The following is a 109337-nucleotide window of genomic DNA, read 5'->3' as shown; positions in this document are numbered from 1 at the left end:
AGGGGCGGCCAGGCACCGCGATCCATCCAAATCGGCCCGTACCAGCCAAGCAACAGGCCCAGACATAATGTGTAGATCAACGCCGGGCCGCTGAAGCCAGAGCTGCGCCGTTGCGCGCGTCCATATCTCTGTCTCGCCATGCCGCGACGATAGGCGGCTATTGGCAAAGGGGGCGTTAAAGCCGGTCCAACCTCTCGCCAATCCGGTGAGGATCGAGTTTGACGCGGATCAATGACGCGCGGTTCCAATGCGTCATGCTGGCCATTCCATCATCCGAAACGGAGCCAGTCGATGAACGCCGCCGCGCCGCCCAGCCCCTATGTCCGCATCGGCGGCGAACCGGTCGTCGCGGCGATCGTCAACCGCTTCTATGACCTGATCGAACAGGACAGCCTCTACGCTGACCTGCGCGCGGTTCACGCCGCCGATCTGGGGCCGGTGCGTTTGGGCCTGACACGTTTCCTGTCGGGCTGGCTGGGCGGGCCGCGCGACTGGTTCGCGCGCGGTCAGTGCGTCATGTCGCTGCACCGCGCTTTCCCCATCACGCCCGCGCTTGCCGACGACTGGGCTTTGGCGATGACATGCGCGATTGCAGGTCAACAGGATATGGACCCAGCGATCGGCGACGCAATGGCGCAGGCGCTGGGTCACATGGCGCGCGGCATGATCAATTTCGCGCTCGACGGGAGCAGTGAGGCGGCCTGATCGACCCGATCAGTCCTCGCTGCTTTCCGCCCCGTCCTCATCATCCATTGCCGGTTCGCCGGCATAGGCGTCCATGTCGATCTGGCCGGATCGGTTCATGGCGTTCATCTTGTCGACAAGGTCCGGTACGTCGTCGGGGATGATCTGGGCCGGATTGCCATGTCCGCCATGTTCGCTCTCTTCGCTGAGGTCAGTCGTCCGCGTCCGCGCGGACTCCGTTACATCCTGCGCCTGCGTGCCCGCCTCATTCTGTTCGCTATTCTCATCAATGTCATTATCGGGGATCGGATCGGCCATGGACGCTCTCCTGTAGCTGGTTCAATCCCGTCCCAACGGTCCGCACGGCACGCCGTTCCGCGTCGCCCTCGCTGAATCCACTGGACAGCATCAGGCCAAGGGGGCAAGGGCGGGCGCGATCCTTTCGCACTGCAGCAGGAATCCATCATGTCCCGCCAGCTTATTTCGTCCGGCTCGCCCTTTGAGGCGCAGGTCGGCTATTCCCGTGCCGTCGTCCAGGGTGACTGGTGCTTCGTCGCCGGCACCACCGGCACCGATCCGGAAACCAAGACCATGCCCGACAGCGTGGCCGAACAGGCCGCCAACGCGCTCAAGGTCATCGGCGCGGCGCTGGAGGAGGCGGGCTTTGCCTTTTCAGACGTGGTGCGCGTCACTTATTACATCACCGACCCTGCCTATTGGGACGAACTGGGGCAGGCGACCGCTCCTATATTCGGCACCATCCGCCCCGCCGCCAGTTGCGTCGTCGCCGGACTAATCAAGCCGAACATGAAAATCGAAATCGAAGTCACCGCATTCAAAGGGTAAGCCGCCATGATCACGATGTACGGCATCAAAAATTGCGACACGATCAAGAAGGCCCGCAATTTTCTCGACAATGAGCGCGTCTCCTACAGCTTCCACGACTATAAGGTGTCGGGCGTGGACAAGGCCAAGCTGGAGGAATGGGTGATGGAACATGGCTGGGAAACCATCCTCAACCGTTCCGGCACCACCTTCAAGGCGCTGGATGCCGGGGACAAGGCGCATATCGATGCGGACAAGGCCATCCTGCTGATGATGACCAACCCGTCGATGATCAAGCGCCCGATCCTGGACACGGGCAAGCAAACCATCGTCGGTTTCAAGGCGACGACCTATGAGAACGCCCTGGCAGGTGCCATAGCATGACCGGGCGGCGCCTGATCCGCGCCTGCCTGACGCTCCTGTTGCTCCTGTTGCCGGTGGAGATGGCCATGGCCGAACCCTTGTTGATCGCCCATCGCGGGGCCAGCGGCGAGCGGCCGGAACATACGCTCGCCGCTTATGAGCGGGCGATTGACGAGGGCGCAGACTTTATCGAGCCGGATCTGGTCCTGACCAAGGACGGCATATTGGTCGCCCGCCACGAAAATGAGATCAGCGGCACGACCGATATTGCCGATCACCCCGAATTTGCCGATCGCAAGACGACCAAGACCATTGATGGCGCAGCGGTCACCGGCTGGTTCACCGAAGATTTTACCCTGGCCGAACTGCGTACCCTGCGTGCGCGCGAACGGCTGCCCATGCTGCGCCCAGCCAACACCCGCTTCAACGATCTCTATCTCATCCCGACATTTGAGGAGATATTGAAGCTCGTCCGCGCCAAGGAGGCGGAAGCGGGTCGCCGCATCGGCCTCTATCCCGAAACCAAGCATCCCAGCTATTTCGCCGGGATCGGACTGCCGCATCAGGCGCCGATGCTCGCGCTGCTGGAACAATATGGCTATCTGACGGAGGCCGACCCGGTCTTTATCCAGTCGTTCGAGGTCGGCAATCTTCAGGCCTTGCGCGCCGCCACCCGGCTGCGGCTGATCCAGTTGATCGATAGCACCGCTGGCCCGGCCGACCGGCCGGACCTGAGCTATGACGGCATGATGAGCGTCGAGGGGCTGCGCGCGATCGCCGACTATGCGGACGGCATCGGTCCTTCCACCAATCGCGTACTGGCTGACAGCGGCGCCACCGCGCTGGTGGGGCAGGCGCATGATGCCGGCCTACAGGTCCATATCTGGACCTTGCGGATGGAAAATATGTTCCTGCCCGCCCAGTATCAGCGGACCGACGACCCGGAAGGACGGGGCGATTTTGCGGGCTATGTTCGCGCCGTGGCGGCGACCGGGGTGGACGCGGTCTTTACCGATTTCCCCGCCCAGGCACGCGCCGCGCTGGAGAAAGCCGCGCCCTGACTTGTCAAACGCATCGGCTGAGCGAATAACGGAAATATGCTGTCCCAAAAGACCCGTTATGCCATCCGCGCGCTCCAGCATCTGGCCGACCGCTATCGTCAGGGACCGGTGCCGCTGAACGAGATTGCCACGCGCCAGAATATTCCGGGCAAATTCCTAACGGTGATCCTGTCGGAATTGTCGCGCGAAGGGCTGGTGGCGACGCAGCGGGGCAGGGACGGGGGCTATTGGCTTGCGCTCGCGCCGGTCGACATCAGCTATGGCGACATTGTCCGCCTGACCCGTGGGTCGCTCGCGCTCACCCCCTGCGCCAGCCGCTTTGCCCATGAAAGCTGCACCAACTGCCTGCCCGAATCGGAATGTCGCCTGCACCGGGTGATGCTTCGCGTGCGGGATGAAACCGCGCGGGTGCTGGACGGGATCAGCCTGGCCGAGCCGTTCGCGGCGCTGGGTGAGGCATAGGCCTTGCGCCGACCGCGTCGCTTCGCCACATCGGGCCTATGACGACATCCCCGCAAGCTACGTCCCAGCAGGACCGCCCGCTCAGGGCGACGCTGATCCCGGTCACCCCGCTCCAGCAGAACTGCACGCTTTTCTGGTGCACCGCCACCATGCGCGGCGCGTTCGTCGATCCAGGCGGCGACCTGCCGGTGTTGAAGCAGGCAGCGGCGCAGCATGGCGTGACGATTGAAAAGCTGCTCGTGACCCATGGGCATATCGATCATTGCGGGCAGGCGGGCGTGCTGGCCCGCGACCTTGGCGTGCCTATTGAGGGACCGCATGAGGATGACCGCTTCTGGATCGACAAGCTGGCGCAGGATGGCGCGCGCTGGGGCGTGCCGGGCGAAAGTTTCGAGCCGGACCGCTGGCTGGTCGATGGCGATCAGGTGACCGTGGGCGATCTGACCCTCGACGTCCTCCATTGCCCCGGCCATACGCCCGGCCATGTCGTGTTCCACCACGCCCCCAGCAAGCTCGCCATCGTCGGCGATGTGCTGTTTCAGGGGTCGATCGGTCGCACCGATTTCCCGCGCGGCAACCATCAGCAATTGATCGACGCGATCACCGGCAAGCTTTGGCCGTTGGGCGGGGATACAGCCTTCGTCCCCGGCCATGGCCAGATGAGCAATTTTGCCCATGAGCGCCGCACGAATCCCTTCGTCGCCGATTCGGTGCTGGGCTGATCCTCGCCGATATGGGGATGTGACGGGCGCCCGCAGTCAGGCGCCCCATCCTTTATACATGGGCTGACAGCGCGGGCGGCGCCGGCATCTCCCGCGTGGCGGTGTAGGCGATCGTCAGCGCCGTGATCGCCAGGCCGGCCGTCACCAGCCATGTCAGCAGCGCACCGCCAGCCCGCCAGGGGGTGGGGGCTTCGGCATCCATGCCAAACGCATGGGCCACGCGCGCCACGATATAGACCAGCGCACCGATCCACAGCCATAGTGACGCGCCAACCGCCAGTTCGACCACCAGGAACAGGATCAGCACGATCGGGGTATATTCGACAAAATTGGCGTGCGCCCGCATCCGCCTGGCCAGCAGCGTATTGCCCGCATCGCCATGCAATATTTTGCCCGAAATGCGAATCCGCGCGCATCGCGTCGCTATCCACAGATTGAGCAGCGCGCAGGCCGCGGCGAAGGTCAGCGTGATCGGCAGGAGCATCGATTTTCCCTTCATTTCTATGCCCTGCACCCTAGCCGCTGCGGCTTGGCAGGCAAGGAAGGACTTGCGCCCCGATCAAAAAGCGCTATAGGCGCAGGGCTTCGCGATCACCCAGGGCCGCATGGGTCTGCGGCGCCTGTGGCGTCAGCTTTCATGTTGGATCTGGCCGTTCGCACAACCTGATAGATTTACGGAACAAGGTGCCGATATGGCTGTCCCCAAAAGGAAAACGTCCCCCTCCAAGCGCGGTATGCGCCGTAGCCATGATTCGCTGCGCGTCGAAGCGTTCCAGGAATGCTCCAACTGCGGTGAACTCAAGCGCCCCCACAATATGTGCGGCGCCTGTGGCCATTATAACGGCCGCGAAATCGTCGCCGTCGGGGCGTAACGACTTTTCGATCTCCGCAAAGGGGTGATCTAGGGTGTCCAGCCAGCCGCGAATCGCCATAGACGCGATGGGCGGGGATGAAGGCGTGCGCGTGATGATGGCGGGTGTGGCGCTCGCCCGTCACCGCCATGACGGGCTGCGCTTCACCCTGTTCGGTGACGAAACCCGCATCAAGGCGGCGCTCGACAACCATCCCAATTTGCGCGCGGCGTCCGACGTCGTCCATGCCGATACCGTCGTCGATGGCGCTGACAAGCCGAGCGTTGCGATTCGCAAGAAGAGCAGCTCGATGAGTATGGCCATAGCGGCCGTGAAGTCGGGTGATGCCGGTGCAGCCGTGTCGGCGGGCAATACCGGTGCGCTGATGGCCATGGCCAAGCTGGCGCTGCGCACCATGCCCGGCATTGATCGGCCCGCACTGTCGGCCCTGTTGCCCACGCGTGGCGACAATGACGTCGTCATGCTCGATCTGGGCGCGAACACCGAATGCGACGCCCGCAATCTCGTCCAGTTCGCGGTGATGGGGGCAGCCTATGCCCGCATCGCATTCGATCTGGAGCGGCCGCGCGTGCGCCTGCTCAACATTGGTACCGAAGAGCTTAAGGGTACGGACGAAATCCGCGACGCTGCGGCCATCCTGCGCGCTGCGGACGTCCTGCCGATGAGCTTTGACGGCTTTACCGAAGGCGACAAGATCAGCCGGGGCGATACCGACGTCATCGTGTGCGACGGTTTTTCCGGCAATGTCGCGCTCAAGACGATCGAAGGCACGGCCCGCTTCGTCACCGACGTGCTGCGCAACGCCTTCACCAGTTCGATCCGTTCGAAGATCGGCTTCCTGATCTCGAAACCCGCGATGCACCTGCTCAAGCATCATCTTGATCCCAACAATCATAATGGCGCGGTATTTCTGGGCCTCAATGGCGTGGTCGTCAAAAGCCACGGCAGCGCGGACGCCAAGGGCATCGCCAATGCGGTTCATGTTGCCGCCCGCCTGCTGGAAGAAGACATCACCCGCCGCATCGCGGCCGACATGGCCGCCGTTCAGGCGCTTATTGCCTCGTCGAAGCTGGAGCAGCCCGTCAAGTGATCCGTCGTGCGATTCTCCTGGGGACCGGATCGGCGCTGCCGGCGCGTGCGGTCAGCAACGCGGAACTGGCACAGACCGTCGATACCAGCGACGAATGGATTGTCGAGCGCACCGGCATCCGCAATCGCTATATCGCGGGCGAGGGTGAAACCACCGCCTCGCTGGCGGCCGATGCGGCGCAGGCCGCTCTCGATGCCGCGGGCGTTGCGGCGCAGGACATCGACCTCATCATTCTGGCGACCGCGACCCCGGACCAGACCTTCCCCGCCGCCGCCACCAGGGTGCAGGCCGCGCTGGGCATCGATGATTGCGTCGCCTTTGACGTCGCGGCCGTCTGCTCCGGCTTCCTCTACGCCATGACCGTTGCCGACAGCATGATCTGCTCCGGCGCGGCCCGGCGCGCTCTGGTGATCGGTGCGGAAACCTTCAGCCGTATTCTCGACTGGGAAGATCGCACCACCTGCGTCCTCTTTGGCGATGGCGCTGGCGCAGTCGTGCTGGGCGCGGAGGAAAGCGCGGATGGCGCGCGCGGCATATTGGCCAGCAAGCTGCACGCCGATGGCCGCCACAACGGCCTTCTCTATGTCGATGGCGGACCGTCCACGACGCAGACCGTGGGCAAGCTGCGGATGAAGGGGCAGGAAGTGTTCCGCCACGCCGTGGTCAATCTCGCCTCGGTGCTGAACGAAGTCATGGCGACGGCGGGCCTGTCCAACAGCGATATCGACTGGCTGGTGCCGCATCAGGCCAATGCCCGCATCCTGGACGCTACCGCGCGCAAGCTCAAACTCTCGCCCGACCGGGTTGTCGTGACCGTCGATCGCCACGCCAATACCTCGGCTGCGTCGGTGCCGCTGGCGCTCGATTGCGCGGTGCGCGACGGCCGGATCAAGCCGGGCGACCTTATCGTGCTCGAAGCGATGGGCGGCGGCTTCACCTGGGGTGCCTGCGTCCTGCGGGTCTGATCCCGCAAAATCACGCAACCTTGCCAAAGCCCTGCGAATCCCGCACATTCCCGCAAAGGCCATCCGACTATGGTGGCCCAAGGGGTGGAAATGGGGAATCCGATGATCGGCACAGGCACATTAACGCGCGCAGACCTTGCTGAAAGCGTCAACCGCCACGTCGGCCTGTCGCGGGCCGAAGCGGCAGCGCTGATCGAATCGATCCTGGGCCATATGTCCGACGCGCTGGAGCGCGGCGAAAATGTGAAGATTTCGAGCTTTGGCACTTTCGTCCTGCGCGACAAGACCCAGCGCATGGGCCGCAATCCCAAGACCGGGGTGGAAGTGCCGATCGAACCGCGCCGCGTCCTGACCTTCCGCGCCAGCCAGACGATGCGGGATCGCGTCGCAGGCGACTGACGGGCGCTAGTGGATTGATCCTGACATTTGAACACGCCTTATCCCATAAGGTAGCAAATGTCAGAATCGGACCACTAGGATGGCTGGGTGCGGAGTTTCGCGACGATGGCCCGCGCCGCGCGGGTTACATCGTCCCACGTCTGCGCAAAGCCCGCTTCGTCGCCATAATAGGGATCGGTCACGCCGCTCCCCTCCCGTCCCGGCACCATATCCATCAACAGCGCCAGCGTCGCGCTTCCATCGGATGGCCGGATACGCCGCAGATTTTTGAGATTATCGCCATCCAGCGCGAAAATATGCGCGAAGCTGCGGAAATCGGTGGCGCGCACCTGACGCCCACGATAGCCCGATATGTCGATGCCGTGGCGCTGCGCCTGCCGCACCGCGCGCGGGTCCGGGGGACAATCGACATGCCAGTCGCCCGTTCCCGCCGAATCAACGATGATGTCCAGCCCGGCCCGTTCCGCCTCCGCCCGCAACGCAGCCTCTGCCAGGGGCGACCGGCAGATATTGCCCAGGCACACGAAAAGGACGGATGACATGGTTGGGGCCGTCATCCCTCCGCCACCGCCGTCGACAGGCCCAGTCCCGGTACGCCGATGGAGCGCTTGCCCGAAAAATCGGTGCGCGCGACGATGACGCCCAATTTCTCCATATAGTCGATCAACCGGCGCACCCGCCCCGGTGAACTGGTGCCATAGGCCCGCGCCAGCGCCGCATCGTCCGGGCAGGGCTGGCCCTGCATCGCGGCGCGCGCGATCAGCAGGAAGGGGGCCAGCATATCCTCCGGCAATGGGTCCGCCGCGCGCATCGCCGGTTCCCAGCGGACGTCGGCTGCGTCCATCATCCCCGCCTGCGCCATGGCAAAACGCTTGCGGAAGGCTGGCAGGTCCAGCGGCGGGGTACGCAGCCCCTTCATCCGGCAGCGGACGCCAAAATCCTGATACAGCGTCGCTATGCTGGGCGCTGCATCGCCCAGATCGGCGACGATTTCCTCCAGCACCGTCATCACCACCGGCTCATTCTGGCCGAAATCCAGTTCAGGCGCGGCGGGCCGCGCCTGTGGCGAATCGGCCAGCGCGCGGATGATGTCCTCGGCGGCGCGGGGCGGGGGATCGGCACGGGGCGGCGCGACCGGCACGGCGTCCGCCGCTTCGGGGGCGAACAGCAATTCCTGAAAATCCTCGCCGCTGGTGACGGGGGGCGCCATCAGCTTGTGCGTGCCGCCCCGAGTGCTGGTCTTGACCGCGCCGATCTTTACCGCGACCGGACGGCGGCAGATCGCCGGACCCAGCGCCAGGAACCGTCCGCGCTCCAGATCGCGGATCTGCTCCGCTTGCCGCCGCTCCATCCCCAGCAGGTCGGCGGCGCGCGCCATGTCGATGTCCAGAAAGGTGCGCCCCATCAGAAAGTTGGAGGCTTCCGCCGCGACATTCTTGGCCAGTTTCGCCAGCCGCTGGGTTGCGATAACCCCTGCCAACCCGCGCTTGCGCCCCCGGCACATCAAATTGGTCATCGCCGCCAGCGATACCCGGCGCGCCTCGTCCGATACGTCGCCAGCGGCGGCGGGCGCAAACATCTGCGCCTCGTCGACCACAACCAATGCGGGATACCAATGGTCGCGCGGCGCATCGAACAGGGCGTTGAGGAAGGATGCGGCGCATTTCATCTGCGCGTCGATCTCCAGCGCTTCCAGGCTCAGCACCACCGACGCGCGATGTTCGCGTATCCGGGTCGCCATCTTGACGATCTCGCGCTCATTATAATCGCCCGCGTCAATCACGACATGGCCGTAGCGGTCGGCCAGCGTGACGAAATCCCCCTCCGGGTCGATCACCACCTGCTGCACCAGCGGCGCGCTTTCTTCCAGCAGGCGGCGCAGAAGATGCGATTTGCCCGACCCCGAATTGCCCTGGACGAGCAGCCGGGTGGCAAGCAATTCCTCCACGTCGACCAGCACGTCCTTGCCGTGGCTGTCGGTTCCTATGCTGATGCTGGCGGTCACGCTCATCCTTTGGCCCAGCGGACCGGGTTGGCGCAAGAACTTGCTCACCAATTTTCAACCTGTGCCCATTAACCGGGGAGGATGGTTAAGAATCCCCTCCTCGTTCGTGTCCGCGACATGATGCGCAAACGTGCATTGCTGGCGGGTAGCAACAATCTGGGGGATACGATGGTGCCGCTTGGCGGCGTCATAATGCTGGCCTTGATCGGCACGGCCATTCTCCTTGGCCTGCTCAGTGCCCAGATCGAACGCAATGCCGACGCCTATCTGCATCGCGTCGTCAATGGCGCGTTGCTGCGTGAGCGGGCCGCGGTGGGGGATGCTGTCATGGCGTCGGCGCGCTGGGACGATGCGGTGGGCCATGTCTATGGCGATTTCGACAGGCAATGGGCCGAAAGCAATCTGGCGACGGAAGTGGCCGATTCCTACGTACTTGACGTCCGTGGACGGACGATCTGGTCGGCGGCGGGCAGCGAATTGCCCCGGCGCGCGCGCCGCCTGCCGCTGGACCAGGCGCTGGACCTGCCGGTACTGCATGAACTGATGACGGCGCTGCCGCAGAGTCACCGCGCCGCGCTGGACGAGCGCAAGGCCGTTGTCCGCTTCGTGCGGTTGCAGGGTCAGGCGGCGATCCTGGGCGTCCGCGCGATCACGCCGTGGAAAGACGTCGCTCACTTGCCGTCCGGGGATGTGCGTTATCTGGTGCTGACCAAACCGATCGACGCCAAATTGCTGGCCGACATGAGCCGCACCAATCAATTGCCGCTGCGCTGGAATGTCGGCACCACCGGCGACACCGAAAACGGTATTCGGGTCAAGGATGTCACTGGGCGGGTGCTGGGGCAGGTGGAATGGCGCCGATCATCGTCGGGGGCGAAGGCGTTGCGCCAGATCATGCCCGCCGTCGCCATCATCGTCCTGACATTCCTGGCCATGTCTGGCTGGCTGGCATGGCGTCTGATGGCGGCGCATCGGGCCTTGCGCAAGCAGGTCCAGCTGTCGCGCGATGCGGAAAGTGAAGCGCGCTCCGCCGCCGAACAGGCCAGCAAGGCGCTGGTGCAGGCTGAAGCGGCCCGGCAGGCGTTGGCCGCCAGCGCCGATCAGGTCGCGGCGGAGGAACGGCGACATCAGGAAGAATTGCGGCGCAACGGTCGCGTGATAGCCGAAGCGCTGGAACGGTCCATGGCCCTGCTGGTGACGCAGCTGTTCGAAACGGCTGCCGCGCTGGAACATAGCGCCGACGATACGATGCGCACGATCGACGAGCAGCAGCGGCACGTCGATACCGTGACGGCGCGCGCGCGCGATACCGCCGGATCGGCCCAGGCGATCGCCGCGACCATTGACGATCTGACGGCATCGATCGGGGCTTTCACCGGCACTGCCTATGACATCCGCGAATCGGCGGCGAGCGCCAGCGGACAGTCGGCCGCCGCCCACCACGCCAATGATAATCTGCGTCGCCATGTCGGCAGTGTCAACGAAGCGACGAAGCTGATCGCGGAGATTACCGGCCAGACCAACCTGCTGGCGCTCAACGCCACGATCGAGGCGGCCCGCGCCGGAGAGGCGGGGCGCGGCTTTGTGGTCGTCGCCAACGAAGTCAAGGCGCTGGCGGCCCAGACGGCCCAGACCACGCGGGAGATTCAGGCGCGCGCGGATGGGATCGAACAGGCGGCGGAACAGACCTTCGCGCTTGTCGGCTCGGTCGATACGGTCCTCGCCAGTCTGGTCGAAACGATCGGTGCGGCGGCCTCATCCGCCCAGCAACAGCTTGCTTCGGTTGAGGATATTCAGCGCGTTTCCCGTTCGGTCGCGCTGGATGCGGGCGCCACCAATCAGGCGGTCGACGCGATTTCCCATGCCCTGCGGCATTCGGCGCAGGCCGCCGCTGCCACCCGTGCCCAGGGCGCGGCCGTACGACAGGGGGTGGAACAGGTGCAGGCAGAATTCGGCCGGCTGATCGAGGCGCTGAAGGCGGCTTGAATCGCGCAGCGCAAACGATGGGAAATGCTTGACCCTTTTACTGTTGCAATGCAGCATCGTTTCCATGGCGACTCTCTCCTCATCACCGTCCGCTCCTGCGATCACGCAGAACCCCGACATCCGCTATCTGGGGCGCCTGCTGGGCGATGTGATTCGCGCCTATGGCGGGGATAGCCTCTATCGCCAGACCGAATATATCCGCTCCGCCTCGGTCGATCGGGCGCGCGGCATACAGGGCGCGGACCTTGTCGATACCGGGCTGGACGCGCTCAGCCTCGACGACACGCTCAACTTCACCCGCGGCTTCATGCTGTTTTCGATGCTCGCCAATCTGGCCGAGGACCGGCAGGGGGTCGCGGCGGACCCAGGGGCCGATGTGGCGTCGGCGATCGCCCGGCTCGATTCGCACGGAATTGATCGTGACGCGGTTCTGGGGCTGCTGGCGCATTCGCTGATCGTCCCCGTTCTCACCGCCCACCCGACCGAGGTGCGGCGCAAGAGCATGATCGATCACAAGAATCGCATTGCCGATCTGATGCTGCTCAAGGATGCGGGTCGCCAGGAAACGGCTCACGGCGAAAATCTGGATGAGGCGATTTTTCGCCAGATCGCCCTGCTGTGGCAAACCCGTCCGCTGCGCCGTGAAAAACTGTTCGTCGCGGACGAGATCGACAATGTGCTCACCTATTTCCGCGACATATTCCTGCCTGTCCTGCCCGCCCTTTATACGCGGTGGGAGCGGGTGCTGGGCGCGCGCCCGCAAAGCTTCCTGCGGGTCGGCAGCTGGATCGGCGGCGACCGCGACGGCAATCCCTTCGTGCAGGCGCCCCAACTGGAATTCGCGCTCAAGCGGGGGGCGCAGGCGGCGCTCGCTTATTATCTCGATGCGCTGCATGCGCTAGGCGCGGAACTCTCGCTGTCTACCGAACTCGCCCATGTGCCGCAGGCGGTGCTGGATATTGCCGACGCCAGCGGAGACGAGTCGCCCAGTCGGCAGGACGAACCCTATCGCCGCGCCATTTCGGGCATCTACGCCCGGCTCGTCGCCACCTATGTGGCGTTGACCGGGGATCAGCCTCCGCGTCCCTCCAGCCTGAAAGGGCAGGCCTATGCCAGCCCCGCCGATTTCCGCCGCGATCTCGTCACCGTGGCCCAAGGGCTGGCGAGCGAGGGCAATGGCGCGCTGGCGACCGGGGGCGCGCTTGGCCGTCTGATCCGTGCGGTCGAAACCTTCGGCTTCCATCTTGCCACGCTCGACATGCGTCAGAATAGCGACGTGCATCAGCGCGTCGTTGCGGAACTGCTGAAGGTAGCGGGGGTCGAGCCGGACTATGCCGCGCTCGACGAATATGCCCGTATCGCGCTGCTGCGCCGGGAACTGGCCAATAACCGCCCGCTGGGGTCGCGCTTTTCCGACTATTCGGAGGAAACCGCGTCGGAACTGGCGATCGTCCATGCCGCCGCCGAAGCGCACCGCATCTATGGCCCCGCCTGCATCACCCATTATATCATTTCCAAGGCGGAAAGCGTGTCGGACCTGCTGGAGGTCAACATCCTGCTCAAGGAAGCCGGCCTGTGGCGCGCCGGCGTAGAAGGTTCGCCGCCCCAGGCGTCGATCATGTCGATTCCGCTGTTTGAAACCATCGCCGATCTGGAAGCTGCGCCGCAGATCATGTCGGCCTATTTCGGCCTGCCCGAAATAGCTGGCGTCGTGAAGCAGCGCGGCCATCAGGAAGTGATGATCGGCTATTCGGACAGCAACAAGGATGGTGGCTACATCACATCGACCTGGAGCCTGTTCAAGGCAAGCAAGGCGCTGGAGCCGGTCTTTGCCGAAGCCAGCGCGGCAATGCAGCTGTTCCATGGGCGTGGCGGCGCGGTCGGGCGCGGCGGTGGTTCCGCCTTCGCCGCGATCCAGGCTCAGCCGCGCGGCACCGTGCAGGGGCGCATCCGCATCACCGAACAGGGGGAGATGATCGCCGCCAAATTCGGATCGCGCGACGTCGCCATGACCAATTTGGAGGCGATGACGAGCGCGACCCTGCTCGCCAGTCTGGAACCCGAAGGCATTTCGGACAAGGACGCAGCGCGTTTTGCAGGCGCCATGGACGAACTGTCGCAAAACGCCTTCAATGCCTATCGCGATCTGGTCTACGGGACGGACGGCTTCAAGGAATTCTTCCGGCAGCTAACCCCGATTCAGGAGATTGCGGGCCTCAAGATCGGCTCCCGCCCCGCCAGCCGCACCAAAAGCGACCGGATCGAGGATTTGCGCGCCATCCCCTGGGTGTTCAGTTGGGCGCAGGCGCGCGTCATGCTGCCGGGCTGGTATGGCGTTGGCCATGCGATCGCAGCCTTCGAGGACAAGGCGCTGCTCGCCGACATGGCGCAAAGCTGGTCTTTCCTGAAGTCGGCCATGGGCAATCTGGAAATGGTGCTGGCCAAATCGGATCTGGGCATTGCGGCGCGCTATCTGCCGCTGGTCGAGGATCAGGCGATGGCCGAACGGCTGTTTGGCCGTATCCGTGAAGGCTGGGCATTGACCCATGACGGGCTGATGGCCGCAACCGGGCAGAGCCGTCTGCTGGAAAAGAATCCGACGCTGGAAACGTCCATCCGGCTCCGACTGCCTTATATCGAACCGCTCAACCTGCTTCAGGTCGAACTGTTGAAGCGCCACCGCGCGGGCGAGGATGATCCGCGGATCAAGGAAGGTATCGAATTGTCGATCAACGCCGTCGCGACGGCCCTGCGCAACAGCGGATGAAATGGAAATCCGGAACGGCGGCAGTCCAATGCGCCGTTCCGGACCCAGTCCCTGATCAGGGCGAAGCCTGAGCGGGGATCGGCTGGTGGGGCGGGCCGTTACAGACCGCCCGATCCTTTAGAATTTCGCGACGACACCCGCCATCGGACGGATCGACCGGAAATTGCCCAGCGTGTCTGCCTGCACCCGGAAACGGATGTTGCTGCTGGCGGCCGAACCGCCCATATCAGCCGCCGACAGCTCGACGCCCGCGCCATAGGTGGTGCCATGGAAATCCGGGCTATCGGGGCCAAGCGCGTCGAAATTGACCCACTTGTAACCGACCTTGCCGAAAATCAGGCTGTCCTTGCCCGCCTTCACGCCGACCCGGCCAGCTGCGCCATATTCCCAGTCGATGTCGCCCGAAACGCCCTTGGACGCGGACCCTTCGACGCCGACGACCAGCGGGCCAGCGACATTATAGTTCACGCCAGCGACGCCTTCGACCATCCGGCCCTTATAGCCGACCGGAGGAATGCCTTCCTTGCCGGTTTCGCTATCGAAATTATGCACACCGCCCATCACGCCGACATAGGGCTCGATGCGGCTGGGGGAACCAGCCTGATCCTGCGCCATGGCGGCGGGAACGAAGGACGCGGCAGCAACTGCCGTCAAAAGCAGTGTCTTCATGGGTATGACCCTTTTCTGTTGTGGATTGGTGCGACGGTGTGGACCCGCCGGGTCGCATGAATGAGCGCTACAAGCGGCTCAGGCGACGCGGGATAAATGGCCGGCCTTGCCCGAAGGTTTCCTGAACGGATTATAAATATCGCGCAAAAGACGATTATGTGGCGGAAAAAACACGCTTTCTGTCACCCCGATGAACGAAATGCCACTTATCTGAACCTGCGATAAGCACTCGGCTGCCCTGCCAAATCCATTCACAACCAATTCAACCGCCGGGCGTTACGTCATCATCAGATGGGAAAGAGGAGAAAGACGATGACGGGCTTCCGACATCGGATTCTGGCCGTGATCGGACTGGCAGGCGCGCTGGCACTGGGCGGCTGCGCCTATGACGATGGCTATGGTTATGGCGGCGTGAGTGTCGGCACCGGCTATTATGGCGGTGGCGGCTATTATGGCGATGGCTATTATGGCCCGACTGGCTATTATCAGCCCGGCTTCTACAATGGATGGTATGACAATTTCTATTATCCCGGCACCGGCTATTATGTTTACGACCGCAATGGCCGCCGCCAGCGCTGGAACGACCGCCAGCGCCGCTATTGGGAAGGCCGCCGTGCCGAGCGGCGCGATGACCGGCGCGACGACCGACGTTATGGTCAGTGGCGCGGGCGGGATCGTGACGGGCGCGATGGCCGCTGGCAGGGCCGCGATGGCCAGCCGGGCACGCCGGGCACGCCGGGCACTGGTAACTGGACCAATCGTCCCCGCCCTTCGCAGGGCACGGACAGTCCGCGCGGTCGCGGCAACTGGCGCGGCAATGATGCCGTGCGCCCGACCCCGCAGCCGGGTCTGCGCCAGCCGCAGGGCCGCCCGCAAATGAACCAGCCTCGTCCGCAACGTAATTGGGGTACCCGTCCGGCACCGTCAGAACGCGCCGTTCGCTCGCGCGCGCCCGGCGCCTCGCGGCAGGAACGTCCTGACTGATGCGGGGTTCGGTAAAGGCTATCATGCTGCTCCCCCTCCTGTTCGTCGCGGCCTGTGACGGGCGGGAGGAGAGTGCGATCGACAATCTCGCCAATGGCGCCAATGCGACCCAGGTGGAAAATAATGTCCGCGCTGAGGCGATGGCGGTCATGGAACCGCTCAACCCGCCAGCGCCGGGCACGCCGGGCGGCTTGCCCGACGACCGTACGCCGCTGGAAGAAGGGGCGATCGACCCCGGCAGCGGCCAGGGGGCGGCGCAGGTGGTGCAGGGCTATTTCGCGCTGCTGGAGGAAAAACGGTTCGAGGACGCACAGGATTTGTGGAATCCGACCGGTGCGATCGGCCAGCAGGACGACGCGCATTTCGTCGCGCGCTTCCGTGGCTTTAGCGAAATCCACGCCAATATCGGCGCGCCGACCGAGCCGGAGGGTGCGGCAGGATCGCTCTACGTCAGCGTGCCGGTGCAGATTTACGGCAGGCTCGCGGCCAATGGCAAACCCTGGTACGCGCTGCGGCAGGCCATATTGCGCCGGGTGAATGACGTCCCCGGATCGACCGCTGAACAGCGCCGCTGGCATATCGAAAGTTTCGGGCCTTATACCCCGCCAACTGTCGACGCAGCCGATAATTCGGCGCAGGCGACACAGTCCGTTTCCCCAACCGACGGGATGGCGGCGAAGCGCTGATTCATGATGCTCGCGCGGGCCGCTCGTTCCTCGACGGAGCGAAGCCTGTGATCGCATCCATAAAAAAAGCCCGCCTCCAATGTCTGGAGGCGGGCTTTTCATTCAGCAAAGTCAGGCGACGCTTGCCTTGACGATCTTGCCGGGCGTGCGCGGCGGCTCGCCCTTGGGCAGCGCGTCGACATGCTCCATGCCCGACGTCACTTCGCCCCAGACGGTATATTGGCCGTCCAGGAAGGTCGCATCGTCGAAGCAGATGAAGAACTGGCTGTTGGCGCTGTTCGGGTTGGACGAACGCGCCATCGAGCAGACGCCGCGCAGATGCTTTTCGCGGCTGAATTCGGCCTTCAGGTCCGGCTTGTCGGGATGACCGCCCATGCCGGTGCCGGTCGGGTCGCCGCCCTGCGCCATGAAGCCGGGGATGACGCGGTGAAACACGACGCCGTCGTAAAAGCCTTCCTTGGCGTTTTCCACGATGCGCGCGACATGGCCGGGCGCCAGGTCGGGCCGCAGCTTGATGACGACGTCGCCGCCACTGTCGAGGCTAAGGGTCAGGGTATCGTCGGCCATGAAAAATCCTCTCTTTGGGGGATGGGGTAGTGCTGGCACCCATATAGAGGCTGTAAGTCACGATGGAAGCCCGTGTTTTGGGCTTCTGGCCCGTCTGCGCCATTGCAATTATATTGTGCATGGGCGAAAGGATCGGAATGCAACAGGAACCGGACAGTAGGGGGCGCCATGAGCGAGCGCGGCGACATAGCCCAGCCCCTGTTGGACGGGGATGATGCAGAGGAAGCGATCGCCGCTGCGGCTGAATCGCGCCATGATGAGGATGACCGGCTAAAGCCCGAATTCGTCTCCGCCGTGCTGGATGCGGTGGAGGAAGGCGAGGCCGAACGTGCGCGCGACCTCGTTTCGCCGCTCCATCCCGCCGACATTGCCGACCTTCTCGAACTCACCCCGGCCGACCGGCGCGGCGAGCTGGCCACGGCGCTGGGCGACCTGGTCGGCGCGGAAGTCCTGTCCGAACTCAATGACTATGTCCGCGACGATCTGATCGGTGATCTGGCGCCCGAACAGGTCGCCGAATTCGCCTCCGAACTCGATACCGACGACGCCGTCGCCATGATCGAGGATATGGAGGAGGCCGACCAGCAGGCCGTCCTTGAGGCGCTCGACCCGGAAGATCGCGCTGCGATCGAAAGCGCTTTGTCCTACCCGGAGGAGTCCGCCGGCCGGCTGATGCAGCGCGATCTGGTCGCGGTGCCCGAACATATGACCGTGGGTCAGGTGATCGACTATCTGCGCGACAATGGCGACCTGACGACCGATTTCTGGGAAATCTATGTCGTCGACGCCATGCACCGGCCGATCGGCTATTGCCAGCTCAGCTGGATTCTCACCTGCCCGCGCAGCGTCGCCATGGCCGACCTGATGAAGCGCGAACAGACGCTGATCCCGGTCGACATGGATCAGGAGGAAGTCGCGTTGCGCTTCCAGAAATATGCGCTCATCTCCGCCGCCGTGGTCGACGGCAGCGGGCGGCTGGTCGGCATGATCACCGTCGATGACGTCGTCCACATCATTTCCGAAGAAGCGGGCGAGGATATTCTGCGCCTGTCGGGCGCGGGCGAGGGCGACATCAACGAACCGATATTGATGACCGTGCGCGCGCGCCTGATCTGGCTGGTCGTCAACCTTGGCACCGCCATGCTCGCCGCTTCGGTCGTCGGCCTGTTTGAAGGGACGATCGCGCGCTTCGCGATGCTGGCGGCGCTGATGGGCATCGTATCGGGCATGGGCGGCAATGCGGGGACGCAGACGCTGGCCGTGGTCGTGCGCGCGCTTGCCACCAATCAGCTGACCAGTTCCAACACGGTGCGGATGATCGGCCGGGAATTCCGCATTGCCGCGACCAATGGCGCGGCGCTGGGGACGCTGATCGGCATCGGCTCCTACATCATCTACGGGCGGATCGACCTGTCGCTGGTGTTCGGCGCGGCGATCCTGACCAATAATCTGGTCGCGGGGCTGGCAGGCGTGCTGGTGCCGATCACGCTGGAACGCAATAATGTCGATCCCGCCGTGTCGTCCGCCGTGTTCGTGACGATGATGACCGATTCGCTGGGCTTTTTGAGCTTCCTGGGGCTGGCGACCTTGTTCCTGCGTTGAACCGCGACGCGCGCGTCCCCAGATCGCCGCCATGCCGCTGCACATCACCAAGATCGCCTTCCAGAGCGAAAGCCCCGCCAGCCTGAAAGCCTGGCTGGAAAGCCACGCCGATGAAGCGCGGCTGACCACCCGCTATCTGCCCAAGCGGGTCGAGGAAATGGCAGGCGGTTCGCTCTACTGGATTCACGGCCACCGCATCGTCGGCCGCAGCCCGATCCTTGGCTTCGCCGAAACCGGCCAGGGCCGCCACTGGATCCGCATCGCGCCGACGCTGATCCCGGTCCATCCCATGCCAAAGCGCGCCCATCAGGGCTGGCGCTATCTGGCGCAGGAGGATGCTCCGCGCGACCTGGGCGAAGGGGAAGAAGATGCAACTGCAGCGATGCCCGCCGCACTGCTGGGGGAACTGGCAAAACTGGGGCTGGTGTAGAGGCGCGTGCCCTTCTCCCCGCCGGGAGAAGGATATGAAGCCTTACCGCACGCAGTGCGGTTAGGCGCAGTTGGAAGAGGGGGGCGTTCGCTAACGACAAAAAGTCGGTCGCTTATTCAAGAATGCGTAATGCTCAGAAGCAGACGTCGATTTCCCAAAAAGTGCGGTTTCGTCACTTTCCAACTGACCTGATCTGCCATCCCTGCGGGTAGAAGCGGGCATTTGGGGCAGCCTTGGAGGTCATACTGGTTGGCCTTGGCTTCGATAGATACACGGTCACCGTTTGGCCTTTTTTCAGATATGGTCCGGGAGGTGAGCACATGCCCCGGCCGTCATAAACATGATAATTTAGCGGATAAGTTGGATAGGGAAACTGCCCGGAGACTACCTGTTGGACACGCAGAGTTGCTAGGGCAAATCCGGACGTGGCCACGTCGTTCGTGACCTTACCGATCAACACAACGTCGTAGTTGGCGCGGGCGGGATCGAATGGGGGTGAAGCCACCGTGCAGGCGTAACTCGGGGGTGAAAATACGAGCGTAAACCCAGTAATCGCTGATAATTTAATGTGCTTCATAACCAGTCCACTGTGTTGCCCGAACGATGTTAGATAGCAAATGGAGACTATTCGGTAACCGACTACACAAAATGCTGACCGGCCTCACAAAACGTCCGTTTCTGCGCCGGCGGGCTGGGAAGCAAACATTCCGGAACCCACCCACCCTCACCCCAACCCCCGCACCCGCTCTCCCACGACGCGCAGTTCCTCGACAAACCGCGCCCGCTCCTCCGCCGCTTTCGCCGCATCCGGTAGCCGCAGCAAATAGCTCGGATGCACCGTGATCCAGCCTTCCGCGCCGTCCGCCAGCGGGATCGCCGTGCCGCGTAGCTTGCCGATCGTCACCGCCTTGCCCAGCAGGGCGCGCGCCGCGGTTGCGCCCAGCGCCACGATCACGCGCGGGCGCACCAGCGCCAGTTCCTGTTCCAGCCACCACCGGCACGCCTGCACCTCGCCCGCCTGCGGGGTCTGGTGGATGCGGCGTTTGCCACGCGGCTCGAACTTGAAATGCTTGACCGCATTGGTGACATAGGCCCGCGCCCGATCCACCCCGGCCTCCGCCAGCGCGGCGTCGAACAATTGCCCCGCCGGGCCGACAAAGGGCCGCCCGGCCAGATCCTCCCGATCGCCCGGTTGCTCGCCAATGAAGAACAGGGGCGCATCGACCGGCCCTTCGCCAAACACCGTCTGGGTCGCGGGGCCATGGAGCGGGCAGCGGGTGCAGCCGCGCGCTTCCTCGCGCAGCGCGGTCCAGGCCGCCATGGCGTTGCCGGGCCGTTTTTCAGGTAAAGGGGCTGTTCCGATCATCGTCGCCTCGCGTGCCTGCGCGCCCGCCACCAGCGCCGGGATGAGCGCCGCTTCGGGCAGATTGCGCCAATATTTTTTCGGCATTTCGGACAGCATCGCCCCGACCTTCAACCGTGCCGGATTGAAGATGGCGGCATAATAGCCCTTCCATATATCCTCTACCGGGTCGTCCCCCGGCGCATCGCCGCGCGTTGCGCCCGGTCCCTCGGACAGCGTCTCGCCATCCCAGTGGATGCTCAATTCCGGCGTTAGGATCGACCAGCGCATCGTCGCGAAGCGCCGCACGAAGAAGCCCGCATTGGCGCGTACGATATGCTGTTCCGGCTCGAACCAGGCGACAAAGCGTGTGCCATCCGCATCCTCCAGCGCCCGGAAGCGGACGAAGGCGCGCATCTTGTGGATGTCGCGCCGCACCGCCTTGGCCAGTCCCTCGATCCGGCGCAGCAGCGGATCGGCCTTGTCCTCCATCGTGCCAGGCCGGTCGCGCAACTGCATCAGCAGCGCGTAAAGCAGGGCGAAGCGTTGGGGATCACGATGCAGGATCGCGCTCTGGGCCAGATCGACGAAGGCGCGTGGCACGCCGAAGGCGCCTTCAGCCGCAACGGGCGGCGGCGCATCGCTGGCGAACAGGTCGCCATCATCCCCGCCGACCTGCCAGACGATGTCGGCCGGATCGACCCCGGCCAGCGCAAAGCCGCGCGCCTTTGCCCGCCATCCGTCAAAATCATCCGGGGCGGCCAGCGACGCGCGGTACATGGGCGTTTTAGCTGTCGGCCTCTGCGCGCGCCAGTTCGGCGGGCTTGCGCTTGGCAAAGGTGGCGGCCAGCGATTTTTCCTCGTCAGCCGTCAAATCCTTGGCGGCGTTCGGGAACATCTCTTCTTCCTCCTCCTCGATATGGTGGAGGTAGCGTTCCTTCATCTTGGCGAATTTCTTGCGCCATGCTTCGCCATCGAACTTCAGGTCGTCCAGCTCTTCCAGATAATCGTCGATTTCCTTATGCTCGGACACGCTGTGCTGCGCATCCTCGCGCAGGTCCGGGCGTGCCAGCATGGTCGCATAGAGCGTCTCTTCCTCTGCAGCCGCATGGGCGCTGACCTCTACCTTGAACTGATCGAACAGTTTTTTCAGCCGGTCGGAATCGTCTTTCGCGTCCGCCATCTTGGCGAAAAGCTGACGATGCGCGTCATGATCCTGTTTCAGGCGGTCGAAAATCGTGCGGTCGGCCATCACCTATCCTCCTCTTGGGTTCGGGAGGAGAACGGCGAAACCGGCAATAAGGTCCGCGTCAGCCGAACAGGAAGCGGAAGATGATCGCCACCGGTATCCACAGCATCGCGCCGACCAGACTGGCGGCCCAAAGCTGGAGCAGGTCGCGGCGGAACCGCAGCGCCAGCCCGTTGCGCGAAAGGTCGCTGCTCTCCAGCATCTGCCAGCGCCTTTCCAGACCGCGCGCTGCAACGGCAAAGCCCGCGATCGCGACGATGATGCCCAGGTGCAGCACCAGCGATCCGCCCATCTTGGCAACGATGAAAATCTGCAACAGGCAGAAGGTGACCAGCGCCGCAGCGAGATGCGTGCTGATCCGCTTTGCGTAACCGACCTTCCGGCTGGCGATGGCATGACCGTCGAACATTGTCGCCAAGACCCTGACCCCCTTGGATGACTGAGTGTCAAGAGTTTCATGATCCATTCCTGCGATCAACCGGAAAATGCGTCATTTTCATGAAAAAAGATCAAGTTGTGCGGGGGCAGGGGTCATCTGGCTGCGCAGGTCCGCTTGATCGGAAAGCTGCACGGGGCGCCAATCGCTGGCAATCAGAAACGGGCGCAGCTTCTTGATCGATGTCGTCAGTCGCGCGACATCGTCCAGTCGTAACCGGCGGTGACGCCGACTGGCGAGGATGCGGTTGACCGCCTTCACCCCCAGTCCGGGTATGCGCAGCAGCATTTCGCGCGGGGCGCGGTTGACGTCGACGGGGAAAATGTCGCGATGGCGCAGCGCCCAGGCCAGCTTGGGGTCGATGTCGAGCGGCAGGCAGCCCGTCACCGGATCGGTCGCGCTCGCCACCTCCTCCGCGCCATAGCCGTAAAAGCGCATCATCCAGTCCGACTGGTAGAGCCGATGTTCGCGCAACAGCGGCGGTCGCCTGAGCGGCAGCACGGCGCTGGGCGATGGGATTGGCGAAAAGGCGCTGTAATAGACCCGGCGCAACCTGTGTCGGTCATACAGGCTGCTGGCGCGCGTGATGATCGCGCTGTCGCTGGCATCGTCCGCCCCCACGATCATCTGGGTCGATTGCCCGGCGGGGGCAAAGCGCGGCGCATGACGATATTTGCGCCGCGCCTCGCCCATATCCTCCATCGCATGGCGCATGCCCGCCATCGCGCCTTCGATCCGCACGCCATCCTTTTCCGGCGCCAGCCGCTCCAGCCCCGCCTGTGTCGGCAATTCGACATTGATCGACAATCGGTCGGCAAACAGCCCGGCCTGATGCGCCAATTCGGGGTCTGCATCGGGTATGGTCTTGAGGTGAATATAGCCGCGGAAATCATGCTCTTCGCGCAGGCAGCGCGCTACCGCGACCATCTGCTCCATCGTATAGTCGGAAGAGGCGATGATCCCCGAAGACAGGAACAACCCCTCGATATAGTTGCGCCGGTAGAAGCTGAGCGTCAGGTCGACCACCTCCTGCACGGTGAAGCGCGCCCGCCTGACGTCGCTCGACCGTCGGTTGATGCAATAGTGGCAATCGAAAATGCAGCTGTTGGTCAGCAATATCTTGAGCAGGGAGATACAGCGGCCATCGGGCGCATAGGCATGGCATATCCCCATACCCTCGGTCGATCCGATTCCCTTGCCCCCGCGCGAATCCCGCTTCGCCGTGCCCGATGATGCGCAGGACGCATCATATTTGGCCGCGTCGGCCAGGATTTCGAGCTTTTGACGAGTGGAAAGGGCGACCATATCGTTCCTGATATGTTCTAAATTGCCCCCTGTCCACAATCTCGATCAACTGGTGGGCGGATCAGACTTCGCCGTCGAGCACCTGCCGTACCTTGACCGCCAGCTGGTCCAGCGTGAACGGTTTGGCCAGGAAGGAAACGCCGGGGTCCAGCATCCCGTTATGGACGATGGCGTTGCGGGTATAGCCGGTGGTGTAGAGCACTTTCAGCCCCGGCCGTGCCTCGCGCGCTCGGTCGGCCAAGATGCGGCCGTTAATGCCCGGCATGACGATGTCGGTAAACAGCATGTCGATGTGCGGCTGGATCGTGAGCATCGCCAACGCCTGTTCGCCGTCCGACGCCTGCACCACGGTATAGCCCAGTTCGCGCAGCGAATCGACCGACATATGCCGCACCCGCTCTTCATCCTCGACCAGCAGGATGATTTCCTCGCCCTGTGCGCGGGGCAGGCTGTCGGACAGGGGGGCGACATAGCTGCCGGTCGCATCCGGCCCATAATGGCGCGGCAGGTAGATTTTGATGATCGTCCCCTGGCCGGGCTCCGAATAGATTTTCACATGACCGCGCGACTGTTTGACGAAGCCGAACACCTGGCTCAGCCCCAGCCCGGTGCCCTTGCCCACGCCCTTGGTCGTAAAGAAAGGGTCGAACGCGCGCGCAACCACGTCCGGCGGCATGCCGGTGCCGCTGTCGGTGACCGATACCATCACATATTGGCCCGGCGTCACCTCGTCATGGGTCGCGGCATAGGCATCGTCCAGATGCGCGTTGCCGGTCTCGATCGTCAGCTTGCCGCCGCCCGGCATCGCGTCGCGGGCATTGACGCACAGGTTGATGATAGCGTTTTCCAGCTGGTTGGCGTCGATGCTCGCGCGCCACAGGCCGCCTGCCAGCACGGATTCCACGCGCACATCCTCACCGATCGTCCGGCGCAGCAGTTCGGACATGCCACCGACCAGCTTGTTGACGTCGGTCGGTTGCGGGTCGAGCGGTTGCTGGCGCGAGAAAGCGAGCAGCCGCGCGGTCAACTGCGCGGCGCGCTGCGCCCCTTCGGTCGCATTGTCGATGCCCTTGATGACGCGGGGGTCGCCATCGTCACCCAGCCGCCGCCGTGCCATGTCGAGCGAACCGATGACGATCGCCAGCATATTGTTGAAATCATGGGCGATGCCGCCCGTCAGCTGGCCGATCGATTCCATCTTTTGCATCTGGCGCAACTGCGCTTCGGCGGCCTCGCGCTCCTGCGCCTCGGTGATCAGCCGTTCGTTGGCCTGTTCCAGTTCCCGCCCATGCGCGACCGCTTCGCCCATGCGCCGCTGCGCGGTGCGCAGCGCCATCAGGCCCAGCAGAATGGCCAGCGCAGCGCTGACCGCAAGGCCGCCGGACACCAAAATGCTCAGCCGGTCATTGTTCGCCGTGCGATCGCGCAACAACGCTTCCTCGCGCGCCTTCATCGTGGCGATCCGTGCCCGGATGCCCGCCATCAATATCTGGCCGCGCGTAAAAATGCTGGGGTCGATGGGAAGCCCCGCCCGCTTGCGGGCTATCGCTCGTTCCAGATAGGCGCTGCGCCGCGCGATCAGATCATCCAGCCCGTCGACCGCTTGCGCCTGCACGGGATTGTCTCTCACATCCTGGCTGAGCGTCGCCAAATCCCTGCGCCACTGGCGATCGAATCCATTATAGCTGTCCAGAAATTCGGGCCGTCCGGTCAGCAAATAGCCGCGCTGGCTGCTTTCAGCCGCCTGGACCTGCACCATCATCGCCGACAGCCGGCTTTCCACCCGCAACGTATGTGCGACCCAATTGGCGCTCGCCTGCTGGCTGCGATACAGCCAGAATGTACCCGTTACCGCCATCATGACGACCAGCATTGCAAGCAATAACAGGATGATCGACCGTTCGGGGCGGATGGCAGGCATGGCGCCTTTCATGGTTAAATGCAGCGCGCAGGGCAAGCCCCAATGCAAAGCGTGCAATCCCCAAAGCCTTGCCATCGCGCCAGCATCGCGCCATCACCCGCGCCATGCAATGGCAATTCTGGATCGATCGCGGCGGTACTTTCACCGATGTGGTGGCGCGCGGCCCCGATGGGCGGCTGCACACCGCCAAACTGCTGTCCAGCGACCCGGAACGCTATGTCGACGCGGCGGTAGAGGCGGTGCGCCGACTGACGGGGGCAGGGGAAGGGCCGATCCCGCCCTGTCGCTTGCGGATCGGCACCACCATCGCCACCAACGCCCTGCTGGAGCGCAAGGGCGAGCCGACCCTGCTCGCCATCACGCGCGGTTTTCGCGACGCGCTGCGCATCGGCTATCAGGACCGGCCAGACCTGTTCGCGCGCCACATCATCCTGCCCGACCCGCTTCATGCGCAGGTGGCGGAGATGGACGAACGGGTCATGGCAGATGGCACGGTCCTGACCGCGCTGGACCGGGACGCCGCCCGCGCGGCGTTGCAATCGGCCTATGACGGCGGCCTGCGCGCGATCGCCATCGTGCTGATGCATGGCTATCGCTATCCCGCGCACGAACAGGCGATCGCAGCGATCGCCGCCGAAATCGGCTTTACCCAGATTTCGACCAGCCATGACGTCGCGCCGCTCATCAAGCTGATCGGGCGCGGCGACACCACATTGGCCGACGCCTATCTTTCGCCCGTGCTGCGCGCCTATGTCGACGGGCTGCGCAACGCGCTGGGCGATCGGGCCGACATGCTGTTCATGCAATCGAGCGGCGGCCTGATCGACGGCATGCTGTTCCGGGGCAAGGACGCGATCCTCTCCGGCCCGGCGGGCGGCATCGTCGGCCTGGCCCGGACCGCGGAACAGGCCGGTTTTCGCGCGGTGATCGGCTTCGACATGGGCGGCACCTCGACCGACGTGTCCCATTATGCCGGTGCCTATGAGCGCGACAATGAGGCACAGGTGGCCGGTGTGCGACTGCGCGCGCCGATGATGCGTATCCACACCATCGCGGCGGGCGGCGGATCGATCTGCAGCTTCGTCGATGGCCGCTTCCGCGTCGGGCCGGAATCGGCGGGCGCGGTGCCGGGACCGGCCTGCTACCGGCGCGGCGGACCGCTCACCGTCACCGACTGCAACCTGCTGCTCGGCAAGATCCAGCCCGATCATTTTCCCAGCCTGTTCGGCCCGAATGGCGACCAGCCGCTCGATGCCGATGCGGCGCAGGCGCGCATCGCCGCCATCTGCGCGCAGGTGCAGGCGGAAACCGGCCAAACCCTGAGCGTGCGCGACGCCGCTCAGGGCTTCATTGCCGTCGCCGTCGCCAGCATGGCCAATGCGATCAAGCGCATCTCGGTCGCGCGGGGCCATGACGTGACGCGCTACACGCTTGCCAGCTTTGGCGGGGCAGGGGGGCAACATGCCTGTCTGGTCGCCGATGCGCTCGGCATGGACCGGGTGATGATCCATCCGCTGGGCGGGGTGCTGTCGGCCTATGGCATGGGCCTGGCCGATCGTCGCGCGGTGCGCGAACGCACGCTGGCGCTGCCGCTGGACGCGCAGACCATGGCGGACCTCGATGATGCACTGACGGCCCTGGCCGCCGACGCCCGCGCCGACCTGCCCCAGGCCGACCGGATCGAAACGCTGCTGCGACTGCGCTATGACGGCACCGACAGCCTGTTCGACGTGCCCCTGGCGGACATCGACACCATGCGCGCGGATTTCCTGACCCAGCATAAAGCCCGCTTCGGTTTCGCCGGGCAGGGGCGCATCCTCATCGACATGGCCCGTGTAGAGGCGATTGCCGGGGCGAGCGAAGCGATGACCGACATCGCCGCCATCGCCGCGCAACCAGCACCGCCGCTCGCCCATGTCGATTACGCTGGCGAAGCCGCGCCGGTCCACGACCGGGCGGGCCTGGCCCTTGCCAGCATCATCGACGGACCGGCGCTCATCATCGACCCTGTGTCCACGACCGCCGTCGAACCGGGCTGGCGCGCGCGGCTGGACGCCATCGGCAATCTCATCCTCACCCGCCATGCCCCGCGCCCAGCACCGCAGAGCGGGGACGCCAGCGCGGTCGATCCCGTCCGGCTTGAAGTCATGGGCGGCCTCTTCATGGCTATTGCGGAGGAAATGGGCGCGGCGCTTCAGAACAGCGCCTCTTCGGTCAATATCCGCGAACGGCTCGATTTCTCCTGCGCCCTGTTCGACGCGGCGGGCAATCTCGTCGCCAACGCCCCGCATATGCCCGTCCATCTGGGCAGCATGGGCGACAGTATCCGTACGATCATGGCGCGGCGCGGCATCGGCCGGGACGGGACGCCGATCGACGGGCGCGGGATGCAGCCGGGCGACGTCTATGTTCTCAACGCCCCCTATGATGGCGGCACCCATCTGCCCGATGTCACCGTGGTCATGCCCGTATTCGTCGGCGGCGACGCCCCGGCCTATTATGTCGCGGCGCGCGGCCATCATGCCGACATTGGCGGCATCACCCCCGGATCGATGCCGCCCGGCAGCGTGTCGGTCGAGGAAGAAGGCGTCATCCTCGACAATGTGCTACTGGTCGATCGCGGCACATTTTGCGAAGCCGACATGCGCGCGCTGCTGGCGTCGGGGCCATGGCCTGCGCGCAATATCGACCAGAATATCGCCGATCTCACGGCCCAGATCGCTGCCTGCGCACGCGGCAGTCAGGAATTGTTACGGATAAGTAACGATTATGGCGCGGCCACTGTCGCCGCCTATATGGGCCATGTGCAGGATCAGGCCGAATCCGCGGTCCGCCGCCTTATCGGTCGCCTGTCCGACGGCCATTTCACCTATGCGATGGACAATGGTGCGATTGTTCAGGTCACTGTTCAGCTTGATCAGGGCACCGGATCGGCCACGGTCGATTTCACCGGATCGTCAGCCCAGCTTCCCGGCAATTTCAACGCCCCTGCTTCGGTCGTCCGCGCCGCCGTCCTCTACGTCGTTCGCACCCTGATCGACGAAGCGGTGCCGATGAATGACGGCTGCTTGAAGCCCATCACCATCATCGTCCCTGAAGGCTCGATGCTCCGCCCCCGCCATCCCGCCGCCGTGGTCGCGGGCAATGTCGAAACCAGCCAGGTCGTCACCGACGCGCTGTTTGGCGCCCTGGGTGTCATGGCGGGCGCACAGGGGACGATGAACAACCTCACTTTCGGCAATGCCCGGCACCAATATTATGAAACCATCGCCGGGGGTTCGGGCGCTGGCCCCGACTTCGATGGCGCGCCGGTGGTCCAGACCCATATGACCAACAGCCGCCTTACCGATCCCGAAATCCTCGAAACCCGCTTCCCGGTCTTGCTGGAAGAATTTTCGATCCGGCCCGGCTCCGGCGGGCAGGGCGTGCATCGCGGCGGCGACGGTGCGCTGCGCCGCATCCGCTTTCTGGAGGATATGACCGCAGGCATCCTGTCCAACCGCCGCACCGTCCCGCCCTTCGGCCTTGCGGGCGGCGCGCCTGGCAGTCCCGGCCGCAATGCGATCGAACGGGCGGACGGGGGCATCGAACCGCTCGGCCCCACCGCCACCACGGCCATGCGGGCAGGCGACATATTCGTCATCCAAACCCCCGGCGGCGGCGGCTTCGGCGCTTCCGATCCCGCTTGACAACAGCCCCGCGCGGGGCTGTTGTCACAGGCAGGGGGAGGGGTGAATGACGCCGGACGCAGCAACGCAGATCAGATGGGGCGTCGGGGCCGCGATCCTCGCCGTGGCGCTGGTCGCGATCCTCGCGCTGATCCCCGATCCCTTCTTCCGCCAGCGGGTGATCGCCACGACGCTCGACGATGTGGAGGGCGTTTCCCCCGGCGTGCAGGTCTATTTTCGCGGCGCGCCGATCGGGCAGGTCCGCTCGGTCGAACTGGACGGCCCCAGCCGCACCTTCGCGGTCCATATGGGCGTGGCGAAGGACTGGCGGCCATCCCCCTGCGCCTTTGCCACCGTCGCCGCCGCCAATCCGCTGACGGCCCCGCGCATCGAACTGGTCGCGCTGGAAACCGCGACTGCCCAATGCGCGACTGCCCGCCGTGCCTATGGCTGTGATCCTGTCGCCGGGCCACAGCGCGCAGACGCCATTGCCGGATGCCGCCGCCCTGCCGACCTGTTCGAAACCGCATCGGTCGCGATCGGCGAAGCCGCTGCCGTCGCCCGCACCGCCAACGCCATGGCGCAGCGGCTGTCCACGATGTTGCAGGGCGACGGATCGGGCAGCGCGGTCGATATGGCAAAGGTCGCCCGCAACGCGACGGAAACGCTGGCCGCGCTCAACTCGCTCAGCACCCAACTCGACCGCAGCTTCAGGCCGGGGCAGGGTGACATCGCGCTCACCCTCTCCCATGTCCGCAAGGCGACCGGGCGCGCATCCGAAATCGACGTCGCTGCGCTCAACGGCATATTGCGCGAAACCCAGGCGATGGTGGCGCAGAACCAGACCAGCATCGCCGGGTTGCTGGCCGAAGGGAAGGGCAGCGCCAGCGAAGCACGGATGATCCTCGAAGGGGCATCCGCCTCGCTGATCGCCACCAGCGCCAATCTGGAACGCACCAGTGCCAGCCTTGGAAATCTCAGCGAGCGGCTGGCGGGCGATCCGACCTTTGCGATCCGGGGCCAGCGCTACGCCGATCCGCCACCGCCGGGAGGAAAGAAATGATCCGCCTCGCCTCGATCCTCCTGCTTCTCACGCTCCCGGCCTGCGCTGCGCTGAAAGGCGGGGACGCCCCCGTCACCATGCGGGTCTCCCCGCGCTTTGCCGTCGGCCCGCTCCAGCCCGCGCCCACGCTCGCCGTCGCCCCGGTGCAGGCGCGGGGATTGAGCGGCGGAGCACGCTATGCCTATGTCGATGCCGCCACGCCCGGCGAAATCCGCCAGGCCGCGACCCTGTTCTGGGAAGAACCGCCCGCCACCACGCTTGCCCGCGCGCTGGTCGCCGGGCTGCGCACCCGCTTTGCCGCCGTCACCGGGCCGGACCTGTCGCTGGCTGCCGACCGCCGAATCGTCGCCACGCTCGACCGGTTCGAGGAAGTGACCGGCGCGGGCGCAGCGCAAGCCGTTATCGCCTTCGACGTGACGCAAGTGGCGCTGGGGAAGGCGGTCTGGACCGGCCGCTATTGCGCGACCCAGCCGATCACCTCGGCGGCAGGCACGGCGCGCGCCGCCGCGTTTCAGGGCGCAATCGAGCAGGCGGTCGCGGCCTTTGTCGAGGACGCCGTGTCGGGCAGGGTTACTACTGCTTCCTGTTGAACAACATTATGTGTTCCCGCGCAGGCGGGAACCCAGTCCCACCCTTTGAACTGGGTTCCCGCCTGCGCGGGAACACATAGTGCTTGGCTCATACCAACCGCCCCGCCTCCAGCCGATAGACCCGCTCGCACAATCGTTCCGCCAGCGCCGCATCCTGTGTCAGCAGCAGCAGCGCGCGACCATGCGGCACAGTCCGCCGCCGCACCTGTTCCTCCAGCGCCGCGCCGCGCGCATAGGCGCCCTCGAACGGCTCGTCCAAAATCAACAGGTCCGGATCGCGCATGAAGGCCCGCGCCAGTTCCGCCCGTCGCCGTTCGCCGATGGACAGCATGTCGGCGCGGATGCCCGCCGCCTGCTCCAGCCCATATTCCAGCAGCAGCCGGTCGATCCGCCGCCTTGCTCGCGCGTCGAGTCCGCCCATGCGCCCCAGCGCCAGCCGCATATTCTCCTCGACGGTCAGGTCGCCCAGCAACGACCCGCCCTGCATCGCCAACCCGCATCGGGCGCGCAGCAAGCGGCGCTGGTCGGTATCCGCCTCGTCCAGCGCGATCCCCATCAGCCGCACCATGCCGCTGCCCGGTTCCGCCAGCCCGACCGCCAGCCGCAACAGCCAGCCCTTGCCCGCGCCGCTCTCCCCCACGATGGCGACCCGCTCACCTGCGCCGATGTGCAGGTCGATCCGGTCCAGCACCCGCGCGCCGCCCAGCACCAGACTGACGCCCTCAAATGCCAGCATCTCGCTCATGCCAGGGCTGTCCACAGGACCGCTGCGGCAAAAATTCCCAGCAACCCGGCGGTAAAGGCCGTGGTCGCGCGACGGCCAATGTCGGCGGGGGACCGCACGCGCCTTGCCCCCACCGCGCCGCCCACGCCAAAGGCGATCAGCGCATAGACCAGCACCTTGGCCATGCCGGTCAGCATCGCGGCCGCCGCCTCATGGGAAAAGGCGAAGCCCGCCCACTGCGCCCAGCCGATATTGGCTATCAACCGCAGCGGCAGCGCACAGCCGACCAGCGCCGCCAGACCGGCAAGCATCATATGGATCGGCACCGACAACAGCACCGCAACCAGCGCTGGACCCAGGGCATGGCCGACAGGATCGCGCCCCAGCGCCTCCAGCGCGTCAATCTCCCGGTTGAGCGACATTGCCCCCAGCCGCGATGACAGCGCCACCGACACGCTGCCCGACGCGAACAGCCCGACCAGCAGCGGCACGATGTCGCGCAGCAGCGTTTCGGCCAGCGCCGACTGGACCGGAATCTGCGCATTATACAATGCCAGCAGCCGCGCCGCGCCGATCCCGGCGATCATCCCCGCCAGCGCGGCGAGCGGCAGCAGGGTGCGCAAGGGGCGCCACACATGCAGCGGCAAGCTATCGGCCAGTTGTCGCTGCGCCAGCCGGTCGCCCGCCACCAGCCGCCGCGCCATGCCGCGCGCCGCGCGCCCGATCAGCCACAGTCCTGCGCCCACCGCGGCGACGATCTTGCGGCTGCCCCTCAACGTGCCCATGGTGCCCGAACGATCGTGCCGTCGCCGCCCAGTTGCACGGCGCGATCATCCTCGATCGGGCCGGGCGTCAGGACCAGTTGCGCATCGGGCATCTCCCCCGGATCGGTCGTGGCGTATAGGCTGTCCGCCGTGCGCACCAGCGCTACCGCCATCCGCGCATCCGCACCGTCCAGCCTGTCGATGATCGCCTGAACATGGGCGTTCAGCAGCAACTGGACCAAATGTCCCCGCTGATGCAGCGCGCCCATCATCGCGCGCGCCCAGCCATCGGCCAGATCGCCCGCGAACAATGGCACCCGGTCGGGATATTGCGCGTACAGCGTCGCCAGCAGCGCGCCCGGATCGGGGCAGGCGCCGTCGCCGCCGGGTAGGATGGCCACGCGCAGCACCCGCAAGGCCCGCCGCCCCGACGCGCCCAGCAACCGCGCCATGATCCGCACCTGCTCCCGGTCCAGATCCTTGATCGCCTCGCTCAACTCGTCATAGGGAATGATGTCGGGGTGCAGCCGCTTGGCATCGTCGCGCACCGCCCCGAATGTCCAGCCCTGCACCAGCTTGGCCGCCATCCAGCGATCATGTTCGGCGCGTGACAATTCCTCCAGCTCGTCGGGCGTCAGCACCAGTGACGGCCCGCTCCCTTCCACCAGCCGCGCGCCGATGTCGCGCAGCTTCAGGCTATAACAGTCAGCGACCAGCCGGTTATCGTCGCGAAAGGATTCGGGCAGATCGTCCCACTCCTGCATCGACGCGCGCACGCCGATCCGCTCGCCTTCGGCAAAGCGTCCCTCCAGATAGAAGTCATGGATCGACCGCGCCAGCACGTCATGCCGGTCCTGCAACAGCATGTCGGGATCGGCCAGATTGGCCAGTGCCCCGAACGGCAATATTCCTGCGCCCAGCCGCGCGTCATACCCGCTATCCATGCGCACATGGATCGGCGGCGCGACCAGCGCAGCGGTCCGATAGCGTGCATCGACCGCCAGCGCGATCGCCAGCGTCCGATCGTCGCCGCCCGCATCGATCAGGATCGCGACGGGTTCCCCATGTGCCGCGACATGCTGGTCGATCAGCGCGCCAATTCCCGTCGGGTCGGCGCGTGCCTCGACAAAGCGCAGCGGCGACAGTGTGTCTGCGCCCGGATTGCGCGCGCGGAAACCCGCTTCGGCCTTCGCCGCATCGGCCAGATGAATGACAAAGCCCGGCTTTCCGCCATCGCGATAATGGCCGCCCGCCAGCGTACGAAGCACATAGCGTTCGATCAGCGGCGTGAAGCCGATGACCAGCACCCCGCGCCCCGCCTGTCCCGCGCGGGCAAAAGCGTCGATCGGGCGGGCCAGCGCCAGCTGTCGCGCGGCGATGTCCGGCAGCGCCGCCATCCGTACCCGCGCAGTCTTGCGGTCGCCCTGCTCGAATCGCTGCTCGACGCTGCGTCGCAGGTCCAGATCATCGACGCGCAGGATGACGTCCAGCGGATCACCGGCGGCGCGTACCCGCGCCGCCTCAGCCATCAGGACGGCGGCCAGCGCGATGTTGGTCCGCGCCTCGCGGCTCAGCAGCATCGCCGCCCGCGCCTTGTCCAGCGCCAGCGCCTGCACGCTTTCGTCCGTCGCCGCCTGCTCGACCTCCGCTGCCCCGGCTTCGATCGCGTCGGGGACCCAGCCGGCGCGTCGATCGCGTGGCCACAGCAGCACCCGCCGCCCTTCGTCCAGCGCGCCGAGCGCCGCCCGCGCGGCCAGTTCGCTATCGGCGTCGCCGGAAATCACCAGATGGTCGCCGCGCGCCCGGACAAGCGCCAGCCGCCAGGGATTGCGCACCTGCGTCCACGCCAGCCCGGCCATGGACCATACAGTCAGCAGCGGCAGCGCCCAGCGCGCGATATGCAGCGCGACGGGCAGGTCGCGGTCCTCCAGCGCCTGCGGGAAATGGCCGACGGCCAACCCTAGCGACCGAAGTGCATCCTGCGGCAGGGTAGAGGCGATGCCCGCCTGTTCACAGGCCTGGGAAAAACCCCATATGCCCAGCAGAAAGGCGATCCCCAGCGCCCCGAACCGCACGATCGGCGCGACGGGCGGTCGCCATGCTCCCTTGCGCCAGTGCATCGCCAGGATCAGTTGCTGGTATGCAGGCGGACGAAGGCGGCGGACACGCCGTCGCCGGACTGGCCGACCAGCTTGGCGCGCAACCGCGTCAAAAATTGCCGTTCGGTGCCATTGATCACTTCATCATCGCCAAACAGCGGCTTGTCGGACGCCAGCGCGACGATCATCTCCGGGCCGAACGGCGGGGCGACCGCATAGCGCTGCGCGGTTTTGGACAGGCCGATCATCACCTGCCGCACCCCCTTGCCATCGGGTTCGGGATGGCCGCGATGCAGTTCCACCGCGCTGCCGTCGGCCTGGAGGTAGATGATGCTGATATAGGGCCGCGCCGCCGTGGTGGTGGCGCTGACGCCGAAAATCTCATTCTCCTTCATCGTCACCGGATCGCCGTCCCGCGGCATGCCCGCCTCGGTCAGCGCCGCGATCCGCGTTCCCGTGCGGGCCAGCGGCGCCGCCAGAGTCAGCGCCGCCTCGCATTGCGGCCATGGCAGATGGCGCACCTCGAACTTCGCATTCGGGTCCGCCTTCAACGCCGCCTCGCGCAGCGCCGCAATGGCGTTCAGGTCGCCGGAAAAGCCCGACACCGCGCCGCCTTTCACGCTGACGCCGCCGCATGGCATGGCGGCGGCCTGTTCGCGCAGGATCTGCGCCGCGCTCTTGGGCGCTGGCGTAGGCGCACCAGGCGCGACCGGCACGACCGGCGCTTCGAGCGAATAGGCTTCGCCCGTCAGCAGCCGGAAGGTCTCATAGTCGATCCAGGCATAGCCCTTGTCACCCCAGATCGGGCCCCAGCTGTTCATAATGCGCAGCGCCTGCCGCTCCTCGTCATAGCCCACGATCGCCATGGCGTGATAACTGGCATGTTCGGGCTTTTCCGCGCGGCTGTAGATGCCATCGCCGCGATGGGCCTTGAAATCGGCAGAAACCGGCATGGCGAATATCACCGGCGCGCCGCGCGCCAGCGCACCCTTCACATCGTCCAGGATGATCGGCGTGCGCCAGTCGTCCTTGACCTCACGATCAACCGCGCGCCAGTCGAGCAGGCGGTAATTGCCCGCCTTGGCCTTCAGCGCTTCGGGCGCGGGGATCGCGCATTTGGTCATGTCGTCGGGAAAGTCGGCCAGGCTGACCGTCCCCTCATTCTTGAGCAATGTCAGTGCCTGGACGATGCTGATCGTCCCCGCGCACGGCGATCCGACCGGACGCAGCCTGTTATAAACATAGGCCGGGCTCATCTGATCGGCAGGGGTGGCCGGCTGCACCGCCTTGTCGCGGAAATTCAGGAAGGTGCGCGCGGCATAGGTGGTGGCCCATGCGACGCAATTGGGCTGCGGTCCCTGCGATCCGGGCGGAGGATAGGCATTGGACAGGTCCACCCGCTTGGGCAGATAGGCGCGGAACCGCCCCTGTTTGGGCAGCTTGGCATAATCTTCGGGAGAAACAGGTTCAGCGCCGGTCATGAACTGGCTGTCATTGCCCTGCTGCGCGGACGATCCCGCGGCACAGAGCGCCAGCAATGCCGGACCGCCCCATGTGACGAAACGACGTGTCATCACCCGTTCCTCCCGAAATTCTGGTTCTAGAAGCGATAGCCGATGGTCAGCGTCACCGCGTCATAATCGAAATCATGCGAAAAGCTGCTGGTGCCATGGGTGTAGATCAGGCCGATGCGCAGTTGCTCCGCCTTGCTCTTCTGCTCGGCTTCGCGGGTACGCACGCCGATGCTCAGCGCCGCCTCGTGCACATTTTCATAGGATTGCGGATCGTCGGTCAGCTTCGTCCAGGTATAGCTGGCGCGCAGCGATCCCTGTCGCCCGCCGAACATCCGTCCCTTGAACGGCAATTGATAGGCGAGCCCGTTGCGGAAGGTGAAGACATTTTCCTTCAGATAGAAGGCGGGATCGCGCCCCAGCCCCCAATCGGTGGTGGTCGACCAGCCGATCATATTGCCGATGGTCAGGTCGCCGCGCCCGACCTGTGTGATCTTGTATCGGCTGCTGGCCGACAGGGTAATGAGGTCGCTGCTGGTCGATCCGAAAAAGGCGCCCGCGTCGGTCACGCCATAGGCGACACGCGGGGTGATCAGCCAGTTGGGCTGGACCGGTATCTCGATCCCGGTGGACAGCGTCCCCATCGTCGCGGTCGCGCCATTGTTGACGTGCAGGACGTTCAGCACCGGGTCGATCAGCACGCGGGCGCGGCTGCCCTCGAATGGCCGCAGCGCCTTTTGATAGCGCAGCTCATAGCGCTGGCCTTCATTACCATAGGCGCCCCAATAGGTGATCGCCGCGCCGATCGTGTCGGCATCCCCCTCCATGTCGAAACCCGGCGTGTCCGGATCGTCATCATAGTCCAGGTCATTCAGGTTCAGCGCCGTCGATACCGCGCTATGTTGCAGACTGTTGGGACTGCCCACCGTCGCCAGATAGGGCGCGGCCTGCGCCATCCCCGGCACAATCGCGATCAGCGCTGCCGTCGCCAGATATATTCTCATTCTCTTACCCCCTTTGCGGCACCGGTTTCCCCGTCCGGTGCCAAACCCACATGAAAAATTGTCAGGACGCGGCGAATATCTCGTCCGGGTCCAGATCCCGCACGACCCGCAGCCCTGCATCCTGCCGCCGCTTGGTCGGCGGCACGGTGAAACGGTTGGCCGATCGCAGCGCGTCGGGCGCGCTTTCGAACGATCCGCCCCGGATCACCCGCATCCGGCACGACTGGTCGGTGCATCCCGATGTCCATTCCCACACATTGCCCTGCATCTGATTGAGGCCCAGGGCGTTGGCGGGATAGGCGTTCACGCTTTCGGGATAACCGCGATAGGGCGCGGTGTCCGATCCGCGATAGCGGGCGGTATGGTCATAATTGGCCTGGCTCGGCGCAATATCGTCGCCCCAGGGGAAAGCGGTCGGCGCGCCGCCCCGGCTGGCATATTCCCATTCCGCCTCTGTCGGCAGGCGATAGGTGCGGCCTGACTTGACGGTCAGCCAGGCCAGGAACGCCTGCGCATCCTCATAACTGATGTCGGTCGCGGGGATCAGCGGGTTGGGATTTTCCTTCGCCCAATTGCCCAGCTTCGCGCAGGCATTGTCGCGCACGCACCCATTCCATTCCGCGATCGTCACTTCATAGACGCCGATCGCAAAGGGCCGTTCGATCCGGACATCGGCCTGCACCGGCTCGTCGCTGCCGCGCCCCGGTTCCGACGCTGGCGACCCGAACGGCGTGGTGCCGGCGGGGATGGCGCGCATCCATGGGCAGTTGGCGCAATCATAGAAGCGGTCATTCGCGGCCCGGTCGCAGGAAATGAAGCAGGGCGGCGCGCCTTGCAGGCCATAGTCGAAGGTCGGCTTCTGGAAATTCTTGCCCGACGACAGCGCGACCCGATCGGACACGCGCTTCAAGGCGTCGGCGATATTCTGCTGCGGGCGGCGGATTTCCTCGGCCAGCACCTTGGAAAAGATACCGTCGTCGAACGCGAACTGGTCCGCGCTGGTGGAAAAGGCGACCAGATAACCCTGATCGGGCCGGATCGCGGCGGCGGGCGCGCGCACCATGCGGCGCAGGCCCTTGCTCCCGGCCAGTTCACCCACGGCGCTCGTTTCGACCCCGGTCTGGTCGGCGATCATCTGCGCCAGTGACGGCGGCGGCGCGGCCAGCACGTTCCGGCACATGTCCAGTACGATCAGCATCGTTTTCGCGCCGGACCCCAGCAGATTGCGGGTCAGCGCCGCGCGGGTCAGCGTCGCCGTTTCCGCCGTCACGTCGCGCCCGGCATCCACCGGCAGCAGCATGACGTCGCCATAGCTGCCCAGCGCCGCGCCATGGCCGGAAAAATAGAGCATGCCGAACGCCTTGGGTCCGGCAGCGGTCAGTTTCGCGCGGAAATCGGCAATCGCGGCCAGCATCGCTTCGCGCGACAGGTCACGCCGCACCTGCACCGGCCCTTCGCCATTCGCATCGACAAAGCCGGTCGCGCTGAGCGCGGTGGCGATCTTGTCGCCATCGGCATAGGTGGACGCCAGCTTGTCGAAGGACTGATACGCGCCATTGACGATCACGAGCGCCAGCCGGGGTTCGTCCGCCGCTTGCGCCGCGCCGCTGCCAGTCAGCAACGCGACGAACAGGCTCAGCGCTGCCATGGCGCGGAACAGGAGCGCGGGAAACAAAACGGGGCGTGGGGTCATTTGGATGCCTTGCGCGGCGCGAATTCTACTTGAGTGACGATCTGGTCTACCGAATCGACATGCAGCACCGCGTCATAGGCGCGCGCAGCCTTATAGGGTTCAGCCGGGCCGCCGCCGAACAGCTTGGCAAGGAAGCCACCCAGGCCCCGACCCTTTTGGCAATAGGGGCTGACGGTGACCATGCCACCGCTTTTTTCGACCTCGTTCAGCCAGGCGCCCAGCGGCGCGGGCGCTTCATTGGCGACCGGATAGGGCGATTCGATATCGACCACCACCGTCTTGCCCCGCCGCAGCGCGCCTTTGAGCGCGCGGTCGAACCGGGCCGGGTTGGCAAAACGAAGGGTGGGTTTGGCAAAGGGACGGTCGCACGATTTCAGCACGGCAGGAACCGGAGCCGGCGCGCGCGCCGGGACTGGTCCCGCGCCGGCCGGGGCGGTCGGGCGCTGCTTTGCCGGCGCGATGGCATTGGCCGCGGGAGGGGTGACCGGCTGCGACGCATTGGCAGGCGCAGCCTGTTGCCCATTCGTAACGATATTCGCGGGGGACGTTTCGGGTTGCAGGATGCGCACGCCGCGCCCGGCAGCGCCATCGGTCGCGTTGCCCGCCCCGCCTTGCGCCGGTGTCGCGGGCGGGTTGGCCTGCGCCAGTGCGGCGGAGGAAGATCCTAACAAAAACCCCGCCGCAGCAATGGTTAAGAAGCTTCTGACTATTATCATCGTCCCACCCCGTGTCATGATATAGTTATTGCTCCCCAAACCATTATGAGATTATGGGGTAATAACTGAACAGGCAACAAAAAATCGCGGGAGATCCCAAGTGGGGAAGGGGCTTCTTGGACTCTGGGCAACAGTATTAACCGCTTTTGTCACAATAATGGCATCTCCTTCGCTCGCTAAAGCCGAAACCCGCGCCCTATTGGTGGGCGCATGGCAGTTCCACTCGTCCCAGATCATGGATCTTGCTGGTCCCGAAAATGATCTTGCAGCGATGGAAACAGTGATTCGCGGTCAGGGCGCCAGCGATGTCACAATATTGCGCAATGAAGGTGTCAGTCGGACCACGGTTGAAACCGCGCTCCATGCTTTGGGGCTACGTTCCAAGCCGGGCGACTGGATATTCCTTTACTATACCGGCCATGGCGCGTTGGCCGAAGCCAGCGTGAAGGGGACGCGAGACGGCGATACCGACCAGTTCCTGCCGCTGCCCGGTTTCGATCCTGACAGCAAGGACGCTGAACGCTTCATCGTCGACAAGGATTTCTACACCTGGCTGGCCCTCTACGTGCCGCGCGGCGTGCAGGTGCTGATGATGGCGGACACCTGCCATTCGGGCACGCTGCACCGATCTGTCGATCCGCGCGCGATGGGCATGACCCCGCGCCTGACGCTGGGTGGCCGCAATGTCGAACTGGGCTCTCGCCCCGCGCCGCGTTTCGCCAGCACCTTGGCTTCGGTCGAGGGCGCGGCGCTCACCGCCACGCGGGAAGATCTGCCAAACCTTTTCTATATCGGCGCTGCCCGCGACGATCAGATCGCATGGGAAAATGCCCTGCCGGTCGAAGGCGCGCCGACACGCGGTTTCCTTACATGGTCGTTCGAACAGGGGCTGACCACGCCAGGAGCCGATGGCAGGGGCATGGCGGCGGATCAGGATGGCGATGGCAAGCTGACCATCGGTGAACTGGGCACCTATCTCAATGTCCAGGTCCGCATGTTGAGTGGCCAGCGGCAGGAAAGCAGCATCATCATCCCGCCGGGCCGCGAAGGGCAGGGGCTGTTCGCCACCGTGCCGCCGCCACCCGCGCCCCCCGTCGCGCCGCCGCTGCCCGGCCTCTACGTCGCTGATGTGAAGGCGCGGGCCAGCGTCGCCGGCCCTGACCATCCCTGGCGTGTCCTGAGTGATGGCAAAGGCGCGGATTTCGTCTGGGACAATGTCCGCCACGTCATGCTCCGCCGCACGGGCGACATGGTCGCGCAAAATGTCAAAACCCTGCCGCAGCTGCGCGGGGTCATCGACAAATGGGCCGCGATCGAAACGATGCGACCGCTCCTGTCCGAACAGCGCGCCCGGCTAGTCGTCGGCCCGCTCGACAATGGTGCGCGCTATCCGTCCGGCGCGCCGGTCACGCTGGCGCTACAGGCGGACGGCCAGCGTGTCGCCGCGCCACAATATGCCACTGTGTTCAACATAGCGTCGGACGGCACGATCCAGCGCCTTTTCCCGGTCGCGCCGTCGGACGGCGACGGTCGCCTCGCCCCCGGCCAGTCGCTGCCGGTCCTCGAAAGCCAGGTCATCGCTCCCTATGGCGCGGACCATGTCGTTGCCCTGGTGACGCCTCAGCCGCCGGAAGCCTTCCGCGTCCTGCTGCGCACGGTCGAAAATCAGCGCGCCGCCAACTGGCTGGTCGCGCCGATCCGCGAATTGCTGGCCAAGTCGCCGGGGCACGCGAGCCTGTCGATCGGCGAGCTTTATACCGGCAACTGACGCGATGCCTGTCGCGCCCGTCCGGTCAATTGCTCAAAATCACCGTCCGGCTCTTGGCCGCGCTCTTGTTGCCGATGTCGATGCGATATTCTCCCGACGCGCGGGGCGTCACCGCGCAGACCGGCGCATAATCGGCATTGTCGTCCAGGCACAATTGCTTGCCCGACGCATCGAGCAGGCGGATATACATGCTGGTGCCGATGTCGCCGATCGCGCCGATGCGCAGCGGCTCGCCACCCTTGGCGGTCACGGTGAAGCGATAGGCGTTGCGCGGATTGACGTCCTGTACCCGCCGCACCAGCCCCTTGCCGAACGCCGACGCCATCACCCCGCGCCCAGACGCGGACTGGGACAGGCGAATCTGCAACAGCAATGCCTGATCGTCACGGGCCAGCGCCTTGGCCTCGGCAAACAGCGCGTCGGGGGAAAAGGCCGCCTCGTCCCCTGCCGCTGCTTCGCCTTCGCTCATGGGCACCTGCTTCAGCATCCGTGCGGCTGTCAGCATCGCATAGGGATCACCCTCGCGCCGGGCGAAGTCGGCCACTTGCCGCGCGGCAATCGCCTGTTCGAACGGATCGGCGGGCTTGACTGCGGCGGGCTGGGCGGCGGGCGCGGCCTGCTGCGCCATCGCGCCACCTTGTGCCAGCATCATCGCAGCGCTTGCGACTAGGATTTTACGCTTCATGTCCAACCCTTTCAGCAAGATAATCTCCATTCCCGTGGATACTGCCACGGCCGTTGGAAAGCCAGTGCTGAGCGGCGGCGCGGACTTGGCCAAACAATTGACCGCGCTGGTGGGCGGGGCGGGGGCGGGGCGCTATGCCGCCTTCATCAGTTACAGCCATGCCGACATGAAGGTTGCCCGCTGGCTCCACCGCGCGATCGAAAATTATCGCGTGCCAAAGGCGCTGGTCGGCACGGGGGGCGATCGTGGCCCTATCCCCGCCCGTTTGCGCCCGATTTTCCGCGATGAGGATGAACTGGCGGGTGCAGCCGAACTCGGCCCCAAATTGCTGGGCGCGCTTGCCCGATCCGATGCGCTGATCGTCATCTGCTCGCCCACTGCCGCCCGGTCGGTCTGGGTCGACAAGGAAATTCGCAGCTTCAAGACGATCAATCCGGACGCGCCGGTGTTCGCGCTGATTGCGGCGGGCAAGCCTGGAGATCCCGACACGGACTGTTTCCCCGCGCCCCTGCTGTTCGCGCTGGATGCCCAGGGCGAACTGGATCGCACCCAACCGCTCGAACCGCTTGCGCCCGACCTTCAGAAAAACGACCGCAATATCGTCAAGCTCAAGCTGATCGCCGGGCTGCTTGGTACGCCCTATGCCAGCCTCTACCGCCGCGACCAGCGCCGCAGCCGCCGCATCGCCGTGGCGCTTGGCTCCTTCGCCTTCCTGCTGATCCTGCTGCTGAGCGGCCTGTCGATCGCCGCCTTCACCTATGCCCGCATGGCGGTGCAGCAGCGCAACGAGGCGCAGGCCGCGCGCAAGCTGGCGGAGGAAAATGCTGACAAGGCCGAACGCCGCGCCTGGCTGGCCCAGGTCGCGGCGCAAGAGGTGCGACGGCTGGCGGATGAGGGGAACAACTGCCCGCCGCCGTGAGCATCCTCCCCTTGTAGGGGAGGTGGCATCGCGTAGCGATGACGGAGGGGTGTTGCCCTATCGTGAGGGCGGCACCCCTCCGTCTGGCCTGTGGCCAGCCACCTCGCTCGCCGGGGGAGGACAACAAGTCTCCCTAATCCCGCCAGCTCCGGTCCACCCGGTCGATCAGCCGCACCATCGCCTGGAAATCCGGGACGCCCGGCCCCACCGGCAGTTGCACCCCGGCCAGATCGCGCTGATGCACCGCGATCACCTCCGCGCTCAGTTCCACCGGCGTTCCCGCCGCGCCAGCCGCCACCTGAATCTCGCATGCGCGCTGGAGCAGCCAATGTTTGAGGAACGCCTCTGGCAGGCTCTGCGCCATCACCAACGTGCCATGGTTGCGCAGCATCATCACCCGCTTGTCGCCCAGATTGGCGATCAACCGCTCGCCCTCCTCGCTGCGGATCGTGACGCCCTCAAAATCATGATAGGCGATTTGCCCGGCAAAGGCGGCGGCATAGAATCTGATCGGGCGCAGTCCCTCGGCGGTGGCGCTCACCGCCATGCCCGCCGTGGTGTGGGTGTGGATGATGCAATGGGCGTCGGGCAGATGGCGGTGGAACACGCTATGCTGGACAAATCCGGCGCGGTTGACCGGATAGGGGCTGCCATCCAGCACCGCGCCGTCAATGTCGATCTTGACCAGATTGGACGCGGTCACTTCATGATAGCCCAGGCCGAACGGGTTGATCAGGAAGGCGCTTTCCTCTCCGGGCACCCGCACGGTGATGTGGTTATAGATGAGCTCGGACCAGCCCATATGGTCGAATATGCGGTAGCAGGCGGCCAGCTGCTGGCGCGCCTCCCATTCGGCGGCGGACATATCGGGGCGTTTTGCGGCGCTGGCCATGGGCGATCCTCTCTTATATCATGGCCAGGACTATCCGCTTTCCGCGCCCGTTAGTCCATAGTGCGGGCTTTAGGGTTGAATTGCTGCGACTCTGCTGGTAGGGCGCGCCCCACACGGCGTAGGGCGACCTGCGACGACTCACAGGCTTTGCTATTGCGACGGGCTGTCGGGACGGATTGAAAAATCCCGGCAAAAGGCTCGTTTTCGATTGGAGATTGACGGACTTATGCAGATCATCGTTCGCGACAATAATGTCGACCAGGCCCTCCGCGCGCTCAAGAAGAAGCTGCAGCGTGAAGGCGTGTATCGCGAAATGAAGCTGCGTCGTCACTACGAAAAGCCGTCGGAAAAGCGCGCCCGTGAAAAGGCCGCCGCCGTGCGCCGCGCCCGCAAGATGGATCGCAAGCGCGCCGAGCGCGACGGCGCGAAGTAAGCGCCGCCGGGGCGGCCCGTGCCGTCCCGCTTTCCTGCTGCCTGCCTGCCCCTGAATTGCGAGAAGCGTCGCCATGTCCACAACGGCCGTTCCCCTTCGTCCTATCGCCAGGGGGTCTTTGACGCGCCTCTGGATTGGTGTCGCCGCGCTTGCGCTGGCGGCTGGCGGTCTGGCCTGGGCCGGGCAGCAGGGCGTCAAAGCCTCGCCCGCTACCTTCATGGCGCAGAATGCCGATGCTGAAGGCGTGATCACCACTCCGTCGGGTCTGCAATATAAGGTGCTGGCAGAAGGCACTGGTCCCAGCCCTACCACCGCCGACGTGGCGCTGGTAGGCTATAAGGGCACGCTGCTCGACGGCACAGTGTTCGACGAAAATCCGCAGGCGCCGATGCCGATCGACGGCGTCGTCCCCGGCTTCTCTGAAGGCCTGCAAAAGATGAAGAAGGGCGGCAAATACCGCCTCTGGATCCCGCCGCAGCTTGGCTATGGCGATCAGGCCGCAGGTCCGATTCCCGCCGGTTCGATCCTGGTCTTCGACGTCGAACTGCACGACTTCAAGTCGCGCGCCGAAATCATGCAGATGCAGCAGATGATGCAGCAACAGCAAGGCGCAGCAGGCGCCCAGCCGCCGCGCTGATCACACGCAAAGCCGAATGAGACAAAAGGGGCCGCCAAAACGGCCCCTTTTTTGTGCGCCGGGTAGATGACGCCAGCGCGAAGCAAGGCTCCCTTCCCCCTTGGGGATCGACGCTGGTGGCGCGCGGCGCCGTGAGGGTGTCACGCCCTCGTCCTTAAAGGAAGAGGGGTTAGACGGAGGGTCCAAAAGCGATCAAAAGTTGCCTCTGGAATATGCTGTGCCGCGACTTGGAATCGGCCATTTCCTTGATCGTCACCCCAGCCTTCGCTGGGGTGACGGTGAAAGGCATGTCTCCTTTACGGTGCTTGCACCTGTAAACCAGACAATCTGCTCCCCGCTCGCTCTCGCTACCCAACCATCCTCAATGCTTCCCCGGCTTCCCCGAAGTCCCAGGCGCCGTCGGGTTCAGCAGCGTCGCGCCGCCGGGCAGGCCGGTGCCGCCCATGTCCAGGCTCTGCGCTGCCTTTTTCGCCACGCGGGTCGGGTCGTCGCGTTCCTTGATCGCGGCCCTGGTTTCCGCGTCCATATCCGCATCGTCCGCATTGTTGCCGCCACGGGTCCAGCCCAGGATGATCGACATGCGCCGGTTGCGCGGGTCATAGGCGTCGTTCTTGATAAAGGGTTCGCGGTCGGCGACGCCTTCGATCCGGGCGAAGCGATTGTTGGGGATGCCGCTGTCGGCCAGCGCCTTGCGCGTCGATTCGGCGCGGGTCGATGACAGCAGCCAATTGTTCATGGTCCGGCCCGACGCATAGGGCAGGCCATCGGTATGGCCGCGCACGATCAGCGGGTTCGGCATGGTTTGCAGCACGGTCGCGACTTCGCTGATCAGCGCGCGGGCCTGCGGCACAAGCCGGTCGGTGCCCATCGCGAACATCGCGAAATCCGCTTCGTCGATCAGGTCGATGCGCAACCCTTCGCGGGTTTCGGTAAAGCGCACATTCTTGCGCAGCTTCGCCATGCCCTTCTGCCGCGCCATGCGCGCTTCCAGATCCTTCTTGATCGATTCGAACTTCTGCCGGTCGGCGGCGCGCATCGCCTTGCCGCCCTGATCCTTGGTGCCGGTCGCGTCACGCGGGATGGTGATGGACAGGTTGCCCTGGCCGCCGGTGGTCGGGTAATTTTCCTTGCCTGTGATGCTGTCGCCCCCCATCAGCCCGGTGGAGCCCGCCGAGGCCATTTTCAGCTCGACAAGGGTCGGGGTGAAATAGTCGGCTAGCGCCTTGCGCTGCTTTTCGGTGGTTGCGCCCAGCAGCCACATCAGCAGGAAGAACGCCATCATCGCGGTCACGAAATCGGCATAGGCGACTTTCCACGCACCGCCATGATGGCCGCCATGGCCATCGACGATGATCTTCTTGACGATGATCGGCCGGGGTTCCGGCTCGTTCGCGCCGCGCTTTTTTTCCGCCATGGCTTATTTGCCCCGCATGCCGTCAAACACTTCGGCAAAGCCGGGCTGGTTGGCATGGGTCAGCCCGGACCGGGCCGCCTCGATCACCAGCGGCTGCGGATGGCCGTGCAGCGAAGCGATGATGATCTGCTTGACGACATGGTAGATCGCCCCGTCCGCCTCAATCACCGAGCGGCAGCGGTTGGCGAAGGGATTGACCATGCCATAGGCGAGCAGAATGCCAAGGAAGGTGCCGACCAGCGCCGATCCGATCATCGCGCCCAGAATGGCGGGCGGCTGGTCGATCGATCCCATGGTCTTGACCACGCCCAACACCGCCGCGACGATGCCGAGCGCGGGCAGCGCGTCGGCCAGCCCTTGAAGATTGTCGGCGGGTTTGATCGCTTCATGATGGTGGGTCTTGAGGCTGTTATCCATCACCTCCTCCACCGCATGCGGATCGAGCGTGCCGGACGAGATGACGACCAGACGCAGCGTATCGCTGATCAGGTGGATCAGCGCCTTGTCCTTCATCAGCTTGGGATATTCGGTGAAGATGGTGGAGGTCGAAGGGTCTTCGATATGCGGCTCCAGCGCCACCGGTCCTTCGACCCGCAGCGTTTTCATGAGCTTGCTCACCAGAAAGATGCAGTCCAGAAAATCCTGCTTCTTGTACTTGGCGCCCTTGAACACCTTGCCCAGGCCACCGCCCAGCGCCTTGAGGTCCGATCCGCTGTTGCCGATGATGAGCGCGCCGACTGCCGCGCCGCCGATGATCAGCATTTCGTGCGGCAGCGCGTGAAGCACCGGGCCAAGATCGCCGCCGGTGAAGGCGAAGCCGCCAAACACCATGACAAGCAGGACGACCAGTCCGATGGCTGCGAACATGCGAAATTCCCCGATATAAACGATCCGGCGGCGTTTCGCCCCCGGCGGCGTCCCATGCGACGCCCTGTCATCTGGTTAATACGGACTGGTTAGCGTCCGGTTTAGGACGACGACTTAATTTCGTCGGATCAGCTGATCAGGTCGAACAATGTCCGCTGGTTGATCCGGGCGAAGGCCGATTGCGCGGCTTCCAGCTGCATCAGTTGCGCCTTCACATTGGAAATGACTTCGGTCAGGTCCGTCGATTCCAGCGCGGAGCGCCGTTCGGTCAGATCAAGGTCGATGTCGGTCAGCCGGTCGCCGACCACATCCAGCCGGTTGCTGCGCACGCCCTGCCGCGCCAGTTCCACCGTGATATGGTTTTGCCCGATCTTCATCGCGTCCAGGCTCGCCGCAACCGCATCGTCGTCCCCGCTTTGCAGGGCGGCGATGCTCTGGCCCAGCATGTCGTCGATCGACATCGGCGTGCCGTTGACGTCGATCCCTTCGGAAACTTCCTGTCTCGTCGCAACCACGGCCAGGTTGAGGCCGCGACTGACCGGCACCAGCACGCTCTGCTGATCGTCGAAAACCGATACGCCCTGATAGTCCGTCTGGTTCAGCAGTTCGCTGATGGTCGCGCGGATGGTCGACATTTCCTCGTAGATCGCGACGCGGCTGGTATCGTTGACCGATCCGTTGCGGGATGACGACACCAGTTCCTGCGCGCGGGTCAGCAGATTGTTGACCTCGTCCAGATTGGCTTCGGCATTGGCGGCGCGGGTCTTGCCATAGCTGATATTGGTCTGCCACGCGGACTGCTGCGCCTGCGCCCGGCCCACGTCGGACAGTTGCACCCATGCGAGCGCGTCGTCCGACGGCTTGTTCAGCGTGACGCCGGTGGAAATGGCGGTCTGTCCGTCGACGATATTCTGCGACAATTGCTGCTGCCGGCGGATTTCGGCGAGCATGATCTTGTTGGTGATACCTACCATGGCTCAGCCCTTTCGCGGCTCAGAGAATCTGAAGGATGGAATCGATGGTTTCCTTGGCGACCTGCAAGATCTTGGCGCTGGCCGAATAGGCCTGCTGGATGCGCAGAAGGTCGGCCGCTTCCATGTCCAGATCGACGCCGCTCACCGCTTCGCGCGCTGCGACCGCCTGGTCGCTGCGGCTTTGCGCAGTGGTGTTTTCCGACTTTGTCGCCGCCAGCAGATTGCCATGGGTGGCGATCAGCGCGGTCCAGGCCTGTTCGACGCTGCCATTGCCACGCAGGGTGGACGTGACGGTCAGCAGGTTGCCGTTCAGCGTGCCGTTCGATGATCGGGTGGCCAGTTCCGCCGGATCGGTGATCAACGCCGCGACACTGGCCGCGCTGCCGCCATAGGATAATAGCGCCGCGCCGGCATTGCCGGCATCGGTGACGCCCTGCGCGTGCCAGGCGTTCATGTCGGTGACGAATTGCCCGGCAATCGTGTCGAGGCTTGCGCGGCGGTCGGTGACGGTACTGGCCGCAGAAAACAGGCCGCCCAGCGCGCCATTGGCTGGCGTGGCGAGCGCCGTGCCGTCGGCCAGCGTCAGGGCCAGCGTGCCGTCGGCATTGCTGTTCGCCACCAGGCTGGCGGCGACATTGCCCTGTACCAGCGTTTGCCCGCCATAGCTGATCTGCGCGCTGTCATGCGCGCCAAAGCTGATCGTGACGTTCAGATTTTCGGTCAGGTCCTGCAAGGCGGCGTCGCGGCTGTCGAGCAACTGCGAATAGGCAGAGGTGCCCGGCTGCGCGCGCAACAGGCTATTGTTGATGTCGGCCAGCGCTTCGAGCGAACGGTTGACCGTGCTGACCGACGCCTGCGCTTCGGTCGCAATGCCCTCCGACACGGCTTCCAGGTCCGCGGCGGTCTGGTTGAAGGCCTGCGCGACGCGGGAAATGCTGTCCAATGTGGTGACGCGCAGCGATGTGTCGGACGGGCTGGCGGCCAGCTTTTCCATATTCTGGAACATGCCGGTCATCAGCGCGCCGATGCCGGTGCCCGTGTCGTTGAGCGCATTTTCAGCGTCGCTCAGCCAGCGCAGCCGTGCGGTCGAACTGCCCAGCCCCATGCCAGTCAGCCGCACCGTGGCGTCCAGATAGGGGTCGGTGCCGCGATTGATGCTCGTCACCTGCGTGCCGCCGAAATTCGCCTTGGACACATACATGGCCATGGTGGATGTGGACGCGCCGGATTCGGCCGTCGTTACGGACCGGCGGGCATAGCCATCGGTGCTGGCATTGGCGATATTCTCGCCAATCGCCGCCATCGCGGTGCGATAGGCGCGGGTGCCCGAAGCGCCGATGATGAACAGGTCGCTCATGGCGTTGTCGTCCCGGCGGGTGCGTCAGGCGCAGGCTTGGCGCCGAACTGCTTGATCAGCAATTGCGCGATGCCCAGGCTGTTGCCGCTCGCCATCGCGTCGGCGGTGCGCGAATCGGCCATCGACTGAAACTGCTCGGTCGCGCTGGAATCGGAAATGCCTTCGGCCAGGCTGGCGGATCGCATCGCGCCGATCATCTGGCGGAGGAAAATCGCTTCGAACTGCTGCGCGGTCTTTTCCAGACTGGCCTTGTTCGCGGGCGTTGCGCCCGACGGGGCGGTCGCGGAGGATGTCGCGCTGATCTGCATCACAATACCACCAGTTCCGCTTTCATTGCGCCCGCCTGCTTGAGCGCTTCCAGGATCGCGACCATGTCGGCAGGAGATGCCCCGATGGCGTTGACCGCCTTGACTATATCGGCCAGCGACGCCCCGCCTTTAAAATTAACCATAGGTTTTTTCTGTTCGTCGATGCTGATGTTGCTCGACTCTTCCTGCGCTGTCTGGCCCCGGCTGAACGGCGCGGGCTGGACGATGCGCGGGCTTTCATTGACGCTGACGGTCAATTTGCCGTGCGCGACGGCGGCGGGATGAATACGCACCGCGCCATTGATGACGACCGTGCCGGTACGCGCGTTGACGATGACCTTGGCTGGTGCATCGGCGGGCGCAATCTCGATATTTTCGATCATGCCCATCATCAGGATGCGGTCCTCCGCCCCCGGAATGGCGTCGATCGTCACGGATACAGCGTCCATGGCGCGGGCGCGGCGATCGCCAAAGGCGCGGTTGATGCCGTCGGCTACGCGCAGCGCCGTGGTGAGGTCCGCTTCCGCAAGGTTGAAGGTCAGCGTGGGCGCGGTATCGAACCCGGTCGCCACCGCGCGCTCTACCGTCGCGCCGCCGGGGATGCGCCCGGCCGAGGGGATATTGACCGACACCTGGCTGCCATCTGCGCCGGACACGCCCAGACCGCCCACGGCCAGATTGCCTTGCGCCATGGCGTAGATTTCATTGTCCGCACCGCGAAGCGGCGTCAGGATCAGCGTGCCGCCGCGCAGCGACTTGGCCTTGCCCAGCGCCGACACGGTGATGTCCAGCCGCTGGCCGGGCTTCGAAAAAGCGGGCAGGTCTGCGGTGACCAGCACGGCCGCCGCATTTTTGAGCGCGGGATTGATCCCCTGCGGCAGCGTCAGGCCAAAGCGCGACACGACGCCCTTCATGCCCTCGGTCGCATATTGCAGGCTGTCGTCGCCCGTGCCTGCCAGCCCGACGACGATGCCATAGCCGGTCAGCTGGTTGGGGCGAACGCCCTGGAACGTGCCCAGATCCTTCACCCGTTCCGCCTGCGCGGGCACGGCGAAGGAGGCTAGCAGCAGGATCAGCGCGAGGAGAATGCGGTTATGCCATCCTCCCCTGGAAGGGGAGGGGGACCGCGCCCGTAGGGCGTGGTGGAGGGGTGTCCCGCCAACGATAGGGCGACACCCCTCCGTCTGGCCGTTGGCCAGCCACCTCCCCTTGAAGGGGAGGATGAAGGTCGGGCGCGAGGCTAGGATCACGAAACGCTCCATCAAAACGGGCTGATCTTTGAAAAGAAACTCTGCAGCCAGCCTTGCTTGCTGGCACGGGCGATCTCGCCCTTGCCGGTGTAGATGATCTTGGCATCGGCCACGCGGGTCGATGCGATGCGGTTGTCCGGGCCGATATCGGCCTGGCGGACGAGACCGCTGATCTGGATGAACTCGTCGCCGCGATTGAGCGTCAGCGCCTTTTCACCCCGCACCAGCATGGTGCCATTGGGATATGTCGCCGCGATCGTCACGGTAATCTCACCCGACAGCGCGTTGGACTGGGTCGCCCCGCCCTTGCCGTTAAAGCCGTTCTGGCCGCCCATGGCGACGTCGCTGGCCGAAAACAGCTTGGACAGCAGGCCGGTCGATGGCGGCGTCAGGCCCAGATTGCCGTCGCGGCTGGTGTCGGCGCTGTTGCTCTTGGTCGCCTGCGTCCGCTCGACCAGCACGATGGTGATGATGTCGCCCACCGCCGTGGCGCGCGCGCCGCTGGTCAGGGGGGTATAGCCCATGGATGCCTGAAAGATCGAACCATTGGATGGCGGCGCGACCGGCTGCGCCACCACGGTCGGCGCATAGAGCGCGCGCTCGGTATCGCGCTTCTTGCCCGCATAAGCGGGGGCGGCGGCGAGAGCGACCAGTGATGTGGCGGTGAAGGCGATGAGGAGGGTGCGCATCAGTCCGATCACATATTCTGGTTGACGTACTGGAGCATCTCGTCCGTCGCCTTGATCATCTTGCTGTTGACCTCATAGGCGCGCTGGGTCTCGATCATGTCGACCAGTTCCTCGACGACATTGACGTTCGACGTTTCGAGGCTGCCCGATCGGATCGATCCGCGTCCTTCAAGGCCCGCGACGCCGACCTGCGGCGTACCGCTGGCGGCGCTTTCGACCAGCAGGTTGCCGCCGATCGCGGAAAGCCCCGCTGCATTCATGAAAGTCGCCAGTTCGATCTGGCCAAGCTGGGTCGGCGTCGCTTCACCCTGGAGCGTCGCGGACACGGTGCCGTCATTGCCGACCGTTACTGACGTCGCGCCTTCCGGCACGGTGATTTGCGGGATCAGCGGCAGGCCGTCGCTGGTGACGACCGTGCCTTCGGCGGTGACGCTGAAATTGCCTGCGCGGGTATAGGCGATGGAGCCGTCCGGGCGCTGGACCTGAAAGAAGCCGGAGCCTTCGATCGCCATGTCGAGCGCATTGCCGGTTTCGGTCAGCGTGCCCTGGGTGTTGATCTTGCTCGTCCCCTGCAACGACACGCCGGAGCCAAGGTTGAGGCCGGTTGCGAACTTGTTTTCGCTGTCCGAATTGGCGCCGGCCGCAATCATCTGCTGATAGGCGAGCGTTTCGAAATCGGCGCGGTCGCGCTTGAATCCGGTGGTGTTGACGTTCGCCAGGTTGTTGGCGATCACGCGCATCTTGGTGTTTTGCGCATCGAGGCCGGTGCGGGCGACATGAAGGGCGGCGTTGCTCATCGTCTCATCTCCGTAAAGCGTCGCAGTGAAGGGACGCCTGATGCCTCAATAAAAGCAAGGTTCGTGCCAGATTAACTATCAAGCCGCATCAGCGATGCGCCGCCATCGTCCAGCTGCTTGGCGGTGTCGATCAGCTTGACCTGCGTTTCAAAGGCGCGACTCGCCTCGATCATCTGGACCAGCGCGCTGGTTGGATTGACGTTCGATCCTTCGATCGATCCGCTGGTGACGGTGGCCAGCGGGTCTTGCGGCAATGCGCCGCCATTGACTTCGCGGAACAGGCCATCCGTGCCCTTGGCGATGCCGGAACCCGTCGCATTGACGAGCTTGAGCGCATCGATCCGCTGCGGATTGGCCGCGTCGCCACCCTGCGGCACGCCCCAGATACTGCCATCCTGCGCGATCGACACGCTGTCGAGCTGGGGCAGGGTGATGGGGCCGCCTTCACCCAGTACGGGCATGCCGTCGCCGGTGGTCAGCAGGCCGCTGTCACTGATCTTCAGGTCGCCGCGCCGCGTATAGGCTTCGCTGCCGTCGGCGCCCTGAACGGCGAGCAATGCATCACCGTTCAGGGCCACGTCGAGCGCATTGCCCGTCTGGGTGACCGCGCCTTGCGCCATGTCGGCGGCGATCACCTGTTCGGATGCCTGTGCGCGGGTGTCGAACGTATCGCCCTTGATCCAGCGGGTCTCGGCATTGGCGATTTCGGCGCGAAAGCCCACCGTATTGGCGTTCGCGAGATTGTTCGCGATCGACGCCTGCCGGGCCATTGCGCCGCGCATCGCGGTAAGTGCCGTATTGACGAGCCGGTCCATGGAAAATTCCTACGTTCGCTGGAAAGTCGCACCGGTCCCCACCCTGTAGGCAGAGACCGGCGCGGTTCGCTTATCAGGTGCGGATGTTGACGATGGTGGTGGTCAGCGTGTTCGCCGCCTCGATCGCCTTGCTGTTCGCCTGAAAGTTGCGCTGCGCCGCGATCAGCGACACCAGTTCGTCGGTGATGTCGACGTTGGACCGCTCCAGCGACCCGGTGTTGACCGCGCCGAACATGCCTTCATTGGCCAGACCCAGGATCGGGCTGCCACTGGCGACGGTGGACGACCAGTGTGCATCGCCCTGCTGGCGCAGGCCTTCCAGGCTGTTGAAGGACGCCATGGCGACCTGACCCAGATAGACGGTGCTGCCATCGGCATAGATGGCCGATACCAGCCCGTCCTTGGCCACGCCCACGCTGGTCAGCTGCGCGCCGTCGGGCAGACCCTGATAGGTGGTCGGCACCTGCAGATCGACCAGATCGGCAGGCGTGCTGGCAGCCGTGGGGGTCGTGGTCGGAACGCCCGTGTCGGGATCGACGGGGAAAACCTGCATGCGTGCGCCGGTGGTGTCGAGCGCGTAGCGATCGTCATCGACCGAGAAAGCGCCGTTGCGGGTGTAGCTGATCGTGCCGTCTTCAGCCTTGACCGTGAAGAAGCCTTCGCCGGTGATGGCCATGTCCAGCGTCTTGTCGGTGGTTTCGATCGTGCCTTGGGTGAATTGCTGGCTGATGCCCTGCACGCGCACACCCTGGCCAGCGACCTGATGCGTGGTCTGCATCGGCGCGGCGGCGAAAATGTCGCCGAACTGCGCCTTGCTCTTCTTGAACGCGGTCGAATTGACGTTGGCGACGTTGTTGGAAATGGCCGAAAGATCGGCCTGCGCGCCCTTGAGGCCGGACAGGGAAACATAGAAGGTCATGGCGTAACTCCCTAGGTGAACAGAAAATGGGGGTGAAAATAAGCGTGAAAAACGAGTGGATTAGCTCAGGCTGATGGCGTCCGACGGGCTGTAGGTGCCGAGCGCGGTGATGAGTTTGGATGCGGAGCCGTCCGCCGGAGACTGGACGGCGGCGATCGTCGCCCAGGTCGCGACCTTGCTGGGGGTCGCGCCCCTGACCTTGACCTGAAGCGCGGCGTTGCTGACGGTTGCGCCGGTGTCGTCCTTGCCATCCCAATAGAAGCTGACATCGCCCGCGGGCCGTGCGCCCAGATCGATCGACTTGACGACATTGCCATTGCCATCGACCAGATCGACCGATGCGCCATCGACTGCGGCGGGCAGGGTGATCTGGCCAGCATAGAGGCCATTTGCGTCCGGCGCGGCGATATTGCTCTGCACCAGCATGGATTTGCCGATCCAGCTCGCCGCATCGCCCAGGCGCGTGCCCGACAGCTGTTCCTTGATCGACGCCAGATTGGCGTTCATTTCGGCAATGCCGCTCGAATTGGTGATGGTCGCCATCTGCGACACCATTTCGGCGTTGTTGACCGGCTCGAACGGGTCCTGTGTCTGCATCTGCGCGGTGAGCAGGCGCAGGAAATCCCCCTGACCCATTTCGGATTTGCCGGTGCCGACCTTGGCAGTCGGATTATAGACCGAAAGCCCGGCGCTGTCGGTGACGGTGGATGTCGTCATTTGCCGATCCTTATGGTTTCGAGCATCAGGGACTTGGCGGTGTTGAGCACCTGCACATTGTTCTGGTACATGCGCGCCGTCTCGATCATGTCGATCATCTCGGCATTGCTATCGACCGCCGCTTCCCACACATCGCCATTGGCATCGGCCAGCGGGTGATTGGGATCGTGCCGCTTGGTCGGCTGCGCGTCGGTTGTGACCACCTTGTCGACCTTGACCGTCGACACGCCTGGGCTGTCGGTGACTGACTGGAACACCGGCTTGATCGCGCGATAGGCTTCGGCGGCGCTGCCGGTGACATTGCCCGCGTTCGCCATGTTGGAAGCCGTCGCGTTCAGACGCACCAGCTGCGCGCTCATGGCGCGACCGGCAATGTCAAAAACATTCATGGGGCCAGAGCCGCTCATGCTCATTCTCCCTTCAGTGCGCGGTTGATGGTGTTGATGCGGCCCTCAAGGAAGGAGAGGGTCGTGCGATATTTGACGGCATTTTCCGCAAACAGCGTCTGTTCGGTGCTCAGTTCCACCGTGTTGCCGTCCAGGCTGGGTTGCAGCGGGACGCGATAGCCCATGGCGTCGTCGACGGCCTTGGACACGTCAGCCGCGCCGCCGCTTGCTTGCGTCGTCGCCTGCTTCAGCGCGGCGTCGAAATCGATGTCGCGCGCCTTGTAGCCGGGGGTGGAGGCATTGGCGATGTTGGACGCGAGCAGGGACAGACGCTGCGAACGAAGCGCCAGCGCCTTTCCATGGATCCCGAACAGACTTTCTTCCACCGACATGCCTTTTGCCCTTTGCCAGGCCTAAAAGTTGGTCGACCGCTGCCGTTCTTATGCCTGATGGCGTTCGATACGGGCGATCCAGCCTGATATTCGCAAGAGCCGTGCCAATTTGCGCAGGTGACGCAGGGGTAGGGCGAAAATCCCCGGAATACGGGGCTTTGGCGGATAGGGGCGGCAAGGGCGGCAAGAAATTGCCGGTCGGCGGCACTGCCTTGCCGCTGTCCGGTGACGGCCAAAATGGGGACGAATTTGCATGATCGCGATGATGGGCCATCTGTTCGACCCGCTGACATTATTGGCCATGGTCGCGGGCATAATATTGGTCGCGCTGTTCCAGAACGGGGTCGCGGCGCTTGGCCGGGCGATCGCGGCGCTCGTGCCGCTGGTCACTGCCGATCCGACGCGGGATCGTGATGCGGCGCGCGCCGCCATGCTCAAAATCGATCAGGTGGCGCAGCTGCGCGGCCTGTCCTGCACTGACCGGGTCAAGACCGCCAATCCCTTCCTGACCGAAGCCGCCCGCAGGCTCGCCAACAGCGACCGCGCCGACCTGTTCGAATTATGGGCGGCGCAGGCGCTGGCCGACCGGGCGCAGCGCCATGCCGGTGCGCGCAATGTATGGTTGTCGATCGCTGATGCCGCGCCCGCGCTGGGCATGGCCGGGACGATCATCGGCCTTATTGGCATGTTCGCGGCGATGGATGATCCCGCCGCGCTCGGCCCCGCCATGGCGCTGGCGCTGCTCACCACCTTTTATGGCGTCGTCATCGCCAATATGATCGCAGCGCCCATTGCCGCCCGCCTGGCCGACCTGTCCGAACGCGAACTGGCGTGGCAGCAGGAGGTCGTCGCCCGGATGCTGGGCATCGCGCGGCGCGAAAATGCACCGCTGCGCCGGGCGTCGATCCGCGAAGTCGCATGAGCGCGCCCACCACCGTCGCCGCGCGGCGCAACCGCTGGGCGGTCAGTTTCGCCGATCTTTTGCTTCTGCTGCTGGCCTTCTTCGTCCTGTTGCAGGCCAGCGGATCGCGCCGCGACGCCATGCTGGGGCAGGTCGCGCAGCAATTTGGCGGCCGCGTCATGCGGCCGGGCGTGGAGATTCGCGCGGTCGAACTGTTCGTGCCAGGCGAAGCCATGCTCACCGATCAGGGCCGCGCCCGCCTCTCCGTCATTGCCCGCCAATATGCCGGGCAAGCCAGTGGCGTGGAAATTCGCAGCCATGGCAGCGACCGCGCGCGCCAGCGTTTCGACGACTGGGATCTTGCGGCCGCCCGTCTCGGCGCAGTCGCCCGCGCGCTCAAGCTGGACGGCATACCGCAGGATCGGTTGCGGATTCGCGGCCTCGATCAGGCCGATGGCAGGGGCGGGCAGGGGCAGGTGATCCGCATCGCGCCGGGCGCCAAGACCGAATAACAGCCCAAACTGGCACGGATATTGCTGAATTCCCCGGAAAGACCCTCCGTCTTTTCAGGAGACAGAATGTGTTTCGAGCCAAGCCAATCCTTCTTGCCGCCATTGCCCTTGTGGCCGCGCAACCCGCGCTGGCGCAGCAGAAGTTCGAGAATCTGGACCGGATCGACAGTCTGGTCGCGATGACCGTAGGCGCCAATCTGGGTGAACCGGGCGGCCCCGTCGCGCCGGTCGACCGCCGCCTGAAGCTTGCCGCTTGCCCCACCACCCCCGCGGTCGATGGCCCCATGTTCGGCGCTGCGATCGTCAAATGCGATGCGCTGGGCTGGCGCATTCGCGTGCCGCTGGTCGCGGGAGCATCCGCCGCCACGTCGGGCGCTGTGCCGCGCACCGCTGCCGCCAACCGTTTCACCCCCGCTGCCCGCCCGGCCCCGGCGGAAAATGTCGTCAAGCGCGGCGATCCGGTGCAGTTGATGGCCGGCAACGCTGCCTTCAGCGTCTCTCGCGTGATGATCGCGGATGAAGATGGCGCGGTCGGCGAAACCATCCGGGTGCGCGAGGACAAGAAGTCCGCACCGATTTTTGCGCAAGTTGTGGAAATGGGACTTGTGCGTATTCCTGGATTTAAGGATTTCTGAACCTGTCCGTTATAGGTGTAAGGGACGAGTGAAGGATTAGACCCATGATTAAGTCCGTCGGCCAAAGCATCAGCGCCGCCATAGAGGCGAACCGCCTGCGTGAAGGGGGCAAGACGCGCGCGTCGTCGGCCACCGGCTCGACCACCGCTTCGTCGTCGGCATCGTCGGCCAGCCCAGCTTCGCGCATGGCGGCGGAAGGCGCGCCGATCGACATGGATCGTGTCGCCGCCATCAAGGCCGCGATCGCGTCGGGCAACTACCCCGTCAACCCATCGGCCATTGCCGAGCGCATGGTCGCGCTCGACCTGCCGGTCGCTGGTTAAGGAACCGGGCAGATGTCGCTTGGCCTTGCTGCGCTGGACGATCTGTTCGAAGCGTTCGAGGATCTGCGCGACGTGCTGGATGGCAATGATGCCGCGGCGATCGAGATCGCCAGCAACCGGGTAAGCCACAGCGCCGCCGCCATCCGCGCCATCGGGGCATGGCGTTCCGAACCCCAGACCGTTGCGCGGCTTAGCGCGATGCTCCCTTTGATCGACAGCGCGCGGATACGGGTCAATCTGCTCGCCGATCATGCGAATCAGCGGCTGGCGATGCTCGCCGCCCATGGCGCGCGCAACGCCCCGCTGACCTACAGCCGCTAAAAAGGGCGACCAAACGCCAAGAGGAAATAACGGCGCCCATCGGCGCCGTTTTTCGTTTTTGGCGGATGTTCGCGCCATCAAAATCCTCCCCTGCAAGCGGAGGGGGACCGGCGCAGCCGGTGGAGGGGTGTCGCCGTATCGATGCCGCGCACCTGCTCCGTCTGCGTAACCACAATCGCAGAAAAGCAAATAGTTGCGCCAGCATTAACCAAATCTTGGCATAAGCCTTGCTCTAATGCTCCCCAGAACCAAGTGGGGAACATGTGCCGATGTCGGCTTTTGCAGACATTACAGCGACGGGGACATCGACAGGCAATCGCGTCACGAACGCGATCGCCATGGCGAGCCGCCGTACGGGCGTGGATTTCGCCTATCTGCTGGGTCAGGCCAAAATCGAATCCAGCATGAACCCCACCGCGCGCGCGACGACATCGTCCGCGACCGGCCTTTACCAGTTCATCGACCAGAGCTGGCTGGCGGTCATCGACCAGCATGGCAGCCAATATGGCCTCGGCTGGGCGGCCGATGCGATCAGCCAGGGCAGCAATGGCCGCTATTATGTGTCGGACCCGGAATTGCGCCAGCAGATACTCGACCTGCGCAAGCATCCCGAAACCGCGTCGGTGATGGCGGCGGAACATGCCGCCGACAACAAGGCCTTTCTGGAAAAGCGCCTTGGCCGCGAGGCCGAGCCGGTCGATCTCTATCTTGCCCATTTCCTGGGGGTAGGCGGCGCGAGCAAATTCCTGTCGGTCCATGACCGCGCGCCCGATGCCACGGCAGCCTCGCTCTTCCCGTCGGCGGCGCGCGCCAACCGTTCGATCTTCTACGATCGCGCCGGCCATCCTCGCAGCTTCGCCGACATTCGCGATCGCTTCGCCTCCAAATTGCAGAAGGGCGCCGATAGCCTGGGCGGCCCTGTCCAATATGCCGACGCTTCGCTGCCCGACGGCGCAAAGACGGTGCAGCCCGCCGACTATGTGCGGATCGAAACCCAGCGCCTTGAACAGCAAATCGATGTCGGCATCCGGCCCCAGCCGCAAACCGCACGTCTCGCCTATCTCATGCTTGCCACCCTCGGAAGGTAACGGCTCCTCATGTCTCCCAACCAAATCAAAGCGAAGATCTGGATGAGCGCCGCCAAGGGGGCGGTGCTGCCCTTCGCGACGCTGATGGTCGTGCTGTTCATGATGGTGCCGGTCCCGGCGATCATGCTCGACATCGGGTTCATCACCAACATCATGATCTCGCTCGCCGTGCTGATGGTGGCGCTCAATGCCGCCAAGCCGCTCGATTTTTCTGCCTTCCCGACCGTGCTGCTGTTCGCGACGCTGCTGCGCCTCGCGCTCAACGTCGCATCCACCCGCGTCGTGCTGGTGCAGGGGCATGAAGGGTCCGATTCGGCGGGACAGGTGATCGAGGCGTTCGGCCATTTCCTGATCGGCGGCGATTATGTCGTCGGCATCTTCGTGTTCGCCATCCTGATGATCATCAACTTGGTGGTCATCACCAAGGGCGCGGGCCGCGTGTCGGAAGTCAGCGCCCGCTTCACCCTGGACGCCTTGCCCGGCAAGCAGATGGCGATCGACGCCGATCTGAACGCGGGCCTCATGACCCCCGAAGAAGCCAAGCTGCGCCGCGCGGAAGTCGCGACCGAAGCGGATTTCTACGGCTCGATGGACGGTGCCAGCAAATTCGTGAAGGGCGACGCGGTCGCGGGCATCCTGATCCTGGTGATCAACATTATCGGCGGCATCATATTGGGTGTCGTCAGCCACGGCCTGACTATGGGGCAGGCGGCGGAAACCTATATTCTCCTGGCCATCGGCGATGCGCTGGTCGCGCAGATCCCGGCCTTGCTGCTGTCGATCGCGGCGGCCTCCATCGTCACCCGCGTCAAGAGCGAGGACGACCTGTCCGGCCAGATCGCCAACCAGTTCGGCTCCGGCCGCGCCTGGGTGCCGGTCGCGGCGATCCTGACATTCCTAGGCATGCTGCCCGGCATGCCGCACATGATCATTCTGCCGGCTGCCGCCGTTTCCTGGCTGATCGCCTGGAACCTGCGCAAGGCCAGCCAGAAAAAGGCAGCCGAACCCGAACCTGCGCCGCCGCCCGCCAACCCAGCGCTGATCGAATGGGGCGATGTGTCGGACGGCGCGCTGCTCGGCCTGGAAATCGGCTATGGGCTCATCAGCCTGGTCGACGAACGCAAGGGCGCGCCACTGATGGCGCGGATCACCGGCATTCGTCGCCAATTGTCCAAGGAACTGGGCTTTGTCGTGCCGATGGTTCGGGTGAAGGACAATCTGGCGCTCGAACCCAATCAATATCGCATCACCATCGCCGGTGTCGTCGTGGGCGAGGACGAAATCTGGCCGGACGACCTGCTGGCCCTGGACAGTGGCGCGCTGGAAGGCACGGTCGCAGGGCGCGCGGCGAAAGACCCGACCTTCGGCCTCGACGCGGTCTGGATTCCGCAGGCCAAGCGCAGCGAGGCGGTCGTCGCGGGCTATACGGTGGTCGATCCGCCGACGGTCGTGGCAACGCATCTCAACCAGCTGATCGCCATGAACGCGGCGGAAATGTTCGGCCTCGATGAAGCGCGCAAGCTGCTCGACAATCTGAAGGATGTGGCGCCCCAGCTGGTCGATGGCCTGACGCCCGCGACGCTCAGCCTCACGCAGATCAGCGCGCTCTGCCGCGCCCTCCTGTCCGAAGGCATTGCGCTCAAGGATTTCCGCCGCATCTGCGAAGCGATGGTCGACGCCGCCCGCCCGGACATGAGCCACGAGCAACTGGTCGAAGCGGTCCGCCAACGCATCGGCGCGCTGATCATCCAGGGGCTTGTTCCGGTCAAGATGCCGCTGCCGGTCATCACGCTCGACGGCGATCTCGAAGCCTTGCTGGCGCAGGCCATGCGCGTGGCGGGCGATGCGCGCCACCCGATCGAACCCGCGCTCGCCAACCGTATCGTCGAAGCCGTGGTGCAGGCCGCGCGGCCCCTGCTGGGGCAGGCACGCAATTTCGCCATCGTCACCTCGCCGGTCGCGCGCCGGGCGATGGCGCGGCTGTTCAAGCCGCATCTGCCCGAAACGCCCGTGCTGTCCTTTCTGGAAATACCGGACGGCAAGGGTGTGGAGGTGGCCGCCGTCGTCGGTGGCGAACAACGTCCAACGCCGCGCCACGATCCCGCGCCCCGTCATGATCCCATGATGCAGCGCGAACGGGTCGCTTGAGGAGAGGCTGACCGATGTACATGAACAAGATCACGTCCGGCGCCCACACTTATGGCAGACCGGGGGACAACAGCCCGGAACGGCTCGCGCGTCAATATATGCCGCTGGTCCGCAAGATCGCCTGGCACGTCCATGGCCGCGTTTCCACCGCGATAGAGGTGGAGGATCTGCTCCAGATCGGCATGGTCGCGCTGGTCGAGGCCGCCAATGGTTTTGAGGATCGCGGGCTGGGTTTTGCCGCCTATGCGCAACTGCGCGTGCGTGGCGCGATGATCGACCATCTGCGGCGGCAGGCGACGATTTGCCGGTCAGCCATGGCCAGGCGCAAGGATCTGGCCAAGGTGCGCAACCGGCTTGAACAGAAGCTGGGGCGCCTCCCGACCGAAGCGGAAATGTCCGCTGACATGGGGCTGGAACCGGCCGCCTATCGCGAAATCGCCGACAGCGTGGAAATGGTCCAGCACACAAGCATGGACGAAGTCTATTCCGACCAGTCGATGTGGTTCGCCGATGTGGAGGATCGCGCCGATGACATATTGGAACGCGAATCGCTCAAGGCTGCGATCGCCCGCGGCATCGGCGAATTGCCGGAGCGCGAGGCGCTGGTGCTGCAACTCTATTTTGTCGAGGAACTCAATCTGGAGGAGATCGGCCACACGCTCGACATTGGCGCGGCGCGGGTCTGCCAGATCAAGAAAGCCGCGCTCGACCGCCTGCGCGAGAAACTGCGCGACTGGCATTGAGCACAAACAACCTCCGTTCGCCCTGAGCGAAGTCGAAGGGTTGTCCTTCTTGCGAAGAAGAACAAGGCTTCGACAAGCTCAGCCTGAACGGTTTTGGCCGTAGCCCGCCTCACTCATCATTCGCGGCAAACGGCCCCATCCGCCGCTCGTCGCCATTTGGCCAGCGAAAGCGCAGCGGGCGATAGCTTTGCGTGCGCCACCATGGATCGGCGACCACGAACAGGCCGCCTTGCTCCGCCCGACGCCCCAGATCCTTGCGTGCGGTCAGCGCCGCCAGCACGGGGGCCAGCAACAATCCCGCCACCACCGGGCTGATCCAGCCCAGCCCACCGGCCTGCACGGCCATGGCGGTCAGCCCGATCCCCAGCAGAATATGCCATTTGAACAACCAGATCGCATCGAGCGCGCCCATGCCGTCACGGTCGCGGGTCTGCCCGTTCCAGCTGCTCTTGCGCCCCATCAATATGCCAAAAAGATTGATCGTTTGCGTGAGCATGGCCACCGGCGCCATCAGGATGGACAGCACAATATCGGCCATCACTCCGCGCGTCATCCGTGCCGCGCCGCCAAAGCCGATCCGCCGCGCCGGGTCGATCATCGCCCAGATCATCGCCAGCAGCTTGGGTCCAAACAGCAATGTCGCCGTCACCGCCAGCAGCCCGCCAGACGGCAACACTGCGCTCGGCGGCCACACACCCGCCAGCGCGCCGCCCAGCACCACCAGCATCAGCGCCAGCCATAGCGGCGACGTGCAATAGGCCGACGCGCCGACCAGCAACTGGAACCGGCTGACCGGATGCAGCCCGGCAATCTTCATGAATAGGGGCACATGCTGGATATTGCCCTGGCACCAGCGCCGGTCGCGCGTGAACAGGTCGGGCATGGCGGGCGGGAATTCTTCGAAACTGTCGTCCGCGTTCACCATATGCACGTCCCAGCCGCGCCGCCGCAGCAGCGCCGCCTCGATCATGTCGTGGCTCATGATATGCCCGCCAAAGGGCGCGCGGCCCGGCAGTTCCGGCAGGCCGCAGCTCTGCGCGAACGCCTTGACCCGCACGATGGCGTTATGGCCCCAGAACATGCCTTCGGACCCGGCCCACCAGATCATGCCCGCCGCCGAAATCGGCCCGAACAGCCGACTGGCAAATTGCTGCCAGCGCGCAAACAGCGTCGCGGCGCCCACGACGGTGGGGACGGTCTGGATCAGCCCGACCTGCGGATGCCGTTCCATGTCGGCGGCCAGCCGCGCCATCGTCTGACCGCTCATCACGCTGTCCGCGTCCAGCACGACCATATAGTCATAGCCGCCGCCAAAACGCTCGACCCACTCGGCGATATTGCCCGGCTTCCGCCCGATATTCAGCGCCCGGCGGCGATAATGGACGGGGCGGGAAAAGGATTCGCGCAATTCCAGATAGGCGCGACGCTCGACCTCGCCATTTTCGGGGTTGGAATCGGACAGGATGAAAAATTCGAACCGTTCACCCCCCATCACCTGCGCCAGCGATCGCTCCATGATCGACAGGCGACCCAGCACGCCCAGAAAATCCTCGTTACAGACCGGCAGCAGGATCGCGGTCTTTCCCGCCAGCGTGGTGGCGGATGTCAGTGCGTGCGGCGTCACGGCGCGCCCCTTGCCCACGGTCAGCAGCAGGAAGCCGATTGACGCAGTGGCAAAACCGAAAGCGATCCAGGCGAATAGCGGGATGAACAGCGCCAGATAGACGCCCTCCCAGGCCGAAATCCCGTCCAGCCCGATCGACCGGCGCATTTCATGCGCGGCCATGGCGGCGGGCAGCAATGCCAGCAGAACGACCAGCAGGCGGCGCGCCCACAGATCGATATTGAACCGCCGCCGCGCGATCATCGGCGGACGACCGGCAAAATCCTGCACCGGCATGGCGATCGGCGTTTCCGCCGGCACCTGCTCAAATGCCCTTGGCATGGGCTTTTCTCCGGTGACGGCATCCGCCGTCAGCACGCCTCCCGTCACTTGCGTTCCAGACCTGATTAACTTTGACCCAGAGGACAGAACCGCTCGTTACGCTGGCGGTTCCCTTCATCCTGTGATTGGATAATGCACATATTCGCTCAAAACGCGACCTGCACTCCGCAATTGCAGCCGAACTTCGGACTGGACGCCCGCATTGGCCGCCAGATCGATGACCGCGCGGTACAGGCCCGGCTGCCCCAGCACGGGATACCCCGCCGCCTTGATCAGCCTGCCTCCGGTCACGTCCGTCCACACATCCGGCCGCACGCCATCCGGCGCATCGGCAAAATCGACCACCAGTCGCTGCGCGTCGGGCTGGTCGCCACGCCCGCGCCAGACATTGGCGACCCTTGCCAGCGCGGTTCCGGCCGGATTTTGCGCCGCCGACCAGTCCAGCCGGTAGGCGAGGTCAATCCGCCGCCCTGGCACCGGCGCAGCATCGGGCGTCCAATAGGCCGCGACATTGTCGGTATATTCGCTGTCCGTCGGAAAGCTGTAGAGCCGCACCTGCCCCGCGCCCAGCGGCCGGGCAGGGGTCGCCCAAAGCGAGGGGCGACGGTCGTAAAAGACGCCATCATCCTGATAATGGGCAAAATCGCGGTCCCGCTGGAGCAGGCCAAAGCCCTTCGGATCGCGCTCGGCAAAGGCGCTGATCTGCGGCATGGCGGGATTGACGAGCGGCCGGGCATGGACGCTGCCATCGCCACTGGCGATCGACAGCATGTCGCTGTCATGGATTTCCGGTCGCCAGTCGGTCCCCTGCCGGCGGTTGGCCTGATCATACCAGAACATGCTGGTCATCGGCATCAGCCCCAGTTCGGGGATCGCGCGACGGGGGAACAGCGCGGCGGTCACATCCTGCCGCACGCCGTCCTTGCCCAGGCTGCTGACGAACCGGAACGCGCCGGTGATCGACGCGCCATCCAGCAGCGCGTGGATGGTAACGCTGCTGTCGCCCGTCCGCTCCAGCCAGAAATGGGTGAAGCGCGGAAATTCCTCCTTCCCCTGCAGGCTGGTATTGATTGCGATCGCGCGGGCGGACAGGCCGAACTGCTTTTGCGGGCTGGGCGCGCGGAAATAGCTGGCCCCCAGAAAGGACAGCCAGTCGCCGTCGCGCGCGGCGTTCATGATGCGGAACCCGGCAAAGCCCGCGTCGGGGGGCAGTTTCTTGACAGGATTGCTGTCCGGCGCATCGAACATGGCCGGATCATAGCGCAGCGGCGTCGCGCGCCCCTTGTCGACCAGCGCGATCTGCACCGGCTGCGCCGCCGTCCGGCTGAGCGGGAACAGGCGGACGCCGGTATCGCCGGGCAAATCGCCCCAGATGGTGCGATCCTCGGCAAAGCGCGCCTGATGCAGCGCGTCATAGTCGATCGCCTGCGCGCCGGGATAGAGCGGCGTTTCGGCAAATGGCGCACGGGCAAGCCGCTGCGCCCGCGCAATCAGCCGGTCCCAGGAAAATGGCTCGCTGGCGGCCTGCGCCATCAGCCTGTGAGGAAGGACCAGCGCAGCGCTGGTGGCGGCGATCATCGCGCGCCGGTTGATATGGGTCATGGCTTTCATCATGGAAGGCATAACCGCCAAAGCCAAGGGCGTATCCTTATATCCCTATGCGATGGACATGCCGCCGCACCGGCCCGCTCCCCCACCCGGCCATCCAACGTCAGTATCCTATGGGTGGCCGGGTGGGGGAGCGGGCCGGTGCGGCCTCACAAAATGCGCCCTTTCGCGCATTTTCAGGAACGCGACGAAACCCCCGCCCGGGGGGACGAGGGTTTCGCATATACTGGTCGTTAGATCGAAGTTGTGACCCCCGGCACGGTGGGGACTGTTGATGTGCCGGGGGCTACTTGGCGCGGCTGTCCGGTGACCAGGACCTCAGCCGACCAATTCGGTTGGCCTGACTTAGCCGATCAGCTTCAGCACGCCCTGCTGGCTCTGGTTGGCCTGTGCCAGCATCGCGGTCGACGCCTGGCTCAGGATCTGCGACTTGGCGAGAGCGGTCGTTTCGGCCGAGAAGTCGGCGTCTTCGATGCGGCTGCGGGCGTCGGTCAGGTTGGTGACGTTGGCGGTCAGGTTGTTGACCGTCGACTCCAGGCGGTTCTGCGCGGCACCCAGCTTGGCCTGGGCGGTCGATACGGCCGACAGGGCCGTGTCATAAAGCGCCAGGGTCGCCGTGGTGGCGGTGCCGGCACTGACCGTGGCGGCCGCCGCGCCGACGACCGGCGAAAGGTCGATGCCACCGAGCGAAAGCGAGACAGTGTCGTTCGCGGTCGCACCGGCCTGGATCGAAACCGTCGCAGCCGTGGTCGGGAACAGCGAGATGCCGTTGAACTTGGAATTGGTCATCGTGGTGCTGATCTGGGTGGACAGCTGGTCCAGTTCCGACGTGATGTTCGCCTTGGCGTTGGTGTCGTTGGTGCCGTTCAGCGCCTGAACGGTCAGTTCACGCATACGCTGCAGCATGTTGGTGACTTCGCCGAGCGAACCTTCAGCGGTCTGGGCCAGGCTGATGCCGTCATTGGCGTTGCGGATGCCCTGGGTCATGCCGCGGATCTGCGAGGTCATGGTCGAAGCGATCGCCAGGCCAGCGGCGTCGTCCTTTGCGCTGTTGATGCGCTTGCCGGTCGACAGGCGTTCCATCGCAGTGCTCAGGCCCTTGCTGGCCATCGAGGAAGCGTTGGCGGAGCGCAGAGCGGCGGTGTTGGTTCCGATAACAGTCATGGTGTTTCCCTTTCCGTGTCAATCAGGTCGCTGCCATCCGTTAGAGCGCTTGCGGCCTCGAAAGGGGATAACGGCGGGGTGCGGCGGGCTTTTAGGGGCGCTGTCGAATTTTCTGCATTTTTCGTGTTTTGCCCGTCGCTTACCGGCCCTCCACGCGCGCGCGTTATATATTAAGTCGGTTTGGGCCGTTGCCGTGGCGGAAAATAATTGCCGCCATGCGGCAAGTCCTGCCGGCAATTAACCAATTGCTAACCACGGTAGCGCACATTGGGACCATCGAAGAAGGCCAGGGCGTACGGGGGTACAAGCTGGCCAGCCATTTGGGGACCAACTAATGTCATCGCTCGATATGAGCCGAGGCGTCTGTGCGCTCGTTCCAGGGTTGCAGCACTGGCTGGAAAATGCCCTGTTCGCTGTCCGGGTCGTCGATGCCGCCGCACCGCGCGAACGCGATAGCCGCCGCGTGCTGCTGGCGACCGAAATCGGCCACGCGACGCACCGCGATATATTGATCTCGCTTGTCGACGGCGCGCCTTCGCTGGTCGCCGCCGCCAACGGACTGCCCGCCCGTGTCGCCTTCGGGCTGGAAGATATGGGCTTCGCCTTCGCCCTGATCGCCGAACTGGCTCGTCCCGCGGCTATTCCTGCGGTGGGCGACAGCGCCAGCGCGCGCCTCATGACGCTTGCCGGTCGGGTCGCGCGCAGCGAAGCCACCGTTCTCATTCAGGGCGACACCGGCACCGGCAAGGAAGGCATGGCGCGCTTCCTTCACGCCCAGTCGGGCCGCACGTCGGGCGATTTCATCGCCGTCAATTGCGCCGCGCTGCCTGAAACCATGATGGAAGCGATGCTGTTTGGCCATCGCAAGGGCAGCTTCACCGGCGCGGCCAATGCGTCCGAAGGGTTGTTCCTGGCGGCGGACGGCGGCACGCTGTTCCTCGACGAAATCGCCGAACTGCCGATCGCACTTCAGGCCAAGCTGCTGCGCGCCTTGCAGGAAGGCGAAGTCCTGCCCGTCGGCGCGACCCACGCCGTCCCGGTCAATGTCCGCGTCATCGCCGCCTGCAACCGCGATCTGGCCGCCGAATGCGCCGCCGGACGGTTCCGCGAAGATCTCTACTGGCGCTTGAATGTCATGCCGCTCGACCTGCGCCCGCTGGCCGAACGCCCCGGCGACATCGCCGCGATCGCCGCCGCCATGCTGCTGCGCTTTTCGGACATGGCCAAGGACGGTTTTGTCTGGCCGACCGCCGCCGCGCTCGACAAGCTGGCCGCCCATGCCTGGCCGGGCAATGCCCGTGAACTGGGCAACGTCCTTCAGCGCGCCCTGGTGCTGCGCGATGGCGATCGGATCGACGCGCACGACCTGCATCTGGCGAGCGCGCCCCGGCCCCAGGGCCTGCATATCGTCTCGCCCGAACCGGCCGAACCCGTCCGCCTGCGCGACGTTGCCCATCACAGCAAGCTGGAAGCGGTCCGCACCGCGCTGCGCGAAACCGACGGCCACCGCGCCGCCGCCGCGCGCAAGCTCGGCATTTCCGAACGCACGCTGCGCTATCGGCTCGCCGAAATGCGTGATCTGGCTGCGGCTTGAAGGGAGGATAGGGCATGACCGGCATTTCTCCGACAGACAATGTGATGGCGATCCGCAACGCCATCCTGCAAAAAAACGCCGCGCTGCGCGACGTCGCCTCGACCGGGTCGGTCGGCGGCGCGAACGCCCCAAACGGTACTGCGCCCGGCACCGCGCCCGGCGGCTTTACCGAAGCGCTCAACAGCGCGCTGCAACAGGTCAACGGCCTGCAAGGCAAGGCCGGTGAGGCCGCCGCCGCGTTCGAGCGGGGCGAAACCACCGACATCGCCGCCGTCATGCTGGCCAAGCAGCAGGCGTCGGTCAGCTTCGAAGCGACCCTTCAGGTCCGCAACAAACTTCTGTCCGCTTACAAGGACATCATGAGCATGCCGGTCTAAATCATGAGCGAGAACGCACTCACCATCGATGGCGGCGCTGCCGCCCGGCCCGCCCTCCCGGCGACCGCTTCGTCCGGCTTCGGCTCGGCCAAGGGGGTCGACGCGCTGCGCGCGCGGCTCACCGGCTTCATGAAACAGCCAGCGGTAGCCAAGAGCCTGCCGCTGCTTGGCCTGCTCGGCGTCCTTGCCGTCGCTGGCCTCGCCTGGATGGCGCTGCGCGAACCGCCGCAGCGTGACCTGTTTCGCGGCCTGCCCGACGGTGACAAGTCCGCCGTGGCGCAGGTTCTTGACCAAAACGGCATTCCCTACGACTTCGACAATAGCGGCGCGATGACCGTGGGCGAGGGCGATTATTTCAAGGCGAAGATGATGCTCGCCGCGCAGGGCCTGCCCAAGAGCGCGCCCGACGGCAACAGCATGATCGACAGCCTGCCCATGGGCGCCAGCCGCGCGGTCGAGGGCGAAAAGCTCCGTTCGGCCCGCGAAATGGACCTGGCGCGCACCATCGAGGCGATCGACAGCGTCGAAAGCGCCAAGGTCCACCTCGCCGTCGAACCGCCCAGCGTATTCCTGCGCGACCGGGCCAAGCCGTCCGCCTCGGTCATGCTGCGCCTTGCCAATGGCCGCACACTCACCGATGCGCAGGTCAGCGCGATCGTCCACCTCGTCGCATCGTCCATTCCCGAACTTTCGCCCGACCAGATTTCGCTGGTCGACCAGAATGGCCGCCTGCTCAGCAAGAATGACAGCGACTCCGGCGACGATCGCCAGCTCGCGATCCAGAGCCGGATCGAGGACCGCTATCGCCAGTCGGTCGTCGCGCTGCTCACCCCGATCCTGGGGGCCAATAATTTCTCGACCGAAGTCCATGCCGAACTCAATTTCGCCGAGCGGCAGGCGACCCGCGAAACCTATCCGCAGGACGAAGCCAGGTTGCGCACCGAACAGGGCACCTGGGCCTCCGACCCGCGTGGTCAGGGCACGGGCGAAGCATCGGGCATCCCCGGCGCGCTCAGCAATCAGGCGCCCGTCAACCCGACCGTGACCCAGACCAATCCCAATGGTCAGGCCGTGCAGCAGGGGCAGACCGCCGCGCAGACGCCCGGCACGCCGCCCAACCCGCTGATGAAGACCGAGGAAACCTTCAACCGCAGCTTTGAACTGGGCCGTGAAGTGTCCGTTACCAAGGATGCGGTCGGCACCGTCAAGCGCCTGTCGGTCGCCGTCGCGCTCGACAATGCACCCGATGGCAAGGCGCGCACGCCGCAGGAAATCGCTGCCCTCGAAGCCTTGGTGAAGGGTGCGATCGGCTTCGACCAGGCCCGTGGCGACGTGGTCGCGCTCTCCTCGCGCAGCTTCCTCAAGACGCCGGAGGAACAGCCCCTCTGGTATGAGGCGGATTGGGTCTCGCCGCTCATCCGCAACGTCTCGGCCCTGCTGGTCGCGCTGCTGGTCATCTTCGGCATCGGTCGCCCGCTGCTCAAGCGTCGCGCCGCGGCACAGGAAGCGATCGCCGCCGACACGGCCCAGAATGGCCAGCGCATCGGCCGCGAAATTTCCGGCGAACTGACCCGGCAGGCGGTCGAGGCGCCCGATCCGGCCCGCCCGGTCACGCTCGATATGATTTCCTCCACCTATGACTATGCCCAGCGCGCCGACCTCATTCGCAACTTTGTGAAGCAGGACCCCGACCGTGCCGCCCTGGTCGTCCGCGACCTCCTGAAGGAGGGGAAGAAGGAAAATGCCTGAGATCGTTCCCGGTCGGCCAGAGGCGCTCAAGGGCAGCGCCGCCGCCGCCGTCCTGCTGATGCTGTTCGACGAGGATGAGGCCGCGCAGATCCTTGCGCGCCTGGAGCCTGAAGAAGTGCGCCAGCTGGGCTATGCCATGTATGACGTCGCCGATGTCGATCCTGAAGAGGTGAACGAAGCGCTCGATCATTTCGTGACCAAGGCGAAGAAGCGCACCACCATCGGCTATGGCGCGACCCGCCATATTCGCGGCGCGATGACCAAGGCACTGGGCGAGGAGCGGGCCGAAACCATCCTCGCGCGCATCACCCCGCCGACCCGCTCCACCCAGCTTGAAATGCTCAAATGGATGGACGCCAAGGAAATCGCCGCGCTCATTGAGGCGGAGCATCCGCAGATCATGGCGATCGTGCTGGCCCATCTCGAAGCGCCGATCGCGGCCGACGTGCTGCAATTGCTGCCGGTCGAATATCAGGAAGAGATTGTCTACCGCATCGCCACGCTCGGCCCGGTGTCGAACGAGGCGCTCGATGATCTGGAACAGCTGCTGCTGCGCGGCCCCGCCAAGAAGCAGGGTGCGGCATCGCAGCGTGGCGGCACGATCGAGGCGGCTGCGATCATGAACAATGTCCGCAAGGATAATGAGCAGCGGATCATGAAGGCGGTGGCCAAGCGCGACAAGATGATCGCCCAGACCATCGAGGAAGAGATGTTCGTGTTCGATAACCTTATCGACATGGACGATAAGAATCTCGGCACGCTGATGCGCACCGTCGACAGCGCCGTGCTGGTTGTTGCGCTCAAGGGCGTCAACGACCTGCTCAAGGCCAAGATCTTTGGCTGCATGTCGGCCCGCGCGGCGCAATCGATCGCCGACGAGATCGAGGAACGTGGCCCGATCCGCCTTGCCGAAGTGATCGACGCGCAAAAACTCATCATCGCCACCGCGCGCCGCATGGCCGACGCCGGCACCATCATGCTGGGTGGCAAGGGGAATGACTTTGTCTGAAGCATTTTCAAGTCGGCCCTTTGCCGACGGCTCGGAAAATGCGGCAACCAGGACTCTGGAGCCGCGCCGCGCCAGCGGAAGCGGCTCCAGAATCTGGGGCGCAGAGGCAGTGCAGGATGTCGCGCCGGTCTCGATGACCGGCGTGCGCCAGGTGGAAAGCGGCGGCTTTCGCAGCCTCTATACCTCGGTCCCCGGTCAGCATACCGCCATGATGCGCCATGGCGTCATCGAAATGGAGCCGGAGGCCGATCCGCTGGAGGAGGCCCGGCTGGAAGCCTTCACCATGGGTTTCGACGAAGGCTGTCGCGTCACCGCCCAGACCCATGCCGATGCGTCTGAGGCGCATGAACGGCTGACGCAGGCACTCGAAATGCTCAGCCCCGCGCCCAGCGGCATGTTGTCCACCATGCTCTCGGCCACGGTCGTGCGGCTGGTCGAACAGATTGTCGGCGAAGTGGAGATCGACATCGAACGGCTGGTGCAGCGCTGCGACACCGTTGCCGCCTTTATCGAGGATAATCAGGGCAAGAGCGCCCTTCACCTCCATCCCGACGACATCGCCCTGCTCGAAGGCGAATCGATCGGCGTGTCGCTGGTTCCCGACAAGGCGTTGCACCGCGGCTGCGTCCGGCTCGAAACCGCCGACGGCTGGGTGGAGGATGGCCCGGACGTTCGCCTGTCCCGCCTGCGCGCGCTGATGGACGATATGGAGGGCAAGTCATGATCCGCGCCGCGCTGGCGCAGGCCGAAACCCTGTTCGATCATCTTCAGGTCCAGAATCGCACGCCCCGCCGCGTGGGCCGTCTGGTCAGCCATGATGCGGGCATGCTCGAAGTCACCGGCTTTCGCCGTCCGATCGGCTCCGGCGCGCGCGTCATGGCCAGCGACGGGTCGATCTGCCGCGCCGAAGTCGTCGGCTTTCGCGGCGATCGCACATTGCTGGTGCCCCTCGACGCCGACGCGCCACTCGAAAACGGCATCCGGGTCGAACCCGATAGCCAGGCCAATATGGTGCAGGTCGGGGAAGGGCTGATCGGCCGCGTCGTCGACGCCATGGGGCAGCCGCTCGACCGCAAGGGGCCGATCATCGCGGGCGGCGTCTGGCCGCTGAACGGGGTCAAGGGCAATGTTCTGGATCGTGGCCGCGTCACTGAACCGTTCGACCTTGGCGTCCGCGCCGTCAACGCCCTGCTGACCGCCGGGCGCGGCCAGCGCATCGCCATCATCGCCGGGTCGGGCGTCGGCAAATCGGTACTGATGGGCCAGATGATCGCCGGGGCCGAAGCCGATGTGGTCGTTGTCGGCCTGATCGGCGAACGGGGCCGCGAAGTCAGCGATTTTCTCGAAACCAAATTGAAGCACATGATGCACAAGAGCATCGTCGTTGCTGTTCCTGCCGATCATCCCCCGGTGCTGCGCCTGCGCGCCGCTGCGCGCGCCACTGCCATCGCCGAATATTTCCGCGCCCGTGGCAAGAAGGTGCTGCTGCTGATCGACAGCCTGACCCGCTGCGCCCACGCCCAGCGCGAAATCGGCCTGGCTCTTGGCGAACCGCCCGCGATGAAGGGCTATCCGCCCTCCGCGCTCGCGCTCATCCCCCGTCTGGTCGAACGGGCAGGGGTGGATTCCCGCACCGGCGGGTCGATCACCGCGCTCTACACCGTGCTGGCCGATGGCGATGATACCGACGATCCGATCGTCGACGCCGCTCGCGCCATTGTGGACGGCCATTTCGTCCTGTCGCGCCATCTGTCCGAACAGGCGATCTTCCCGGCCATCGACATTGGCAAGTCCCTGTCGCGCGTCATGGCCGACGTGGTGCCCGACGACCATCGCATGGCCGCCGCCAATTATCGCCGCCTGTGGGCCGCTTATGAGGAAAATCGCGATCTCATCCTGATGGGCGCCTATCGCCCCGGCAATGATCCGGTGATCGACGAAGCGGTCCAGCGCCGTCACGAAATTCTCGACTTCATCCGGCAGGACCAGAAGAGCCGTATCGATCTCGATACCAGCGCCAACGCGCTCGTCGCGAGCTTTAGCGCATGAAGGGGCTTGTGTCCCGCCGCCAGCGCGTGCTGCGCGTACGCCACGTCCAGCATGCCATGGCCGTCGCGGAGACCGCCCGCGCGCGGGACGAGGCGGACGGGCTCGCCCGCAATATCGAGCGCCTCAACAAAGTGCGCAGCGAATTGTTCGAGACCGAAGGGGCGGCCACCGGCGCGTCCTTCGCCGCGATGCAGGAACTGGCCACCCGGCTGGAACAGGCCGGGCGACAGCTGGACGGCGCCCTTTATGACGCCCGGCGCAAGGTGGAGGCCAAAGAAGGCATGACTCTTGCAGCGAACCGCGAGAAGGAAATCGCCACCCGCCTCAAGGACCGCGCCCGCGCGACCCTGGAGGAATGGCGCGAAAACAAGCTGGCGGCACTGCCGAGCTATCGTCGGATGCAGCGAAACGGGGAAGTCTGACATGAATATGATCGCCAGCCTCAAGGCGCTACTCTTCGCCAGCACGCCTGTTGGCGGGACCGGCAAGGCCGATACCTCAGCGGTGCCGGACGGCACGGCCGACTTTGCCGCGATGATCGACGCCGCCAGGCTCGCGCCAAACGGATCGCCCGCCGCCGCCAGTGATCCGCAAGGCCATGGCGCTCAGCCTTTGGCGATGCCCCAGACCAGCATGCCTGACCCCGGCGACAATGCGCCTCTGCCCGATGCCCCCGCCGTAAACGCGCCGGTTCCGACAGATGGCGACGCCTTGCCGCTTCCAGCCGCCGCCCCGGCGGTGCCGCCCAGCCCCAGCGCGCCGATCGCCGCCGCGCCGAAGCCGCACGCGCCAAGCCCGCTGCCCATCACCCAGCCATCCGACGATCCCCAGACGGCCCCGCCTGCACCGGCTGCGCCCATGCAGTCGGTGGCGCAACTGCTGGTCGCGGCGCACATCGCACCTACCGAGGCGGCCGTTATCGGCCCCCAGCAAACGCCAGCGCCCGCCATCGCGCCGTCCGACGCAATGCCTGGGACAGACACGGACGCGGAGCCATCCGACATCGACGCGGAGCGTCCGGAACAGCCCGATGCCCCGCCGCAACCGCCCGCCATGGCGACGATGCCGCTGCCTGCGGCACCTCTGCCCGCTACGCCCGTGTCGGATACGCCCGCCAAACCGGCCCCCAAGGCCGAGCATCATGCGATCCCGGAACAAGGCGCGCCAATGCCTGCGCCCGCGCCCGCTATCGCGCCGTCCGACGCAACGCCGGTGACAGACGCGGACGCGGAGCCATCCGACATCGAAGCTGCGCGTACGGAACAGCCCGACGCCCCGCCGCAACCGTCCTCCATGGTGATGATGCCGCCGCCTGCTGCGCCGCTGCCCGCTACGCCCCCGCACCAATCCCCTGACGCGCCGTCGGCTTCCTCTCCCGCCACGGTCCAGCCCGCCGTCGCGCCAGCCGTAACAATCCAGCCTGTCGGCGATCAACCGCAATCGATTGCCAACATGGGCGCGGAACAGCCAGCTGCTCCCATCGCGTCAGCGACGCCGACCGGAAATGCCGCTGATCCTGCTGCCGTGCCAGCTGCGATCGCGCCAGTGCCGGGGCAGGCCGCTCCGCTCGCGATCGCGCCCAGGCCGCTTGACGCCACGGCGACCGGAACGGTGACCGTGCCCAGCCCCATTCTTGCGCCCGATCCTGCGCCGACGCTTCCCGAACCCGCGTCGGACCCGGCGCCCATCATAAACGCCGCCAATATGTCCAGCTCACTGTCGGCCAGGGCAGAAGCCCTGTCGCTGCTCCAGCTTGCGCGTCAGCATATGGCCCGTCAGTCCGCGCCGTCGCCTGCGGCCGGGGGCGACACGGCACCCGCTGATGCACCCGTCGCCGCGATAACGGACGCGATGCCCAGAGCCATTGACCCCGCCGTCCCCGCGCCCGCCGCGCCGCCGCTGACGATCCCGACCGTCGCCCCCGCGCTTCCCGCGGTCGATCTCTCCGCCACGCTTGGCGCGCAGGTCGTCGACATGGGCGTGTCGGGCCAGTGGATCGATTCGCTGGCGCGCGACATTGCGGGCCTCTCCGCCAATGGCGCGCAGGGCCGGTTCCAGATCAGCAGCGACCAGCTCGGCCCGATCGACGTCAGCATCCGCCAGGGCATTGACGGCGCAGCGGTCAGCCTGACCGTCTCCAGCGACATCGCCGAAGCCGCCCTGCGACAGGACAGCGACCGGCTGCGCCTGGACGCGGGTCTGTCTGCCGTGCGCATCAGCGAGGTGAAGATCGAACGCGCGCCGCATGTCGGCGATGCGGCGCGATCCGACCCGTCGTCGCAGCAGCAACCCTCGCAACAGCAACAGGGCCAGCACAACGGCCCGTCCGCCAACTGGCGGGGCGCCGGACAGGGCACGGGCCAGTCGCAGCAGCAAGGCCGCTGGCAACAGCGTGAAAATATCGCACTCGCCCATAAAGCGGGCGGGGATCCGGCCGTTCTTAACCATGAGCAGACTGGTGATGCCGCCAGCCAAGCCATTCGCGCGCGCTATGCGTGACCAGCGCTATCCTGGGGGATATGAACGATGAGCGACGATCCTAAGGCCAAGAAGAAGAAAAAGGGCGGGGGCATGAAAATGATCCTGCTGATCGTCGTCGCCATGGTGGTCGGCGGCGCCGGGGCGGCCGGTGGTCTTTACGCCGCCGGTTTCTTCAGCCCCAAGGAAGAAGGGCCCAAGGAAGACCCCAACAAGCCCGTGCTGGTGCTGGCCGGCGAAAGCGCCGAGGAAATCGCCAAGGCCCATGCCGCGCCGCATGGTGAAGCCGCAGCGGCGGCCCATGGCGCGCATGGCAAGGGCATAGACCTGCCCGCGCCTGCCAACCCGGCCGCCTATCAGGCGACCTATTTCCAGCTTCAGACCCCCTTCACCTCCAACATGTCCGATACGGACGCCTTCGCCCAGATTTCGGTCGCGGTATCCACCTATTACGACCTGCGCGTGATCGACGCGATCAAGACGCACGAAATGGCGATCCGCAGCCAGGTGCTCATGATGCTCGCGCAGCAACCGGAGGAGATGCTGTCGACCCCAGAAGGCAAGCGGGCGCTCCAGGGCAAGATCAAGGGCATTATCAACGATATATTGAAGCAAAAAACGGGTTATGGCGGCGTTGATAACGTTTATTTTACCAATTTCGTTATTCAATAGGCCTGTCTGAAAGGTCGGGAAATCCCCTGACCCGAAGGGCAGGGGACCAAGATGGACGACGTTCAAACCTACGCCTTCGGGCGCGGGGAATCGCAGGCACCAATGATGCTGTCGGGGCTGGACCGGCTGGGCGAAAAGCTCGGCCGGCGCATCCGTGCGCTGGTGGAACCGATCTGCGGCGTGCGCCCGCAGGTGGAGGCGCAGGACGCGCAGCTGCTCGATTTTTCCGCCTGGTCCGCCCAGGTGCCCGCCTTTACCAGCATTTCCATCTACCGTGTGGCTCCGCTCAAGGGGCAGGTGCTGCTGCGCATGGACGCAGCGATGATTTCCACCCTGGTTGACTGTTTCTATGGCGGTATCGGCAATCGTCCCTTGCCCCCGCGCGGCGAATTCACGCCGACAGAGGACCGGCTGATTGCCCGGCTGTCTGAATCCCTCCTTTCCCGCCTGGTCGAGACATGGTCCGACATCCTGCCGCTGGAACCGGCGCTGATCGTGCGCGAAACCGGCGTCGGTTTTGCTGCCTCCGCCCAGCCGGGCGACCAGATGGTCGTCCAGCGCTTCATGATCGGCATCACCCGCGATCAGCTCTGGCCGGTCGATCTCGTCTTTCCGCTGGCCGCCCTGCGCGCCGTCGAACCGCTGATGGGCACCAGATTGCCCGCCGACGATGATCAGAAGGATCCCGTCTGGCAGGCGCGCATTGCCCGCCGCATGCGCGACATCCGCCTTCCCGCCCGCACCGTGCTGGCCCGTCCCAACCTGTCGCTCGCCGAACTGATGCAGCTCAAGGTCGGGGACGTCATTCCCGTCACCATCAGCCGCAGCCTGCCGCTGATCGTGGGTAACCGCATCGTCGCGCGCGGCAGCATCGGCGAACAGGATGGCCGCGCCGCCTTCCAGATTGAAAAGATTGTACAAGGACCCGACCAATGAGTGACATGAGCGAGGCCCCCCGCATGGAGCGTGGAGATGATCCGGTCGGGCGGATGAGCAATAACCATCAGTTCAAACTGCTGGCCGACATTCCCGTGCGCATGTCGGTGGAGGTCGGCTCCACCTCGCTGCGCCTTGCCGAAGTCATGGATCTGGCCGAAGGCTCGATCGTCGAACTGGACCGGCAGGCCGACGATCTGCTCGACATCATGGTCAATGGCGCGCTGATCGCCAAGGGTGAGGTGGTGACGGTCAATGGCCGTTATGGCATCCGCATCATCGACATTGCCGCGACCGAAAACCGGCTGGCCGGGATCGAACGGCGCGGTTGATCGCACGCATCGGATTTTACGCTTGCCTTGACGGCCGAAACTGCGGAACGCAGGGCATTAACCATAATCTGCGGGCGGCTTCATGATGGTCTGGTATTTCGTCAAATTGCTGATCCTCCTGCCGCTGGTCGGCGGCATGGCTTTTGGCGCGCTGTGGCTGTGGCGCAAATATCAGCCGGGCATGATCGGCGCGCAGGGCGACCGTTCGCTCAAATTGCTCGAAGCCCTGCCGATGGGGGCGTTCGGCAAGCTTGCCGTCGTGGAGTTTGAGGGCAAGAAAATCCTCCTCTCGGTCACCCGCGGCCGCATCGAAAAAATCGCGGAAGGCGATCATGTCCGTGTTCGCTGACTTGCTCCTGCTACCTGACAATCGCCACCCCGGCGAAGGCCGGGGTCCAGGGCGTTGGCGCGCAGCTTATGCCACCCCGGACTCCGGCCTGCGCCGGAATGACGGGATCAGAATTGCGCTGGCGCTGACGACCGCCTTTCTTGTGATCCTGCTCCTTTCCACTCCCGCCTTCGCCCAGGCCGCACCCGCTGCGCCGGTCGACAATGGCGGCGCATTGAGCCGCGCCATGGGTCAGATTTCGGGCGACGGCCGCTCGCTCTCGCTCAGCCTGCAAATCCTGATCCTCATGAGCCTGCTGACGGTGCTGCCGTCGCTGATCCTCATGATGACCAGCTTCACCCGCATCATCATCGTCCTCTCGCTGCTGCGGCAGGCGCTGGGCCTGCAACAGACCCCGCCCAACCAGGTGCTGCTGGGCCTGTCCCTGTTCCTGTCCCTGTTCGTGATGCGGCCCGCCATCGACCAGATCAACCAGCTGGCGTTCGACCCCTATGGGAAGGGGCAGATCAGCATAGAGGAAGCGGTCGGTCGGTCGGGCAAGGTGCTGCACGGTTTCATGGCCAAGCAGACGCGCGAAAGCGACCTCAAGCTGTTTGCCGGTCTGGCCGAAGCCCCGCCCTTCCGCACGTCCGCCGACATCCCCTTCACCATCCTGCTGCCCGCTTTCGTCACCAGCGAACTCAAGACCGCCTTCCAGATCGGCTTCATGATCTTTCTGCCCTTTCTCATCATCGACCTTGTCGTCGCCTCCACGCTGATGGCGCTGGGCATGATGATGCTGTCCCCAACCATCATCTCCATGCCGTTCAAGCTGCTCTTGTTCGTGCTGGTCGATGGCTGGGCGCTGACCATGGGGAGCCTGGCGGGGTCGTTCGCGACATGATTGGCGTGCTTACTCCCCTTCCGTTCGTTTCGAGCGAAGTCGAGAAACGGTTGTGCGCAGGTTTCTCGACTTCGCTCGAAACGAACGGCGTTGGGTTGCCCGGCTGATGGAAAACGCCGATTTCTTCATGGGCTTGGCCCAGCAGGCGCTCTGGATCACGGCGCTGGCCGCCGCGCCCATTTTGCTGCCCGCGCTGGTCGCGGGTCTGGTGATCGGCATGGTGCAGGCCGCGACTTCAATCAACGAACAGACGTTGAGCTTCATTCCCAAGATCATCGTCGTCGGCGGCATGCTGGCTTTGTTCGGTGGTTCGATCATGGTGCTGATCGCCGATTTCACCCGCGAGATTTTCGAGCGGATACCGGACCTGCTGCAATGATCGCACCGGGCTTCGCAGGAGTAGAGGCCCAGTTGTGGATCTGGCTGATCGCCATGATCCGCCCCGGCGCGGCCTTCATCGCGGCCCCGGTATTCGGCGCGCCCGCCGTGCCGCTGCAATTGCGCCTGATCCTCAGCCTCGCGCTCGGTCTTGCCGCGCTCAACACCGTCACCATCGTCCTGCCGCCCGATGGCATCGCCAGTTTTGAAGGCGTGATGATGGTCGCGGGCGAAGTGCTGGCTGGTCTCGCCATGGGGTTTGCGGTCCAGATCGGCTATGCCGCCGCTTTCGTTGCGGGGGAAACGATCGGCAACGCCATGGGCCTCAATTTCGCGGCGATGGTCGATCCGTCGTCAGGGCAGGGGACGCAGGTGGTGGGGCAGTTCCTCTCCATCCTGGCGACCTTCCTGCTGCTTGGCATGGACGGGCATCTGCTGCTCGCGGCCTATGTCGTCAAAAGCTATCAGGCGCTGCCCCCCGGCGCGGCGATGCTGTCCAACGATGCGGTCTGGCATCTGGTCGAATTTGGCGGCGCGTTGCTGGGCGCTGGCGTCACCGTCGCGCTGCCGGTCGGCTTCGCGCTGGTGCTGGTGCAGATCGTCATGGGCATGCTGGCGCGCGCCGCGCCCTCGCTCAACCTGTTCGCGGTCGGCATGCCGATGGCGATGATGGCGGGCCTTGTCCTGCTGGCGATTGCCGCGCCGATCATGGGCGAAGGGCTGACGGTCGCGCTCAAGGCAGGGCTGGATCATGCCCAGTCGATCGCGGAAGGGCGCTAGACCATGGCGGACAGTCCCGGCGGCGGCGAAAAGACCGAAAAACCGACACCCAAAAAATTGCAGGACGCCGCCAAGAAGGGCGACATTCTCCAGTCGCGCGAACTGGGCACGGCGCTGGTGGTGATGGCGGGTATCGGCTGGCTGGCGGTGACCGGCCCCTCGATGATCGACGCCTTGTCGGACATGCTGACACAGGCGCTCCGCTTCAGGCGGGACGATATTGTCGATTTTTCGCCCGCCGAACGCGGGCTGGACCTGCTGACCGGCATCGCCCTGCCGGTGGCTGGCGTCATGCTGGCGACCTTCCTCGCCGCCATCGCCGCGCCCGCCTTGCTGGGGTCGCTCGGGTTCCGCCCAGGCGCCTTCGCGCCCAAGGCGTCGAAATTGAATCCCGGCGCTGGCCTCAAGCGAATCTTCGGCACCCAGGGGCTTATCGAACTGCTCAAGTCCATCGCCAAGGTCGGGCTGCTTGGCAGCATCGGCGTGTGGATGATCTGGGACCGGCTGACCGCGATCATCGGTCTTGGCAAGCAGGGCATCGCACCCGCCATGGCCGACCTTGGCAATATGTTCATCCTGACCTGCCTGGTGATGGCGGGCGGTCTGTTCCTGATCGCCGGCATCGACGTGCCGGCGCAGATCATGCAGCGGGCCAAGCGGCTCGGCATGTCCAAGCAGGAAATCAAGGACGAGCATAAGGAAAGCGAAGGATCGCCTGAACTCAAGGGCCAGATCCGCCGCCGCCAGTATGAAACGCTCAATGGCTCCACCCGGCAGGCCGTGGCCGAAGCCAGCGTCATCATCACCAACCCGACCCATTTCGCCGTCGCGCTGCGCTACAAGCCCGGCGTCGATGCCGCCCCGGTCGTGGTCGCGCGCGGCAGCGACGCGATCGCCGCGGCCATCCGTGAACTGGCCGACCAGAATGGCGTGACCGTCCTCCAATATCCCGAACTCGCCCGCGCCATCTATTTCACCTCGCGCACCGGGCAGATCGTCAATGAAGGGCTCTACATGGCGGTCGCGACCGTGCTGGCCTTCGTATTCCGGGTCGAAAACCGCATGGCGAGCGAGATGGACCGGCCGTTCATCACGGTTCCTGAAGACCTGCGCTTCGACGCCGACGGCAAGAAGCATTAACGCCTCCATGGACAGGCTCCGCCTGCTATGGATCGGCGCGGGCCTTACGCTGCTGATATTCGTTCCGGCCTATTGTCTGACCCTGTCCTTGGGTCCAGCCATCCCCCGCGATGGCACATCGCTGGTCGTCGGGCGCGATTTCCTCAACATCTGGATGTATGGCCGCGCCGCCTGGCAGGCCGACCCGGCCCGCTATTATGACATGCCGACCTATCTTGCGGCGCTCGGCCCCGTGGTCGGCGCGGGCTATCCCGGCCAGCTCTGGTCCTATCCGCCCGTTGCCCTGCTGATCGCTGCCCCTTTCGGCCTGCTTCCCTATCTTCCCGCCCTGTCGCTGTGGACAGCGTGCGGCATTGTCGGCTTCACTGTCGCCCTGCGCCTATGGACCCGCGACTGGCGCATCATCGCGCTGCTTCTGGCCGCGCCCGCCGCGCTGATCGGCCTCATGTCGGGCCAGTTCGCGCTGCTGGCCGCCGCCATCCTGCTGGCCGTGCTGCGCTGGCGCGAAAGCCGCCCCTGGCTGGCAGGCGCGCTGGTCGGCCTGCTGCTGGTAAAGCCCCAGCTTGCCCTGTTGATCCCCTTGCTGTTCGTCGCGACCGGCAACTGGCGCGCCTTTGCCGCCGCCACCCTGTCCAGCGTCACGCTGGCGGGCGTCGTCGCGCTGATCTGGGGCATCGACATCTGGCACATCTATATCGCCACCGGCATCGCCAACCAGTCGCTGGTGCTCAGTGATCCCGATCATCTCGCCGGGCCGTTCATGCCCACCCTGTTCATGAACCTGCGCGTCATCGGCGTGCCCGTCCCAGCTGCGAGCGCGCTCCAGACGGCGCTGGCGCTGCTCGCCGCTATTCTGGTCTGGCTGCGTTTCCGGCAGCGCCCTGCGCCTGACGACCTGCGCGCCAATCTCCTGTTCCTCGCCTGCGCCGTTTCGGCCACGCCCTACATGCTCTCCTACGACACGCTGGCGCTGGCTGCCGTGGCAGTGCTGGCTCTGGCGGCGGGGGAGGGGCGAATCGGGCCATCGCTCGCCTTCTTCCTCCCCTTGCTTCAGATCGTCGCTGGCATGGCCGGGCTGCCGGGGCCGGGCCTCATCCCCATCCTTCTCGCCCTCCATCTGTCGGGCCAGCAAAAAAACATCGTGGTGAATTAAAGTTTAGCCGCACTCATCCGTAATCTCTTCACGGGGACGCATTATGATGGTGCGTCATGAACGACTATGGTTCACGCAGCGAAGTATCGCCGATAGACAGGGCCGCAACGCGCGCGCTGTCCCCGGTGCAGGCCGTCCCGCCTGCGTCGCTCGGCAGGTCGGGTCGCGAAGCGCCCGGCGCGCGTGGCGCCGCGTCGCAGGTCGACCTTGCCTCGATTGACGAGGATGTCGCCAGCGTTGCCGAATATGCCAAGGTTCATGTCGAAATTGCCGACATATTGGCCGACCTGCGATCAGCGACCAACCCGCCCAGCGTCGAAGCGGCTGCGGGCGCGATCCAGGCGCTGATGCCGGTGCCTATCATTCTGGTGCCGTTGCCGCCCGCCAGCAAGGAAGCGGTCGAACACGCCACCGTCATCGCCCGGCGTATGGTGGAACAGGCCGCCTATGCCAAGGCTGCTCAGGGCGCGATCAGCCGCGCCACGGTCGATCAGGTGCTGGCGTCCGCCAACGGATAATCCGCCCGGGACATCGCGCGAAAATCATTCCTAAAGGTCTTGCCGCTAGCGCCGTTCTTTCCTCTGAAAGGACGGCGCAATGGCATCGGTCACCTCCAATATCACCACCGCACTCGGCATTGGATCGGGCATCGACACCAAGTCGCTCGTATCGAGCCTGGTCGCCGCCACGCGCGATCCGAAGGAAAAGGTGATCACCGATCGCCAGAGCCTCAACAGCGCACGGATTTCCGCGCTGGCGTCTGCCTCCAGTTCGCTGGACACTTTTGCCGACGCGCTGACCACCTTGTTGTCGGGCACTGGCTATGCGGGGGTTCCCGCATCCAACGACACCAGCATTGCCTCGGTCAGCCCGCTGCCGGGGGGCGTGCCCAAGGGATTGCCCGCCCAGCTGGAAGTGCAGCAACTCGCTTCCGGCCGTACCCTGGCGTCGATCCCGGTGTCGGGCGCGACCGCCGCCAGCGCGGTCGGCGAAGGGGAACTGACGCTGACGGTCGGCGGCTCATCCGCTGCCATCACGATCGACGCCAGCAACAACAGCTATACCGGCCTTGCCGCCGCCATCAACGCATCGGGACTGGGCGTCACCGCGTCGGTCGTGACCGACGTGCAGGGGACGCGGCTGGTGATGAAGGGCGCGACCGGCGCGGCCAATGATTTTTCGCTGACCTCGGTCAGCGGCGATGATCTGGCTGCCTTCGCCTGGAATGGTACCGACAGCCTGACCATGGAGTCCAAGGCCAGCCCGCAAAATGCCATCATCAAGCTCGACGGGGTGGAGCAGCATTACGCCACCAACACCATCGACACCGCGATCGCCAATCTGCGCATCGACCTGAACAAGGCCGCGCCCGGCACCACCGTCACGCTGGCGACGACCGAGCCGACCACGTCGATGCGCGACCTGATGGTCGAATTTGTCGATGCCTATAATACGCTGGTCAAGGCGCTGAACACGGCCACGGCGACCGGCGCGGACTCATCGTCCGCAGGGGTGCTGAACGGCGAAGCCTCGATCCGCGACATGCGCCGCCAACTGTCCGCGATGACCTCCACGCCCTTGTCCGACACGGGCACCTACAGGACGCTGTCGGACATTGGCGTCGCCACCAATCGCGATGGCACGCTCAAACTTGATACCGACACGCTGGACAAGGCCATCGCGGCCGATCCTTCCGCGATCACGCAATTGCTCAACCCTGCGGTCGCGTCGGCGACCAATCCGGGGCTGGCGGGGCTGATGGACAGCGTACGGGACAAGATCCAGCTGAAGGACGGTTCCTTCGCGCAATCCCAGGCCAAATATAAGACCCTGGGCGAAACGCTGACCAAGCAGCTGGAAAAGCTCGACACACAGATGGCCAGCTACGAAGCGCAACTCACCAGCGTCTATTCCAAGATGGAAACGCGACTGACCGCGCTTAAGGCGACGCAGAGCTATCTCGATCAGCAGATTGAAATCTGGAACAACAGCAAGAATTAATCGGGGACGGCAGGACGATGTTCTACAATCAGGGTTATGCAGGCAATATGGCGGCGCGGCGCTATGCAGCGGTCCATTCGGGCAGCCGGACGGAAGGCGCGACCCCTCATGCGCTGGTCAAGATCTTGTTCGACGAACTGCTGATCGCGATGGAAGCGGCGGCGCTGGCGGAACGCCAGGGCGACCGGATGAAAGTATCCGACAAGCAGGCGCGGGCGATGTCGATCCTGTTCGCGCTCGAATCGAGCCTGGACTTCGACAAGGGCGGCGACATTTCCGTCGGGCTGGCGCAAATCTATCGCGAAGCGCGCCGCCTGCTGCTCGTCGGCGCCAAGGAAAGGTCGGCGGAGCCGGTCGATCAGGCGCGTGAACTGATCGCGGAAATCGCCGACGCCTGGAATCAGATCGGATAAGATGCGGCCTGTGACATGCGCGCTATCGCGCATTTTCAGGAATGCCAGCATGGTCTGACTGGCCCGTGTTGCGGGGTTGCACCCCAAACATGGCGTCTGTATAGGCGATGCTCGCAAAGGGCGGCCCGGCGGGGGCCGCCTTTTTGCGTTGTACCACCAGTCCTTCGTGCAAGGACGCGCATCAAGCCCAGAAAGGGAAGGCTCATGTCGATTACGCCGCTCATGCCCGTTTACCCCCGGTGCGATGTTCGTCCGGTGCGAGGCGAAGGTTGCTATCTGATCGGTGAGCGCGGTGAGCGCTATCTCGACTTTGCCAGCGGCATTGCAGTGAACCTGCTGGGGCATGGCCACCCCAGGCTGGTGAAGGCCATTGCCGATCAGGCCGCGACGCTGATGCATGTGTCCAACCTCTATGGCATGCCGCTGGGGGAAAAATTCGCGCAGAAGCTGGTCGATACGACCTTTGCCGATACCGTGTTCTTCACCAATTCGGGTGCGGAAGCGGTCGAATGCGCGATCAAGACCGCGCGCCGCTACCATTATGTCAATGGCCAGGCGCACCGGCACAAGATCATCAGCTTCGACAATGCGTTTCACGGGCGGACGCTGGGGACGATCTCGGCCACCAGCCAGCCCAAGATGCGCGACGGGTTCGAACCGTTGCTGCCCGGCTTTGCCGTGGTGCCGTTCAACGATCTGGAGGCCGCGCTGGCGCAGATCGACGACAATACCGCCGGTTTCCTGCTGGAGCCGGTGCAGGGCGAAGGCGGCGTGACGCCAGCGACGCATGAGTTCCTGACCGGCCTGCGCAAGGCATGTGACGAACATGGCCTGCTGCTCATCCTGGATGAGGTCCAGTGCGGCTATGCCCGGACCGGCACCTTCTTCGCGCATGAACAATATGGCATTACGCCCGACATCATGTCGGTGGCCAAGGGCATCGGCGCAGGCTTCCCGCTGGGCGCCTGCCTGGCGACGGAGGAAGCCGCCAAAGGCATGGTATTTGGCACCCATGGCACCACCTATGGCGGCAATCCCCTCGCCATGGCGGCGGGTCTGGCCGTGCTGGAAGAGGTCATGGCCGACGGTTTCATGGATCATGTGAAAGCGATCGGCGCGCGCCTGCGCGCTGCGCTGGAACAGTTGATCCCCAATCATGACGGCCTGTTCCAAGACGTGCGCGGCATGGGGCTGATGCTGGGCGTGAAGCTCAACGACAGTGTCGAAGCGCGCGGCTTTGTCGCCCATCTGCGCGACAATCATGGTCTGCTGACCGTGTCGGCGGGGCAGAATGTCGTCCGAATCCTGCCGCCGCTGGTGATTGACGAAAGCCATATCGCCGAATGTGTCGAAAAGCTGTCCGCGGGCGCGCGCAGCTATGCGGAGGCCCAGGCGGCCTGATTTTACCTTCGTTCGCGCTGAGCCTGTCGAAGCGTCGTCTTTCTTCCGCAAGAAAGGAAGCGGCTTCGACTTCGCTCAGCCCGAACGGTCGAGGGGGTTGTTACCAATGACCAGACATTTTCTGAACCTGTCCGACGCAGGCGGCGATGCCATTGCCGCGATGATTGCCGATGCCATCGACCGCAAGGCCGCGCGGGCCAGCTGGCCCAAGGGCCGCGCCGATGCTGACGCGCCGCTGGCGGGCCACACGCTGGCGATGATCTTCGAAAAAAACTCGACCCGCACGCGCGTGTCGTTCGACATGGCGATCCGCCAGCTGGGCGGCACATCGCTGATCCTCGACGGCGCGACCAGCCAGCTCGGCCGCGGCGAGACGGTGGCGGACACCGCCCGCGTGCTCAGCCGCATGTGCGACGCGATCATGATCCGCACCGATGATCATGCCAAGATCGAGGAAATGGCCCATTACGCCACCGTCCCGGTCATTAACGGCCTGACCGACCTGTCGCATCCGTGCCAGATCGTAGCGGACCTGCTGACCGTGGTGGAACATGGGCTGGCGCTTCCGGGCGGCCAGTGGGCCTGGCTGGGCGACGGCAATAACGTCCTCCATTCGATTATCGAGGCGGCGGGCCTGCTGAAGTTCGACGTCCGCATCGGCGTGCCGCAGGGCTATGATCCCGATCCCGCTTTTGCGGCAGCGGCGCAGGCGCTGGGGGCCAGCATCACCCTGACCCGCGATCCCGTGGCGGCGGTGGCCGGCGCGGACGTGGTCGTGACCGATACCTGGATTTCGATGGGCCAGTCCCATGCGGAAGAAAAGCTGGCGGCGATGATGCCCTATCAGGTCACACCCGCGCTGATGGCAGGGGCGAAGCCGCAGGCCCGCTTCCTCCACTGCCTGCCCGCCCATCGCGGCGAGGAAGTCGTCGCAGACGTGATCGACGGCCCCCAGTCGCTGATCTGGGACGAAGCGGAAAACCGCATCCATGGCCAGAAGTCGGTCCTGCTCTGGGCGCTTGGAAAGCTCTAGAGCCGCCCTATATTCGGGTGAATGCATTGCCGCCCGATCCCGCAACCGGGGTCGGGCGGATCACAAGGAATCGTCATTCTGCCTCCTCATATCGACCATGCCATCGGCTTCACCATTCCGTCGCGTCATGCGCGCGGGCGAATCGTGCGGCTGGGGCCGGTGCTGGATCAGGTTCTGGCCGCCCACGCCTATCCCCCGCCGATCGAGCGGCTGCTGGCGTCGGCGCTGGTGCTTGCCGCGTTGCTGGGCAGCACGCTCAAGCAGGCGGGCGGGCAGCTGACGCTACAGGCGCAGACCGAAACCGGCGTCGTCCGGCTGCTGGTCGCTGACTATAAGAATGGCGAACTGCGCGGCTATGCCAAGTTCGACGCTGACCGGCTGGCCGAGCTTGGCCCGGACCCGACGCTGTTCGGCCTGTTCGGCAAGGGCTATCTCGCCATCACGTTCGACCAGTCGCTCACCGGCGAACGCTATCAGGGCATCGTGCCGCTTGACGGCGAAACGCTGGCCGATGCGGCGGAACAATATTTCTTCCAGTCCGAACAGATCCCCAGCATCATTCGCATGGGCACCCGCCATGACGCGGGGCAGGGCTGCATCGCCGGGGGCATGCTGATCCAGCATCTGCCGGAAGGCGAAGTGGGGCGGGAACGGCTGCATGTCCGTCACGATCACCCGGAATGGGAGCATGTCCAGGCATTGGGCATCACATTGGGCCAGGCGGAACTGACCGACGAGACGCTGCCGCTGACCGACATCGTCTGGCGCCTGTTCCATGAGGAGCCCGAAGTACGGGTCATGGAGCCGTCGCCGCTGGCCAAGGGCTGCCGCTGCGACATCGCCCATATCCGTGACGTGATCGGCCGCTTTCCGGCGGAAGAGCGGGTCGAAATGGCGGGCAGCGATGGCATTATCGGGGTCGATTGCGCTTTTTGCTCGCGCATTTTCCCGCTCGCGCTCGACAGTTTTACGGCGCATTGAGCGGATCGTTACGCTAACGACATTTGTAATTTGGGCAAACTTGCCCGCGCGCGCTATCAAAATGCCGCAATTGGGCTTCATCTGTCGGGTAGGCGGATTGCGGCCCATCGGGCGCGTAATCCATGGCGGGACATAGGTAATATCATGGCAAGGAACGGACTGCGGACGCTGGCCGTCGCGGCGGCGATGATGACGGGGAGTTGGGCCGGAGCTGCCCAGGGCCCGTCGCTCGCGGCGCTGCGTCCGTTGCAGCCTGGCCAATGGGAATTGCACGAACGCGGGGAGGGCAGCGAAGACGGCCAGACCCGCAAGCTGTGCATCACTGATCTGCGCCAGTTGCTTCAGGTCCGCCATGGCCGCACGCTGTGCCGCAGCTTCGTGGTCAGCGACGCCCCGACCATGGCGACCATCACCTATGATTGCGCCGCTGCGGGCAATGGCCGCACCGACCTGCGCGTCGAAACGCCCCGGCTGGTCCAGATCAATTCGCAGGGGATTGCCGATGGCGCCCCCTTCGCCTTTGCAATGGAAGCCCGGCGCATCGGCGACTGCCAGTAATCGGACCATGATTGCGCCGCTTGCACTGGCGCGTCACGGGCGGTAGCGCGGGGCCATGGGTTCCAATGAACGAAAATTCGCCGTCGTCCTGCTGTCGGGCGGCCTTGATTCGATGGTCGCGGGCGGCCTGGCGCGGGAAGCCGGCTATCATCTGCTGGCCCTGTCGATCGACTATAACCAGCGCCATCGCGTCGAACTGCGCGCGGCCGGACGAGTGGCGCAGGCGCTCAACGCCATGCGCCACATCGTCCTCCCGCTCGATCTGACGGCGTTTGGCGGGTCGGCACTGACGGCCGACATCGCTGTGCCAAAGGGCGGGGTGGGTGACGATATTCCCGTCACCTATGTGCCCGCCCGCAACACCATCTTCCTGTCGCTGACGCTGGGGCTGGCCGAAGTGGCCGGGGCCAGCGACATTTTCATCGGCGTTAACGCGCTCGACTATTCGGGCTATCCCGATTGCCGCCCCGAATTTATCGACGCCTTCCAGACCATGGCGGCCCTCGCGACCAAGGCGGGGGTGGAGGGCCATCCGATTCGCATCAACGCGCCGCTGCAACATATGAGCAAGGCGGACATCGTGCGTGAAGCGCATCGTCTGGGGCTGGATGCCGGGGTCAGCTGGTCCTGCTATGATCCCACCCCGGACGGCAAGCATTGCGGCCTGTGCGACAGTTGCCGTCTGCGGTCCAAGGGGTTTGAGGAAGCTGGCCTGCCCGATCCCACCATCTACGCCGCCCGGCCCTGAACGGCGGCGGACGATGAGCTATGCCGTCAAGGAAATGTTCCTGACCCTGCAGGGGGAAGGGGTGCAGGCCGGGCGGCGCGCGGTATTCCTGCGCTTTGCCGGCTGCAACCTGTGGAGCGGGCGCGAACAGGATCGCGCGCAGGCGATCTGCCGATTTTGCGACACCGATTTCGTCGGGACCGACGGCGATGGCGGCGGCAAATTCGCCGATGCCGATGCGCTGGCCGATGCAGCCCTGGCTTTCTGGTGCGCGGGCGATGCTGGCCGCTACATCGTCCTGACCGGCGGCGAGCCGATGTTGCAGGTCGATGATGCGCTGGTTGACGCGCTCCACGCCCGCGGCTTCACCATCGCGATCGAAAGCAACGGCACGCTGGCCGTCCATCCCGGCATCGACTGGATTTGTATCAGTCCCAAGGCTGGCAGCGATGTCGTTCAGCGCGAAGGCCATGAATTGAAGCTGGTCTGGCCCCAGCCCGGTGGCGGACACAGCATTGCCGATGTGGCGGCGATGGAGCAATGGGCCTTCGCCCATCATCTGCTTCAGCCGCTCGATGATCCTCATGCACAGGATAATGCCCGCGCTGCGATCGCGCTGGTCATGGATCGCCCACGCTGGCGGCTGACGGTGCAGGCCCATAAATATCTGGGCCTGCGGTAACGCCGGTCAGGGCTGCGCCTCGCCCTTTTGCGCATTCCATTGCTGCTGGCACTCGGGCTGCAAAACGCCCTTCTTCCAGCAATTGGCGGCCAGGGAGGGCATGGCGACCCTATAGTCGTAGCCGGGCGATCCATAATATTGCTCGCCCGCGACCACGAGCGACTTCTTGATCGAGGCCAGCCCATTGCGCGCCACTTCATGCAGAGTGCCGCGATCGGCGAAGATCGCCTGCCGCCCGACCACAGTGGCCGCCTGGCAAAAGCCCTTTTGCGCCTGCACGGTCGAATAGCCCGAATAGATGCGCGTGCCATATTGGTCGGACGCGGCCTGTCCGGGCCGTCCCTTGCCCACGGTCCGCTGGAAATAGCCCAATAGCACGGACTGCGCCGAATCGAGTTCCGCGTCGTGATGGGCGATCATCGCGTTATAGTTGCTGATCGCCAGGAGCGTCGGTTCGAACTGGCATTGCAATGCGGCGATATTGAGCGCCGCGCGCAGGTTCCACACCAGCCCGGCCTTGATCTCCGCCGCCGTCGCGCCGGGCAGGCCCATCGCGGTCGCGGCGGCCGCATCGGTCAGCGGCGGGGCCGACAGGTCGGGCGGCGACCAGAAAAACTGCGCGGCGGCGGGCTGCGCCATCATCGGCGCGGCGGCCAGCACGAAACCCGCAAGGATAGGGCGCAACGAGGAACGGAAGCTCATGAAACGATATTCTCCAAAGGGACGTCCTGCATCCCCCACCTATTCTCTCGACAAACTATATCAGGGCTGAACCGTCACTGATCGGCCAGAACCTCCGCATCTTCGGCCTGCGCCTTTTGCTCGGCTGGCTTGGGACGAGCGGCCGCCGCATTGTCGGCTGCATTGCTATTCGGCATCGCGACCGCCGTGCCTTCGCTCTGCACCCCGTCCAGATCGGTCATGGCATCGGTCGCAGTGCCGTCCACCACTTCCATATCCTTCATCTCGACCTTGTTGCCGCCCTTGTCGGCACTGCCACACGCGGCAAGCGCAAACAGCATGGCGAAAGCTACGGTCATTGCGTTACGGCGCATCCAGGTCTCCTTCAGGCCCGGCAGCCTCGCCCGGCGAAAGGCCAGACCCTAGCGGCCCGTTCCGCATTGCTCAACCCCCGTGCCGCATCGGCCCAAGCGATTGAGAAAAGCAGGGAAATGCGCCCGTAAAGCATCGTCCAGCGCGGCCATGGAGGCGCTGCCGCCCAATGCTGCGATGCTGGTGACGGGATATTCGCTGATCCCGCATGGCACGATGCCGGTAAAATGGGTCAGGTCTGGATCGACATTGATCGAAAAGCCGTGGAGCGTCACCCAGCGCCGCACCCGAATGCCCAGCGCGCCGATCTTCGCTTCCCGCCCGTCGCGGTCGTCGGTCCAGATGCCGATCCGCCCTTCCGCTCGCCGCGCGGCAATGCCCAGATCGCCCAATGCCGCGATCATCCAGCCTTCGAGGTGATGGACGAAATTGCGGACATCCTTGCCGCGTTTGCCAAGGTCGATATTGAGATAGCCGATCCGCTGCCCCGGCCCATGATAAGTATAACGCCCGCCGCGCCCGGCATCATGGACCGGAAAGCGCGGGTCGATCAGTTCCGCCGGATCGGCGCTCGTCCCGGCGGTGTAGAGCGGCGGATGCTCGATCAGCCAGACCCGCTCGTCCGCTTCGCCCGCATGGATCGCGGCGGCGCGCGCCTCCATGTCCGCCAGCGCTTGCGGGTAAGCGACAGGCGATCTGTCCACGCGCCATTCGACGTCAGGGGGAAAGGGCAAAATTTGGCTCATGACCCTTCCTTGACTTGGGCCGGGCGAGCGATCAAGTCTCGACCCGGTTTTACGCAGCGATCAGGCAGGCAGTTCAAGATATGGCAACGATGTCCATTGGCAAGGCATGGGAGGAGGCCGTGGCCTTCGTCGCGCGCGAAGCCACGCTGCTTTTCCCCGTCGCGCTGCTGTTCGTGGCGCTGCCGGGCCTGATCCTGCAGGAAATGACCCCGCCGGAACTCGCCGCCTGGTCGCTTTCGCCCACCGCATCGACCATGCCTGCGGTTCCCCTCAGCTACTGGCTGGGACTGATAGTGGCGGTCCTTCTGGTCTGGTTCGGATCGCTCACCCTGTTCGCGCTGGCCCTGCGTCCCGGCATCAGCGTCGGCGAAGCGCTGCGCCTGGGCCTCAATCGCCTGCCCGTATTGATCGGTACGGCCCTGGTGGTGATCGGGGCGCTGATGGCGGCTGCGATGGTGCTGGTTACCGTCATGATCCTGCTGTCGCTGGTGTCGAAGCCGCTGGCAGCGGGCGGCGGGGTTCTGTTGGGATTCGGGCTGGTCGGGCTGGCGCTCTTCGCCAGTATCCGGCTGATGCTGCTCAATCCGGTCGTGATTGACGGCAGCGCTGGCGTCATGCCCTCGCTGCGTCAGTCATGGTCGCTCACGCGCGGTCATTTCTGGCGGCTGCTGGCCTTCATTCTCATCACCCTGATTGTGTCGGCGATCGCCAGCACGGCGGCGCAGGCGATCTTCGGTCTGATCGGCGGCCTCATCGGCGGCGCGGAAGCCGCGCGGCTGATCGGCGGAGTCGCTGGCGCTGCCATTTCGACAGCCATCCAGGTCTATATGCTGGTCATGATCGCCCGCCTCTATCGTCAGGCGTTGGCGGACTGATCCAGCAACGGCACATGCGGCGCACAGTCGCGCGGTAAAATACCGGCGAGGCGCGGGTCGGCGAATGTCTCGATCTCGCGCCTGGTCGGGACGAACCCGGCCTTGATATAGAATCCCAGCGCTGCGGGACTATCTAGCGTGCAGGTGTGGACCCAGAATCGCTCCACCCCCTTGCGCCATGCCAGCGCCTTGGCCTGCGCCATCAGCCATTTGCCATGGCCCTTGCCGTTCAGTTGCGGCACCAGCCCGAAAAAGGTCAGTTCGCAATCGGGCATCGCGCGGAAGTCCAGCTCCAGCAATCCGACCTCGATCCCGCGTGGATCAGCAACGGCGTAAATCTCGACCATCGGATCATGGATGATCGCGGCGAGCGATTCGTCGCTCATCACCAGCCGTGAAAACCACAGCCATGGTTCGCCCACCCGGCGAAACAGGGCGCGATAGGTATCGATCTTCGGCGCCTTCCATCGCACCAGTTGCAGCGGGGCGGGTGGAATCGGCGCGGGGCGGGGGCGCGCCCGCATTTCCAGATGAGTGACGACCGCCGCCACCATCCCCGGCTCGACCGGGATCGACCCCATCGCGCCTTAGCTCCAGCTGGCCATGGGCGGCAGGCTCATCAGGATCGCCTCGATATTGCCCCCGGTCTTGAGGCCGAACAGCGTCCCCCTGTCATGCACCAGATTGAATTCGGCATAGCGGCCGCGCCATTCCAGCATTTGGGCATAGTCCGCCTCGCTCCATTCGTCGCCCATGCGCCGCCTTACGATCGGCGGATACGCCTCCAGAAAAGCCTCGCCCACCGCACGGGTAAAGGCGAAGTTGGCGTCGAACCCGGCATCGTCGGCACATTCCAGATGATCGTAGAAAATCCCGCCGACCCCGCGATGCACGCCGCGATGGGGAATGTAGAAATACTCGTCGGCCCACGCCTTGAAGCGGGGATAATAGTCCCCGTCATGCGCATCGCAGGCGCGCTTCAGCACATCGTGAAAATGGGCCGTATCCTCCTCGCGCGGCAAGGGCGGGTTCAGGTCCGCGCCGCCGCCGAACCAGCTTTTGGTCGTCACCAGATAGCGCGTGTTCATATGCACGGCAGGAACGTGGGGATTGGCCATATGCGCGACCAGGCTGATGCCGGTGGCGAAGAAAGCGGGGTTTTCGGTCGCGCCATGGATCGTCTGCGCGAATCCGGGGGCGAACTCCCCGCCGACGGTGGAGACGTTGACGCCGACCTTCTCGAAAATCTTGCCCTTCATCACCCCGCGCACGCCGCCGCCGCCTTCGCCGGGCGCCTGCCCTTCGGCTTCGCGGTCCCAATGGGTGTAGGCAAAGCGGGCCTCGCTGCCGGCCTCCCGCTCGATCGCCTCGAACGCGGCGCAGATTCGGTCGCGCAGCGATTCGAACCAGGCGCGCGCGGCCTGCTGCCGGGAATCGAGGGCGAAGGGGACGGTAGGCACGGGGGCTGGGGTTATCGGGGCAGGGGTCATTGCGGGAACTTTCCGGTCTGGCGCAGGGCTTCGGCGACGGCGATGCCCGTGGAAACGGCGATGTTCAAGGATCGAAACCCCGCCGCCATCGGAATGCGGATGCGGATGTCGGCCATGTCGCGTACCGCCTCCGGTACGCCGGCGCTTTCCGATCCCATCAGCAACACATCGTTGGCGTGGAAGGCAACGTCGGGCAACCGCTCCGACGCATGGGCGCTCATCAGCAGCAGGCGGCGGCCCTGCGCGCGGCGTTCGGCGTCGAAGGCCGCGAAATTGGCGTGGCGGGTGACATCGGCCGACGCGCCATAGTCCATGGCCGCGCGCTTCAGGCGCGCGTCGGAAAAGGCGAATCCGGTTGGCATGATGATATCCACCGGCACGGCAAAACAGGCGGCCAGGCGCAGGATCGCGCCGACATTGCCCGCTATTTCGGGTTGATAAAGGGCTATACGCATGACCCGCGCCATAATGCAGCGGGGCAAATTGTCATAGGGTCAGTGACTTTGCTGTTGGCAAAGAGCGCGCACTGAGGTTATCAGGCCCGCGAACCACGCCGGGGGGAAGGCGGGGCCGTTTCGCATGGCCATCCGAATTCCTTGACATAAAGGCGCCGGAAACGGCGCTCCGGCGGGATCAGGGACGTTCTTGCAAGGGTTAAGGTGCATGGCGATCGTTGAACATACAGACAGCACGGGTCTATCCGGCGATGATGGGGTGCGTCGTCGCGATTTCATCAACATCGCTGCGGTGAGTTTCGCGGGGGTCGGCGCTGTTGCCGTCGTCCTGCCGTTGATCGACCAGATGAACCCCAGCGCCGACGTGCTGGCGCTTGCATCGACCGAAGTTGATCTTTCGGCCATCCAGCCGGGTCAGGCGATCAAGACCACCTTCCGCAGCCAGCCGCTTTTCGTGCGCCAGCTGACGGAAAAGGAAATCGCCGAAGCCGACAAGGTGGACCCTTCCACGCTGCGCGATCCGCAGACGCTGGAAGAGCGCACCGTGGATGGCAAGAAGCAGTGGCTGGTGACCATGGGTGTCTGCACCCATCTGGGCTGCGTGCCGCTGGGCGCGGGCGAAGGTGAAAATCGGGGTGAATATGGCGGCTATTTCTGCCCATGCCATGGTTCGTCCTACGATACCGCCGCGCGCATCCGCAAAGGCCCCGCGCCCAAGAACCTGGAAGTGCCGAAGTTCGCCTTCACTTCCGACACCGCCATTCTCGTAGGCTGAGGTAAGAAACGATGAGCTTTCCCTGGGCTGAGCAATATACGCCGAAAAATCCGGTCATGGTGTGGATCGACGAGAAGCTGCCGCTTCCGCGTCTCGCCTATAACGCCGTTGGCGCGGGCTATCCCGTGCCGCGCAACCTCAACTATTTCTGGAACTTCGGTGTTCTCGCCGGTCTTGCGCTGGTGATCCAGATCGTCACCGGCGTGATCATGGCGATGCATTACGGCGCCAATGATCTCGTCGCGTTCAGCACCGTCGAACAGACGATGCGTGACGTGAACGCGGGCTGGCTGATGCGCTATGCCCACGCCAACGGGGCAAGCTTCTTCTTCATCGTCGTCTATCTCCACATTTTCCGCGGCCTCTATTTCGGTTCCTACAAGGCGCCGCGCGAAATGGTGTGGCTGCTCGGCCTCGTCATCTTCCTGCTGATGATGGCGACCGCGTTCATGGGCTACGTCCTCCCTTGGGGCCAGATGTCCTACTGGGGCGCAAAGGTGATCACCGGCCTGTTCGGCGCGATCCCGGTCGTGGGCGAACCGATCCAGACCTGGCTGCTGGGCGGCTTTGCCCCTGGTAACGCTTCGCTCAACCGCTTCTTCTCGCTCCACTTCCTGCTGCCCTTCGTGATTGCCGGTGTCATCATCCTGCACATCTGGGCGCTGCATATTCCCGGTTCCTCGAACCCGACCGGCGTGGAAGTGAAGGGGCCACAGGACACTGTGCCGTTCCACCCCTATTATACCGCAAAGGATGGCTTCGGCGCGGGCGTGTTTCTCATCGCCTTCTGCGCGCTGCTGTTCTTCGCCCCCAACTTCCTGGGCCACCCGGATAACTATATCGAGGCGAACCCGCTCTCGACCCCCGCGCACATCGTGCCGGAATGGTATTTCTGGCCCTTCTACGCCATCCTGCGCGCGTTCACCGTGGACTTCTTCTTCGTGCCCGCAAAGCTGCTCGGCGTGCTGGCGATGTTCGCGTCGATCCTGCTGCTCTTCTTCCTGCCCTGGCTCGACACCTCGCCGGTGCGGTCGGGCAAGTATCGGCCGACCTTCAACAAGTTTTTCTGGATCCTGTGCCTCGACGTGCTGATCCTGGGCTGGTTGGGCGGCGCGCCGGCCGAAGAACCCTATGTCATGATGAGCCAGTTGGCGGGTGCCTATTATTTCGCCCACTTCCTGATCATCCTTCCGCTGATCTCGCGTTTTGAAAAGCCGCTCCCGCTGCCCGGCTCGATTACCGAGGCTGTGCTGGCCAAATATGGCAAGACCGACGGCGAAACCGTCGCGGTTCCGGCCGAATAAGGGGTAGATAAGACCATGGTTCGCATTGGCGCATTCCTCGTCGGCCTCTTCTTTGCAGGCTGGCTGTTCATCTCCTTCCTGGTTGGTGCGGTGGCTTATGTCTCCGAACCGCCGCAGCCGACCGTGGAGCATGAATTCCACAAGCCGGTAAAGCATGTGTCCTTCTCGTTTGACGGGCCGCTTGGCAAATATGATCAGGCGCAGCTGCAACGCGGCTTCCAGGTGTTCAAGGAAGTCTGCTCGGCTTGCCACAGCCTGAAATTCGTCGCTTTCCGCGATCTTCAGGCGCTCGGCTATAACGAAGCCGAAGTGAAGGCGATCGCCAAGCAGTGGGCGATCAAGACCCCGTCGGTCGACCCGGCTACTGGTGAGGCGTCGAGCCGTGATCCTGTGCCCGCGGATCATTTCCCCCTGCCTTTCGCGAACAATGTCGCGGCGGCGGCGGCGAACAACAATGCGATCCCGCCAGACCTGTCGCTGATGACCAAGGCCCGCCACCATGGCAGCGCCTATGTCTATTCGCTGCTGACGGGCTTCCAGGCGCAGCCGGCTGAACTGCTCAAGGAGTTCCCGGATGCCAAGACGCCGGAAGGGCTGCACTACAACCCCTATTTCCCGAACCTCAACCTTGCCATGGCGCCGCCGCTGACGGCTGATGGCCAGGTGACCTATGGTCCGGGCCAGCCCAAGCCGACCGTCGACCAGATGGCGCAGGACGTCTCGGCCTTCCTGACCTGGACCGCCGAACCCAAGCTGGAAAACCGTCGGCGCGCGGGTCTGGCGACGCTGATCTTCCTGCTGATCGCGACGGGCCTGGCTTATATGTCCTATCAGAATATCTGGGCGGACAAGAAGAAGGCGGCCTGACCGTCCGGTCCGACAGGACAAGCATAGCAAAGGGCGCGGTTTCTTGAGGAAGCCGCGCCCTTTCTCTATAGGGGCGCGATGACGAGCGACCTGACTGACCTCATCCGCACCATTCCCGACTTTCCCAAGCCGGGCATCCAGTTTCGCGACATCACGACGCTGCTGGCTGATGGGGAAGGGCTGCGCGACCTGACCGCGCGACTGGCCGACATTGCCCGTCCGCTGGACCCGGACCTGATCGTGGGTATCGAGGCGCGGGGCTTCATCCTCGGCGCGGCGCTGGCGTTCACGCTCGGCAAGGGCTTCGTGCCGGTGCGCAAGAAGGGCAAGCTCCCCGGCAAGACCGTGGGCATCGATTATGTTCTGGAATATGGCACCGACCGGCTGGAACTGCATGAAGGCCAGGTGCCCAAGGGCGCGCGCGTGTTGCTGGTCGATGATCTGATCGCCACTGGCGGTACGGCTGTGGCTGCGGCGCAGTTGCTGCGCGAACAGGGGGCAAGCGTGCTCATGGCCCTGTTCGCGATCGACCTGCCCGATCTCGGCGGCATGGCGGCGCTCGCCGCCGAAGGCGTCGCCGCGCGGGCCATCATGGCGTTTGCGGGCGAGTAGCCGACCCCGGCACGTCGCTATTTTGCCAGCGCGGCCGCCAACCCGTCCACCGCCAGCGCCAACCGCTCGTCCAGCAGGCCCAGCAACGCCGTCCAGCCATGGATATGGGCCAGTTCGCCCGGCCCGTCAGAAATGCCGCGCAGCCCCATCAGCGGAACGCTATAACGGGCGCAGGCGCGTGCTACTGCAAATGTCTCCATGTCCACCATGTCGGCGTCGATCGCCGCATAGTCATCGCCGCCCACGATATTGGCGCCGGTCGACAGTCGCGCGCTCGGCAAAGCGAGGGGCGTGACCAGCGGCAGATCGACCGGATGATCCGCGAACGGCGTCACCCCCTTCACGAACCCTAGTCGCGACGCATCCATGTCGCGCCACGATACGCTGGCCACCTGCACCACTTCGCCCAGCTCGCAGATCCGCGATCCGGCCGATCCCAGGCAGACGACCAGATCGGGCAGGGCGTTTGCGCGCGCCATGTCGTGCAGGGCAATGCCGGTCGCCAATGCCGCCTCGATCGGGCCAACCCCGGTCATCAGCGGCGCGAATCGGGCGCGCAGTTGCGGCCCATATTCCGCGTCGGCCGCCATCACGAACAGCAGGCGTTGCCCCGAAATCGTCTCGCAAACCGGGATCATATCATCCTCCGCCTGTGGCAAAAGAGAAAGCCCGCCACCTGAAACCAGGCGACGGGCTTTGTCATGGTGGGCGTAGCAAGGATTGAACTTGCGACCCCTGCGATGTCAACACAGTGCTCTACCACTGAGCTATACGCCCACGGGAGTTGGGCCAATAGCCGGGGGACCGGACCTGCGCAAGCGGGAAATTGCAGGGGTGCGACATTCTTCTGGACAGGGCAGGGACGGCCCATATGCTGCGGTGCAAACAGGGGGACGCCAGACCTATGCTGCCATCGCCATCTTCGCCGATCCAGACGACGCCGCGTCTGCCATGGTATCGCCAACTCTATGTTCAGGTACTGATCGCGATCGCGCTGGGCGTCAGCCTTGGCCATTTCTTCCCCGACATGGGCGTGCAGCTAAAGCCGCTGGGGGACGCGTTCATCAAGCTGGTGAAGATGATCATCGCCCCCGTCATTTTCCTCACCATCGTCACCGGCATTGCCGGAATGAAGGAATTGGGCGCGATCGGCCGGGTCGCGGCCAAGGCTTTTGCCTATTTCCTGACCTTTTCGACGCTCGCGCTCATTGTCGGGCTGATTGTCGCCAATCTGGTCCAGCCGGGTGCTGGCCTGAATATCGATCCGGCAAGCCTCGACGCGGGCAAGGTCGCGGACTTCGCGCACAAGGCGCATGAAACCACGCTGACGGGCTTCCTGATGAGCATCATCCCGTCGACCATGGTGTCGGCGGTCGCGGACGGCAACATCCTGCAAGTGCTGTTCGTCGCCATCCTGTTCGGCATCGCGCTGACCATGATCGGCGACAAGGCGGCGCCGTTGATGGCGGTCCTCGAATCGGCCAGCCATGCCGTATTCAAACTGGTCGCTTTCCTGATGAAGGCGGCGCCGGTCGGGGCGTTCGGGGCGATGGCCTTCACCATCGGCGAATATGGCGTGGGCACGCTTGCCAATCTGGTCGGTCTGGTCGCGACCTTCTACCTGACCTCGCTGCTGTTCGTGCTGGTGGTGCTGGGCACGGTCGCGCGGCTGGCCGGCTTCAATATCCTGCACCTCATCCGTTACCTGAAGGCGGAATTGCTGCTCGTACTCGGCACATCCTCGTCCGAAGCCGCGCTGCCCAGCCTGATCGAGAAGATGGAGCGGGCGGGATGCCGCAAGTCGGTGGTCGGGCTGGTCGTGCCGACCGGCTACAGCTTCAACCTCGACGGCACGAACATCTACATGACGCTGGCGGCGCTGTTCATCGCGCAGGCATGCAATGTCGACCTGACCCTGCAACAGCAGGTGTTGCTGCTGCTCGTCGCGATGATTTCGTCCAAGGGCGCGGCGGGCGTGACGGGCGCAGGGTTCATAACGCTGGCGGCGACGCTGTCGATCGTGCCGTCGGTGCCCGTCGCGGGCATGGCGCTGATTTTAGGGGTCGACCGCTTCATGAGCGAGGTTCGGGCACTCACCAACTTTGTCGGCAACGCCGTCGCCACCATCGTCGTATCAGCGTGGGAAAAAGGGCTGGACCGCGAACGGCTCACCGCCGCGATGGCCGGCATCCCGCTCAACCCCACGGCCGATATGGAAGAAGTGATCGAGGATTGACGGGCGGGGTCAGTTCAGCCCGGTCAGGCTTTCGCTGCCGAACATCCGTTCAACCTCCAGCACCAGGTCGCGCAGGTGGAAGGGCTTGGACAATACCTTGGCCTGCGGCACGGCCTTCCCGGCCTTCAGCGTCACTGCGGCAAAGCCGGTAATGAACATGATCCGCATGTCCGGGGCTACGGACGCCGCATGCTGCGCCAGTTCGATCCCGTCCATTTCGGGCATCACGATATCGGTCAGCAACAGGTCGAATCGGTCGGACGCGATATGAGGCAGGGCTTCGGTGCCGGTCGCGACGGCCACGACCTCATAGCCGGATCGTTCCAGCGCGCGGGCCAGATAGACCCGCATACTCTCGTCATCTTCCGCCAATAATATGCGAACCATTGCGCCAGCTACTCTCATTGCCGTTTCCGGCCTGTCCCCCATGCCCCCGTCAGGGTGGCGTCCCTGTCCGATATATGCGACAAGGTGTAAACATTATCCAGCCAAGTAACCATTTTTGGTGCGGCCACTCATATGGCCGGTGAAAGGAGCCTTATTGGATCGTCCCGCGCCATGTCCTCCCGCCCGGACAGAGGCGGGTTTCGACCAATTCGGCCCCGCCAATCCCGACCGGCCCATCATCCTTTCCGTACCCCATGCCGGGCGCGATTATCCGCCCGAACTGCTGGCGCAAGCGCGGGTACGGCGGCAACAATTGCAACGGCTGGAAGATCGCTGGGCCGACCTGCTGGTCCATCCGCTCATCGCGCGCGGCTTCACCGTCGTCCTTGCCCGCGCCCCGCGCGCGCTGATCGACCTCAACCGTCACGAGCGCGAAATCGACCCTGCCATGCTCGTCGGTGCGCCGCGCGACGCCGCGCTTCAGAGCAGCGTCAAGCTGCGCGGCGGGCTGGGCCTTTTCCCCCGCCGCATGGTCGGCGCGCATGAATTATGGCACAAGCCTGTGGCGTGGAGCGAGGCGCAGCGCCGGATCGAAACGATTCACCGGCCCTATCATGCCGAACTGACCCGCCTGATGAGGGCAGCGCGCGACGCCTTTGGCCATGCGATCCTGATCGACCTTCATTCCATGCCGCCGCTGCCGCCGCCCGCCGCCGGGCAGGAAGCACCCAAAATCGTTCTGGGCGATCGGTTCGGGCGCAGCGCCTCCACCCGGCTGATGACGCTCGCAGCCGATGTCGCCGCGGGCCATGGCATCGTCGCGGCGCAAAACCATCCCTATGCCGGCGATCATCTGATCGAACGCCATGGTCGTCCCGAAAGCGGCATGCACGCGATCCAGATAGAGGTGGATCGCAGCCTCTATCTGGATGACGTGCTGGATCAGCCGGGGCCGGGCCTCGCCCGGATACAGGAGATCATCATGGCCATCGCCCAGGCGTTGGCGAATGAATTGCCGCGCGCCGATTATGCGCTGGCGGCCGAATAGGCGTCAGCCGCCGCGCGCGATGACCAGCCGCGCGCCTGTTACGCTCAGATGGTGCGAATCGAAATAGAGCGGCTTGCCGCCCTGCTCGATCGCGCAGTGCCGGGCATCGCACAGCGCGACTGCCGGATCGATCAGCCTGACGCCCCGTGCCTGCCATCGCGCAAATAGCGCGCGCAAATGGACGGTCCGGGCATCCAGCCAGGACCGCGCGACGCCTTGCGCCTCTGCCAGTCGCCCGGCGCGTGCCAGGTGGGCAAGGCGGCGCGGCACGTCGAAGGGTTGCGGAGGCACCGCGCCGATCAGCACGACCTCCCGCCCTTCGGCCCGGATCGCGGCGATGCTGCGGTCCAGCTTCGCCACGAATGCCGGATCGTCAAACGCGCCATTGGCCCAGAAGGCGGCCAGATAGACGCGGCGGATGGCGGGGTTTGCGCGCAATGCGGCAAATGCGGCGCGATTGGCCGCCGCGCACCGCGCATCCCTTGGCGCATCATAGCCCAGCACCGGCGGGCAACTCGATGTCGTGCGCTGCACCAGCGCCCATCCTTGCGCCCTGGCCTCCAGCGCCAGCGCATAGGCCAGTTCGACCCCATGGCTGTCACCCCACAGCATCGCATCGGGCGGGACCGCCGCGCCCAGCACGCATGGCGTCGCGCCACGGGCGAATATGTCGTGGCAGCGCTTGCGCTCGGGGCTGATGTCTTCGCGCCCGGCGGCCTGCGCCAACACCGTCGGCGCGAAACGCGATGGCCATGGTCCCGCCGCCATCAACGCCAGCGACAAGGTGCACAGCAGCGCCATGGTCGCGCCGGTGAAGCGGAAGATGGTGCGCGCGGGCATCGCCTGCGAATCGCGAAAGGGGCGCTCGACAAAGCGCCAGGACAGGATCGCCGCGACAAATGATCCGGCAATGACCGCGATTCGCGTCCAGCCCGTAACGGCCATGTCGGTCGCATATTCAGTGAACACGATCAGCGGCCAGTGCCACAGATAGAGCGAGTAGGAGACAAGACCCACGCCCACCAGTGGCGCCCGGCCAAGCAACCGTCCCGCGCTCGTTCCCGGCGCGCTGTGGATCAGCGCCGCCGCGCCCAGCACCGGGGCGAGGGCGGCGATGCCGGGGAACAGCGTGTCGCGATCATAACAGCCGACCGCGAACGTGATTCCGGCGATCCCGCCCCACGCCACCAGTTCGCGCAACCAGCGGGCCTTTAGCGCGGGCACGACGCCCAGCGCCAATGACGCCCCCGCCAGCAATTCCCAGGCGCGCGTCGGCAACAGATAGAAGGCGAAACCGCTGGTATCGCGCTGCATCGCGATCGACAGCAGCAGCGATCCTGCCGCAATCGCCATCACCACCGCCGTTCGCCAGCGGGGGGCGAAGCGGGCAATCAGCATCAGCAGGATCGGGAAGCCGATATAATATTGTTCCTCCACCGCCAGCGACCATGTGTGGAGCAGCGGCTTGACGTCCGCGCCCCCCGCGAAATAGCCGGTGTCGGTAAAGAACCACAGGTTCGAGGCAAACAGCGTGGCGGCCAGCGCGGACCGTGGCACCCCCTCCAGGTCACCGGGCAGATAGAGCCAGGCGCTCAGCGCCAGCACCACCAATATCATCAGCCCCAGCGCAGGGACGATCCGCCGGAATCGCCGCTCGTAAAAGCGCGCGAGCGAGAAGCGGCCATCATCGACTTCGCGGGCGATGATGCCGGTGATCAGATAGCCTGAAATGACGAAGAATATATCAACGCCGACATAGCCGCCATCAAATCCCGGCACATGGGCGTGGAACAGCAGCACCGGCAGAATCGCCAGGGCGCGCAGTCCGTCGATATCGCGGCGATAATGCATCGGCCCCGCTTAGGGGCAAAGCCCTGACATTTGCTTTACCGGCGACTCGAACGGATGTTGGGATGGTTAAAATTGCAGCAAGCGATTGCGTTTGGCGCAACCGCGCTTTCATCCTTCGCATTTGCGAAAATTCTGCCCCGGCTGCACAAGAACTGTGCCTTTCAGGCATCCTCTCCTAAACTTTTTGGGCTGGTCTGCGGATCGGCCCTTTTTTTTGGCTCCGGCTTGGTCTAGGCGAATTGCGCTACAGCCGCGCCATATAAAATGTTTCTGGAGAGGGGCCGCCGGTAAGACCGGCAGGGCGAGGCCATAGCAAGGGGGATTGAGCGGCGCTCCGCTCTCCCCCACTTTTCCTATCTCTGACCATCGCTGAACAGGAACGCCGCCGATCGGCTATTCCCGTCCATAGGCTGTGACCATTTCCACTTCCGCCTTGTCGCCCAGAATCACGCCGACGCGCTGGTGCAGGCTGGTGGCGTCGACATCCATGATCGGGATGAAGCCGTCGGTGGCGGCGCCGCCGGCCTGCTCGATCAGATAGCTCATCGGATTGGCTTCATACATCAGGCGCAGCTTGGCCTTGCCGGGCGTGCGATGGTCGGCGGGATACATGAAAATGCCGCCGCGCTTCAGGATGCGGTGGACGTCCGCGACCATGGAAGCGGTCCAGCGCATATTGTAGTCCACCCCGCATGGCCCCTGCGCGCCCATCACCCGTTCTTCGATATAGCGGGCGATGCCGGGCGACCATTGGCGGCGGTTGGACATGTTGATGGCGAATTCGCACTTGCCCTGCGGCATCTTCATGTCGGGATCGGTCATGACCCAGCTGCCGACTTCGCGGTCCAGCGTGAATTCATATACGCCGGTCCCGACGCTCAGCACCAACAGCGTCTGCGGGCCATAAATGGCATAGCCCGCTGCGACCTGCGCCCGGCCATTCTGAAGGAAATCCTCTTCCGTCACTTCGCGACCGGCACATTCGTCGGGCGCTTTCAGCACCGAAAAGATCGTCCCGACCGACAGGTCGACGTCGATATTGCTGGACCCGTCGATCGGATCGAACAGCAGCAGATATTCACCCTTGGGATAGCGGTTGGGGATGCGGTGGATCGTTTCCATCTCTTCCGACGCCATCGCCGCCAGATGTCCGCCCCATTCATTGGCGTCGAGCAGCAGTTCGTTGGCGATCACGTCCAGCTTCTTCTGCACTTCGCCCTGCACATTTTCACTGTCCAGGCTGCCCAGCACTTCGCCCAGCGCACCCTTGCTCACCGAATGGCTGATCGTCTTGCACGCGCGCGCCACGGTTTCGATCAACAGGCGCAATTCGGCGGGCAGCGCATTGGCCAGCCGCTGTTGTTCGATCAGGAAACGGGTGAGGGTGGTTCTGGCCATGAGCTGCCTTTCGCTTGGGACTGGTGCGCCGCAGCCGGGGGCTGCCGCGTGAAAAGGAGAACGCGCCTTCGCTATGCGACTGGTCTCGTCCAGTCCAGTCGCTTGGACCGCGCTTTTGCCGATGATAGCGCACCCATGTGACAAAGTGTGTCAGTTGGAACCAGCGGGCCTTCCTGTCGTTGCGCTGGCGTGCCGAAAGACCGGACGGAAGGATCATGATGGACAGCCTGCTCACCGCCTTTACCGATCCCGCCGCCCTGGCTGCGCTCGTCGCGCTGGTGGTGATGGAAGTGGTGCTGGGCATCGACAATCTGGTGTTCATTTCGATCCTGACGAACAAGCTGCCCGAACATCAGCGGCAAAAGGCGCGCCGTATCGGCATTGGCCTGGCGCTGGGAATGCGGCTGGTGCTGCTGTCGATGATCGCCTGGATCGTCGGCCTGACCGCGCCCGTGTTCGACCTGGGGATCATCGGCCCGCCCAATCAATATGGCGCGCCGACCTTTGAAACCGAATTTTCCTGGCGCGACCTGATCCTGATCGCGGGCGGGCTGTTCCTGATCTGGAAGGCGACCAAGGAAATCCATCATAATGTCGATCCCGCACGCGGCGACGATATGCTGGACAAGAAGAGCGTGGCGACGCTGACCTTCGGCAGCGCGATCGTGCAGATCATCCTGCTCGACATGATCTTCTCGCTCGACTCGATCCTGACTGCCGTGGGCATGACCGATAATCTTGCGGTCATGGTCATTGCCGTGCTGGTCGCCGTGGGTGCGATGGTGCTGGCCGCCGATCCGCTCGCCAATTTCATCGCCAGGAACCCAACCGTCGTGATGCTGGCGCTGGGCTTTTTGCTAATGATCGGCGCGGTGCTGATCGCCGATGGCTTCGGCGTGCATGTGCCAAAGGGCTATATCTACGCGGCGATGGCCTTTTCGACGCTGGTGGAGTGTCTCAACATCTTTGCCCGCCGCGCGCAACAGCGCAAAGGGGCATGATCAGGGGAGGGTGGGTTGATGGCATGACGGCAAGCCGACGCCATGCCTCGCCCCTATTGCGGGCGGCCACCAGGCAGTTCGCGCTCCATGCCGGTCAGGCCAGGGTCAGGAAAATTTCCGCCTCGATCATCCACGCGCCGCCCCTGTTTCGCCATTTGGCGCTATAGGCGCCTGACGCCAGCGTCTCGCCGCTGCCGCTCGCCACGCCCTGCCAATGGCCCTGCTCCATGGCGATCGGTTCTACCGGGGAAACAAGGATCGTGTCGGGCGTGCGGGTGTAGATCAGTCGCTCGGCTGCCGCGAATTCGCGTTTCCAGGCAATCAGTTGCGCCTTGCGCCCGGTGATGAGCGCGCTGTCGGTGCCCGCGACCAGCACGGCGTCGGGCGCGAGCAGCGGGCCGATCGCGGCCAGATTCGCGTCGGCCAGCGCGCGATTGAAGGTCGCGCGGGTCATGCGGATGGCGATGTCTGCGGTGGCGCTCATGGATGATTGTCCTAAAGCCCGTTCGTTTCGAGCGAAGTCGAGAAACGGGGCGTGTCGGCTTCTCGACTTCGCTCGAAGCGAACGGCTGTCGTGTTTACCCGCATCGCGCCGAGGTGATCGTCATCGCTTCGTCATAGCTGACGGTCAGCCGGTCGGGGCGAAAGTCCATCGTCATCGCCATGCCGGGGCCGCCCCAGCGCAGCGTTCTGGCCCCCGATGCAGCCAGCAGCGCCGCGCCGGTTTCCGCGCTCGCCTTTTGCCCGATGAAGCGTTCGACTGCAACGTCTCCAACAAATTGCACTAGGCCGTTCGGGTCGCAATTGCCGGGCACGGCGGGTGCTTCTGCGCGACGTTCGATACCGCCGGTCTGACATGCCGACAGAAGTAAAGCTGACCCGAGAAACATGGCTGGGAACTGTCGCATAGATAGGTTGCCTTATCCAAACACCGTTCGTGCTGAGTAGGGACTGAGCGAAGCCGAAGGCCCGTATCGAAGCATGGCGCGCATACGCATCCTTCGATACGCCATTTCGACTTCGCTCAATGGCTACTCAGGACGAACGGATGTTGTTTACTCCGTCCGCGTCATCTTCAGCCGACCGCCCTTGACCGCAAAGGCCAGCCGCCCCTCGACCAGATCGACCGCGTCGCGGCCATATTGTTCGTAACGCCACCCCTCCAGGATCGAGAGGTCGTTCCGCACGCCCGCCGCCAGCGCTTCAATGTCATCGCTGCGCGCCAGCAGGCGCGATGCGACATTGATGTCGCGCGACCGGATCTTGAGCAGCAGCTTGAGCAGGTCCGCGACCAGAGCGCCATCCTTGCCCAGCCCCGGACGCCGCGGCTCCCGGTCGGGCATTTCATCTTTGCTGAGCGGCTGCTGCTTGCCCAGCGCCGCCATCAACCGCGCGCCGATGTCATTGGTGCGCCAGGTCGCGGACAGGCCGCGCACCTTGCCCAGATCATCCTGCGTGCGCGGCGGATGGCTGGCAATGTCGGCCAGCGTCTCATCCTTGACTATGCGGCCGCGCGGCAGATTCTTGTCCTGCGCCTCGATCTCGCGCCATGCCGCCAGCGCTTTCAGGCGACCCAGCACATCGGCTTTCTTGCTGGCGATGCGGACGCGCTTCCACGCATCTTCGGGCAGCGTTTCATAATGGCTGGGATCGCTGATCCGCTCCATTTCCTGGTCCAGCCAGTCGCCACGCCCGGTCTTGCGCAACTCTTCCAGCATCTTGGGGAAAATCTGGATCAGATAGGTGACGTCGCCGATGGCATAGTCGATCTGGCGCTTGTCGAGCGGGCGGCGCGCCCAGTCGGTAAAGCGCGCGCCCTTGTCCAGCTGTACGCCCAGCCACGCCTCGACCAGATTGCCATAGCCGATCTGCTCGCCAAGGCCCAATGCCATCGCCGCAATCTGGGTATCGAACATCGGGTGCGGGGTCTTGCCGGTCAGATTATAGACAATCTCTATGTCCTGTCCGCCGGCATGAAAGATTTTCAGCACATCCTCATTGTCGACCATCAGGTCGAGCAGGGGCTTCAGGTCGATGCCCGGCGCCTTTGGGTCGATGGCGGCGGCTTCGTCCGCGTCGGCCACCTGGATCAGGCAGAGTTCGGGCCAATAGCTGTTTTCGCGCATGAATTCCGTGTCGATGGCGACATAGGGGGATTTGGCGATGCGGGCGCAGAAATCGGAAAGTGTCTTGCTGTCGGTAATCAGCGGATGGATTTGCATATGGTCATCGATCTTATTATGGGCAGGCCCGCTCCCTGGCGGGCTGGTCGTAGTGACCTTATGCCCATAGCCTGCCGTCAGGGCTTTGTCATTTCCGTAAAACGAAGCTGAAAGACCAAAACGCCATGCACGCCTATCGCACCCATACTTGCGGCGCCCTTCGTGAAGCCGATGTCGGCACGGCCGTGCGCCTGTCCGGCTGGGTGCATCGCAAGCGCGACCATGGCGGCGTGCTGTTCGTCGACCTGCGCGACCATTATGGCATCACCCAGATGGTGGCGAAGGCGGATAGCGAAGCGCTGCGCGTGCTGGAGGGGCTGCGTCTCGAATCGGTGGTGACGATCGACGGTACGGTCGTGGCGCGCGGTCCCGAAGCGACCAATCCCAAGATGGAAACCGGCACGATCGAAGTGGTGGCCGATGCCGTCACCGTCCTGTCGACTGCCGCGGAACTGCCGCTGCCGGTCGCGGGCGAGCAGGACTATCCCGAAGACATCCGCCTGCGCTACCG

General features: G+C 64.7%; 116 protein-coding genes and 1 tRNA gene (2 of these 117 cut by a window edge). 66 read left to right on the top strand and 51 right to left on the bottom strand.

Features of this window, described 5'->3' with window-relative positions; translation table 11 throughout:
• Window positions 1-140: the 5' end (the start) of a thermonuclease family protein gene (locus AC07X9_RS11030; RefSeq protein ID WP_241763596.1), read on the bottom strand. 382 nt of this gene lie to the left of the window's left edge; 140 of the gene's 522 nt are visible here — the first part of the coding sequence; it begins with the start codon at window positions 138-140; its stop codon lies beyond the left edge, outside the window.
• A gap of 151 nt (window positions 141-291) precedes the next feature.
• Here AC07X9_RS11030 and AC07X9_RS11025 point away from each other — a divergent pair, with 151 nt between their 5' ends.
• Window positions 292-705 carry a globin domain-containing protein gene (locus tag AC07X9_RS11025; protein ID WP_019054234.1) on the top strand — a complete coding sequence of 138 codons (414 nt, stop codon included), beginning with the start codon at window positions 292-294 and terminating at the stop codon, window positions 703-705.
• A gap of 9 nt (window positions 706-714) precedes the next feature.
• Here AC07X9_RS11025 and AC07X9_RS11020 read toward each other — a convergent pair whose 3' ends face one another.
• Window positions 715-1002 carry a hypothetical protein gene (locus tag AC07X9_RS11020; RefSeq protein ID WP_017181980.1) on the bottom strand — a complete coding sequence of 96 codons (288 nt, stop codon included), beginning with the start codon at window positions 1000-1002 and terminating at the stop codon, window positions 715-717.
• A gap of 147 nt (window positions 1003-1149) precedes the next feature.
• Between AC07X9_RS11020 and AC07X9_RS11015 the strand changes: the two genes are divergently transcribed.
• Genes AC07X9_RS11015 through AC07X9_RS10995 form a run of 5 tightly spaced genes read left to right on the top strand, consistent with a single transcriptional unit; the run spans window position 1150 to window position 4117 of the window.
• Entirely contained in the window at window positions 1150-1530 is a 381-nt protein-coding gene (locus tag AC07X9_RS11015; RefSeq protein ID WP_017181979.1) for a RidA family protein, read from the top strand.
• Window positions 1531-1536: 6 nt separating this feature from the next.
• A complete protein-coding gene (locus AC07X9_RS11010) occupies window positions 1537-1893 on the top strand; it encodes an ArsC family reductase (protein ID WP_017181978.1) in 357 nt (118 codons plus the stop codon).
• Window positions 1890-2933, top strand: coding sequence for a glycerophosphodiester phosphodiesterase (locus AC07X9_RS11005; RefSeq protein ID WP_017181977.1), 1044 nt, complete (start codon window positions 1890-1892; stop codon window positions 2931-2933). The genes AC07X9_RS11010 and AC07X9_RS11005 overlap by 4 nt, the downstream gene beginning before the upstream one ends.
• Before the next feature lie 36 nt (window positions 2934-2969).
• Window positions 2970-3395, top strand: coding sequence for an RrF2 family transcriptional regulator (locus tag AC07X9_RS11000; RefSeq protein ID WP_019054237.1), 426 nt, complete (start codon window positions 2970-2972; stop codon window positions 3393-3395).
• 38 nt (window positions 3396-3433) lie between these two features.
• Window positions 3434-4117, top strand: a complete 684-nt coding sequence (locus AC07X9_RS10995; RefSeq protein ID WP_017181975.1) for an MBL fold metallo-hydrolase — start codon at window positions 3434-3436, stop codon at window positions 4115-4117.
• Between the two features lie 52 nt (window positions 4118-4169).
• Here the strand turns inward: AC07X9_RS10995 and AC07X9_RS10990 are convergent, their stop codons facing one another.
• Window positions 4170-4601 carry an MAPEG family protein gene (locus tag AC07X9_RS10990; protein ID WP_026002195.1) on the bottom strand — a complete coding sequence of 144 codons (432 nt, stop codon included), beginning with the start codon at window positions 4599-4601 and terminating at the stop codon, window positions 4170-4172.
• A gap of 208 nt (window positions 4602-4809) precedes the next feature.
• On the opposite strand from AC07X9_RS10990, the gene rpmF reads away from it, so the two are divergent.
• The 4 genes from rpmF (at window position 4810) to ihfA (ending at window position 7443) form a co-directional block, all read left to right on the top strand.
• Window positions 4810-4989, top strand: coding sequence for a 50S ribosomal protein L32 (gene rpmF, locus AC07X9_RS10985; RefSeq protein WP_026002194.1), 180 nt, complete (start codon window positions 4810-4812; stop codon window positions 4987-4989).
• Between the two features lie 67 nt (window positions 4990-5056).
• Window positions 5057-6079 (top strand): phosphate acyltransferase PlsX, encoded by a 1023-nt coding sequence (gene plsX, locus AC07X9_RS10980; protein WP_017181972.1) that lies wholly within the window; start codon window positions 5057-5059, stop codon window positions 6077-6079.
• The gene (locus AC07X9_RS10975) at window positions 6076-7044 is read left to right on the top strand and encodes a beta-ketoacyl-ACP synthase III (protein WP_017181971.1); all 969 of its coding nucleotides are present in this window, start codon (window positions 6076-6078) and stop codon (window positions 7042-7044) included. Before plsX ends, AC07X9_RS10975 begins: the two co-directional genes overlap by 4 nt.
• Before the next feature lie 102 nt (window positions 7045-7146).
• A complete protein-coding gene (ihfA, locus tag AC07X9_RS10970) occupies window positions 7147-7443 on the top strand; it encodes an integration host factor subunit alpha (RefSeq protein WP_017181970.1) in 297 nt (98 codons plus the stop codon).
• Between the two features lie 74 nt (window positions 7444-7517).
• Here ihfA and AC07X9_RS10965 read toward each other — a convergent pair whose 3' ends face one another.
• Together AC07X9_RS10965 and AC07X9_RS10960 are read right to left on the bottom strand one after the other, a co-directional pair.
• Entirely contained in the window at window positions 7518-7985 is a 468-nt protein-coding gene (locus tag AC07X9_RS10965; protein ID WP_017181969.1) for a low molecular weight protein-tyrosine-phosphatase, read from the bottom strand.
• A gap of 11 nt (window positions 7986-7996) precedes the next feature.
• Window positions 7997-9448: a helicase HerA domain-containing protein gene (locus AC07X9_RS10960; RefSeq protein WP_026002193.1), complete on the bottom strand. Its 1452-nt coding sequence runs from the start codon at window positions 9446-9448 to the stop codon at window positions 7997-7999.
• Window positions 9449-9529: 81 nt separating this feature from the next.
• On the opposite strand from AC07X9_RS10960, the gene AC07X9_RS10955 reads away from it, so the two are divergent.
• Window positions 9530-11434, top strand: coding sequence for a methyl-accepting chemotaxis protein (locus AC07X9_RS10955; RefSeq protein ID WP_241763595.1), 1905 nt, complete (start codon window positions 9530-9532; stop codon window positions 11432-11434).
• Between the two features lie 64 nt (window positions 11435-11498).
• Window positions 11499-14201, top strand: a complete 2703-nt coding sequence (gene ppc, locus AC07X9_RS10950) for a phosphoenolpyruvate carboxylase (RefSeq protein ID WP_017181966.1) — start codon at window positions 11499-11501, stop codon at window positions 14199-14201.
• Between the two features lie 117 nt (window positions 14202-14318).
• On the opposite strand, the gene AC07X9_RS10945 is transcribed toward ppc, so the two are convergent.
• A complete protein-coding gene (locus AC07X9_RS10945) occupies window positions 14319-14870 on the bottom strand; it encodes an outer membrane protein (protein ID WP_017181965.1) in 552 nt (183 codons plus the stop codon).
• Between the two features lie 312 nt (window positions 14871-15182).
• Here AC07X9_RS10945 and AC07X9_RS10940 point away from each other — a divergent pair, with 312 nt between their 5' ends.
• Both AC07X9_RS10940 and AC07X9_RS10935 read left to right on the top strand, forming a co-directional pair.
• Window positions 15183-15854 (top strand): hypothetical protein, encoded by a 672-nt coding sequence (locus tag AC07X9_RS10940; protein ID WP_017181964.1) that lies wholly within the window; start codon window positions 15183-15185, stop codon window positions 15852-15854.
• Window positions 15854-16540 carry a hypothetical protein gene (locus AC07X9_RS10935; RefSeq protein ID WP_026002192.1) on the top strand — a complete coding sequence of 229 codons (687 nt, stop codon included), beginning with the start codon at window positions 15854-15856 and terminating at the stop codon, window positions 16538-16540. The genes AC07X9_RS10940 and AC07X9_RS10935 overlap by 1 nt, the downstream gene beginning before the upstream one ends.
• Before the next feature lie 111 nt (window positions 16541-16651).
• Here AC07X9_RS10935 and AC07X9_RS10930 read toward each other — a convergent pair whose 3' ends face one another.
• Window positions 16652-17107, bottom strand: coding sequence for a peptidylprolyl isomerase (locus AC07X9_RS10930; protein ID WP_017181962.1), 456 nt, complete (start codon window positions 17105-17107; stop codon window positions 16652-16654).
• A gap of 168 nt (window positions 17108-17275) precedes the next feature.
• Here AC07X9_RS10930 and mgtE point away from each other — a divergent pair, with 168 nt between their 5' ends.
• Together mgtE and AC07X9_RS10920 are read left to right on the top strand one after the other, a co-directional pair.
• Entirely contained in the window at window positions 17276-18709 is a 1434-nt protein-coding gene (gene mgtE / locus AC07X9_RS10925; RefSeq protein WP_017181961.1) for a magnesium transporter, read from the top strand.
• Between the two features lie 31 nt (window positions 18710-18740).
• The gene (locus AC07X9_RS10920; RefSeq protein ID WP_017181960.1) at window positions 18741-19139 is read left to right on the top strand and encodes a DUF1489 family protein; all 399 of its coding nucleotides are present in this window, start codon (window positions 18741-18743) and stop codon (window positions 19137-19139) included.
• Window positions 19140-19863: 724 nt separating this feature from the next.
• On the opposite strand, the gene AC07X9_RS10915 is transcribed toward AC07X9_RS10920, so the two are convergent.
• The 5 genes from AC07X9_RS10915 to AC07X9_RS10895 form a co-directional block, all read right to left on the bottom strand.
• Entirely contained in the window at window positions 19864-21261 is a 1398-nt protein-coding gene (locus AC07X9_RS10915) for a UdgX family uracil-DNA binding protein (RefSeq protein ID WP_017181959.1), read from the bottom strand.
• Window positions 21262-21268: 7 nt separating this feature from the next.
• Entirely contained in the window at window positions 21269-21733 is a 465-nt protein-coding gene (locus AC07X9_RS10910) for a hemerythrin domain-containing protein (protein WP_017181958.1), read from the bottom strand.
• 58 nt (window positions 21734-21791) lie between these two features.
• Window positions 21792-22148, bottom strand: a complete 357-nt coding sequence (locus tag AC07X9_RS10905) for a hypothetical protein (protein ID WP_026002191.1) — start codon at window positions 22146-22148, stop codon at window positions 21792-21794.
• A 78-nt stretch (window positions 22149-22226) separates the two neighbouring features.
• The gene (locus AC07X9_RS10900) at window positions 22227-23471 is read right to left on the bottom strand and encodes a putative DNA modification/repair radical SAM protein (protein ID WP_017181956.1); all 1245 of its coding nucleotides are present in this window, start codon (window positions 23469-23471) and stop codon (window positions 22227-22229) included.
• A gap of 61 nt (window positions 23472-23532) precedes the next feature.
• Entirely contained in the window at window positions 23533-25392 is a 1860-nt protein-coding gene (locus tag AC07X9_RS10895) for a CHASE3 domain-containing protein (RefSeq protein ID WP_017181955.1), read from the bottom strand.
• 104 nt (window positions 25393-25496) lie between these two features.
• Between AC07X9_RS10895 and AC07X9_RS10890 the strand changes: the two genes are divergently transcribed.
• Genes AC07X9_RS10890 through AC07X9_RS10880 form a run of 3 tightly spaced genes read left to right on the top strand, consistent with a single transcriptional unit; the run spans window position 25497 to window position 30713 of the window.
• Window positions 25497-29081: a hydantoinase B/oxoprolinase family protein gene (locus AC07X9_RS10890; protein ID WP_026002190.1), complete on the top strand. Its 3585-nt coding sequence runs from the start codon at window positions 25497-25499 to the stop codon at window positions 29079-29081.
• Window positions 29082-29127: 46 nt separating this feature from the next.
• Window positions 29128-30123, top strand: coding sequence for an MlaD family protein (locus AC07X9_RS10885; protein ID WP_017181953.1), 996 nt, complete (start codon window positions 29128-29130; stop codon window positions 30121-30123).
• The gene (locus AC07X9_RS10880) at window positions 30120-30713 is read left to right on the top strand and encodes an ABC-type transport auxiliary lipoprotein family protein (protein WP_017181952.1); all 594 of its coding nucleotides are present in this window, start codon (window positions 30120-30122) and stop codon (window positions 30711-30713) included. Before AC07X9_RS10885 ends, AC07X9_RS10880 begins: the two co-directional genes overlap by 4 nt.
• A gap of 88 nt (window positions 30714-30801) precedes the next feature.
• On the opposite strand, the gene AC07X9_RS10875 is transcribed toward AC07X9_RS10880, so the two are convergent.
• From AC07X9_RS10875 to AC07X9_RS10845, 7 genes are all read right to left on the bottom strand, one after another.
• Window positions 30802-31458: an ATP-binding cassette domain-containing protein gene (locus AC07X9_RS10875; RefSeq protein ID WP_017181951.1), complete on the bottom strand. Its 657-nt coding sequence runs from the start codon at window positions 31456-31458 to the stop codon at window positions 30802-30804.
• The gene (locus AC07X9_RS10870; RefSeq protein ID WP_017181950.1) at window positions 31455-32222 is read right to left on the bottom strand and encodes an ABC transporter permease; all 768 of its coding nucleotides are present in this window, start codon (window positions 32220-32222) and stop codon (window positions 31455-31457) included. The genes AC07X9_RS10875 and AC07X9_RS10870 overlap by 4 nt, the downstream gene beginning before the upstream one ends.
• On the bottom strand, window positions 32210-34321 hold the full coding sequence (locus tag AC07X9_RS10865; RefSeq protein ID WP_017181949.1) for a RyR domain-containing protein: 2112 nt from the start codon (window positions 34319-34321) through the stop codon (window positions 32210-32212). Before AC07X9_RS10865 ends, AC07X9_RS10870 begins: the two co-directional genes overlap by 13 nt.
• Before the next feature lie 8 nt (window positions 34322-34329).
• Window positions 34330-35874, bottom strand: coding sequence for a C1 family peptidase (locus AC07X9_RS10860; RefSeq protein WP_026002189.1), 1545 nt, complete (start codon window positions 35872-35874; stop codon window positions 34330-34332).
• Window positions 35875-35900: 26 nt separating this feature from the next.
• The gene (locus AC07X9_RS10855; protein WP_086485764.1) at window positions 35901-36815 is read right to left on the bottom strand and encodes a hypothetical protein; all 915 of its coding nucleotides are present in this window, start codon (window positions 36813-36815) and stop codon (window positions 35901-35903) included.
• Window positions 36816-36876: 61 nt separating this feature from the next.
• Window positions 36877-38508: an SUMF1/EgtB/PvdO family nonheme iron enzyme gene (locus AC07X9_RS10850; protein ID WP_020477395.1), complete on the bottom strand. Its 1632-nt coding sequence runs from the start codon at window positions 38506-38508 to the stop codon at window positions 36877-36879.
• On the bottom strand, window positions 38505-39179 hold the full coding sequence (locus AC07X9_RS10845; RefSeq protein WP_026002188.1) for a hypothetical protein: 675 nt from the start codon (window positions 39177-39179) through the stop codon (window positions 38505-38507). The genes AC07X9_RS10850 and AC07X9_RS10845 overlap by 4 nt, the downstream gene beginning before the upstream one ends.
• A gap of 202 nt (window positions 39180-39381) precedes the next feature.
• On the opposite strand from AC07X9_RS10845, the gene AC07X9_RS10840 reads away from it, so the two are divergent.
• Window positions 39382-40992, top strand: a complete 1611-nt coding sequence (locus AC07X9_RS10840) for a caspase family protein (protein ID WP_241763594.1) — start codon at window positions 39382-39384, stop codon at window positions 40990-40992.
• 25 nt (window positions 40993-41017) lie between these two features.
• Here the strand turns inward: AC07X9_RS10840 and AC07X9_RS10835 are convergent, their stop codons facing one another.
• Entirely contained in the window at window positions 41018-41677 is a 660-nt protein-coding gene (locus tag AC07X9_RS10835) for a hypothetical protein (protein ID WP_241763593.1), read from the bottom strand.
• Here AC07X9_RS10835 and AC07X9_RS10830 point away from each other — a divergent pair.
• Window positions 41676-42596, top strand: a complete 921-nt coding sequence (locus AC07X9_RS10830) for a toll/interleukin-1 receptor domain-containing protein (protein WP_017181944.1) — start codon at window positions 41676-41678, stop codon at window positions 42594-42596. The two genes, AC07X9_RS10835 and AC07X9_RS10830, sit on opposite strands and share 2 nt — an antisense overlap.
• Before the next feature lie 133 nt (window positions 42597-42729).
• Here AC07X9_RS10830 and AC07X9_RS10825 read toward each other — a convergent pair whose 3' ends face one another.
• Window positions 42730-43488 (bottom strand): class II aldolase/adducin family protein, encoded by a 759-nt coding sequence (locus AC07X9_RS10825; RefSeq protein ID WP_017181943.1) that lies wholly within the window; start codon window positions 43486-43488, stop codon window positions 42730-42732.
• A 226-nt stretch (window positions 43489-43714) separates the two neighbouring features.
• On the opposite strand from AC07X9_RS10825, the gene rpsU reads away from it, so the two are divergent.
• Complete coding sequence (gene rpsU / locus AC07X9_RS10820) at window positions 43715-43921, top strand: 30S ribosomal protein S21 (RefSeq protein ID WP_006957190.1); 207 nt, start codon at window positions 43715-43717, stop codon at window positions 43919-43921.
• Window positions 43922-43994: 73 nt separating this feature from the next.
• Window positions 43995-44558: an FKBP-type peptidyl-prolyl cis-trans isomerase gene (locus AC07X9_RS10815; protein WP_026002186.1), complete on the top strand. Its 564-nt coding sequence runs from the start codon at window positions 43995-43997 to the stop codon at window positions 44556-44558.
• A 361-nt stretch (window positions 44559-44919) separates the two neighbouring features.
• Here AC07X9_RS10815 and AC07X9_RS10810 read toward each other — a convergent pair whose 3' ends face one another.
• The 13 genes from AC07X9_RS10810 to flgB all read right to left on the bottom strand — a co-directional run bounded on the left by AC07X9_RS10810 (window position 44920) and on the right by flgB (window position 55443).
• Window positions 44920-45972 carry a flagellar motor protein MotB gene (locus tag AC07X9_RS10810; RefSeq protein ID WP_017181940.1) on the bottom strand — a complete coding sequence of 351 codons (1053 nt, stop codon included), beginning with the start codon at window positions 45970-45972 and terminating at the stop codon, window positions 44920-44922.
• 3 nt (window positions 45973-45975) lie between these two features.
• Window positions 45976-46839, bottom strand: a complete 864-nt coding sequence (gene motA, locus AC07X9_RS10805) for a flagellar motor stator protein MotA (protein WP_017181939.1) — start codon at window positions 46837-46839, stop codon at window positions 45976-45978.
• Between the two features lie 128 nt (window positions 46840-46967).
• Window positions 46968-47813, bottom strand: coding sequence for a flagellin (locus tag AC07X9_RS10800; protein WP_017181938.1), 846 nt, complete (start codon window positions 47811-47813; stop codon window positions 46968-46970).
• A 19-nt stretch (window positions 47814-47832) separates the two neighbouring features.
• Window positions 47833-49170, bottom strand: coding sequence for a flagellar hook-associated protein FlgK (flgK, locus tag AC07X9_RS10795; protein ID WP_017181937.1), 1338 nt, complete (start codon window positions 49168-49170; stop codon window positions 47833-47835).
• Window positions 49167-49478: a rod-binding protein gene (locus tag AC07X9_RS10790; RefSeq protein ID WP_017181936.1), complete on the bottom strand. Its 312-nt coding sequence runs from the start codon at window positions 49476-49478 to the stop codon at window positions 49167-49169. The genes flgK and AC07X9_RS10790 overlap by 4 nt, the downstream gene beginning before the upstream one ends.
• Window positions 49478-50566 (bottom strand): flagellar basal body P-ring protein FlgI, encoded by a 1089-nt coding sequence (locus AC07X9_RS10785; RefSeq protein WP_026002185.1) that lies wholly within the window; start codon window positions 50564-50566, stop codon window positions 49478-49480. Before AC07X9_RS10785 ends, AC07X9_RS10790 begins: the two co-directional genes overlap by 1 nt.
• 173 nt (window positions 50567-50739) lie before the next feature.
• On the bottom strand, window positions 50740-51417 hold the full coding sequence (locus tag AC07X9_RS10780; protein ID WP_017182997.1) for a flagellar basal body L-ring protein FlgH: 678 nt from the start codon (window positions 51415-51417) through the stop codon (window positions 50740-50742).
• Window positions 51418-51425: 8 nt separating this feature from the next.
• Window positions 51426-52214: a flagellar basal-body rod protein FlgG gene (flgG, locus tag AC07X9_RS10775; RefSeq protein WP_017182998.1), complete on the bottom strand. Its 789-nt coding sequence runs from the start codon at window positions 52212-52214 to the stop codon at window positions 51426-51428.
• A gap of 71 nt (window positions 52215-52285) precedes the next feature.
• Window positions 52286-53029 (bottom strand): flagellar basal body rod protein FlgF, encoded by a 744-nt coding sequence (locus AC07X9_RS10770; protein WP_017182999.1) that lies wholly within the window; start codon window positions 53027-53029, stop codon window positions 52286-52288.
• Window positions 53030-53102: 73 nt separating this feature from the next.
• Window positions 53103-53948 carry a flagellar hook-basal body complex protein gene (locus AC07X9_RS10765; RefSeq protein WP_017183000.1) on the bottom strand — a complete coding sequence of 282 codons (846 nt, stop codon included), beginning with the start codon at window positions 53946-53948 and terminating at the stop codon, window positions 53103-53105.
• Between the two features lie 60 nt (window positions 53949-54008).
• Window positions 54009-54665, bottom strand: coding sequence for a flagellar hook assembly protein FlgD (locus AC07X9_RS10760; RefSeq protein WP_017183001.1), 657 nt, complete (start codon window positions 54663-54665; stop codon window positions 54009-54011).
• On the bottom strand, window positions 54662-55072 hold the full coding sequence (gene flgC / locus AC07X9_RS10755) for a flagellar basal body rod protein FlgC (RefSeq protein ID WP_026002365.1): 411 nt from the start codon (window positions 55070-55072) through the stop codon (window positions 54662-54664). The genes AC07X9_RS10760 and flgC overlap by 4 nt, the downstream gene beginning before the upstream one ends.
• 2 nt (window positions 55073-55074) lie before the next feature.
• Window positions 55075-55443, bottom strand: coding sequence for a flagellar basal body rod protein FlgB (gene flgB / locus AC07X9_RS10750; RefSeq protein ID WP_017183003.1), 369 nt, complete (start codon window positions 55441-55443; stop codon window positions 55075-55077).
• Window positions 55444-55696: 253 nt separating this feature from the next.
• Here flgB and AC07X9_RS10745 point away from each other — a divergent pair, with 253 nt between their 5' ends.
• The 8 genes from AC07X9_RS10745 to AC07X9_RS10710 all read left to right on the top strand — a co-directional run bounded on the left by AC07X9_RS10745 (window position 55697) and on the right by AC07X9_RS10710 (window position 62114).
• On the top strand, window positions 55697-56365 hold the full coding sequence (locus tag AC07X9_RS10745; protein WP_017183005.1) for a MotA/TolQ/ExbB proton channel family protein: 669 nt from the start codon (window positions 55697-55699) through the stop codon (window positions 56363-56365).
• The gene (locus AC07X9_RS10740) at window positions 56362-56856 is read left to right on the top strand and encodes a flagellar motor protein MotB (protein WP_017183006.1); all 495 of its coding nucleotides are present in this window, start codon (window positions 56362-56364) and stop codon (window positions 56854-56856) included. Before AC07X9_RS10745 ends, AC07X9_RS10740 begins: the two co-directional genes overlap by 4 nt.
• A 68-nt stretch (window positions 56857-56924) precedes the next feature.
• Window positions 56925-57491: a flagella basal body P-ring formation protein FlgA gene (locus tag AC07X9_RS10735; protein ID WP_026002366.1), complete on the top strand. Its 567-nt coding sequence runs from the start codon at window positions 56925-56927 to the stop codon at window positions 57489-57491.
• Window positions 57492-57535: 44 nt separating this feature from the next.
• The gene (flgM, locus tag AC07X9_RS10730) at window positions 57536-57814 is read left to right on the top strand and encodes a flagellar biosynthesis anti-sigma factor FlgM (protein ID WP_017183008.1); all 279 of its coding nucleotides are present in this window, start codon (window positions 57536-57538) and stop codon (window positions 57812-57814) included.
• A gap of 12 nt (window positions 57815-57826) precedes the next feature.
• On the top strand, window positions 57827-58135 hold the full coding sequence (locus AC07X9_RS10725; RefSeq protein ID WP_017183009.1) for a hypothetical protein: 309 nt from the start codon (window positions 57827-57829) through the stop codon (window positions 58133-58135).
• A 269-nt stretch (window positions 58136-58404) separates the two neighbouring features.
• The gene (locus AC07X9_RS10720; protein ID WP_017183010.1) at window positions 58405-59223 is read left to right on the top strand and encodes a lysozyme family protein; all 819 of its coding nucleotides are present in this window, start codon (window positions 58405-58407) and stop codon (window positions 59221-59223) included.
• Between the two features lie 9 nt (window positions 59224-59232).
• Entirely contained in the window at window positions 59233-61371 is a 2139-nt protein-coding gene (gene flhA, locus AC07X9_RS10715) for a flagellar biosynthesis protein FlhA (RefSeq protein ID WP_017183011.1), read from the top strand.
• 14 nt (window positions 61372-61385) lie between these two features.
• Window positions 61386-62114, top strand: coding sequence for a sigma-70 family RNA polymerase sigma factor (locus AC07X9_RS10710; RefSeq protein ID WP_017183012.1), 729 nt, complete (start codon window positions 61386-61388; stop codon window positions 62112-62114).
• Window positions 62115-62223: 109 nt separating this feature from the next.
• Here AC07X9_RS10710 and mdoH read toward each other — a convergent pair whose 3' ends face one another.
• The 3 genes from mdoH to AC07X9_RS10695 all read right to left on the bottom strand — a co-directional run bounded on the left by mdoH (window position 62224) and on the right by AC07X9_RS10695 (window position 66831).
• A complete protein-coding gene (mdoH, locus tag AC07X9_RS10705) occupies window positions 62224-64059 on the bottom strand; it encodes a glucans biosynthesis glucosyltransferase MdoH (protein ID WP_051034303.1) in 1836 nt (611 codons plus the stop codon).
• A gap of 114 nt (window positions 64060-64173) precedes the next feature.
• On the bottom strand, window positions 64174-65661 hold the full coding sequence (locus AC07X9_RS10700) for an OpgD/OpgG family glucan biosynthesis protein (protein WP_017183014.1): 1488 nt from the start codon (window positions 65659-65661) through the stop codon (window positions 64174-64176).
• Between the two features lie 351 nt (window positions 65662-66012).
• Window positions 66013-66831, bottom strand: coding sequence for a flagellin N-terminal helical domain-containing protein (locus AC07X9_RS10695; protein ID WP_017182887.1), 819 nt, complete (start codon window positions 66829-66831; stop codon window positions 66013-66015).
• A gap of 334 nt (window positions 66832-67165) precedes the next feature.
• Between AC07X9_RS10695 and AC07X9_RS10690 the strand changes: the two genes are divergently transcribed.
• From AC07X9_RS10690 to queE, 26 genes are all read left to right on the top strand, one after another.
• Window positions 67166-68425, top strand: a complete 1260-nt coding sequence (locus AC07X9_RS10690; protein WP_019053015.1) for a sigma-54-dependent Fis family transcriptional regulator — start codon at window positions 67166-67168, stop codon at window positions 68423-68425.
• A gap of 14 nt (window positions 68426-68439) precedes the next feature.
• A complete protein-coding gene (gene fliE / locus AC07X9_RS10685; RefSeq protein ID WP_017182885.1) occupies window positions 68440-68802 on the top strand; it encodes a flagellar hook-basal body complex protein FliE in 363 nt (120 codons plus the stop codon).
• A 3-nt stretch (window positions 68803-68805) separates the two neighbouring features.
• Window positions 68806-70551, top strand: a complete 1746-nt coding sequence (gene fliF / locus AC07X9_RS10680; RefSeq protein WP_017182884.1) for a flagellar basal-body MS-ring/collar protein FliF — start codon at window positions 68806-68808, stop codon at window positions 70549-70551.
• Window positions 70544-71560 carry a flagellar motor switch protein FliG gene (fliG, locus tag AC07X9_RS10675; protein WP_017182883.1) on the top strand — a complete coding sequence of 339 codons (1017 nt, stop codon included), beginning with the start codon at window positions 70544-70546 and terminating at the stop codon, window positions 71558-71560. Before fliF ends, fliG begins: the two co-directional genes overlap by 8 nt.
• Before the next feature lie 133 nt (window positions 71561-71693).
• Complete coding sequence (locus AC07X9_RS10670; protein WP_051034301.1) at window positions 71694-72284, top strand: FliH/SctL family protein; 591 nt, start codon at window positions 71694-71696, stop codon at window positions 72282-72284.
• Window positions 72281-73609, top strand: coding sequence for a FliI/YscN family ATPase (locus AC07X9_RS10665; RefSeq protein WP_017182881.1), 1329 nt, complete (start codon window positions 72281-72283; stop codon window positions 73607-73609). The genes AC07X9_RS10670 and AC07X9_RS10665 overlap by 4 nt, the downstream gene beginning before the upstream one ends.
• Window positions 73606-74031: a hypothetical protein gene (locus AC07X9_RS10660; protein ID WP_017182880.1), complete on the top strand. Its 426-nt coding sequence runs from the start codon at window positions 73606-73608 to the stop codon at window positions 74029-74031. Before AC07X9_RS10665 ends, AC07X9_RS10660 begins: the two co-directional genes overlap by 4 nt.
• A gap of 1 nt (window position 74032) precedes the next feature.
• A complete protein-coding gene (locus tag AC07X9_RS10655; protein ID WP_026002340.1) occupies window positions 74033-76108 on the top strand; it encodes a flagellar hook-length control protein FliK in 2076 nt (691 codons plus the stop codon).
• Window positions 76109-76135: 27 nt separating this feature from the next.
• The gene (locus AC07X9_RS10650) at window positions 76136-76759 is read left to right on the top strand and encodes a flagellar basal body-associated FliL family protein (RefSeq protein WP_017182879.1); all 624 of its coding nucleotides are present in this window, start codon (window positions 76136-76138) and stop codon (window positions 76757-76759) included.
• 51 nt (window positions 76760-76810) lie between these two features.
• Window positions 76811-77695: a flagellar motor switch protein FliM gene (locus AC07X9_RS10645; protein WP_017182878.1), complete on the top strand. Its 885-nt coding sequence runs from the start codon at window positions 76811-76813 to the stop codon at window positions 77693-77695.
• Window positions 77692-78027 (top strand): flagellar motor switch protein FliN, encoded by a 336-nt coding sequence (gene fliN / locus AC07X9_RS10640; protein WP_026002339.1) that lies wholly within the window; start codon window positions 77692-77694, stop codon window positions 78025-78027. Before AC07X9_RS10645 ends, fliN begins: the two co-directional genes overlap by 4 nt.
• Window positions 78028-78112: 85 nt before the next feature.
• Window positions 78113-78376, top strand: coding sequence for a FliO/MopB family protein (locus AC07X9_RS10635; RefSeq protein WP_026002338.1), 264 nt, complete (start codon window positions 78113-78115; stop codon window positions 78374-78376).
• Window positions 78360-79259 (top strand): flagellar type III secretion system pore protein FliP, encoded by a 900-nt coding sequence (fliP, locus tag AC07X9_RS10630; protein WP_017182875.1) that lies wholly within the window; start codon window positions 78360-78362, stop codon window positions 79257-79259. The genes AC07X9_RS10635 and fliP overlap by 17 nt, the downstream gene beginning before the upstream one ends.
• A 106-nt stretch (window positions 79260-79365) precedes the next feature.
• On the top strand, window positions 79366-79638 hold the full coding sequence (fliQ, locus tag AC07X9_RS10625) for a flagellar biosynthesis protein FliQ (RefSeq protein ID WP_017182874.1): 273 nt from the start codon (window positions 79366-79368) through the stop codon (window positions 79636-79638).
• Complete coding sequence (fliR, locus tag AC07X9_RS10620; protein ID WP_026002336.1) at window positions 79635-80417, top strand: flagellar biosynthetic protein FliR; 783 nt, start codon at window positions 79635-79637, stop codon at window positions 80415-80417. The genes fliQ and fliR overlap by 4 nt, the downstream gene beginning before the upstream one ends.
• Before the next feature lie 3 nt (window positions 80418-80420).
• Entirely contained in the window at window positions 80421-81557 is a 1137-nt protein-coding gene (gene flhB / locus AC07X9_RS10615) for a flagellar type III secretion system protein FlhB (protein WP_017182872.1), read from the top strand.
• Window positions 81558-81564: 7 nt separating this feature from the next.
• Window positions 81565-82710: a glycosyltransferase family 87 protein gene (locus AC07X9_RS10610; protein ID WP_017182871.1), complete on the top strand. Its 1146-nt coding sequence runs from the start codon at window positions 81565-81567 to the stop codon at window positions 82708-82710.
• A gap of 56 nt (window positions 82711-82766) precedes the next feature.
• Window positions 82767-83228, top strand: a complete 462-nt coding sequence (locus AC07X9_RS10605; RefSeq protein ID WP_086485763.1) for a hypothetical protein — start codon at window positions 82767-82769, stop codon at window positions 83226-83228.
• Window positions 83229-83307: 79 nt separating this feature from the next.
• Window positions 83308-84711 carry a flagellar filament capping protein FliD gene (gene fliD, locus AC07X9_RS10600; protein WP_017182869.1) on the top strand — a complete coding sequence of 468 codons (1404 nt, stop codon included), beginning with the start codon at window positions 83308-83310 and terminating at the stop codon, window positions 84709-84711.
• A 17-nt stretch (window positions 84712-84728) separates the two neighbouring features.
• Window positions 84729-85124 carry a flagellar export chaperone FliS gene (locus AC07X9_RS10595; RefSeq protein ID WP_017182868.1) on the top strand — a complete coding sequence of 132 codons (396 nt, stop codon included), beginning with the start codon at window positions 84729-84731 and terminating at the stop codon, window positions 85122-85124.
• A 204-nt stretch (window positions 85125-85328) separates the two neighbouring features.
• Window positions 85329-86525 (top strand): aspartate aminotransferase family protein, encoded by a 1197-nt coding sequence (locus AC07X9_RS10590; protein ID WP_017182867.1) that lies wholly within the window; start codon window positions 85329-85331, stop codon window positions 86523-86525.
• A gap of 106 nt (window positions 86526-86631) precedes the next feature.
• Window positions 86632-87558, top strand: coding sequence for an ornithine carbamoyltransferase (gene argF, locus AC07X9_RS10585; RefSeq protein ID WP_017182866.1), 927 nt, complete (start codon window positions 86632-86634; stop codon window positions 87556-87558).
• Between the two features lie 21 nt (window positions 87559-87579).
• Window positions 87580-88539: an Hsp33 family molecular chaperone HslO gene (gene hslO, locus AC07X9_RS10580; RefSeq protein WP_086485762.1), complete on the top strand. Its 960-nt coding sequence runs from the start codon at window positions 87580-87582 to the stop codon at window positions 88537-88539.
• Between the two features lie 144 nt (window positions 88540-88683).
• Window positions 88684-89097, top strand: coding sequence for a DUF3617 domain-containing protein (locus tag AC07X9_RS10575; RefSeq protein WP_017182864.1), 414 nt, complete (start codon window positions 88684-88686; stop codon window positions 89095-89097).
• Between the two features lie 55 nt (window positions 89098-89152).
• Window positions 89153-89845 (top strand): 7-cyano-7-deazaguanine synthase QueC, encoded by a 693-nt coding sequence (queC, locus tag AC07X9_RS10570; protein WP_017182863.1) that lies wholly within the window; start codon window positions 89153-89155, stop codon window positions 89843-89845.
• Window positions 89846-89858: 13 nt separating this feature from the next.
• Window positions 89859-90506 carry a 7-carboxy-7-deazaguanine synthase gene (gene queE / locus AC07X9_RS10565; RefSeq protein ID WP_017182862.1) on the top strand — a complete coding sequence of 216 codons (648 nt, stop codon included), beginning with the start codon at window positions 89859-89861 and terminating at the stop codon, window positions 90504-90506.
• A 6-nt stretch (window positions 90507-90512) separates the two neighbouring features.
• Here the strand turns inward: queE and AC07X9_RS10560 are convergent, their stop codons facing one another.
• From AC07X9_RS10560 to lipB, 3 genes are all read right to left on the bottom strand, one after another.
• The gene (locus tag AC07X9_RS10560) at window positions 90513-91208 is read right to left on the bottom strand and encodes a hypothetical protein (RefSeq protein ID WP_017182861.1); all 696 of its coding nucleotides are present in this window, start codon (window positions 91206-91208) and stop codon (window positions 90513-90515) included.
• 74 nt (window positions 91209-91282) lie between these two features.
• Window positions 91283-91561: a hypothetical protein gene (locus tag AC07X9_RS10555; protein WP_026002334.1), complete on the bottom strand. Its 279-nt coding sequence runs from the start codon at window positions 91559-91561 to the stop codon at window positions 91283-91285.
• A gap of 48 nt (window positions 91562-91609) precedes the next feature.
• Window positions 91610-92305 carry a lipoyl(octanoyl) transferase LipB gene (gene lipB, locus AC07X9_RS10550; RefSeq protein WP_017182859.1) on the bottom strand — a complete coding sequence of 232 codons (696 nt, stop codon included), beginning with the start codon at window positions 92303-92305 and terminating at the stop codon, window positions 91610-91612.
• An 80-nt stretch (window positions 92306-92385) separates the two neighbouring features.
• Between lipB and AC07X9_RS10545 the strand changes: the two genes are divergently transcribed.
• Window positions 92386-93180, top strand: a complete 795-nt coding sequence (locus tag AC07X9_RS10545; protein WP_017182858.1) for a DUF7847 domain-containing protein — start codon at window positions 92386-92388, stop codon at window positions 93178-93180.
• On the opposite strand, the gene AC07X9_RS10540 is transcribed toward AC07X9_RS10545, so the two are convergent.
• Genes AC07X9_RS10540 through AC07X9_RS10530 form a run of 3 tightly spaced genes read right to left on the bottom strand, consistent with a single transcriptional unit; the run spans window position 93162 to window position 95137 of the window.
• A complete protein-coding gene (locus tag AC07X9_RS10540; protein ID WP_017182857.1) occupies window positions 93162-93761 on the bottom strand; it encodes a GNAT family N-acetyltransferase in 600 nt (199 codons plus the stop codon). The two genes, AC07X9_RS10545 and AC07X9_RS10540, sit on opposite strands and share 19 nt — an antisense overlap.
• A gap of 6 nt (window positions 93762-93767) precedes the next feature.
• Window positions 93768-94670, bottom strand: coding sequence for an oxygen-dependent coproporphyrinogen oxidase (gene hemF, locus AC07X9_RS10535; protein WP_051034299.1), 903 nt, complete (start codon window positions 94668-94670; stop codon window positions 93768-93770).
• Window positions 94667-95137: a tRNA (cytidine(34)-2'-O)-methyltransferase gene (locus AC07X9_RS10530; protein WP_017182855.1), complete on the bottom strand. Its 471-nt coding sequence runs from the start codon at window positions 95135-95137 to the stop codon at window positions 94667-94669. The genes hemF and AC07X9_RS10530 overlap by 4 nt, the downstream gene beginning before the upstream one ends.
• Window positions 95138-95333: 196 nt before the next feature.
• Here AC07X9_RS10530 and petA point away from each other — a divergent pair, with 196 nt between their 5' ends.
• The 4 genes from petA to AC07X9_RS10510 all read left to right on the top strand — a co-directional run bounded on the left by petA (window position 95334) and on the right by AC07X9_RS10510 (window position 98683).
• Window positions 95334-95900, top strand: a complete 567-nt coding sequence (petA, locus tag AC07X9_RS10525) for a ubiquinol-cytochrome c reductase iron-sulfur subunit (protein WP_017182854.1) — start codon at window positions 95334-95336, stop codon at window positions 95898-95900.
• Window positions 95901-95911: 11 nt separating this feature from the next.
• Window positions 95912-97204, top strand: a complete 1293-nt coding sequence (locus AC07X9_RS10520; RefSeq protein WP_017182853.1) for a cytochrome b — start codon at window positions 95912-95914, stop codon at window positions 97202-97204.
• Between the two features lie 15 nt (window positions 97205-97219).
• Window positions 97220-98071, top strand: a complete 852-nt coding sequence (locus tag AC07X9_RS10515; RefSeq protein ID WP_017182852.1) for a cytochrome c1 — start codon at window positions 97220-97222, stop codon at window positions 98069-98071.
• Between the two features lie 78 nt (window positions 98072-98149).
• Window positions 98150-98683, top strand: a complete 534-nt coding sequence (locus AC07X9_RS10510) for an adenine phosphoribosyltransferase (RefSeq protein ID WP_017182851.1) — start codon at window positions 98150-98152, stop codon at window positions 98681-98683.
• Between the two features lie 17 nt (window positions 98684-98700).
• Here AC07X9_RS10510 and AC07X9_RS10505 read toward each other — a convergent pair whose 3' ends face one another.
• Both AC07X9_RS10505 and AC07X9_RS10500 read right to left on the bottom strand, forming a co-directional pair.
• Window positions 98701-99321, bottom strand: a complete 621-nt coding sequence (locus AC07X9_RS10505; protein WP_017182850.1) for a 5'-methylthioadenosine/S-adenosylhomocysteine nucleosidase — start codon at window positions 99319-99321, stop codon at window positions 98701-98703.
• Window positions 99322-99385: 64 nt separating this feature from the next.
• Window positions 99386-99460 (bottom strand) — tRNA-Val (locus tag AC07X9_RS10500).
• A gap of 127 nt (window positions 99461-99587) precedes the next feature.
• Here AC07X9_RS10500 and AC07X9_RS10495 point away from each other — a divergent pair.
• Window positions 99588-100919 carry a dicarboxylate/amino acid:cation symporter gene (locus AC07X9_RS10495; protein ID WP_017182849.1) on the top strand — a complete coding sequence of 444 codons (1332 nt, stop codon included), beginning with the start codon at window positions 99588-99590 and terminating at the stop codon, window positions 100917-100919.
• Between the two features lie 9 nt (window positions 100920-100928).
• Here AC07X9_RS10495 and cpdR read toward each other — a convergent pair whose 3' ends face one another.
• Window positions 100929-101306 carry a cell cycle two-component system response regulator CpdR gene (cpdR, locus tag AC07X9_RS10490; protein ID WP_017182848.1) on the bottom strand — a complete coding sequence of 126 codons (378 nt, stop codon included), beginning with the start codon at window positions 101304-101306 and terminating at the stop codon, window positions 100929-100931.
• Between the two features lie 154 nt (window positions 101307-101460).
• On the opposite strand from cpdR, the gene AC07X9_RS10485 reads away from it, so the two are divergent.
• On the top strand, window positions 101461-102354 hold the full coding sequence (locus tag AC07X9_RS10485; protein ID WP_017182847.1) for an N-formylglutamate amidohydrolase: 894 nt from the start codon (window positions 101461-101463) through the stop codon (window positions 102352-102354).
• A 3-nt stretch (window positions 102355-102357) separates the two neighbouring features.
• Here the strand turns inward: AC07X9_RS10485 and AC07X9_RS10480 are convergent, their stop codons facing one another.
• Window positions 102358-104205 carry an acyltransferase family protein gene (locus tag AC07X9_RS10480; RefSeq protein WP_017182846.1) on the bottom strand — a complete coding sequence of 616 codons (1848 nt, stop codon included), beginning with the start codon at window positions 104203-104205 and terminating at the stop codon, window positions 102358-102360.
• A gap of 393 nt (window positions 104206-104598) precedes the next feature.
• Complete coding sequence (locus AC07X9_RS10475; protein WP_017182845.1) at window positions 104599-105603, bottom strand: class 1 fructose-bisphosphatase; 1005 nt, start codon at window positions 105601-105603, stop codon at window positions 104599-104601.
• A 215-nt stretch (window positions 105604-105818) separates the two neighbouring features.
• Between AC07X9_RS10475 and AC07X9_RS10470 the strand changes: the two genes are divergently transcribed.
• A complete protein-coding gene (locus AC07X9_RS10470) occupies window positions 105819-106604 on the top strand; it encodes a TerC family protein (protein WP_017182844.1) in 786 nt (261 codons plus the stop codon).
• 94 nt (window positions 106605-106698) lie between these two features.
• On the opposite strand, the gene AC07X9_RS10465 is transcribed toward AC07X9_RS10470, so the two are convergent.
• The 3 genes from AC07X9_RS10465 to rnd form a co-directional block, all read right to left on the bottom strand.
• A complete protein-coding gene (locus AC07X9_RS10465; RefSeq protein WP_017182843.1) occupies window positions 106699-107088 on the bottom strand; it encodes a nuclear transport factor 2 family protein in 390 nt (129 codons plus the stop codon).
• Window positions 107089-107182: 94 nt separating this feature from the next.
• Complete coding sequence (locus AC07X9_RS10460) at window positions 107183-107512, bottom strand: I78 family peptidase inhibitor (protein WP_026002331.1); 330 nt, start codon at window positions 107510-107512, stop codon at window positions 107183-107185.
• Between the two features lie 147 nt (window positions 107513-107659).
• Entirely contained in the window at window positions 107660-108826 is a 1167-nt protein-coding gene (gene rnd / locus AC07X9_RS10455; protein WP_017182841.1) for a ribonuclease D, read from the bottom strand.
• 125 nt (window positions 108827-108951) lie between these two features.
• On the opposite strand from rnd, the gene aspS reads away from it, so the two are divergent.
• On the top strand, window positions 108952-109337 hold the beginning of the coding sequence (aspS, locus tag AC07X9_RS10450; protein ID WP_017182840.1) for an aspartate--tRNA ligase. 1399 nt of this gene lie beyond the right edge of the window; the window shows 386 of its 1785 coding nt (coding positions 1-386); the start codon lies at window positions 108952-108954; its stop codon lies beyond the right edge, outside the window.

It is taken from the genome of Sphingobium sp. GW456-12-10-14-TSB1 (assembly GCF_059424385.1).
This window is presented reverse-complemented; position numbering and strand designations above follow the sequence as displayed.

Excerpts from the sequence above, each read along its gene's own strand:
- fliF (WP_017182884.1), top strand. The coding sequence starts at position 68,806 with ATGAGCGAGAACGCACTCACCATCGATGGCGGCGCTGCCGCCCGGCCC.
- AC07X9_RS10575 (WP_017182864.1), top strand. The coding sequence starts at position 88,684 with ATGGCAAGGAACGGACTGCGGACGCTGGCCGTCGCGGCGGCGATGATG.
- AC07X9_RS10940 (WP_017181964.1), top strand. The coding sequence starts at position 15,183 with ATGACGGGCTTCCGACATCGGATTCTGGCCGTGATCGGACTGGCAGGC.
- AC07X9_RS10870 (WP_017181950.1), bottom strand. The coding sequence starts at position 32,222 with ATGGGCACGTTGAGGGGCAGCCGCAAGATCGTCGCCGCGGTGGGCGCA.
- AC07X9_RS10780 (WP_017182997.1), bottom strand. The coding sequence starts at position 51,417 with ATGCGCACCCTCCTCATCGCCTTCACCGCCACATCACTGGTCGCTCTC.
- AC07X9_RS10480 (WP_017182846.1), bottom strand. The coding sequence starts at position 104,205 with ATGCATTATCGCCGCGATATCGACGGACTGCGCGCCCTGGCGATTCTG.
- fliP (WP_017182875.1), top strand. The coding sequence starts at position 78,360 with ATGTCCGTGTTCGCTGACTTGCTCCTGCTACCTGACAATCGCCACCCC.
- AC07X9_RS10505 (WP_017182850.1), bottom strand. The coding sequence starts at position 99,321 with ATGATCCCGGTTTGCGAGACGATTTCGGGGCAACGCCTGCTGTTCGTG.
- AC07X9_RS10665 (WP_017182881.1), top strand. The coding sequence starts at position 72,281 with ATGATCCGCGCCGCGCTGGCGCAGGCCGAAACCCTGTTCGATCATCTT.
- AC07X9_RS11010 (WP_017181978.1), top strand. The coding sequence starts at position 1,537 with ATGATCACGATGTACGGCATCAAAAATTGCGACACGATCAAGAAGGCC.
- fliD (WP_017182869.1), top strand. The coding sequence starts at position 83,308 with ATGGCATCGGTCACCTCCAATATCACCACCGCACTCGGCATTGGATCG.
- AC07X9_RS10710 (WP_017183012.1), top strand. The coding sequence starts at position 61,386 with ATGTACATGAACAAGATCACGTCCGGCGCCCACACTTATGGCAGACCG.
- AC07X9_RS10495 (WP_017182849.1), top strand. The coding sequence starts at position 99,588 with ATGCTGCCATCGCCATCTTCGCCGATCCAGACGACGCCGCGTCTGCCA.
- AC07X9_RS11020 (WP_017181980.1), bottom strand. The coding sequence starts at position 1,002 with ATGGCCGATCCGATCCCCGATAATGACATTGATGAGAATAGCGAACAG.
- AC07X9_RS10930 (WP_017181962.1), bottom strand. The coding sequence starts at position 17,107 with ATGGCCGACGATACCCTGACCCTTAGCCTCGACAGTGGCGGCGACGTC.
- AC07X9_RS11005 (WP_017181977.1), top strand. The coding sequence starts at position 1,890 with ATGACCGGGCGGCGCCTGATCCGCGCCTGCCTGACGCTCCTGTTGCTC.
- flgG (WP_017182998.1), bottom strand. The coding sequence starts at position 52,214 with ATGAGCAACGCCGCCCTTCATGTCGCCCGCACCGGCCTCGATGCGCAA.
- AC07X9_RS10595 (WP_017182868.1), top strand. The coding sequence starts at position 84,729 with ATGTTCTACAATCAGGGTTATGCAGGCAATATGGCGGCGCGGCGCTAT.
- AC07X9_RS10560 (WP_017182861.1), bottom strand. The coding sequence starts at position 91,208 with ATGAGCTTCCGTTCCTCGTTGCGCCCTATCCTTGCGGGTTTCGTGCTG.
- mgtE (WP_017181961.1), top strand. The coding sequence starts at position 17,276 with ATGAGCGAGCGCGGCGACATAGCCCAGCCCCTGTTGGACGGGGATGAT.
- AC07X9_RS10965 (WP_017181969.1), bottom strand. The coding sequence starts at position 7,985 with ATGTCATCCGTCCTTTTCGTGTGCCTGGGCAATATCTGCCGGTCGCCC.
- queE (WP_017182862.1), top strand. The coding sequence starts at position 89,859 with ATGAGCTATGCCGTCAAGGAAATGTTCCTGACCCTGCAGGGGGAAGGG.
- AC07X9_RS10815 (WP_026002186.1), top strand. The coding sequence starts at position 43,995 with ATGTCCACAACGGCCGTTCCCCTTCGTCCTATCGCCAGGGGGTCTTTG.
- AC07X9_RS10880 (WP_017181952.1), top strand. The coding sequence starts at position 30,120 with ATGATCCGCCTCGCCTCGATCCTCCTGCTTCTCACGCTCCCGGCCTGC.
- AC07X9_RS10760 (WP_017183001.1), bottom strand. The coding sequence starts at position 54,665 with ATGACGACATCCACCGTCACCGACAGCGCCGGGCTTTCGGTCTATAAT.
- fliE (WP_017182885.1), top strand. The coding sequence starts at position 68,440 with ATGACCGGCATTTCTCCGACAGACAATGTGATGGCGATCCGCAACGCC.
- fliQ (WP_017182874.1), top strand. The coding sequence starts at position 79,366 with ATGGAAAACGCCGATTTCTTCATGGGCTTGGCCCAGCAGGCGCTCTGG.
- AC07X9_RS10955 (WP_241763595.1), top strand. The coding sequence starts at position 9,530 with ATGGTTAAGAATCCCCTCCTCGTTCGTGTCCGCGACATGATGCGCAAA.
- ihfA (WP_017181970.1), top strand. The coding sequence starts at position 7,147 with ATGATCGGCACAGGCACATTAACGCGCGCAGACCTTGCTGAAAGCGTC.
- AC07X9_RS10825 (WP_017181943.1), bottom strand. The coding sequence starts at position 43,488 with ATGGCCAGCGCCGCAAAACGCCCCGATATGTCCGCCGCCGAATGGGAG.
- AC07X9_RS10885 (WP_017181953.1), top strand. The coding sequence starts at position 29,128 with ATGACGCCGGACGCAGCAACGCAGATCAGATGGGGCGTCGGGGCCGCG.
- AC07X9_RS11015 (WP_017181979.1), top strand. The coding sequence starts at position 1,150 with ATGTCCCGCCAGCTTATTTCGTCCGGCTCGCCCTTTGAGGCGCAGGTC.
- AC07X9_RS10900 (WP_017181956.1), bottom strand. The coding sequence starts at position 23,471 with ATGGTCGCCCTTTCCACTCGTCAAAAGCTCGAAATCCTGGCCGACGCG.
- AC07X9_RS10855 (WP_086485764.1), bottom strand. The coding sequence starts at position 36,815 with ATGAGAATATATCTGGCGACGGCAGCGCTGATCGCGATTGTGCCGGGG.
- AC07X9_RS10830 (WP_017181944.1), top strand. The coding sequence starts at position 41,676 with ATGTCCAACCCTTTCAGCAAGATAATCTCCATTCCCGTGGATACTGCC.
- argF (WP_017182866.1), top strand. The coding sequence starts at position 86,632 with ATGACCAGACATTTTCTGAACCTGTCCGACGCAGGCGGCGATGCCATT.
- AC07X9_RS10590 (WP_017182867.1), top strand. The coding sequence starts at position 85,329 with ATGTCGATTACGCCGCTCATGCCCGTTTACCCCCGGTGCGATGTTCGT.
- AC07X9_RS10895 (WP_017181955.1), bottom strand. The coding sequence starts at position 25,392 with ATGCCTGCCATCCGCCCCGAACGGTCGATCATCCTGTTATTGCTTGCA.
- AC07X9_RS10725 (WP_017183009.1), top strand. The coding sequence starts at position 57,827 with ATGTCGCTTGGCCTTGCTGCGCTGGACGATCTGTTCGAAGCGTTCGAG.
- AC07X9_RS10610 (WP_017182871.1), top strand. The coding sequence starts at position 81,565 with ATGGACAGGCTCCGCCTGCTATGGATCGGCGCGGGCCTTACGCTGCTG.
- AC07X9_RS10800 (WP_017181938.1), bottom strand. The coding sequence starts at position 47,813 with ATGGTAGGTATCACCAACAAGATCATGCTCGCCGAAATCCGCCGGCAG.
- AC07X9_RS10690 (WP_019053015.1), top strand. The coding sequence starts at position 67,166 with ATGTCATCGCTCGATATGAGCCGAGGCGTCTGTGCGCTCGTTCCAGGG.
- petA (WP_017182854.1), top strand. The coding sequence starts at position 95,334 with ATGGCGATCGTTGAACATACAGACAGCACGGGTCTATCCGGCGATGAT.
- AC07X9_RS10790 (WP_017181936.1), bottom strand. The coding sequence starts at position 49,478 with ATGCAGATCAGCGCGACATCCTCCGCGACCGCCCCGTCGGGCGCAACG.
- flhB (WP_017182872.1), top strand. The coding sequence starts at position 80,421 with ATGGCGGACAGTCCCGGCGGCGGCGAAAAGACCGAAAAACCGACACCC.
- AC07X9_RS10770 (WP_017182999.1), bottom strand. The coding sequence starts at position 53,029 with ATGGACCGGCTCGTCAATACGGCACTTACCGCGATGCGCGGCGCAATG.
- AC07X9_RS10850 (WP_020477395.1), bottom strand. The coding sequence starts at position 38,508 with ATGACCCCACGCCCCGTTTTGTTTCCCGCGCTCCTGTTCCGCGCCATG.
- AC07X9_RS10465 (WP_017182843.1), bottom strand. The coding sequence starts at position 107,088 with ATGAGCGCCACCGCAGACATCGCCATCCGCATGACCCGCGCGACCTTC.
- AC07X9_RS10460 (WP_026002331.1), bottom strand. The coding sequence starts at position 107,512 with ATGCGACAGTTCCCAGCCATGTTTCTCGGGTCAGCTTTACTTCTGTCG.
- fliR (WP_026002336.1), top strand. The coding sequence starts at position 79,635 with ATGATCGCACCGGGCTTCGCAGGAGTAGAGGCCCAGTTGTGGATCTGG.
- AC07X9_RS10860 (WP_026002189.1), bottom strand. The coding sequence starts at position 35,874 with ATGACACGTCGTTTCGTCACATGGGGCGGTCCGGCATTGCTGGCGCTC.
- AC07X9_RS10915 (WP_017181959.1), bottom strand. The coding sequence starts at position 21,261 with ATGTACCGCGCGTCGCTGGCCGCCCCGGATGATTTTGACGGATGGCGG.
- flhA (WP_017183011.1), top strand. The coding sequence starts at position 59,233 with ATGTCTCCCAACCAAATCAAAGCGAAGATCTGGATGAGCGCCGCCAAG.
- rpsU (WP_006957190.1), top strand. The coding sequence starts at position 43,715 with ATGCAGATCATCGTTCGCGACAATAATGTCGACCAGGCCCTCCGCGCG.
- AC07X9_RS11025 (WP_019054234.1), top strand. The coding sequence starts at position 292 with ATGAACGCCGCCGCGCCGCCCAGCCCCTATGTCCGCATCGGCGGCGAA.
- flgC (WP_026002365.1), bottom strand. The coding sequence starts at position 55,072 with ATGAGCGGCTCTGGCCCCATGAATGTTTTTGACATTGCCGGTCGCGCC.
- AC07X9_RS10995 (WP_017181975.1), top strand. The coding sequence starts at position 3,434 with ATGACGACATCCCCGCAAGCTACGTCCCAGCAGGACCGCCCGCTCAGG.
- AC07X9_RS10745 (WP_017183005.1), top strand. The coding sequence starts at position 55,697 with ATGATCGCGATGATGGGCCATCTGTTCGACCCGCTGACATTATTGGCC.
- queC (WP_017182863.1), top strand. The coding sequence starts at position 89,153 with ATGGGTTCCAATGAACGAAAATTCGCCGTCGTCCTGCTGTCGGGCGGC.
- AC07X9_RS10835 (WP_241763593.1), bottom strand. The coding sequence starts at position 41,677 with ATGAAGCGTAAAATCCTAGTCGCAAGCGCTGCGATGATGCTGGCACAA.
- AC07X9_RS10635 (WP_026002338.1), top strand. The coding sequence starts at position 78,113 with ATGGTCTGGTATTTCGTCAAATTGCTGATCCTCCTGCCGCTGGTCGGC.
- AC07X9_RS10935 (WP_026002192.1), top strand. The coding sequence starts at position 15,854 with ATGCGGGGTTCGGTAAAGGCTATCATGCTGCTCCCCCTCCTGTTCGTC.
- AC07X9_RS10540 (WP_017182857.1), bottom strand. The coding sequence starts at position 93,761 with ATGGGGTCGATCCCGGTCGAGCCGGGGATGGTGGCGGCGGTCGTCACT.
- AC07X9_RS10660 (WP_017182880.1), top strand. The coding sequence starts at position 73,606 with ATGAAGGGGCTTGTGTCCCGCCGCCAGCGCGTGCTGCGCGTACGCCAC.
- hslO (WP_086485762.1), top strand. The coding sequence starts at position 87,580 with ATGCATTGCCGCCCGATCCCGCAACCGGGGTCGGGCGGATCACAAGGA.
- mdoH (WP_051034303.1), bottom strand. The coding sequence starts at position 64,059 with ATGCCAAGGGCATTTGAGCAGGTGCCGGCGGAAACGCCGATCGCCATG.
- AC07X9_RS10470 (WP_017182844.1), top strand. The coding sequence starts at position 105,819 with ATGATGGACAGCCTGCTCACCGCCTTTACCGATCCCGCCGCCCTGGCT.
- AC07X9_RS10555 (WP_026002334.1), bottom strand. The coding sequence starts at position 91,561 with ATGCGCCGTAACGCAATGACCGTAGCTTTCGCCATGCTGTTTGCGCTT.
- AC07X9_RS10510 (WP_017182851.1), top strand. The coding sequence starts at position 98,150 with ATGACGAGCGACCTGACTGACCTCATCCGCACCATTCCCGACTTTCCC.
- AC07X9_RS10545 (WP_017182858.1), top strand. The coding sequence starts at position 92,386 with ATGGCAACGATGTCCATTGGCAAGGCATGGGAGGAGGCCGTGGCCTTC.
- lipB (WP_017182859.1), bottom strand. The coding sequence starts at position 92,305 with ATGAGCCAAATTTTGCCCTTTCCCCCTGACGTCGAATGGCGCGTGGAC.
- fliG (WP_017182883.1), top strand. The coding sequence starts at position 70,544 with ATGCCTGAGATCGTTCCCGGTCGGCCAGAGGCGCTCAAGGGCAGCGCC.
- AC07X9_RS10945 (WP_017181965.1), bottom strand. The coding sequence starts at position 14,870 with ATGAAGACACTGCTTTTGACGGCAGTTGCTGCCGCGTCCTTCGTTCCC.
- AC07X9_RS10720 (WP_017183010.1), top strand. The coding sequence starts at position 58,405 with ATGTCGGCTTTTGCAGACATTACAGCGACGGGGACATCGACAGGCAAT.
- AC07X9_RS10910 (WP_017181958.1), bottom strand. The coding sequence starts at position 21,733 with ATGGCCGACCGCACGATTTTCGACCGCCTGAAACAGGATCATGACGCG.
- plsX (WP_017181972.1), top strand. The coding sequence starts at position 5,057 with ATGGGCGGGGATGAAGGCGTGCGCGTGATGATGGCGGGTGTGGCGCTC.
- AC07X9_RS10990 (WP_026002195.1), bottom strand. The coding sequence starts at position 4,601 with ATGCTCCTGCCGATCACGCTGACCTTCGCCGCGGCCTGCGCGCTGCTC.
- AC07X9_RS10890 (WP_026002190.1), top strand. The coding sequence starts at position 25,497 with ATGCAATGGCAATTCTGGATCGATCGCGGCGGTACTTTCACCGATGTG.
- AC07X9_RS10695 (WP_017182887.1), bottom strand. The coding sequence starts at position 66,831 with ATGACTGTTATCGGAACCAACACCGCCGCTCTGCGCTCCGCCAACGCT.
- AC07X9_RS10875 (WP_017181951.1), bottom strand. The coding sequence starts at position 31,458 with ATGAGCGAGATGCTGGCATTTGAGGGCGTCAGTCTGGTGCTGGGCGGC.
- AC07X9_RS10865 (WP_017181949.1), bottom strand. The coding sequence starts at position 34,321 with ATGCACTGGCGCAAGGGAGCATGGCGACCGCCCGTCGCGCCGATCGTG.
- AC07X9_RS10840 (WP_241763594.1), top strand. The coding sequence starts at position 39,382 with ATGGCATCTCCTTCGCTCGCTAAAGCCGAAACCCGCGCCCTATTGGTG.
- fliN (WP_026002339.1), top strand. The coding sequence starts at position 77,692 with ATGAGTGACATGAGCGAGGCCCCCCGCATGGAGCGTGGAGATGATCCG.
- flgK (WP_017181937.1), bottom strand. The coding sequence starts at position 49,170 with ATGAGCGACCTGTTCATCATCGGCGCTTCGGGCACCCGCGCCTATCGC.
- AC07X9_RS10645 (WP_017182878.1), top strand. The coding sequence starts at position 76,811 with ATGGACGACGTTCAAACCTACGCCTTCGGGCGCGGGGAATCGCAGGCA.
- AC07X9_RS10670 (WP_051034301.1), top strand. The coding sequence starts at position 71,694 with ATGACCGGCGTGCGCCAGGTGGAAAGCGGCGGCTTTCGCAGCCTCTAT.
- flgB (WP_017183003.1), bottom strand. The coding sequence starts at position 55,443 with ATGTCGGTGGAAGAAAGTCTGTTCGGGATCCATGGAAAGGCGCTGGCG.
- AC07X9_RS10920 (WP_017181960.1), top strand. The coding sequence starts at position 18,741 with ATGCCGCTGCACATCACCAAGATCGCCTTCCAGAGCGAAAGCCCCGCC.
- AC07X9_RS10810 (WP_017181940.1), bottom strand. The coding sequence starts at position 45,972 with ATGGCGGAAAAAAAGCGCGGCGCGAACGAGCCGGAACCCCGGCCGATC.
- AC07X9_RS10605 (WP_086485763.1), top strand. The coding sequence starts at position 82,767 with ATGAACGACTATGGTTCACGCAGCGAAGTATCGCCGATAGACAGGGCC.
- AC07X9_RS10650 (WP_017182879.1), top strand. The coding sequence starts at position 76,136 with ATGAGCGACGATCCTAAGGCCAAGAAGAAGAAAAAGGGCGGGGGCATG.
- rpmF (WP_026002194.1), top strand. The coding sequence starts at position 4,810 with ATGGCTGTCCCCAAAAGGAAAACGTCCCCCTCCAAGCGCGGTATGCGC.
- cpdR (WP_017182848.1), bottom strand. The coding sequence starts at position 101,306 with ATGGTTCGCATATTATTGGCGGAAGATGACGAGAGTATGCGGGTCTAT.
- motA (WP_017181939.1), bottom strand. The coding sequence starts at position 46,839 with ATGTTCGCAGCCATCGGACTGGTCGTCCTGCTTGTCATGGTGTTTGGC.
- AC07X9_RS10475 (WP_017182845.1), bottom strand. The coding sequence starts at position 105,603 with ATGGCCAGAACCACCCTCACCCGTTTCCTGATCGAACAACAGCGGCTG.
- AC07X9_RS10520 (WP_017182853.1), top strand. The coding sequence starts at position 95,912 with ATGAGCTTTCCCTGGGCTGAGCAATATACGCCGAAAAATCCGGTCATG.
- ppc (WP_017181966.1), top strand. The coding sequence starts at position 11,499 with ATGGCGACTCTCTCCTCATCACCGTCCGCTCCTGCGATCACGCAGAAC.
- AC07X9_RS10530 (WP_017182855.1), bottom strand. The coding sequence starts at position 95,137 with ATGGCGCGGGTCATGCGTATAGCCCTTTATCAACCCGAAATAGCGGGC.
- AC07X9_RS10740 (WP_017183006.1), top strand. The coding sequence starts at position 56,362 with ATGAGCGCGCCCACCACCGTCGCCGCGCGGCGCAACCGCTGGGCGGTC.
- flgM (WP_017183008.1), top strand. The coding sequence starts at position 57,536 with ATGATTAAGTCCGTCGGCCAAAGCATCAGCGCCGCCATAGAGGCGAAC.
- AC07X9_RS10515 (WP_017182852.1), top strand. The coding sequence starts at position 97,220 with ATGGTTCGCATTGGCGCATTCCTCGTCGGCCTCTTCTTTGCAGGCTGG.
- AC07X9_RS11000 (WP_019054237.1), top strand. The coding sequence starts at position 2,970 with ATGCTGTCCCAAAAGACCCGTTATGCCATCCGCGCGCTCCAGCATCTG.
- rnd (WP_017182841.1), bottom strand. The coding sequence starts at position 108,826 with ATGCAAATCCATCCGCTGATTACCGACAGCAAGACACTTTCCGATTTC.
- AC07X9_RS10700 (WP_017183014.1), bottom strand. The coding sequence starts at position 65,661 with ATGACCCATATCAACCGGCGCGCGATGATCGCCGCCACCAGCGCTGCG.
- AC07X9_RS10655 (WP_026002340.1), top strand. The coding sequence starts at position 74,033 with ATGAATATGATCGCCAGCCTCAAGGCGCTACTCTTCGCCAGCACGCCT.
- AC07X9_RS10765 (WP_017183000.1), bottom strand. The coding sequence starts at position 53,948 with ATGACCTTCTATGTTTCCCTGTCCGGCCTCAAGGGCGCGCAGGCCGAT.
- hemF (WP_051034299.1), bottom strand. The coding sequence starts at position 94,670 with ATGACCCCTGCCCCGATAACCCCAGCCCCCGTGCCTACCGTCCCCTTC.